The sequence below is a fragment of the Streptomyces sp. NPDC002573 genome (genome assembly GCF_042889625.1).
Classification (GTDB): domain Bacteria; phylum Actinomycetota; class Actinomycetes; order Streptomycetales; family Streptomycetaceae; genus Streptomyces; species Streptomyces gibsoniae.
Window position 1 is genome coordinate 1 of sequence record NZ_JBIARC010000009.1, and the last position, 111,519, is coordinate 111,519.

Below are 111,519 nucleotides of genomic sequence, written 5' to 3' on the forward strand. Positions count from 1 at the left end.
CGGGGTGGGGGGGGGGGGCGGGGCGCCCGGGCCCCCCGCCCCCAGCGGGGGGGTGGGGGGGGGGGGGGCCGGGGGGGGGGGGGGGCCGGGGGGGGCCCCCCCCCGCCCCCCCCCCCCCCCGCCGCACTCAGGAGACCGGCAACCCGTAGGCGTCCGCGATCAGTTCGTACGAGTGCAGGCGCAGCTCACCCGTATGGGCGTGAGAGGTGATCATCAACTCGTCGGCGCCGGTGCGCTTCTGAAGGTCGTCGAGGCCGGCCCGCACCTCGTCCGCGGTGCCGTGGACGACGTTGGCGGACCAGGTCTGGATGAACTCCTCCTCCATCGGGCTGAGCGTGAGCGTCTCGGCCTCCGCCGGGTCGGGGAAGAGACCGGGCCGGCCGGTGCGCAGCCGGACCATGTTCAGGGCACCCGCCCGCACCTGGCGGCGGGCCTCCTTCTCCTCGTCGGTGGCGAGCGCGCTGACGCCGATCAGGGCGTAGGGGGCGTCGAGGACCTCGGAGGGGCGGAAGGACTCGCGGTACAGGTCCAGCGCCGGGATGGTGTTCTGCGCCGAGAAGTGGTGGGCGAAGGCGAAGGGGAGACCGAGCATGCCGGACAGCCGGGCGCTGAAGCCGGAGGAGCCCAGCAGCCAGATCGGCGGCCGGTGCGGGGACTGGACGCCGCCCGGGGTGGTGGCCTGGACCGGGCCCGGGATCGCGTGGATCCGGGCGTAGGGGTGGCCGTCCGGGAAGTCGTCGTCGAGGAAGCGGGTCAGCTCGGCGAGCTGCTGGGGGAAGTCGTCGGCGCCCTCGTTCAGCCGGTCGGTGCGGCGCAGGGCGGCGGCGGTGGCGCCGTCGGTGCCCGGGGCGCGGCCGAGGCCGAGATCGACCCGCCCGGGGGCCATGGCCTCCAGCGTGCCGAACTGCTCCGCGATGACCAGCGGGGCGTGATTGGGCAGCATCACGCCGCCGGAGCCGAGCCGGATGCGCTCGGTGTGGGCGGCGAGGTGGGCGAGGATGACCGCGGGCGAGGAGGAGGCGACGCCCGGCATGGAGTGGTGTTCGGCGACCCAGTAGCGGTGGAAGCCGCGGGACTCCGCGAGGCGGGAGAGGGCGACGCTGGTGCGTAGGGCGTCGGAGGCGGTACTGCCCGCTCCGACCGTGACCAGGTCCAGTACCGAGAGGGGGACGGGAGCGGTGCCCTGCGCCGTGCCTCGGATCTCGTCCACCGGGGTGCCTCCTGTGTTGTACGTGGCGTCTCCTCGGCCAGAACAGGAGGCAGTCCCCGGTTATTCCCGCCGGGCGCGTCCGCCGGCCCGGCCGCCCCGCCCCGTCACACCTGGACGATCGGTTCCTTGGTGAACAGCGACCCCAGGGCCGGCGCGTTCACCCGGCGGTCCACCAGGCGCAGCGCCTCCCACATCGTGACCTGGTTCGCGGTGAGAACCGGCTTGCTCAGCCCCTTCTCCAGCTCCGGGAGATACGCGGCCGTGTGCAGGGCCGTGTCGGGGAGCAGCACCGCCTGGGCGTCGGGGTGATCACCCGTGCGGGCCAGCGCCAGCACCTCGGCCGCGCCCCAGGTGCTCACCTCGTCCGGGGCGGCGCCCACCCCGTGCACCGACACCACCTCCAGGCCCCCGGCCCGCAGGAAACCCGCGAACAGCTCCGCCAGGGTGTCCGGGTAGGCCGCCGCGACCGCCACCCGTCGCGCCCCGATCTCCTGCACCGCGTGGACGAACGCGAAGGAGGTGCAGGAGGCCGGCATCCCGGCGGCGAGCGCCAGGGCGCGCACCTGCTCATGGGCGCTCTCCCAGCCGTGGGCGAAGCTGCCGCCGGCGCACGCCCACACCACGGTCTCGGCGCCCGCGAGCCGCAGCTCCTCGACACCGGCCGCGAGCCGCCGCGGCACGCCGCTCTCCGGCCGCTCGGCCGCCGCGGGGAGGGCGCCCCGGCGCAGGGCCTCCCTCAGCTGGGCCTCCTCGGCGTCGTCGGTGTGCACGAGGTCCGCCCGGATGTCGCTGCCCAGCAACTGCTCCATGCGTGGATAGTCGTCCTCGGCGTAGTGGCCCGGGTAGAGGAATCCGAGTGCGGTCATGCCCAACCTTCCTGTTCTTCCGGCGGTACGGGTCCCGGTCCACCGCCTCCTTCGGCGTGGTCCGAGACGAGCGCACGACCCGGGTACCCAGGTGACGCGGGGCCGTCCCCTCCCTCACCCGGTTGGCCGAGAGGCGCCGGGGCGCGCGCGGTCTCCGGGGGACGGTTGCCGGTGCCCCGGACGGCCGTACCGGACGGTGTGTCCCGACCCTGTTGACGGCGCCGGGATCGGGTGCGACCGTGGTCAATCCGCGCATGTCAGACGCCGGACCGGCCGTCGGGCCGGCCGCCGCCGAAGGGAGAAACGGCTCCCGTATGACCCCTTCCCCGCCCGGCCGCCCCACCGTGCTCGTCCTGGACGCCGAACCCCTCCCCCGACTCGGCCGGCTCACCGGACGGGCGCGGATCGAACACGCGGACGCCGCCACGCTGGCCGACCGGCTGCCGGGCGCGGATGTGCTGCTGGTCTGGGACTTCCCCACGGACGCGGTGCGCGAGGCCTGGCCCGGCGAGGGCCCCCGGCCGCGCTGGGTGCACACGGCGAGCACGGCCGTGGACCATCTGATGTGCCCCGAACTCACCGCGTCCGACACCGTGGTGACCAACGCGCGCGGGATCTTCGAGCAGCCGGTGGCCGAGTACGTGGCCGGGCTCGTCCTCGCGCTGGCCAAGGACCTGCCCCGCACCTGGGATCTGCAACGGGACCGGGAGTGGCGGCCGCGCGCGGTCACCCGGGTCGCGGGCACGCGCGCGTGCGTGATCGGCTCCGGACCGATTGGGCGCGCGACGGCCCGTACGCTCAAGTCGCTCGATGTCACGACGTCGATCGTGGGCCGCGTCCCGCTCACCGGAATCCACGGTCCCGCCGATCTCGACCGGATGCTCGCCCGCGCCGACTGGGTGATCGCGGCGGCGCCGCTCACCGACCGGACGTACCGCATGTTCGACACCCGCCGTTTCGGGGTGATGCAGCCCTCCGCCCGCTTCATCAACGTCGGGCACGGCGCGCTGGTGGACGAGGAGGCGCTCGCCGCCGCGCTGTCGAAGCGCTGGATCGCCGGGGCGGCACTGGATGTCCTCCGGCAGGAACCGCTCCCTGCGGACAGCCCGTTGTGGCGGGTCCCGGGCCTGCTGCTGTCCCCGCGGATGAGCGGCAACACGGTCGGTCTGCACGACGAACTGGGCCGCCAGTTCGTCGAGTTGTACACGCGCTGGGAGGCCCGCAAGCCGCTGCTGAACGTGGTCGACAAGCGACGCGGCTACGTACCCGGCCACTGAGCCGCTCAGCCGCAGGCACGGCACGGCCGGCCCCGCACCGAAAGAAATCGGCCTGAATACCTGGCGTGGTCCGGGGTAGCCGCGCGCCCATGGCCGCACCACGGACGCATCACACAGGGAAACCGGTATCCACCAGACGGTCGCTGCTCGCCGGCCTCGCCGCGTTCGGCGCGCTGGGCGCCGTCGGCTGCAGCCGAGTGGCCGAGGCGTCGAGCAGCAGCGGCGGGGATCTGCTCGGCCGGCTCAGGGCCCAGGGCGTCGTCCGCCTCGGGATCGCCGGCGAGATCCCCTTCGGCTATATCGACAAGGACGGCAAACTCACCGGCGAGGCCCCTGAGCTGGCAAAAGTCGTCTTCCGCCGACTCGGGGTGGACCGGGTCCAGCCCGTACCGACCGAGTTCGGCTCGCTCATACCCGGGCTCAACTCGCAGCAGTTCGACGTCGTCTCCGCCGGGATGTACGTCACTCCGGACCGCTGCCAGCAGGTCGTCTTCGCCGACCCCGACTACCAGATGCTCGACTCCTTCATCGTGCGCAAAGGCAACCCCAAGGGTTTGCACGACTACCGGGACGTCGTCGAGAAGAAGGCGAAACTCGCCACCGGCACGGGATACGCGGAGATTCAGTACGCGGTGGAGGCCGGCTACAAGGAGAGCGACCTCCTCATCGTGCCGGACCAGGTCGCGGGTCTGAACGCGGTGGAGGCGGGCCGCGTCGACGTGTTCGCCGGTACCGCCCTGACCACCCGCGCGGTCGTCGAGAAGTCCCGTACGGCCGAGTCCACGAAGCCCTTCGCGCCGTTGGTGAAGGGCAAACCGCACGTCGACGGCGGCGCGTTCGCCTTCCGGCGCACCGAGACCGCGCTGCGGGACGCCTTCAACGGCGAGCTGAAGAAGATGCGGGCGAGCGGCGAACTCTTCCGTGTTCTGCGGCCGTTCGGCTTCACCCGGGCCGAGATGACGGACCTGACCGCGAAGGAGCTGTGCCGCGGATGACCACGGGCCTGTGGGAACTCGTACTGAAGGGCGTCTGGACCACGATCCAGCTCCTCGTGCTCGGCGCGCTGCTCGCGACGGCCGTCTCCTTCACCGTCGGCATCGCCCGCACCCATCGCCGATGGATCGTGCGCTTCGTCGCCGGCTTCTACACCGAGGTGTTCCGCGGCACCTCCGCCCTGATCATGATCTTCTGGGTGTTCTTCGTGCTGCCGCTCGCCTTCGGCTGGCAGCTGGTGCCGTTGTGGGCGGGCACCCTCGCCCTGGGCCTGACCTACGGGGCCTACGGCGCCGAGATCGTGCGCGGCGCTCTGAACTCCGTCGACCCCGCGCAGCGGGAGGGCGGCATCGCGCTGAGCTTCACCCCCTGGCAGCGCATGCGTAAGATCCTGCTGCCGCAGGCGGTCCCGGAGATGATCCCGCCGTTCAGCAATCTGCTGGTGGAACTGCTCAAGGGCACCGCGCTGGTCTCCGTCATGGGCATGGGTGACCTGGCGTTCAGCGGCAACCTGGTGCGGCTCGCACTCCAGGAGAGCGCGCAGATCTACGCGTACGTCCTGGTCATCTACTTCGTGATCGCCTTCCTGCTCACCCGGCTGATGCGGAGCCTGGAACGCCTGCTCAAGGCCGGGGTGGGCAAGGCGCCACAGCCCGAAGTCTCCATTCCGCAGCCCGTCGGAGGTGGTGTCTCGTGACCTGGGACTGGGGCGCCGTACGCGCCTTCATGCCGCACTTCTGGGACGGCCTGCTGGTCACCCTGGAGGCGCTGGCGCTCGGCTCGCTGATCGCCTTCGCCCTCGGGCTGGTGTGGGCGCTGCTGATGCGCACGCCGAGCCGCTGGGCGACCTGGCCGGTGGGGATCGTGACCGAGTTCATCCGCGACACCCCGCTGCTGGTGCAGCTGTTCTTCCTCTTCTACGTGCTGCCCGAGTGGGGGCTCGCCTTCTCCGCGCTGACCACCGGTGTCGTCGCGATCGGCCTGCACTACTCGACGTACACGATGCAGGTCTACCGGGCCGGCATCGACGCCGTGCCCGCCGGCCAGTGGGAGGCGGCCACCGCGCTGAGCCTGCCGCCGGTGCGCACCTGGACGGCGGTGATCCTGCCGCAGGCGATCCGCCGGGTCGTACCCGCGCTCGGCAACTACGTCATCGCGATGCTCAAGGACACACCGATGCTGATGACGATCACCGTCCTCGACATGCTCGGCGAGGCGCGGCTCTTCTCCCAGCAGCACTTCCAGTTCACCGAGCCGCTCACCGTCATCGGGGTGGCCTTCGTCCTGATCTCCTACCCCGCCTCACTCCTCCTGCGAGCCCTGGAGCGCCGTCTTGTCCGCTGACACCCCCCTCATGAAGGAACCCGACGCCCACGCCGACAAGCCGGCGGCGACCGGCGAGCTGATCCGCTTCGACAAGGTCACCAAGCGTTTCGGCCGTCACACGGTCCTGGACGGACTCGACTTCTCGGTCGAGGCGGGCCGGCACGTCACGCTGATCGGCCCCTCCGGCTCCGGCAAGACCACGATCCTGCGGCTGCTGATGACCCTGGCCCAGCCCGACGAGGGCACGATCACGGTCGGCGGGCAGCGGCTGTTCCCGGCCGGTGAGAAGGAGGTCCGGGAGATCCGCAAGAACATAGGGATGGTCTTCCAGCAGTTCAATCTGTTCCCGAACATGAAGGTGCTGCGCAACGTCACCGAGGCGCCGGTCGCCGTCCTCGGGCTGTCGAAGGACGAGGCGGAGCAGCGGGCGCGGGAGCTGCTGGACCTGGTGGGGCTCGGCGACCACCTCGACAAGTACCCGAGCCAGCTCTCCGGCGGCCAGCAGCAGCGCGTCGCGATCGCCCGGGCGCTGGCGATGCGCCCGCAGGTGCTGCTGCTCGACGAGGTGACGTCGGCGCTCGACCCGGAGCTGGTCGCCGGGGTCCTCGACGTCCTGCGGGACATCGCGCACACCACGGACATCACCATGCTCTGCGTGACCCACGAGATGAACTTCGCGCGGGACATCTCGGACCGCATCCTGATGTTCGATTCCGGCCATGTTGTCGAGGCGGGTGCCCCGGAGAAGATCTTCAGCGCACCCGAGCACACTCGCACGCGGGAGTTCCTCAGCGCAGTGCTCTGACTACAGACGGTGAACGCGTCGATCGGACCGGGCCGGTCGACCAGGACATGACCTTGGCATATGCCAAAGTGGCGCGTTCCTGCTGAGCGGGCCGAAGTCGGCAGAGAGTTCGTCAACACCCGCCCCCTGGAGTGCCCTTGAGCCGTATCGTGGAGTCAGCCAAGCTGTCCCGAGAATGGCCCAAAAAGCGCAGGGGGAGACCGTGGCGCTGACCCATGAGCCGACCGCTCCGTACCACTCGGCCCAGGACGCGCTGCGCGTCCTGGAGACGGTGGCGCGGCACTCGACCGGCGTCACCGACGCCGTACTGGCCCGCCTGACCGGACTGGGCACCCAGCGACTGACCCCCCTGCTGCGGATGCTGCGCCGGGAGGGGTACGTCGAGCAGACCACCGACGGCGCGTACGTCACCGGCGCCGCCCTCAGCCGGCTGGGCTCGGCCCAGAGCCATGAGGAGGCGCTGCGGGAGAAGCTCCAGCAGACGCTGGACGAGCTGCGCGACTCGGTGGGCGCCGCGGTCTACATCAGCCGGTACATCGACGGCGAGGTCCGGGTCACCCAGTGCGCCGCGGGCCCGGCGACGCCCGCGGTGCACGAGTGGGTGGACTTCCGTTCCTCGGCGCACGCGAGCGCGGTCGGCAAGAGCCTGCTCGGGCAGCTCGACGTCAACGGCCGGCGGGACCACCTCGCCCGGCACAAGATGGCCCGGCTCACCTCGCGGACGATCACCAACGAGAGGCAGCTGCTGTCCCGCCTCGACGCCCATCCGCCGACGGTTCCGGTCCTCGACCTCCAGGAGTACGCGGTGGGCACGGTGTGCGCGGCCGTCCCGATCACCGCGGGCTCCTCGGTCGGCTGTCTGGCACTGTCCCTGCCGGTGGAGCACGCGCACCGGCTGCGGCAGGCGGCGGACCGGCTGAACAAGAGGGCGGCCCCACTGCTGCTCTCCCTGGCGATCTGAAGGTGGTCACGACCACCCCCAGGGACCAGGTAGTATTTCTTTTGTCGCCGGACGCGAGAGCGAAAAGCGACAGAGTCTGCGCCGCTAGCTCAGTTGGTTAGAGCAGCTGACTCTTAATCAGCGGGTCCGGGGTTCGAGTCCCTGGCGGCGCACGATAGCGATGGCGAGTCGTGTTCGCGTAAAGCGCGAACCGGCTCGCCATCGTTGTGTTCTGCGCGGCTTCGCCGCGCGTTGTGGGGGCTACGCCACCCACACCCCCGCACCACGCTGCGGGAACCGCGCCCGTTTTCAAGGCGCCCGTGTTCGCGTAAAGCGCGAACGGACTCGCCATCGTTGTTTTCTGCGCGGCTTCGCCGCGCGTTGTGGGGGCTACGCCACCCACACCCCCGCACCACGCTGCGGGAACCGCCCAGCCTCATGGCGCCCGTATCCCCGTATCCCTCACGCCTTCTCGGAACAGGGTTCGTGGATGGCGCCGTCTGCCCGCATGGCCGACCTGCCGGCGTCTTTGCCGAGGGGCCTACGGCATGCCCGCGAACGGGACGTCCGCCGCGACCGCGTGGTACGTGGCCATGAAGCCGACGCAGAACGCGACGATCACCGAGAGGAAGACGAGGGTCCCCACCGTGCCGGCCAGGGTCCTGCCCCGGGCGGGGGCGTGGGCCGTCGGGCGTTCGGGATGGGCCTGAGTGTAGTGGACGGGGACGATGTCGCCCTCGAGCGTCGTTCCCGAGCCGTTCCTCTCCTCGAAGCGGACGGTGCGGCCGTCGCGGGTCGTGAACTCGTAGACGTGATGCAGCGTGGTGGTGACGGCGGTGTCACCGTGGCCGCCGCTGGTCGTCGTGTACGTCCGCAGACAGCGCGCCTCGGCGGTGAGGCCGCTGTTCCAGTTGCTCCTCAGCCGGAGCGCGCCGCGGAGCACGCGCGCCGCCATGGTGAGCGCCCCGGCCATGATCAGGCCCGGCACCGCGTAGAAGATGAAGTCCATGGTTCCCCCGAGTCCGGTACGGCTCCACGCACGCCGTCATGGTCATGGCGACGTGCGTGGAACGTACCCGCCCGGATCGCCGGGGCTCCTCAAGCCAGGCTCAGAAATCTCCCCCGGCACGGACTCGGGACGGGGCGACGCTCAGAACGTGACATCCGCGCACGAGTAGAACGCGTTGCCCGTGTCCGCGATCGTCCACACGCCGAGGATCACGTGGTGTCCGCTCAGCCCGGTCGGCAGGGTGCCGGTGTGGGTGAGCGTGGACGGCGGGCGCTGACCGTTGTACGGGACCGTCAGGAACGGGGTGGTGTTGAGATCCGCCCTGGTCAGGGCGTGGTTCTGGTTCCAGCCCGGTTTGGTGACGTAGTACCTGAAGTCGGTCGTCGCGTGCGAGGCCGTGAACTGCCAGCGGAAGGTGTAGCTCTGTCCGCCGGTCACCCTGGTCGTCGGCCACGCCGCGCCGGAGGGCGTCCTCGGCTGGTCGAGCGCACCGAAGTTGGTGTGGTTCGCCGAGCAGATCTGCCCGTCGCCGGGCCCCGCCGCCGGGAAGCCCTTCGGGCCCTCGACGCTCTGCGGTTCCCACTGGATGTCGCCGCAGCCGGAGACGATGCCGCCGTTCGCGGCGCACATCTTCTGCCGGCTGAGGGGCTGGTCGGTGTAGCCGTGAGCGCTGGCGCCACCGGTGGAGAGCACGAACGAACCCGCGGTGGCGAGGCCGACCACGGCCGCGTACCACTTCGCCCTTCTGGTCGTACGGATGCGCATGCTGCCGCTCCTAAGGATGTGGGGAGTTCCTCGAGCCGTGCGCGCGCTTTCAGGTCTAGACCAAGTCCCAGATTATGGCGGTGAGTTGTACATGTCCATCCCTGTCCCGGTGCCGGTCCTCATCCCCCGTCGGCCGGGCGTCCCGTGTAGAACGCGACCGTCAAGTCCTTCACCAGTGCCTTGCGTTCGTAGTCGTCGAGTTCCACCAGACCCCGCATGGTCAGCCGGGTCACCGTGTCCTCCACCGAGTCCACGACCGTGCTGAGCACCGTGTCCCGGTGCTCGGCGTCGAGCGCGGCGATACGGCGACGCTGCAGCCGCTCGGCGACCTCGGGCGCGTACTCGATCCGGGTCGGCTGCGCCGCGAACACCTCCAGCCCGGCCGGCTCCGCCTCCGCCGCCACCAGCCGGGTCAGCGCGTCACCAATCGCCTCGACATTGCGCAGACTCACCACGTCCTTGGTCGCGGACGCCTCCACCGGCACCTGCGGCACCACCCGCGCGAGTGCCGACTCCACGCACTCCCGCAGATAGGTCTGGTGGTCGTCGATGCCGAGCACGGCGCGGGCGGTGTCCTTCACCCGCCAGGTCACCAGGACGACCACCCGCAGGGCGACCCCGTTGGCGTCGACCGTGGGGATCGGCTCGCTGCGCCAGTGCCGCAGCCGGACATCGGCACGGTGACGCACCACCAGCGGGTTCACCCACATCAGGCCGGTGCGGCGGGCCGTGCCCCGGTAGCGGCCGAACACGCGGAGCACCCAGGCGTATCCCGTGCGCCCGCGCATGAGCCCGCTGAAGCCCAGCAGACCGAGCGCCCCCGCGCCGACGTACGCCGCCAACTGCGCGGGCCCGAGTCCCGCGTCCGCGCTTGCCGGCAGCTCCAGCACCCGCATCGCGGCCGGCGAGAGAACACCCGCCCACCACGACACGACCCCGCAGCCCGTCAGGCCGCCCAGCCCGGCCAGCACGCCCACCGACCCGGGCAGCACCCAGGCCGGCCGCTCGGCCAGCTCGGGATCGCCGACCGGCGCCCGCCGCGCCGGCTCGACGGGCGGGCGCACACACGGCTGCTCACCGGTGCCCAGCCGGCGTCCCACCACGGTGGGCGCGACCGGCGGGGACGCCGGTTCGGGGGGGTCCCGGAACAGCAGGTGGACCGGGATCTCGGTGGTCGACTCGCCATGGATGAGCCGGGCCGACGAGGTGCCGGGGTCGAGCGGCACCCCCTCGGGCTCCGGGACCGGCGATGACGTCGTGTTCATACGTGCCTCCACCCTCCGCGCCAGGAGGTCTCGTACCGGGATGCGTCGCACAGCGGGCCGGGGAACAGGAACGGGCCGGGGACAGGGACAGGGACAGGGCGGGGGTCAGGAGAACAGCCGTCGCCAGGTCTCCGGACCCGGGTAGCCGTCGGCGGCGGCGCCGCGCCAGCCCTGGGCGCGCTGGAACGCCTCGACATTGCGGCGGTCGGCCTCGGTCCAGCGCGGCCCCGGCCCGCCGGTGTAGTGCCTGCCGAACCCCTTCTCCACCAGCTTGCGGCCCAGCAGGGCGACATCGGGGCCGACGGCGCCCGGCCGGAAGGCGCCCCGGCCCGGATAGGCGGGCAGCCCCGCCGCCTTCGCGGAGCCCGCCGGGCGGCCCCCCGGCGGGGTCGCCGGGACCGGCCCCGGTGCGACCCCCACGGGGACCAGCGCCCGAGTCCTGCTCCCGCCCTCCGCACCCGGAGGCGGGACCACCCCCGGGTGCGGAAGGTGGGACCGGCCGCGTACGGCGAGCAGATCGCCGAGTTCGGCGACATAGGAGCCGTCGGAGTCCTGACCGACGGAGGCGACACCGGGGATGCCGACCGTCGGCAGCGGCGCGCCGCCCACCCCGGCCGGAGTGTTCTCGCCCTCCTTGGCGGCCTTGCTGTCCGCGAGGCCTTTGTAGCGGTACGGCACATAGCTGCTGGAGTTGGACCAGTAGGCGTACGGGGTGGTCCTGCGGCGGGCGCGCGGCGGGGTCTCCTCGTAGGCCGTGTAGTTCCGGTGGGTGTAGTCGGTCCAGCCGCCGAAGATGACGACGTGTGAGCCCTTCTCCGGGTTGTCGGCGTTGTGGAAGAGGAGGATGTCGCCGGGCTGGAGCTCGTCCTTGCTGATGCGGACGCCGAACTGGTCCAGGCTGCCCGTCCACTCGTTGCTGCCGAGGTTCCAGGCCATGGAGACGAAGCCGGAGCAGTCCTGGCGGTACCCGTCCGACCAGTAGTCGTCCATGCTGTACGGGACCCTGGCCGCGACCCATTTCTTGGCCCGGTTGATGATCGCGGCCCGGGTCGTCGTGGGCGTCACCACGCCGCTCGGCATCACACCGGTGCCGTGCAGCGGTGTGATGCGGCCCTGCGGGGTGGCCGGCGGCTCATCACCTGCGGGAACGATGGGCCAGGGGTTGTCGTGGACGATCGCGGGGGCGGACATGGCCTGGCCCGGGACGGCGAGCACCGCGCCCGCGGCGGCGGCGAGCGCGAGGACCCCGCGGGCCGCCGGGCGCAGGGCCTGGCCGCAGGGGCGGGTGCGGTGGCCGGCACGGCGTCCGCGTGCGCATCCGGGGCAGTCGCAGTCGCTTGTGGGATCGAATTCCTCGAATGCCGGAGTCTTCATGCGATTCCCCTCACACTCCCTGTCCGCACCCTGGTGAATTTGTCCTATTTATGTAAATGCGTCAGCTTTCCAACTGTCCACTCGAACCGCCGGTTGACGCCCCGAAAGATGCACGGGTGGCCGTCACTTGGGGGTACGGACGACCGGGCGGGGCACCCCGAGCGGGCGCTCGGTCGGGAGCACCCGTCGAGATCGGGTAGAGTTCTCCAGGTCAGCGGGCGCCGCTAGCTCAGTTGGTTAGAGCAGCTGACTCTTAATCAGCGGGTCCGGGGTTCGAGTCCCTGGCGGCGCACGATCGAGAGGGCCCCTCGCCACGGCGAGGGGCCCTCTCGCATGCGCGCACACCGGGGAAACATACGGATTGGCCGGTTACCCTCTGGCCATGGCGCGCGACCCGCAGGAGCGGATCAAGGTCACCACCGGGGCGAGGACAGTCTGCTGGAGCTGCTGGAACTGCGTGAGGCGCTGGAGACGGGACTGGTCTCCCGGCTGGCCGGGCGGCTGCCGGAGCTGGATCTGACCGAACTGGACGCACTCGTCGACCGCATGGAACAGCAGGTCGCGCAGGGGGCCGGCCTCGCCGAGACCGACCGCGCCTTTCACGCCACCCTCTACCGGGGGCTGGGCAATGTCCTGCTGAGCGAGGTCCTGGAGGCCTTCTGGGACGCCTTCCACCGCGTCCGCACCGCCCTGGTGGACGTACCGCAGGACCCTCGGGTCACCTGCCGACAGCACCGGGACATCCTCGGCGCGGTGCGGTCCGGGGACTCCATACGCGCGGAGGCGGCCATAAAGGAGCACTTCCTCAACATCCGCACACGCGTGGCCTCAACCGCACCGGAAGACTACGAGAAGCTTCCCGATGACCTTGTTTGAGCGATGAACACCACTTCCCAAGGAGCTGTCGATGTAAGGCAGTTGGGTGCCAGGGGGTGTCTGGCAATCGTGTCGGATCGGGGGCGCCCTCCTTCATCGGGGGGCGCACGTGGGCCTGGCCAAGGCCGCCAAGGCGTTCGACGTCCCCGTCGTCCTCCCCGTCCCGTCCGCCCTCGGCCAGGGCTACGAGGTCCACGTCGTCGCCGACGCCTCCGGCGGCACCTACGGCCTCGGCGTCGTTACGCCCAGTCCGTCATCGGCGCCCACGCCGCCGGCTGACCCACCGACCTGGTCGCCGCGGCCCGAGACCGGGTCGTCCGGGCCGGCGACCAGCCCGATCCCGCAGCTCCGGGGAAACATCCGCGCCGCCCACGCGTTGAGAAAGCCATGGAGAACGAAGCGACGGGCCCGCAGGACGCGGCACCGCCGTCCCCGGCCGACGGTGACGACGACCGGAACGACGACCTCGGCATCGACCACGAACTGCTCCACGGGTGGAAGCTGGTCGAGGAGGGCTTCCTCGCCACCCATGAGTCCCTCGCGAGCGAGCTGGGCGAGCGCTTCGACCTCGGCAAGGGCTCCGCCGACGTACTGATGCGCCTGCTCATCGCCCCCGAGCGGCGCATGCCGATGACCCGTCTGGCGCACGAGGCCGGCATGTCCAGCGGCGGGTTCACCAAGCTCGCCGACCGGCTGTGCGGCGCCGACCTGGCCCGGCGTGTGTCGTGTGAGGAAGACCGGCGCGTGATCTACCTCGAACTGACCACCGACGGGCAGGACACCGCCCGGGCGATCTCGCTCACGGCGACGCGGCTCCTCCGGGCCCGCGTGCTGACGGCCCTCGGGGACGACGGGTTCCGCGCCCTCACCGAGGCGATGCAGGCACTGCGCGACGCCAACCGGGGATCGGCCGAGTGACGGCGGCGACCGGAGGCTTCGCCCACAGTCAGGCGTCCACCACGGGGCCCCTCATCGCGTCGCGCCCGTCAGATACGCCGACACCACCACGTTCGCCGTATAGGCGCCGCTCGCCCGGTCGAAGGTGCCGCCGCAGGTGATCAGCCGCAGCTCCGCCCGGCCCGGCTGCCGGGTCCCGTAGGCCTCCTGGGCGTCGAACCGGTCGCGGCCGAGCACCCCGACGCCCTCGACGGTGAACTCGGCGGTCCGGCCGTCACCGCGCACCACCCGTATCTTCGCGCCCGGCCGCAGGCTGCTCAGCTTGTAGAAGACGGCCGGCCCGGTGTCGGTGTCGACATGCCCCACGATCAGCGCGGTCCCGGCGGCCCCGGGTGTCACACCGTTGCCGTACCACCCGACCACGCCCGGCCGCGCGAAGGACGGCGGCTCGATGGCGCCCTGCGCGTCCAGGCCGCTCGTCACGACCGGGGCTTGTACCCCCAGGGAAGGGATGTCGACGCGCGACGGCGCGGACCTGCCCAACGGTTTGACCTCGGGCGGGAGCTGGGTGTCCGGAGGGCGGCCGGCGGCGGCCATGTCGCCGGTCGTCGGCGCGGCCAGGCCCAGGGGCGCCTCACTCATCCCACGCCCCCACATCCACAGTCCCAGCAGCAGGACCACCCAGGCGACGCCGATCAGCAGACGGCCGGTACCGGAGGAATGCTCAGGTCTGGACACGGTTCACTCCCGGCCACGGCCCCGGCGGATGCTCCGCGCGATCACCACGACGGCGGCGACGCCCGCGAGGACGAGGCCGATGACCGCCTGGAGGACGCCCGGTCCGCCACTGCGGGCGTCGGAGGACGACAGGGGTGCGGTGGCGCCGCCACCCGCGTGCACGGGGGCGACGGGCGACGAAGGTGCGGCAGGCACGGCGGACGCACCGGAGGAGGAGGACGCGGAGCCGCCCGGGGAGGCGGAGGAGGCGGCCGGGGACGTCGGGGCCTGCGGCGTGGCGGACGGTGCGGAAACCTTCGGTCCGCCGACGGTGAGCACGCCCTGGACCTCCCGGCCGTCGCAGCCGACCCTGACGGAGTACACACCCGGCCGCGCCGTGGCGCTGACCCTGGTGCCGCCGGTCAGCAGGCCGTTCCTGCCCACGAGCCGCGCGTCGCCGGCGAACGCGTCCGACGCCGCGCTGCCGGTCGCACTCGCACAGCCCCGGACGGACAGCCGGACGCCGCTGCCGGGCCAGGCGGACGCGGGGGCCAGGAAGACACCCTGCGCGTCCGCCGCGGATGCCGTGGGCATGAGGGCGGCCGCGACGACCGCTCCCGCACCCAGAGTGATCCGTAGTGAACCCATCGTGAACCTCCCGATACCAGGAGACTCACATCCCGGGCACCCCGACGCATCCGGACGGGACCCGCGGTTACTCCGTACGGGGGGTGGGTCCGGGGCCGTACGGGCCCGGACCCACTCGCCGCGGAGGCCGGCGTCAGACGAGGTCGACGAGGTCCGCGATGGAGTTCACGACGTGCGAGGGACGGAACGGGTACCGGTCGATGTGCTCCGGCGTGGTCAGTCCGGTGAGCACCAGGAACGTCTGCATACCGGCCTCCATGCCGGCCAGGACGTCGGTGTCCATCCGGTCGCCGATCATCGCGCTGGTCTCCGAGTGCGCCCCGATCGTGTTGAGTCCGGTCCGCATCATCAGCGGGTTCGGCTTGCCCGCGAAGTACGGCTTCTTGCCGGTCGCCTTGGTGATCAGCGCGGCGACCGCGCCCGTGGCGGGCAGCGGCCCCTCCGGGGACGGGCCGGTCTCGTCGGGATTGGTGCAGATGAACCGGGCCCCGGCCTTGATCAGCCGGACCGCCTTGGTCATGGCCTCGAAGGAGTAGGTGCGGGTCTCGCCGAGGACGACGTAGTCGGGCTCCTGGTCGGTCAGGATGTAGCCGATGTCGTGCAGGGCCGTGGTCAGCCCGGCCTCGCCGATGACGTACGCGGAGCCGCCGGGCCGCTGGTCGTCCAGGAACTGGGCGGTGGCGAGCGCCGACGTCCAGATGTTCTCCACCGGCACGTCGAGGCCCATCCGGGTCAGCCGGGCGTGCAGATCGCGCGCGGTGTAGATGGAGTTGTTGGTGAGGACGAGGAAAGGCCTGCCGGACTCACGCAGCTTCTTCAGGAAGGCATCGGCACCCGGGATCGGAACGCCCTCGTGGATGAGCACACCGTCCATGTCGGTGAGCCATGACTCGATGGGCCTGCGCTCTGCCATGTGCGATCTCCTGCCATACGTGGTGCTGCGTGAGTCCCCAGCCTAGCGATCAGCTGTTCGTGGCGGATTTCCAGTCTTCGACGTACGTCTGAAGGTTCTTGTCGATGTCGTTCCAGTCCGGCTCGAAGACCTGGACGCCGTCCATGAGCGCGGTCAGCGCGGTGGCGTTGGCGTCCGAGGCCCCGATGTCCTTCCGGGCCGCGAATCCGCCGCCGATCTCGCTGACCTCCTTCTGCGCGGTGCGGCTGAGCAGGTAGTCCAGCAGCTTCTTGCCGTTCTCGGAGTGCGGGGCCTTGGTGACCAGGCCGGCGGCGTACGGCAGCGCGAAGGTGGTCGGCTTGCCGCCCTGCCGGGCCGGGAACCAGATGCCCAGGTTCGGCATGGTCCTGGACTGGGCGAAGTTCATCTGGACGTCACCGTTGGCGACGAGCAGTTCGCCCTTGTCCACCTTGGGGGCGAGCTTGCCGGTGGAGGCGGACGGGCCGACGTTGTTGGCCTGGAGCTTCTTCAGGTACGCGAGCGCCGCGTCCTTGCCGCCGAAGTCGTTCATCGCCTTGACCAGCACGGCGGTTCCGTCGCCGGCGACACCGGGGGTGGAGTACTGGAGCTTGTTCTTGTACTGCGGGTCCAGCAGGTCCTCCCAGGTGGTGGGCGCCTTCTTCAGCTCCTTCTTGTTGTAGACGAACCCGAAGTAGTTGTTGACGACGGAGGTCCAGGTGCCGTCGGTGGCCTTGTCGGCGGTGGCGACCTCGTCGGAGCCCTGGGGCGCGTACTTCGCGAGCAGGCCCTTGCTGTCCGCCTGCTGGATGAACGGGGGGAGGGTGACCAGCACGTCGGCCTGCGGGTTGCTCCGCTCGCGCAGGGCACGCTGGACCATCTCGCCGGAACCGCCCTCGACGTACTGGACCTTGATGCCGGTCTGCTTCTCGAAGTCCTTGAAGACGCGGTCGTACCAGCCGTCGCCGTTCTCGCCCTTGAGGCCGTCGGCGCTGTAGACGGTGACGGTCTTGGCGCCGGAGTCGGCGGAGCCGGAGCCGCCGCCGCAGGCGGTGAGCGAGCCGGCGAGGACGAGGCTGCCGAGGACGGCGGCGAGGGGCTTGACGGGGATGCCGGACGGGACGGGGATTCTGGGCAGGGCGAAGGAAGCAGGCATGACGGGGTGAACTCCTTGCGGGGAAAGGTGGTGGAGGAGAGGCGGGTCGGGTGGTCAGCGGTGCGCGGCCCGGGTGCGGATCCGGGCGACGGCGAACAGGACGAGCAGGGTGGCCGTCATGAGGACGACCGCGAGGGCGGAGCCGGTGAACAGCGAGCCCCGGTCGGTGGCCGCGTAGATCCCCACGGGCAGCGGGGTCCAGTCGGGCGGGTAGAGCATCATCGTGGCGCTCAGCTCCCCCATGGACAGGGCGAAGCAGAGGCCCGCTGCGGCCGTCAGGGACGGCAGCAGCAGCGGCAGCCGGACCCGCCACAGCACATATCCGGGCCGGGCGCCGAGCGAGGCCGCGGCCTGCTCGTACGCGGGGTCGAGCCGGAGCAGCGCCGCGGAGACCGACTGGTAGGCGAAGGCCGTGACGAGGACGGTGTGGGCGAGGATCACGATCCACCGGGTGCCGTTGAGCAGCACGGGCGGCTGCGAGAAGGCGACGAGGACCGCGAGCCCGACCACCACGGAGGGCACGGCGACCGGCAGCACGAACAACGCGTCGAGCACGCGCCGCACCGGCCTCGGCAGGGCGTGGGCGCCGAGCGCGCCCCAGGTGCCGACGGCCAGGGCGAGCAGGCTCGCCGTGACCGCGGTGACCAGGCTGGTGGTGAGCGCCTGGAGGGAGTCCCCGCGGGTGGCGGCGGTGTAGTGCGCGGTCGTGAAGCCGGACGGGAACACCCCGGACCAGTGGCCGGCGAACGACGCGGCGAGGATCACGAGCAGCGGCAGGGCGAACAGGGGCAGGAAGAGGACGAGGAAGAGGACCCACAGGACCCACCTCCCCGTGCGGCTAGGCACCAGCACGGCGGCTCACCACCCGGTAGAGGGCGTACAGGCCCACGGACACGAGGACGTTGACGACGGCGACGACACAGGCGCCCGGGTAGTCGGACTCCAGGATCGCCTTGCTGTAGACGAGGGTCGGCAGGGTGGTGACGCCCTTGGCGCCGGTGAAGAGCACGATGCCGAACTCGTTGAGGGCGAGGACCAGGACGAGTCCGCCGCCGGCCGCGAGCGCGGGCAGCGCCTCGGGCAGGATCACCTGCCGCACGATCCGCCCGGGCCGGGCGCCGAGGGACGCGGCGACCTCCGTCTGCGCGGGGTCGAGCCCCGAGAACGCGGCGAGCAGGGGACGCATCACGAAGGGGGTGAAGTAGGTGACCTCGGCGAGGAGGACGCCCCAGGGCGTGGTGAGGAAGTCGAATGGCCCCGAGGCCGCTCCGGTCACATCGGTCCACATCCCGTTGGCCACCCCGACGCTGCCGTAGAGGAAGAGCAGGGCCAGCGTGATGAGGAAGGAGGGGAAGGACAGGAAGACGTCGACGAACCGGGCCACGGCCTTCGCGCCCGGGAAGGGCACGAAGGCGATGACGAGCGCGAGGAAGAACCCGAGGACCAGACAGCACGCGGTGGCGGCGAGCGCCAGCCACACCGTGGTCCACAGGGCCTCGCGGAACGAGCCGGAGGCGAAGACGTCGGTGTACGGCTTGAGGGAGGTGCCGCCCGAGTCCGGCTGGACGGACTGCCGGACGACGAGGGCGAGGGGGTAGAGGAAGGCGGCGGCGAGCAGAGCCACCGGCGGCAGGGCCCAGGCCAGACGTCTAGTCACCGGACACCCCTGCGGCCAGCAGCACCGCGTCCCCGGGTGCGAAGTGCACCTCCACCTTCTCCCCCGGCGCCGGGGGGCGCCGCAGCTCCCGCACGTCGGCCATGATCCGGTGGCCCGCCACGTCCACGTACAGCCTGTGGGTGGCGCCCCGCCACTGGATCTCGCCGAGGACTCCGGTGAGCCGGTTCGGGCCGGGCCCGAGTCCGACGAGGTGCGGGCGCACGCACAGGGTCGCCGCCGCCCCCGGTGCGGCGTCCTGCGTGTCCACCTCCAGTTCGGCCTCGCCGAAGGCGACGCCCCGCGCCCCCACGGTCACCGGCAGCAGGTTCGCGCTGCCCACGAAGGACGCCGTGAACTCGGTGCGCGGCGAGCGGTACAGCTCCTGCGGTGTGCCGACGTCCTGGAGCCGTGCCCGGTCCATGACCGCGATCCGGTCCGCCAGCGTCAGCGCCTCGACCTGGTCGTGCGTGACGTACAGCATCGTCATGTCGGGCAACTCGCGGTGCAGCTTCGCGAGTTCGGCCAGCATGCCGGAGCGCAGCCGGGCGTCGAGCGCGGACAGCGGCTCGTCGAGGAGGAGTACGCCGGGGCGTACGGCGAGGGCCCGCGCGATCGCGACGCGCTGCTGCTGCCCGCCGGACAGCTCGCGCGGATACCGCCGCGCGTACTCCCCCATGCCGGTCAGCTCCAGGGCCTCGGCGACCCGGGCGGGGATCTCCCGCCGGGGCACCTTGCGCGCCTTGAGGCCGAACGCCACGTTGTCCTCGACCCGCATGTGCGGGAAGAGTGCGTAGCTCTGGACGACCATGCCGATACCGCGCCGGTACGGGGGCTGCGCGGTGACGTCCTGGCCGCCGAGGAACACCCGCCCCGAGGACGGCCGGACGAATCCGGCGACGGCCCGCAGCGCGGTCGTCTTCCCGGAGCCGGAGGGGCCGAGCAGCGCCATGACCTCGCCGGGTTCGACGGTGAGGTCGAGCCCGTCGAGCACGGTGGTCCCGTCGTAGGCGACCGAGATCCCCTCGAAGCGGATGCCGGTCATCGCTGGCGGTCTCCCTCGAGCAGGGCGGGGAGTTCGGTCACCGAGCCGAGGACGTGCGTGGCCCCGGCTTGACGCAGCGCCGGGCCGTCGTGGGCGCCGGTGAGCACTCCGGCCACCAGACCGGACCCGGCGCGCACCCCGCTGAGCATGTCGTACGAGGTGTCACCGACCGCCGCCATCCGGCGTACGTCGTCGGCGGCGCCGGTGCGCAGGAAGGCCGTCAGCGCCATGTCCGGGTAGGGACGGCCCCGCCCCTGCGCGTCGGCCGGGCACAGGGTGAGCGAGACCAGGTCCTGCCAGCCGAGGGCGTCGAGGATCGCGTCCTGGGTGACCCGGGCGAAACCGGTGGTGAGGACCACGGTCCGGCCGCCGGCCTGGAGTTCCTCGATGGCCGCACGGGCCCCGGGGATCTCGCTGACGTGTCCGTCGTCGACCAGTTCGCCGTACGCCTTCTCGAAGGCGGCGTTGCCGCGCTGGGCGAGGTCCTCCGCGCCGAACAGGTGCCGGAAGACGGAGATCTTGGACTCGCCCATCGTGGCGCGGACATAGGCGAGCTTCTCGGCGTGGCCGGCGGAGCCGGGCTCCACGCCCAGCTCGGCGGCGGCCGCGGCGAAGGCGCGCTCGACGAGTCCGCCGTCGGCGACGGTGGTCCCGGCCATGTCGAGAACGACCAGACGTATGTCGGTCCTGAGGTCTGTCCTGCGGTCTGTCGTGAAGTCGGTCATGAGGTGGTTCACCAGCCCAGTTCGTTCGCGGTGGTCTCGGCTATCGCGGGGGAGCAGGTCATGCCGCGCCCGCCGGGCCCGGTGACCAGCCACACCCCCTCGCGCACCTGCTGCCGGTGCACGACCCGCCCGGTGTCGGTGCACTGCGCGTACACCCCGGCCCAGCGGCGGCGGATCCTCGGCAGCGGCCGGCCGAGGAAGCCCTCGACGACCTCCGTCAGATGGTCGTAGGGGTCCTCGACCGTGTCGAAGGCGAACGGGTGCTCGTACTCGTGGGTGTCGCCGATGGTCAGCCCGCCGTCCGCGCGCTGCACCATCAGCAACTGCATCCGGTGGGCGGCGGCGGTGGGCGCCTGGGGCTGGCCGTCGCCGAGACGGTCGAGGGCCTCACCCCCGTAGGCGGGGTAGTAGCGGAAGCTGTCGGCGTCGGCGACCGAAGCGGGGAGCGCCTCGCCGAGCGGGTCGGTCTGCATCATCTGCAGCCGTACCCGGCGCACGGGCAGGTCGGGGGCCAGCTCCTTCACCAGCCCGCCGAGCCAGGCGCCGGTGCAGAGCACCACGGCGTCCGCGTGGTGCACGTCGCCGTGGTCGTCACGGACCGTGCCGGGTCCGGTGACCTCGCGGACCTCGCGGCCCGGCAGGAAGGTGTAGTTCGGGGACTTCGAGAGCGCCTCGCGCAGGGCGACCTGGGCGGTACGGGGCTCGACGGCGGCGTCGCGCTCGCAGTACAGGGCCCCCTCGAAGTTGCCGCGCAGGGCCGGGTTCACGGTGCGCGCCTCGGCGCCGGTGAGCAGCTTGTAGCCGCGTGCCGCCGCGTCCGGACGGGCCAGGGCGGCCTCGGCGACCGCCCGTTCGAGGTCGGTGCGCAGGAGGGTCAGCGAGCCGTTCGCGCGGAAGCCGAGCGCGGGCACATGGCCCCCGATCTCCTCCCACAGCTCCCTGGCCCGCAGGGCCGTGTCCAGTTCCTCGCCGCCCGCGCGGCCGCTCACCCAGATGAGCCCGAAGTTGCGCAACGAGGCTCCTCGGGCCTCGGCCTCGCGCTCGATCTGTACGACCTCATGGCCGCGCTGCACTGCTTGCCAGGCGTGCATGGTGCCCACCACGCCGGCTCCTACGACTGTCACTCTCACAACGGCCACGCTCCTCGGGATCGGCAAACCGGAAGGGTCCGGTCGGCAACCGAATGGTGAACCGCCTATCAAGTTTGGGCTAGACCCGTTATCTTTCCGTTATAAAAAGGGGGGCCGAAGCCCGCCCAGATCACTCGCCTCAGCCGCCCAGATGGGCCGAGAAGGAGAACCGGTCCCCCCGGTACAGCGTCCGCACCCGCTCCAGCGGCCGCCCCTCCGTGTCCCGCGAGACACGGTGGATCAGCAGCATGGGCAGGGCCGGCGGCGTACCGATCAGCAGGGCCTCGCGCGGGGCGGCGAGCACCGTCTCGATGCGCTCGTCGGCGTTGCCGAAGGTGATGCCCTGCTCGCCGAGGAAGCCGTAGAAGGAGGAGTCGGGGTCGAAGTCGGTGTCGAGCCGAGGGACCCGCGCCACCGGCACATAGGTGCTCTCCAGACCCATCCGCTCGTCGTCGGCGAGGAGTACCCGCTCCATGTGCCAGACCGGTTCACCGCGGGTGAAACCGGTCTCGGCGGCGAGGGCGTCGTTGCAGGGGAAGCGGTCGAGGCTGGTGAGGCTTCGGCCCGGGGTGCGGCCCTGCCGGCGGACTCCCTCGGTGTAGCTGGCCAGGGACAGCGGCTGCTCCAGTTTGGGCCCGGCCACCACCGTGCCCCGCCCCTGCCGCCGCAGCCTGCCCTCCAGGAGCAGATCACGCAGTGCCTGCCGTACGGTCTCGCGCGCCACGTCGTAGCGCTCGGAGAGGTCGCGTTCGGTGGGCAGCAGCCCGCCCTCGCCCAACTCCGCCACGAGCGCGGCGATCTGCGCCTTCACCGCGTAGTACTTGGGGATGCGGCCGTGCTCGGGAATGCCGGAGCGGACGGGGGCGCCGGGGTCCTGGTCGTTCGGGTAGTCCACGGGGTGATGGTCGCAGACCGTTCCCACGGCCCCGGGGGCGGGCGGCGGCGAGCGGGGTCAGCGGCGTCTGCGGGCCACCACCAGAGACCCGCCCGCGAGGAGCAGGCCGACCGCGGCCATCGCCAGTCCGCCCACGAACTTGACGAGGTCCCGCTGCGGTGCCGGCGCGGCGGCGGTGGGGGTCATCGCGTCGGCGGAGGGAGCCAGTCCGGGGGCGGAGGACCTGACCTCCGGCCCCCGCGGGCCGAGCGGGGGCGACTGGCCCTTGTCCGACTCCTCGGCCGCGTTGTCCGGCTGATGGGACGCCTTGCCGCTCGGGTGGGCCGCCTCGCCGGTGGCACCTGTCGCCTTGTCCGTGGGGGCGGACTCCGTGTCGGAGGGCCGGGTCTCCTTCCCCGTCGGGGCGCTCGACTCCACCGCCGGGTCGGTCGCCTTCCCGGTCGCGTCGGTCGCCTTCCCGGTCGGGTCAGCCGTCTCGCCCGTGAGTTCGGCGGCGGCCCTGTTCCCCGCCTCGATCTGGAACCAGTAGTCGTCCGACTCGCCGGCCCAGCCTGCGTGGCCGCCCTTCTTCCGCACGACCGCGGCCTTGGCCACGACATCGCCCGGCCGGGCCTTGTCGTCGAGCGCGAACCGCACCTTCACGGGGAGCGTCCGGCGGGGCGCCACCGTGAAACCGCCGAATCCGTCGTAGAAGGCACCGACCAAGGCCTGCCGGCCGGTACGGGTGAAGGTCACCGAGTGCCAGCGGTCGCCCCCGTAGAACATCAGATGGGGCTGGGCGTCCTTCAGCCTGTTCTGGGTGTCGGCCACGACGAGCACCGGATGGATGTTCTTGCAGGACTCCTCGGTCGTGTTCGTCAGGTCGATGAACCAGGTCTGATCGGCACCCCCGGGCTTGTAACTGCCGGGGCCGCCGTGGATGCGGGTGGTGATCGGAAAGGCGTGGCCGGCCGTGCCGGAGCAGCTGAACTGCTCCTCGGCGACGAGCGCGGCGGCGGGCGCCTGCCGCAGGAGGAGGACGGCGGCCAGCGCGCAGGGCAGGAACAGAGACAGTCGAGAAGACGGAGACAGTCGCATGAACATATGAGCTTCCACAGGGGGCGCCCTGAGGGGCGCGCCACGCCTGGAGAGCGGCACTCGGCGAGGGCAAGTCCCCCCGATCAGCGCAGTGGGGCCCACCTTTTCGGCGGGGGTCGGGAGACGCCCTTCCCCGCCGCGGCCGGACCCCTTGCTGTATTCGGGGACCGGCCCTCCCCGGCGCCGGGAGTCAGCGCCCTCGGCCTCCGCCGCCCGTCAATCCTCCGCGCGCCCGAACAGCGGCGCGAGCAGCAGTTGAGCCGCGCCCTCCGCCACCCCGCGCGCCCCACCGGGAGCGACGCGCACCGGCACGCCCCCGGTCGAGCCCTCGCGCCGGGCGCGTGCGTCGAGGACGGCGCCCACACCGTCCACGAAGGGCTCGGGGTGCGCGGCGACGGTACGGCCGCCGAGCAGCACCAGATCGATGTCGAGCAGTCCGGCCAGGTTCGCCGCGCCCGCGCCGAGGACCCGCGCCGCCTCGGCCATGTCGCCACGCGCCACGGCGGCCAGGCACAGCGCCTCGATGCAGCCCCGGTCACCGCAGTGGCAGGGCGGCCCGTCCAACTGGACGACCTGGTGCCCGAACTCGCCGGCCCCGGTCCGCGCGCCCCGGTGCACGGCCCCGCCGATGACCAGACCGGCGCCGAGTCCGGTCCCGAGGTGCAGATAGGCGAACGATGCGGACGCCGCCTCGGCCGCCCCGCCGAGCGCGAGCCCGAGCGCCGCGGCGTTGGTGTCCTTGTCGACGACGACGGGCGTCCCGAGCCGCCGCGCCAGCGCGTCCCGCAGCGGGAACCCGTCCCACTCGGGGAATCCGGTGACCCGGTGCAGCACACCGTGCCGATGGTCGAGGGGGCCGGGGAGCGCGACACCGACGCCCAGCACGAGGAGGGGGACGGCGTCGGCGACCCGCACCGCCCCGGTCAGCAGGCCCTCCACCTCCCGGGCGGCACCCTCCACCACGGCCTCGCGGCCGGCGCCCAGGTCCAGCGGAGACCGCCGTTCCGCGATCACCGCGCCCGTCAAGTCACAGAGCACGGCCCGCAGTTCGTCCCGGTCCAGATGCAGCCCCACCGCATGTCCGGCGTCCGGCACCAGCCGTAGCACCGTCCGCGGTTTGCCGCCGGTGGAGGCGCGGCGGCCCGCCTCCACCGCGAGGCCGTCCGCGCGCAGCCGGGCGGTGATCTTGCTGACGGCCTGCGGGGTCAGCCCGGTCCGCTCCGCCAGCTCCAGCCGGCTGATCCCGGCCTCCCCCGCCGTCCGCAGCAGATCCAGTACGAGCGCCGCGTTGTGGCTCCGCAGCCCCAGCAGGTTCACTCCGCCCGCCACGGTTCCCCCGACTCCATGCCTGCCTACTCCACCCGGTCCCGCATACGTCCTGTCCACAGCACCATTCTCTCCGGCGCTTGCACTTTGGCAACAGCGTTGCGAAAGTAGGAGCCATGACAGACACCCCCCTCCGCGTGGGCCTCGTCGGCTTCGGCCTCGCGGGCTCCGTCTTCCACGCCCCGCTGATCGCCGCGACCGAGGGCCTGGCCCTCGACACCGTGGTCACCTCGAGCCCCGAGCGTCAGAAGGAGGCCCGCACCGCGTACCCGGACGTGCGCATCGCCGACTCCGCCGACGAGCTGTGGCCCCGGGCCGGGGAACTGGACCTGATCGTCATCGCGTCCCCGAACAAGACGCACATCCCGATCGCGACGGCCGCCCTGCAGGCGGGCCTGCCGGTCGTGGTGGACAAGCCGATCGCGGGGACGGCGGCCGAGGCGCGTGCACTGGCCGCCCTCGCCGAGGAGCGCGGCCTGCTGCTCTCCGTCTTCCAGAACCGCCGCTGGGACAACGACTTCCTGACCCTCCGCAAGCTGCTGGCCGACGGCGAACTCGGCGACGTGTGGCGCTTCGAGTCCCGCTTCGAGCGCTGGCGCCCGCAGCCCAAGGGCGGCTGGCGGGAGTCCGGCGACCCCGTAGAGATCGGAGGTCTGCTGTACGACCTGGGGAGCCATGTCGTCGACCAGGCACTCGTCCTCTTCGGCCCCGCCGCCTCCGTCTACGCCGAGACGGACATCCGCCGCCCGGGCGCACAGACGGACGACGACACGTTCATCGCGCTGACGCACACCAGCGGCGTCCGCTCCCACCTGTACGTCTCCGCGACGGCGGCCCAGCTCGGCCCCCGCTTCCGCGTCCTCGGCTCCACGGCGGGCTATGTGAAGCACGGCCTGGACCCGCAGGAGGCGGCCCTGCGCGAGGGCCTGCGCCCCGGTGCGGACTGGGGCCGGGAGCCCGAGACCCTGTGGGGCCGTGTCGGCGCCGGCGAGTCCCCGCTCACCGGCGGCGGCAGCCCCGTACCGACCCTGCCCGGCGACTATCCGGCGTACTACGCGGCCGTCGCCGCGGCGCTGCGCGAGGGCGGCCCAAACCCGGTCACCGCGCACGAGGCGGCCGCGGCCCTGGACGTCCTGGAGGCGGCCCGGCGCTCGGCCCGCGAGGGTGTGGCGGTGGCACTGTGACGACGACCGCTCCCGAGATCCCCGAACTCGAGGCACAGGAGCGTCGCCTGACGCTCCCGCACTTCACCCACGACGACGCGTGGGCGCTCGGCACCCTGCTGGTGGAGCTGGCGCGGGCGCACAACGCGCCCGTCGCGATCGACATCCGCCGGAGCGGCCAGCAGCTCTTCCACGCGGCGCTGCCGGGCTCCACGCCGGACAACGACGCCTGGATCGACCGCAAGCGCCGCGTGGTCGAGCGCTACGGCTGCTCCTCCCTGCTGGTCGGCACCCGTTTCCGCGCCAAGGGCACGACGTTCGAGGACTCCTCCCGCCTCGATCCGGACGTGTACGCGGCGCACGGCGGCGCGTTCCCGATCGCAGTGGAGGGCGCGGGCGTCATCGGCACGGTGGTGGTGTCGGGCCTGCCGCAGCTGGCGGACCACGCGCTGGTGGTCGAGGCCCTGGAGACGTTCAAGAAGTCCCTGTAGGGCGCGGGGCGGTGACGTACAGGCCGTCGCGTGGTCGTGCACGTCCACGCGACGGCCCCCCGCAGCCTCCGGCTCCCGCAGGGCGGCTACGCGTCCTTCAACTCCTGCCGCTGCCGCCCCAGCCCGTCGATCTCCAGCTCCACCACGTCCCCGGCCCGCAGATACGGCTTGGGCTCGGGCCGCCCCAGGGCCACGCCCGCCGGCGTCCCGGTGTTGATGACATCACCCGGGTACAGCGTCATGAACTGGCTGACGTACCGCACCACTTCGGTGACGGGGAAGATCTGCTCCGCAGTGGACCCGTCCTGCTTCAGTTCCCCGTTGACCCAGAGCCTCAGCCCGAGGTTCTGGGGATCGGGGACCTCGTCCGCGGTCACCAGCCACGGTCCCAGCGGGTTGAACGTCTCGCAGTTCTTGCCCTTGTCCCAGGTCCCGCCGCGCTCGATCTGGAACTCGCGCTCGGAGACGTCGTGCGCCACCGCGTACCCGGCGACGTGCGCGAGCGCCTCCTCCTGCGACTCCACATAGCGGGCCGTACGCCCGATGACGACCGCGAGTTCGACCTCCCAGTCGGTCTTGGTGGACCCGCGCGGCACGAGCACGGTGTCATGGGGCCCGACCATCGTGTCCGCCGCCTTGAAGAAGATCACCGGCTCCGGGGGCGGTTCGGCGCCCGTCTCGCGGGCGTGGTCGTGGTAGTTGAGGCCGATGCAGACGACCTTGCCGATCCGGGCGAGCGGCGGCCCGATACGCAGTCCGTCCGCGTCCAGCTCCGGCAGTTCGCCCGCCTCTGCGGCGGTACGGATCCGGCTGAGCGCCGCCGCGTCGGCGAGCAACGGCCCGTCGATGTCGGGGACGACACCCGACAGATCCCGCAGGGTCCCCCCGGCGTCGAGCAGCGCGGGCTGCTCCGCCCCCGCCGTACCGACACGCAACAGCTTCATGGTCAGCCTCTCCCTCGGTCGCGGCAGCCCCGCCGATGAGTGCGGCCGGGGCGCCGCCGGAGCGGGGCGGGGGCGTAGCCATCGGAGGACTGGTCGATCCTCCAAGGTCGGCGTCCAGTCCGCAATACCCCGTTCAAGGACCGGACCGAATCCTCGTTCAAGGACCGGCCCGATACCTCGTTCGAGGATCCCATCGATACCCGTTCAGGATCGAACCGGACCGGCCCGCCCCACCCGGCCGCCGCCCCCGCTCAGCGGTACAGCACCACCCGCTCGACCGCGCTCCACGTCGTACTGGTGACCACGTACAGCGCGGCGGCCAGCGGCACCACCGCCACCGTGACCAGGGTGAAGAAGGACAGGAACGGCATGACCTTGGTGACCGTGCCGAGCCCCGGCACCTGCTCGCCCGCACCCGCCGCTACCACGCTCAGAGCCATCGTCCGCTTGGTGCGCCGGACGTTGAAGGCGGCGACGGCCGCGACGAACGCGAACAGACCGAGGTAGACGAGTCCGGCCGGCCCGAGGAGTCCGCCGTGGCCGAGCGCGTCCGCCCAGCGGTCGCCGAGCGGCGCGGCGAACAGCGTGTGGGTGAGCAGTCCGCCCGCCTCGCCGCCGCTCGTGGTGGAGAACAGGTGGTAGAGCAGGAAGAACGCGGGCAGTTGGAGGAGGCTCGGCAGCAGACCCGAGAACGGGCTCACACGTTCCCGCTCATGCAGTTCCAGCACCGCCCGCTGAAGCCTCTCGGGGTTCTTCGCATGCTTCCTGCGCAGCTCGGCGAGCTCCGGTTGCAGCTTGGCGCGGGCCTGCTGACCGCGCGCCGCGGCCCGGGACAAGGGGTGGACGAGAAGTCGTACGAACGCGGTGAACAGGACGATCGCGGCGGCGGCCGCGGAGGCGTGGAAGAGCGGCTGGAGCAGATCTGCGAGCCGTTCGACCAGGCCGGCGAACACGGACATGAACGTGGACATGGGTGAGCCCTCCGGGGGTCTCGTCGTGCCGGGAGAAAGAAAGGTGTCGGCATGACGACCCGCGCGGGGTCACACGTCTGCGGATGAGCGCACGAAGCGCATGAGAGCAGGAAGCAACGAAGAAGTGTGAGCCCTACGCGGCGGTCGCCGGAAGGGCCCACCCCGGTGCCCGGGGGCGGCTGCGGCCCGGGGCGTCGGGGTCCCGTTGCGGCAGGAAGGCCGTGCGATGCGCTCGGTCGCGCAGGGCCGTACGCACCCGAGTCGGCGGCACGGCGGGCACGCTACGGGCGGCGATCAGCGCGCAGACGGCGAGCGCGGAGCCGGCCGCTGCGGTCGCGGCGAAGGCGAAGGCGACCGTGGCGGGCAGGCTCCCGGTGTCGAGAACCGCGACTTCGAGGAGCAGAACGACCAGCACGGCGGCAGGGCACAGGTTCACCCGGCTACGGATCACCGACGGCCCTCCCCCTCCACACGGGCTCGCTCTACACGGACTCCAGCTCGATCGGCTCCAGCAACCTCTTCGGCTTGAGCATCACCCGGCTGATCGGATCGGCCGGGTTCGGATCGGCTCCTGGTCCCGGCAACATTTCGACGTCCGAGACGGGTACGACGGTTCCACAGTCGGGACATTCGTCGTACCGACCCAGTTCCCGTTCCGTCCCGCACGTCGCGTGCCGGAAGACACGCAGCTGGGCCTCGGAGAAGTGGTCCCGCCCCCACAGACCGAGCGCGCGGAGGGTGGGCCACAGGGCGAGACCGCGCTCGGTGAGGACGTACTCGTCCCTCGGCGGCGACTGCTGATAGCGGCGCTTCTCGAGGACCCCTTCGGTGGTGAGGGTCTGGAGCCGTGCCGCGAGGACGGCACGCGGGATACCGAGGTGAACGAGGAAGTCGTTGTAGCGGCGTACGCCGTAGAACGCGTCGCGCACCACGAGCAGCGTCCAGCGCTCGCCCACGATCTCCAGCGCCCGGGCGATCGAGCACTCCTGTGACGCGTAGTCCTTGCCGAGAGCCATGACCCCACTGTAGCCACCCCCCCCCGCTCGTCAGTTCAATGACCGAACTGACTTTGCCGAGACTTGATTCAATGACCGAACCTGCGCCGCTACGGTCGACTCCAAGAAGTTCAACGAACGAACTGACTGCATTCGACCGGCCCTCATCTGGAAGCGCAGGCCATGCCTCAGCTGGAAAGCACCGCAGCCAACGTCACCGCCCCCACCTCGGCCCCCGTGGCCCAGGAGGCCCCGAGGGCCACCCTCACCCTCGCCCTGACCAGCGCGGCCACCGCCATGGCGCTCATGATCTACACCGCGCCGTCCGTCACCCTCCCGGACACTGTCGCCGCCCTGCACACCCCGGCCTCCGCCCAGGCCTGGCTGCTCAACGGCACCCCGCTGGGCCTGGCCGCACTGCTCCTGGTGGCCGGCAGCCTCGCCGACGACTACGGCCGCCGCCGGATCTTCGTGGCCGGCACCATCGCGCTCGGCGTCACCACCGTGCTCGGCGCCCTCACCACCTCGACCTGGCTGTTCACCCTGGCCCGCATCGCCCAGGGGGCGGCCAGCGCCGCCATCCTCGCCAGCAGCCTCGGCCTGCTCGTACAGGCCTATCCGAGCGCGCGCGGCCGGCTGCACGCGACCGGTGTGTGGGGCGCGTTCGTCAGCGGCGGCATCGCGGTCGGCCCCCTGGTCGCCGGGGCGATGCACACCTGGCGGACCGCCTACGCCGTCCTCGGCGCCGCCGTGCTCGTGGTCGCAGCCCTGTCGGCGCGCGGTCTGTCGGAGTCCCGCGCGCCCCGGGACGGCCGCCCGGACCTCGTGGGGGCCGTCGTCTTCAGCCTTGCCCTCGTCTCCCTGGTCGCCGCGCTGACCCTCGGCCGGGACGGCTGGCTGAGGGCCCCGGTGCTCCTGCTGTTCGCGGCGGCCGTGGTCCTGGTCCTGGCCTTCGCCCTGATCGAGCACCGCACCCGCACCCCGATGATCGACCTCGCCCTGCTGCGTCGCCCCGGCTTCCTCGGCTCCGCGGCGGCCGGACTCTTCACGGGCATCGCGGTGATCGGCCTGTTCAGCTTCCTGCCGGCCCTGATCCAGCGGACGCTGGGCTTCTCCCCGATGCAGACGGCCTGGCTGTTCCTGATCTGGTCCGGACTGTCCTTCCTGGTCGCCCTCCAGGCGAAGCGACTGGCCGGCCGCGTCTCGTCCCGCCACCAACTGGCCATCGGCTTCGCCCTGCACGCCGTCGCCATCGTGACCATGCTCGGCGCGATCGGCGCCCACTCGTGGCTGCGCATGCTGCCCGGCCTGGTGATCGGTGGCGTGGGCAGCGGCCTGCTCAACGCCGCGCTTCCGCTGGTCGCCGTTGAGTCGGTGCCCACCGCGCGGGCGGCCATGGGCTCGGGCGCCCAGCAGACGTTCCGCTACATCGGCTCCTGCGCGGGCGTGGCCCTCACCATCGCCCTGGTCACCTCCGGCGGCACCCCGGCACACGGCGCGAACATCGCCCTGATCGTCTCGGCGGTCCTGGCCCTGGTGGGCGCGGCCGGCGTCCTGGCCCTGCGGGAGCGGACCGCCTGAGAAGCGCCCGGACGGGACCGCAAAGGGGCGCGGGGAGCGCGTTCGACCACCGAACGCGCTCCCCGCGTGTCTCAAAGAAATCCGGGCACGTCATGAATACGCGCGCCACCTTATGGAAAATGCGCGCCGCCCGGTGATTCGAACCCGCTCGACGAAGGGCCGTCCGGAAGTGCGGAAATCCGGTCGGGCAGTACAGTGAACGGGTGACGTCGAAGATCGCGTCGAATGTCCCGGTTCACGGTAGGGACCGCGTGACACGAACCCGTTGACCCCATTCGGTGTTCCGAAGGACTGTCATCGTGATCAAGCCCTACGGCCCCTACGACTTCATGCCGCCGATCAGGACCTTCTCGGTCACCTCGGAGTCCGTGGCCGACGGCGAGCCGCTGGCCAACGACCAGGTGAGCGGCATCTTGGGAGCGGGCGGATCGGACATCTCACCGCAGCTGAGCTGGTCCGGTTTTCCCGAGGAGACGCGGAGCTTCACGGTGGCGATGTTCGACCCCGACGTCCCTACCGCCTCGGGCTTCTGGCATTGGGCCGTGGCCAACCTCCCCGCCTCCGTGACCGAGCTTCCGGCCGGGGCGGGAGACGGCAGGGATCTGCCCGGCGGCGCGGTGACGCTGGCCAACGATGCCGGCCACAGGAGGTACCTCGGTCCGGCGACGCCGCCAGGCAACGGCCCGGACCGCTACTTCCTCGTGGTGCATGCCGTCGACGTGGAGGAACTGGGGGTGTCCGAGACATCGACCCCCGCCTACATGGACTTCCTCCTGTTCAGCCACGCGGTCGCGCGGGCGACCATGTACGGCACCTTTGAGCGGGACTAGGGCGGCACGGCCTTCCCCCACAATGCCGTGCGTGGCGCAGCCCGTTCGGCCCCGGGAGGGGGGAACGGGCTGCCTGTACTGCGGAGCCTCGGGCCGGAGTCAGCGCAGCGAGTGGACCGGGCCGACCTTGAGGGCGTTGATGCTCGTGCCGCTGCACTCCTGCGTCTTCCACGGCACGTCGATCAGGTCCTTCGAGCCGGGCGCGTAGACGCCGACGAAGGAGACGTCCTTGAGCCGGCATTCGTCGGCGGAGTAGCCGCTGTGCCCGTCGGGCGCCATGACGTCCGCGACGGCGTGGCCGTTCGGAAGCATGGTCACGATCGTGACAGAGGTGCTTTTGTCACGGGCGGCGGCGTTGCCGATCTGAGCGCCGTCGCGACCGTGGAAGGACACTCCCGGGAAGCCGGAGAGCGTGCACGGGCTGCTGCCGGTGTTCTGGAAGAGCAGTTGGAAGTGCGTGGTGCCGGCGGCGCTGTCGATGTTCTCCGCCGAGGCCTTCAGGTGCGCGGCGGTGCACGCCTGCGGGCCGCCGTCCGTGCCGCCGCTCCCACCGGATCCCTGGCTGCCGGAGTGGCCGGCCGACATGGAGGAGGACGTGTCGCCGGCGGCGGTGGGTCCGGCCGACGAAGAGGTGTCGGAGCCGGCTGCCGCCGAAGAAGAAGCCGAAGAGCCGCTGGAGGAGGCGCCATCGGTCCCCGGGCCGCACGCTGTCAGTGCCATCCCGGCCAGGGCCAGAGCGAGAACGGGCGTGGCGCGGCGGACAGTCGTGGCCTTCATGGGAATCCGTTCGTGCGTTGTGACGAGGTCTTTCCCCGTCGTGAGCATCACTCTTCTTGATCACGCGGGCGCCTGACCAGCCCGGACAGGTTCCTGTGACCGCTCCGCCGAAAAATAGTTACCGTTCAACAACTTAGTGGCTCCGATATTCCAAACTTTTGCACCGGTATTCAATTTCTACGCACGGGATCTCGCCCATGGGAACTCGGTGCTGACCCCTGAGCGCACCACGGACCGCGCTCTGACAGGCGGCGTCCATCGCCTTCCGCCCGAGGCGGCCAGGCATCGATGAGGCGGGAGACACCCGGACCGGACATGCCGCCCGGTCAAGGCCACTCTTGCGGACCGTCTCACGGACCGTCTCCACGCACCACCCGGCCATACGTTTGAACGCCCGAAAACAAACATCCGAAAAAACAGTGATCCGGCCCGTCTCCCCCGGGTCACCCACATCGGGCCTTACAGTGACGCCCGTGAAGAAGAGCTACCGCACGCTCGACGGAATCCGCGGTGCCGCCGCGCTCTGTATTGTCGTACTGCATTCTCCACGTCTTTTCGGAACCGCACCGACATTCCTCGGAATGGCCGTGGACCTCTTCTTCGTACTGAGCGGCTTCGTGCTCGCCCACGCCTACGACCAGCGCATCGGCCAGGGCATGACCCCCCTGGGCTTCCTGAGGCGACGCTGGGCACGGCTCTATCCGCTCTACGCCCTGGGCCTGGCCCTCGGTGTCGTCCACGCCGTGCTGTGCATCCTCTACCATTCGCCCACCGAGCCATGGAGCTGGCGGAAACTTCTCATCACGCTGCCGGCTTCCCTGTTCATGCTCCCGGCGCCGACGAACGAAGGGCTGTTTCCCTTCAACGGCCCGATGTGGTCCATTTTCTTCGAACTGCTCGCAAACCTTTTGTGGGTGACGTTCTGGCGCCCCCTGCAGTCCGTAAAGATTCTCTTCGGAACCGTACTGGCATGCGGTGTCCTTTATTCTTTCGCCCTCTTCCACTGGGGAACCGCGGCGGTCGGCCTGACCTGGTCGACCTTTCCCGGCGGGCTGGCGCGGGTGTGCTCCTCCTTCGGCGCCGGACTGCTGGTCCACCGGTTGCGGGACAGACTGCGCGCCCGGGGCGTCCCGCCGCTGCTGCTGATGGGCGCGCTGCCCGCCCTGGCCTTGTTCCGCCCCGGCCTGGTCGCCCAGCTCCTGTGCGTCCTGCTGGTGTTCCCGCTCGTCGTCCTGCTCGGCGCGAGGAGCGAGCCCTCGACCGGCGTCGGGCGCTGCTGCGACACGCTGGGCAAGGCGTCCTACTGCGTGTACGTGCTGCACCGGCCGCTGGGGGCCCTGGTGTACGCGGCGGCCCTGCAGTGCACCGGACGGGGTCTGGAAGCCTTCGCCCCCTGGGGCGGTGTGGTCTTCCTGGCCGGACTCGTGGCAGCGGGCCTGGTGCTGACCGACCGGCTGGAGACCCCGGCCCGGAGGTGGCTGACGCACCGTCTGGCCCGTGATCACCGCCAACCGCTGCCGGCTCCCCGCCACGGCGACGCGCCCCTCGCGCCGGCCGACCCGGGCCACGACGCCACCACGGCTCCCCCGCTCAATCCATAGCCCGCGCCCCCATCGACCTACGCCCCCCGGTCACTCGCCCCCGCCGTCGGTCCCGATCGCGACCTCCGGCGTGGGTGCGCTCCGGCTCCGGCCGACCGTCAGGGACCAGCGCACGGCCGAGGACGCCTCGACGGACACCGTGCCCCCATGGTCCGCTCCCGTCAGCGCCATCTCGTTGAGGACGGAGCTGACCCGGCCGGCCCGGCACTCCAAGGGGAACGAGGCGCCGGTGGGTCGCACCGCGACGCGGACACTCCCCCGCCCCTCGCACGCCACGGCGACGACGAGGGCGTCCCCCTTCCTGCCCTCGCCGAACTCGATGCTCGCGCTGCCGCCGCCCGGCGCCCGGCGGCCCACGACGGTGTCCCCGCCGCCCAGTTGCGGCACCGCCAGCACGGACCGTCCGGTGCCGGCCGTGCCCGTCGCCTCATCGCGCACGGGCGGACGCGTGGACACCCCCGTCGGCGCGGCGCTCTTCCCGTTCCCGCTCGGCGCCGGTCCCCCTCCCGCGTCGGAGTGGCCGTGCGTGCAGGCGACGAGCGAGAGCGACATCGCCGCACAGACAAGACCCAGCCGCAGCGGAGCACGACGTGACACACCAGCCCTACGAAGCATGTCCGACCTCCCTGATGACCCAGGCGACGACCCCGGTCGAGCCCTTGACGCCGTCGACGTCGATACGGAGGGGCCCGTGCGACGTGATCCGCCGCCGTACCACCGACCGGTCGCACGGCACGCCCCCCTCCGTACCGGTTCCGGCCGGCGTGAACACCACCCGTGCCCGGCCCCGCCCGATGCAGACCAGGTCGAGCCGATAGACCCTGCCCCGGCCGAGCAGGGGCTCGGTGTGGATGCCGTCGGCGACACGTTCCGTCCCGGCCTCGACCATCCCCCCGCCGCCGAACCCGCCGAGCGCGGCCTGAGCCTGCTCACCGAGCCTCTCCTCCTCGAACCGCCTCTGGCCGAGCCTCTGTTCGGCGGGCCGGGCAGCCACCCGGGACGCACTCGGCGAAGCCGCGCCGGACGCGGCGGCCCCATGGCCCTCGGATGCCGTGCACGAGACGAGCCCAAGCACCGCCGCCGTCACGGTGCCCGCGGCGAGCCGAGCCCGCGGGCGCGCAGTGGCCGTACTCGTAGAGACCATGACCGGTTCCCCCTGTGTCCTGAGTCCCGGGAACGGTACTGCCGGGCGACGAGCCCGCCGGAGGTTCTGAGCAAGACATGAGGTTCCCGACCCGGCGACGAAAACGCCCCGTCCCACCCACACCCCGACGTTCGAGCCCCCGAACGACAACCGGCCTCTGAGCACCACCCGCCCTCTCGACAACCCCACCCGCCACCCCCGACCCTTCCGAAGGGCGACCGGACAACCGCACCCCTGCACTCGGCTGTGCCCCCTCACTCGGCCACGCCCGCCCTGGAGCAGCCATGTCCGCACCCCAGCACCCGGAGCAGCAGCACACGCAGGACCACCGACACCCCCACACCCCCGCGATCCGCCGCCGAACCCTCCTCACCGCCGCCGCCGGCGCCGTCCTCGGCCCGGTCCTCGCGACCGGCACCGCGCACGCGGACGCGACAATCGCGGTGAACCCGTCCACCCCCTACGGAAGTTGGGAGGGCTGGGGCACGTCCCTCGCCTGGTGGGCCAATGTGTTCGGCGACCGGGACGACTTCGCCGACATCTTCTTCACCACCAGGTCGGTCGCGTACGGCGGCACAACACTCCCCGGCCTCGGCCTGAACATCGCCCGCTACAACCTCGGCGCATGCAGCTGGAACAGCGTGAACGGCGAGAGCATGGTCGCCTCCGCCGCCATCCCTGCCTTCAAGCAGATCGAGGGCTACTGGCAGGACCGGACGAACGAGGACCCCACGGCCTCCACCTGGAACTGGACGGCGGACGCGAAACAGCGCGCGATGCTCGTCAAGGCGACCCAGCGAGGCGCGATCAGCGAGCTGTTCGCCAACTCCCCCATGTGGTGGATGTGCTACAACCACAACCCCTCGGGCGCCGCCGGCGGCGGCAACCTCCAGTCCTGGAACTGCCGCCAGCACGCCTCCCACCTCGCGTCCGTGGTCCTCTACGCCAGGGACAACTGGGGCGTGAACTTCACGACGTTGGAGGCGTTCAACGAACCGTCCTCCGCCTGGTGGACCGCGACCGGCACCCAGGAGGGCTGCCACGTGGACGCGTCCGTACAGTCGGCCGTACTGCCCTATCTGCGCAGCGAGTTGACCAAGCGCGGCCTGACGGGCACGAGGATCTTGCCTCGGACGAGACGAGCTACGACCTGGCACGAACGACCTGGAACTCCTTCAGCGCGACGACGAAGCCCTACGTCGACCGGGTCAACGTCCACGGCTACCAGGGTTCGGGCGGCCGCAGAGACCTGCTCTACACGGACGTGGTGACGACCGCGGGCAAGGGCCTGTGGAACTCGGAGACGGGCGACGTGGACGACACCGGCCTCACCCTCGCGAGCAACCTGCTCATGGACTTCCGCTGGCTGCACCCCACGGCCTGGGTCCACTGACAGGTGATGGACCCGACGGCGGGCTGGGCGGTGATCGCGTACGACGAAGGCACCCTGCAGCCGGGCGCGGTGCAGACGAAGTACTACGTGATAGCGCAGTTCAGCCGCCATGTCCGCCCCGGTATGACGATCATCGACACGGGCGTGGACCACGCGGTCGCGGCCCTGGACCGGTCGGCGCGGCGTCTGGTGATCGTCGCGGCGAACAAGTCCTCCTCCGCCCAGACCCTGACCTTCGACCTCTCCCGCTTCACCACGGTGACGGGCGGCTCGGACGGGGTGGTGCCCCCGCTGGAACACGGTGACGTCCGGGGGCGGCGACCTCTACACCGCGCACACGGACACCTACCTGAACGGAAAGTCACTGAGCGTGCCGTTCGCGGCAGGGGCGGTGCAGACGCTGCAGGTGGACGGAGTGGTGGCGTAAACCCGGCTGCCACGGCCGTCCGAGCACCCATCCCGCCGGCCCCTTCACCCGCACACGGGTCACCCTCTGACACGGGGGTCTCCCCCGATACCGCAAGACAAACCCTTAACGACCCCTGGCCTGGGAATCTCTCTCGTTTGTCGGTCGTCGGCAGTACGGTGTCCCCCATGCGCCCCGACACGTCTGCCGAGAACGTCGACCACAACGCCGAAGCAGCACGCCTGGAGCGGACTGCCGGCCTGTACCCCGAGGACGCCGAACACCTGCTGCTGCAGGCCGCGGCCCACCGGGAACTGGCCGGTGACCGCCCCGGCGCCACCGCGCTGTACGACCGCCTGCTGTCGTCCTCCGACCCCCTGGAGAACCCCCACCTCGTCCGCGCCCTGAAGGCGTCGAACCTGTGGGAGTACGACCACGAGGCGGAGGCCCGGGCGATCATCGACGGAATCCGCGCGTCCGCCACCCGCCACCCGGCACCCTGGCTGATCGTCGCGGAGTCACTGGAGTCGCACGACGAGCTGGAGTCGGCGGAGGCGACGTTCACCCAGGGGCTACGGCTTCTGCTCGGGGACACCGCGGAGCCCCCGCAGGCCACGCACCCGCTCCTCTACGGCCGCCACCGGGTCCGCCGCATGCTGGGCGCGCCCCATGACGACTGGGACACGCTGGCCGACACCCTCCACTCCTCCCCGGTGTCCCTGGACGAGCTCCACGACCCGAAGCGCGTCTGGTCCCTGGGCTCGGACAACCCGGCGGAGCTCCAGGCCGAGATCGGCCGCCTGCGGGCGGAGCTGGGCGCATACCGGGAGGCCCTGTCCCGCCCGTTCCCGGTCGCGGTCCTGCACTGGCCGGCCCCCGAACTCCAGGAGCTCGTGTCGGCCTACCCGTCGCTCACCGCCGAGTACGCCTCCCACCCGGAGCACCAGGCGACGATAGAACGCTCCCTGAGGGAACTGTCCGCCTCGGGCACCCCGAACCTGGGCATCGTGACCGGCACGGTCCCGTCCTACGAGGCCTTCGCAGCCTCGGAGGGCACAACCCCGGCGGACACGACCCTGCTCCCCCAGTACGCAACGACACTGGCAGCCCGGGGACGAGCTGTGGCTTGGCCGCCGGAGCAGGGGGACTCGTGCTGGTGCGGGTCGGAGCGGGTTTATGAGGGGTGCCACGGCGTTGAGGCGTAAGCCTCGACGTCACCACGAGCACGGCATCCCATCGACTGTCGGAAAATGATCAACTTCCATCACATGGCATTCGATTGTCAGTGACTGCTGTTAGAACAGATCCGCATGGGCGCGAAGGGTTGCGTTCGTGGGTCCACGAGGGATCGAAGGAGCAGTCGTGATGGAGTCGGGGGACGTGACGCAACCCATCGCGGGCGTCTATGAGCAGCTACTCACGGAAGACCTTCGCCATCGCATAGAGGGGTTCGAAGAAGCGGGCTGGAAGGCCATCGACGCCGAGGTCAGCGCAGAGTCAACCCCTCATGTGCTGGCCAGGCATATCGGCGCGGTTGTGGGCCACCGGCTGAGTCAGATGCCGCACAAGGATCAGGTGGTTGCGGCCAACCAGATCATGCGGGCGCTGGCCGCCAGCGCACCCGACCTGGACGCGGACCCCCTCGGCTCCATCGTCGACGGCCCACGGCAACTTCTCGCTCTCGCCAAGCAGGAAGCACCCGGCGTCTACGCGATCCGCCCTCTGACGCCCCTGTCGGAAACGGCGTTGATCACCAACGCGCCGGACGACCCCAATCTGGGCGCCGAATTGCGCGCCGAGCTCGCCACGGCAGACCGTATCGACCTGCTGTGCGCGTTCGTAAAGTGGCACGGCATACGGGTGCTTGAGGACGCACTGCGCGCGGCGAAGCAGCGAAACGTCCCGATCCGTGTCATCACAACCACCTACATCGGCGCCACTGATCGGTATGCGTTGGACCGCCTGGTCCGGGAATTCAACGCCACGGTAAAGATCAACTACGAGATCCGATCGACGCGCCTCCACGCGAAAGCATGGCTGTTCCGCCGTCAAACCGGCTTCGATACGGCTTACGTAGGCAGCTCCAACCTGTCGAAGGCCGCACTGCTCGACGGTTTGGAGTGGAACGTACGGCTGTCGTCCGTCGCCACCCCCAGGGTCATCGATAAGTTCGAGGCGACATTCGACGCGTATTGGGACGACCCTGCCTTTGAGCCGTACGACCCCGACAACGACGGGGATCGACTCGCTGACGCGTTGGCCCAGGCGGGCGGCAAGGGATCCGGTGACGAGCTAAAGATCAATATCTCGGGGCTCGAAGTGCGGCCCTTCCCGCACCAGCGGGACATGCTGGAGCGTCTACGAGTCGAGCGTGAGATCCGCGGCCATCACGAGAACCTCCTCGTCGCCGCGACCGGAACCGGCAAGACCGTCATGGCGGCCCTGGACTATCGCAATCTGCGTGACCGCCGCGGCGGGGAACTCCCCCGACTGCTGTTCGTCGCACACCGCAAGGAAATCCTGAAGCAGTCCCTGCGCACCTACCAGGAGGTGCTCGGCGACGCCTCCTTCGGTGAACTGCTCTACAACGGGCAAGAACCCCGCGAGTGGACGCATGTCTTCGCCAGCGTCCAATCCCTCAACCTCCAGCGGCTGGAACAGTTCGATCCGGGCCACTTCGACGTCATCGTCATCGACGAGTTCCACCACGCCACGGCCAGCACCTATCGCCGCGTCCTTGAGCACTTCACACCGAGCGAGTTGCTCGGCCTCACCGCGACGCCGGAGCGGATGGACGGGCGCAATGTGCAGGACGAGTTCTTCGGAGGCAGGATCGCCGCCGAGATGCGACTCTGGGAAGCCCTCGAAAACGATCTGCTGTGCCCTTTCCACTACTTCGGCGTCCCAGACGGAACCGACCTCTCCCAGCTCAACTGGCGAGCGGGTTCCTACGACCGAGATGAACTCGCCAACCTCTACACGGCCAGCCATGCCCGGGCTCTCATCGTCATCAAGCAGGTCAAGGACAAGATCTCCAACCCGGCCGCGATGCGCGCCTTGGGCTTCTGCGTGAGCAAGAAGCACGCCCACTTCATGGCGGAACGCTTCCGCGAGGTGGGATTCCAGGCCGCAGCGCTCGATAGCGACTCGACTGCCGCCGAGCGCGAACGCACGCTGAACGACCTCAAGGCCGGACGGATCCAGATGATCTTCACTGTCGACCTGTTCAACGAGGGGCTGGACATCCCGGATGTCGACACCCTGCTCCTCCTGCGCCCTACGAACAGCGCGACCGTCTTCCTCCAGCAACTGGGACGCGGTCTGCGCCGAACGCCGAACAAGCCGGTGCTGACCGTACTGGACTTCATTGGCCAGCATCGGGCGGAGTTCCGCTTCGAGGAGCAGTTCCGGGCCCTGACCAACCTTTCTCGCAACCGCCTAGTCGACAGCATCGAGCGCGACTTCCCCCACCTGCCGTCCGGCTGCCAGATCCTCCTGGAAGGCAAGTCCAAGGACCTCGTCCTGGACAACATCCGTACACAGCTCAACGCCACGATCAACACGCTGGCGAAGGAGGTCAGGGACTACAGCACTCCCCGGCTGGCTGCGTACCTGCACGAGAGCAGGCGGGAGATCAAGGAGCTCTACAAGAACAAGAACTCCTGGACCGCAGTCCTGCGCAGAGCTGGGCGCGTCAAGGAAGCCGAGGTGCCGGGCGAAGAGGAACTCCTCAAGCGCGTCCATGCCTTCCTCCATGTGGACGACCCCGAGCGGGCCCGCGCATATCTACGCCTCCTCGCCGACGACGCCCCTGATTACGATGCGCTCTCGCCCACCGACCAGGTGTACGCCCGCATGCTGTTCTTCAACCTGTGGGACAAGGCAGGCGGCTTCTCCAGCTACCACGAAGGCCTTGAGTCGCTGCGCGGCCAGCGCGTATTGCGCGATGAGCTGCGGCAGGTGCTGTCGTATGTCCTCGACCGGACCGACCACTTCCCCATCTCGCTGGAGGGGGACCTCAGCCACCTCCCGCTCAAGGTCCACAGCGCTTACAACCGCTCAGAGATCCTGGCGGCCCTCGGAGTGGCGCGGCTGGGCGGCCAGTTGCCCGGCGTCTTCAGCCAGGGAGTGACCTGGGTCGAGGAAATCAAGACCGACGCTCTTCTCATCACCCAGGAGAAGAACGAGCGCGACTTCTCACCCAGCGTCCGCTACAAGGACTACGCGCTCACCCCAACCCGGTTCCACTGGGAGTCGCAGGGCACGACGCCGGAGAACTCCCCGACGGGCTTGCGTTATCAGCGGCACGAGCACGAGGGCAGCCACGTTCTGCTCTTCCTGCGCCGTTACAAGAACAACAGCATCGGCAAGTCCGAACCCTGGATGCTCCTAGGGCCGGCCACCTACAAGTCGCACACCGGCAGCAAGCCGATGGCGATCACCTGGGATCTCCAGCACGAGCTTCCCGCCGATGTGTGGACGTACTCAGCCATCGCCGCCAGATGATGACATCACTCGAAAAGTTCCCGAGCGAGCGCGGGGGAGAGGGTGGGGCGTGGCCTGCATCACTTCTGCCGCAGGGGCGCGGCTCGCCCGGGCACCCCGGCGACATGGGTGATCAACATGCGGAGTTAGCCTCGTCGGGCCGGGGTGCGCGGTCGGGGACATGGCCGCCGGCCCGGCTCGGAGTCGTACCAGCGGAAGGCGGCAGCAGCGATGGCGAAGGTTCCTACGGCCCTGGTGGCCGCGAGTGGGCTCGTCGGCGGGTACGGAGTCGCCCGCTGGAGCAAGAAGCGCCAGCTCGGCGGGGCCGTGCTGGCCGTCGCGGGGGCCACGGCCGCGCAGCGGTGGCGGCAGCAGGCCGGGGGCCCGGCGGCCGGTGCGCTGACGGCCGCGTATGTCGCCGCGTTCGCCGGGTCGCACCCCCTGGCCAAGAAGGTCGGCGCCTGGCCGGCCGTTTTCGGCGTGGCGGGTGCCGTGGCCCTGGCGTCGTGGGCCGTGGCGGACCGGCGCGGCTGACCTCCGGTTCTCTCAGGACGCCCGCCCGTGCTCAGTACACCGGCGGGCGTTCACGACACCGGCCGCGCCGCTCAGGCCGCCTCGCCCCCGGTGCTCGCCGTCGGCCGGGCGTCGCCCGGTCCCCGTACGCCCTGGAACGTCTTGCGGTACGCGTACGGGCTGGTGCCCACCACGCGTTTGAAGCGGTCCCGGAAGGCCGTCGGGGAGCCGAAGCCCGCCTGGGTCGCGATGCGTTCGACCGGGTACGACGTGGTCTCCAGGAGGTACTGAGCGCGCCGGATGCGGGCCCGGTGCAGCCATTGCAGGGGCGTCGTGCCGGCCTGTTCGCGGAAGCGGCGGTTCAGGGTGCGGGCGCTCATGCCCGCGTGGGCCGCGATGTCGTCCAGGGTGAGGTCCCGGTCGGCGTTGTCCTCCAGCCAGCGCAGCAGCGGCTCCAGGGTGTTCCCGACCGGGGCCGGTGGCCGGGCGTGGACGATGAACTGGGCCTGGCCGCCCTCCCGTTCGAGCGGCATCACCGACAGCCGGGCCGCATCCGCCGCGACCGCCGAGCCATGGTCCTTGCGGATCATGTGCAGGCACAGGTCGAGCGCCGCGGCCGCGCCCGCCGAGGTGAGGAGCTGGCCCTCGTCGACGTAGAGCACATCCGGGTCGACCGTCACCTCCGGATGGCACTCGGCGAGCAGGGGCGCCGCGACCCAGTGCGTGGTCGCCCGTCGCCCGTCCAGCAGGCCCGTCGCCGCGAGCACGAACGCGCCCGCGCACACGGAGGCGATCCGGGTGCCGTTGGCCGCGGCTGCGCACAGGGCCTCCTTGACGCCCGCCGGGAGCGGCAGGGTCGGGGTCGCCGTGCCCGGCAGGATGATCGTGTCGGCCTCCGCCAGTGCCTCCAGCCCGTACGGGGCCCGGATCCGGAACGTCCCCGCGTCGACCTCCTCCTGCGGTGCGCAGATCCGCACCCGGTACGCGGCGCGCCCGTCGGGCAGCCGGGTGCGCGAGAAGACCTCGATCGGGGCCGAGAGGTCGAAGGGGATCACCTGGTCGAGGGCCAGGACCGCCACGGTGTGCATGGCGAGAGGGTAGGGGTACGACGGGTTCCCGCCAAGGCGGGAGTGAGAGCAGGTGGGGGAATGTGCGCAGGTCGGCGGGCTTTCGTACGATCGTCGGGGCGTGGCCGGAATCTGTTGAGGGGTGGCAGTTTCGCCACTGGTCTGAAGATCGGGCCGGCCCCTAGCCTCGGTCCGTGACCAAGTTCCTTCTCGCCGTCCATGTCCTCGCCGCGATCGTCGCCATCGGGCCCGTCACCGTCGCCGCGAGTCTGTTCCCGCCCACCGCGCGCAAGGCGCTCGCCGAGCCCGGGGAGGCCCGGCACCACCTCGGGCTGCTCCACCGCATATGCCGGATCTACGCCGTCGTCGGCGTCGCCGTCCCGGTGTTCGGGTTCGCCACCGCGCAGAACATGGGCGTGCTGGGCAGCGCCTGGCTGATCACGTCGATCGTGCTCACCGTGCTCGCAGCGGTCGTCCTCGCCGCGCTGGTGCTGCCCAGGCAGGAGGCGATCCTCGAGGGCGTCGACGCGGGGACCGCCGGCGAGCGGGCCACCGTGCGGCTCGCCATGGTGACCGGGATCTTCAACCTGCTGTGGGCCGTCGTCACCGTACTGATGATCGTGCGCCCCGGGTCCACCACGGGAGCATAGGTCTCACAGCGGGTTGTTGAGGGTCAGGTCCTCCCTGGCCCACTCGCCCCTCAGGGCCCGCGCCACCGAGGCCGCCGTCAGTACCCCGGCGGCGATCAGCAGGGTGAAGAATCCCCAGGCCAGCGGCCAGGCCGAGGCGTCGGGCCCCGGGTGGGTGCGGAAGGAGACCTGCATCAGCGCGGCGGGGGGCGCCGCCACCAGCAGCACCGCCCAGCCGAGCCGGTCCCAGAGGCCGAAGTAGGCGGCGAGGAGCAGCAGGGCCAGCCCGAGGAGAGCGACGCCGACCGCTGTCACGGGGGTCGTCTCCTCGGCGGCGCCCGGGGTCGTGGGCCGGTTGCGCAGGTCCCAGGGGAGGCAGAGCAGATACGCCACGGCGGCGAGGGCCGCACCGAGCAGGCGGATCAGCCAGCGCACGGGCAGGCGGCGCGTTCGCATGGGGCGGAGCAGCTTCTCGGTCATGCGTACGAGGATTCCGGCGCCGCGACGGGGCCGACAGAGTACGGGTACTCAGGTACCCGTACTCATCCCGGGTCGGCGTCCCCGGACTCCGGCGGCCGTGCCCTCGTACGGGCGCCTACTGGGTCGCCTTCGCGCTCGCCGCCTGTGTCACCGCCGTCAGCGGCAGGGCGATGTCCTCCAGCGAGCGGCGTTCCGCGCGTACCGCGAGCACGGCCGCGACCAGGCCCGCCGCGCACATCAGGCCCGCTCCGATCTGGAAGGCGAGGACCGTGTCGCCGACCTTGCCGGTGTTGGTGAGGTCCGCGAACAGCAGGGGGCCGCTGATGCCGCCGGCCGCCGTGCCGATGGCGTAGAAGAAGGCGATGGACATGGCCCGGGTCTCCATCGGGAACACCTCGGAGACCGTCAGATACGCGCTGGAGGCGCCGGCCGAGGCGAAGAACAGCACCACGCACCAGCAGCCAGTCAGGGTGCCCGCGGTCAGCGAACCCCGGCCGAACAGCCAGGCCGTGACGAACAGGAGCAGCCCGGACAGCAGATACGTCGAGGAGATCATCACCCGGCGGCCGACCGTGTCGAAGAGCTTGCCGAGCAGCAGCGGGCCGAAGAAGTTGCCGATCGCGATGACGGCGAAGTAGTAGCCGGTGCGATCGGCCGGGACGTGGAAGAACTTGGTGAGGATCGCGCCGAAGCCGAAGGTGATGGCGTTGTAGAGGAACGCCTGGCCGATGAAGAGGGAGAAGCCGAGAGCGGCACGCTTGCGGTACCGGGAGAAGACCGTGCGGGCGATGTCCATGAAGCCGATGCTCTTGCGCTGGTGGATGGTGATCTCGCTCTCGGGCCGGGGCAGCGGCTCGCCCTTCTCCGCCTCGACCTGCCGTTCGATGGCGGACACCACCTGTTCCGCCTCCCGCTCCCTGCCGTGGATCAGCAGCCAGCGCGGGCTCTCGGGCACGTGCCGCCGCACCAGGAGGATGACCAGGCCGAGGACGACGCCCAGCGCGAACGTCAGCCGCCAGCCCACGTCCTTGGCCAGGATGCTCGTGTTCAGCGCGACGATCGACAGCAGCGAGCCGCCGACCGCGCCCACCCAGAAGCTGCCGTTGATGATCAGGTCGACGCGGCCGCGGTGGTACGCCGGGATCAGTTCGTCGATCGCGGAGTTGATGGCCGCGTACTCACCGCCGATGCCGAAACCGGTGAGAAAGCGGAAGAGGAAGAACCACCAGGGCTGGAAGGAGACCGCCGTCAGGGCGGTGGCCGCGAGATAGACCGCGAGGGTGATCATGAACAGCTGCTTGCGGCCGTAGCGGTCGGTAAGGCGGCCCCAGAACAGGGCGCCGACGCACGCGCCCGCCACATACAGCGCCGCCGCCATGCCGGTGACCTGGCCGGAGCTGATCGCCAGTCCGCTGCCGGGCTCCGACAGCCGGCTGGCGATGTTGCCGACGACCGTGACCTCCAGGCCGTCGAGGATCCATACCGTGCCGAGTCCGATCACGATCGTCCAGTGCCAGCGCGACCAGGGCAGGCGATCGAGTCGAGCGGGAATCGCAGTGGTGACCGTGCCGGGCTGTGGCGCGGTGAGGGACATGGTTGCCTCCTTGTGACGCCGGCTGACGCCGCACGGGGCCCGAGTGCCCGCTCACCAGCGCCTTACGCCAGAGGCCGCCGCGGCCCCGGCCGGGCGGCTAGGCCCGGTCGTCGAACTCCCGCCTGCCCCGCTCTCCGGGCTGACGACGGCAAGTTGACGACGGGACCTGGCCCCGGGCGCCGTGCGTCGTCCCCCGGCTCACCCCCCGAGCACCTGCGACACCGTGTAGATCAGCAGTCCCGCGAGCGAGCCCACCACCGTGCCGTTGATCCGGATGAACTGCAGGTCCCGGCCGATGTGCGCCTCGATCTTCCGCGTGGTGTGCCCGGCGTCCCAGCTCGCGACCGTGTCCGTGATCAGGGAGGTGATCTCCTTGCGGTACGTCGTCACGACATGCACCGCCGCGCCCTCCACCCACCGGTCCACCTTGGACTGGGTCCTCGGGTCGTCCGCCATCCGCATGCCCAGCGACAGCAGCGACGCCCGCACCCTCACCCGCAGCTCGCTCCGCTCGTCCTGCGCGGCAGAGACGATCATGGAGCGGACGGCGGTCCAGGCGGAGGCGATCAGGTCCTGGACCTCGCCGCGGCCCAGTACCTCACCCTTGAGCCGCTCCACCCGCGCCCGGGTGTCGGTGTCGGACTGAAGGTCGGAGGCGAAGTCGGCGAGGAACCGGTCCAGGGCGCCGCGCGCCGGGTGCGAGGGCGAGTCGCGCATCTCGGTGACGAACCGCAGCAGCTCCCTGTAGACCCGCTCGCCGACCTTCTTGTCCACGAACCGTGGGGTCCAGCCGGGGGCACCGCCCTGGACCGCGGCCATCACCTGGTCGTCATGCAGCACGAGCCAGTCATGGGCGCGGACGCAGACCAGGTCCACGACCCGTCTGTGGCCGCCGTCCGCGACGACCCGGTCCAGCATCTTGCCGAGGCCGGGCGCTATCTCCTGGGCGTCGGCACGGCGGGTGATGGCCTCGCCGACCACCGCCTGGACGTCGGAGTCCCGCAGCACCGTCAGGGCCCCGCGCAGGGCCGTCGCCAGCTCGGCCGTCACCCGGTCCGCGTTCTCCGGGCGGGCGAGCCAGGCGCCCAGGCGGCTGCTGATGCCGACGGCGCGCAGCCGCTGCCGTACGACCTCCTCGGAGAGGAAGTTCTCGCCGACGAACTCGCCCAGCGAGACACCGAGCTGGTCCTTCTTGTTCGGGATGATCGCCGTGTGCGGGATGGGCAGGCCGAGCGGGTGCCGGAAGAGCGCGGTGACCGCGAACCAGTCGGCGAGCGCGCCGACCATGCCGGCCTCGGCGGCCGCTGCCACATACGCGGCCCAGGGGCCCGCGCCGGAGTGCCGCGCCCAGGTCGCGAGGGTGTACACGAGCGCCACGAGCAGCAGCAGCCCGGTCGCCGTGCTCTTCATCCGGCGCACGCCCCGGCGCTTCTCCTCGTCGGCGGCGCTGAAGGAGGTCATCGCCCGGCTCGGGACGCCGACGAGGCCCTCGGCGTCCGCGGGCCCCGCCGCGGCGGCCGTACCGACGGACGGCCCGGCGCCGGAAGGCCCTCCGGCGCCCGTGGGCCGCCCCGCGTCCGCCGAGTCGTCCGGTTTCGTGCGTTCCATCCGCTCCACCCGATCGTGTCCTCCGTTACACATTGTCCCTTCCTGACCGACTCCTGGAACGGAACGAGAGTTCCCGGCGTCTGTCCGCTCGGAGAAGTCTCGGGGCTTTTCAGGGTCTCGTCAGGGTTCCTCTCGGGGATCGTTCCTCTCGGGGCTCAACAGGGGCCACATCGCTCTCTCCCGCCTCATGACGCATCATGAGGATGATCAGCACCGGAGTCTCGGGCTCCGCTCGTCCGAGGAGACACGCGTCGCATGACCAGGCGTCACGGTTATGCCCTGCTGTCCGCGATCGTCACCGTGATCGTGGCCCTGTCCGCCGCCATATACATCGGCGCCGCGGCCGATGACGGCGACCGCCGCGGCACGCTCACCGCCACCCGGCAGGCCCCGCCGGGCTCCGCCGCCCCCGCCTCCGTCGGCGCCTGGGTGGGCACCTGGTCGGCCTCCCCCTCCGGCGCCGAACCCGGCACCGGCAGGAACGGGATGGCGGGACGGTCCGTACGCAACGTCGTCCACACCGACGTCGGCGGTACGAGTGCCCGTATCACGCTGTCCAATCTCTACGGGCGGCAGCCCCTGACCGTCACGCACGCCTCGATCGCCCTCGCCACGGCGGGCGGCCCGGCCGCGGCGCCCGGCACCATGCGCCGGCTCACCTTCGGCGGCGCCGTCTCGGTCGTCGTGCCCGTCGGCCGGCAGACGGTCAGCGACGCCGTGCGCATCGCCGTCCCGCCCGACGCGGACGTGCTCGTGACCACGTACTCCCCCACCCCGTCGGGCCCGGTCACCTACCACATGCACGCCCGCCAGATCTCCTACGTCGCACAGGGCGACCGCACGGAGGACACGAGCGGCGTCCCGTACCCCGGGCAGAGCCCGTCCTGGCGCTATCTGACCGCGCTCGACGTGCTCAGCGACCAGGCGGTCGGGACCGTGGTCGCGCTCGGCGACTCGATCACCGACGGCATCACCTCCACCACGAACGCCGACCACCGCTGGACGGACGTCCTCGCCGAGCGGCTGCGCGGGGCCGCCGGATCCGGGGACGTGCCCCGCTACAGCGTGGTCAACCAGGGGATCAGCGGCAACCGGGTCCTGGCCGACGGCGGCCTCGGCCGGCCCGCCGACAACCCGAGCGCCCTCAGCCGCTTCGACCGCGATGTGCTGGACCGTACGAACGTCAGGGCCGTCGTCGTCGACCTCGGCGTCAACGACATCCTGCGCGACCCCGGGCACGCCGACCCCGACCGGATCACGGCGGGCCTGCGCACCCTGGTCCGCCGGGCGCACGCGCACGGGCTGAAGGTCGTCGGGGCGACGCTGATGCCGTTCGAGGGCCACCGGGGCTACCGGGCCGACCGCGAGCGGGTGCGGCAGGCCGTCAACGCGCAGATCCGGTCGGGCACGGTGTACGACGCGGTCGTCGACTTCGACCAGGCGCTGCGCGACCCGTACGACCCGCGCCGGCTGCGCTCCGACTACGACTCGGGCGACCACCTCCACCCCAGCGACCGGGGCTTCGCCAGGATGGCGGAGGTCTTCGACCTGACCTCGCTGAGGGGCGCGGTACCGGCGCAGCTGTGACGGCAGCCGGCGGCCCGACGGCCGCCGAGGCCGCGGGCCGGTTCGGCAGTCCCCGCCGGGGGCCGGTTCGGCATTTCCCGTCAGGGACGGGTTCAGCACTTCCCCGTCGGGCCGGCTCGTTCGGGAGTCGTCGTCGAGCCCGTTCGGCGGCCCTCAGTAGTCCCTGTAGCGGCGGCGGTCGCGATGCCCGCGGCGCTCCTCCCGGCGCTCGCGGCGCTCCTCCCGGCGCTCCTCGTAGCGCTCGCGGCGCTCCTCGCGGCGTTCGCGGAGCAGTTCGCGGTGCTCCTCCATCGCCTCGCGGTGCTGCTCCAGGGCCTCACGGGCGTCGAACAGTCCGTCCAGGCCCGCCAAGACCCCGCGTTCCCCGCCCCGGGAGTCCTTCAGCTCCCTGCGTGCGGCCTTGCGGTCCAGCTTCTCCTGGCGCCGCTCCTCCTTCAGCCGCTGCCGCTCCGCCCGGGTCAGCCTGCGCTCGACGCCGACCCCGCCCCAGAAGGCGAACCCGGTGACGATCACACGCGGCGCGCCGGGATCGCCGGGCGTGCCCTCCTCGCGGTGGTCGAAGCCCCCCATGATCCCGATGCCGCGCACGACCACCTCGACGCCGGGCGGCACGATCACATTCATCCCGCCCATGATCGCCACGCAGTTGATCTCGATCTCGCGGTCCGCGAAGTACGCCTCGCGCAGATCGATCTCGCCGCCGCCCCAGAAGGCGAAGCAGTTGAACCGCCGGGGCGCCGTCCAGCGCCCCTTGCGCTGGAACCCGGACATGACGGCGACCGCCCACGAGGACGACCCCTCGCCGCCGACGATCCGGTCCCGCCAACTCCCGCTCACCGCAGGCTCCTTGACCAGGGACACCGGCGGGGCCTCGACGCCCGCGGCGGGCAGGTCCCGGGTGATCGGCGCCAGTTCACGGTACGTCCGCGCCCGGTAGGTCGCCTCCAGCCGCTCCTCGAACTCCTCCACGTCGAGACGGCCCTCCGCGAGGGCGTCCCGCAGGACCTCGGCGACCCGTTCACGGTCGGCGTCGGAGGCACGGAGATCCGGTGCGGGGGACCCGGAATCCCGCGGCGTCAGCCGCTGATCGTCACGTCCCCCGGAAGACACAGCGTCGGTCATGGGCTTCAGCCTACGAGTTCCCCGCGCGCCGGACTACGCCGAAGTCCTCCCGGCGTACATCCGCGCGATGACCTCCTCGATGTCCGGCTCCCGCACCGACAGGTCCACCAGCGGATACTCCGCCGCGATCCGCGCCACCAGCGGGGCCGCCGACCGGGACGCGGGGAAGGCGAGCCACTGCCGCGGCCCCTCCACCCGCACCACGCGCGCGGGCGGCGCCTCGATCGGCGGCAACTCCCGCTCCAGGTCGACCACGAGGGTGCGCTCGCTGTCGCCCACCTCGTGCAGCGCGCCCGGCGCACCGTCGTACACCAGGCGCCCGTGGTCGATGACCATCACCCGGGAGCACAGCTGCTCGATGTCCTGGAGGTCGTGCGTGGTCAGCAGCACCGTCGTGCCGCGGTCGGCGTTCAACTCGCGCAGGAACGCCCGCACCTTGGCCTTGGAGACCACGTCGAGACCGATCGTCGGCTCGTCGAGGTAGAGCACCTCCGGGTCGTGCAGCAGCGCCGCCGCGATGTCCCCGCGCATCCGCTGCCCCAGCGACAGCTGCCGTACCGGGACGTCCAACAGACTGCCCAGCTCCAGGAGTTCGACGAGGCGGTCCAGCCGCTCGCGGTACCGCCCGTCCGGGATGCGGTACATCCGGTGCATCAGCCGGTAGGAGTCGATCAGCGGCAGGTCCCACCACAGGGTCGTCCGCTGACCGAACACCACCCCGATGTGCTGGGCGAGCCGCAGCCGTTCGCGTGCGGGGTCGATCCCGGCGACCCGCAGCCGGCCGCCGCTCGGGGTGAGGATCCCGGTCAGCATCTTGATGGTGGTGGACTTCCCGGCGCCGTTCGGTCCGATGTAGCCGACCATCTCGCCGCGCGCCACGGTGAAGGAGAGCCCGTCGACGGCCCGCACCTCCCGCCGCTCGCTCCTGAGGAAACCGGTCCGCTTGCGCACCTGGAAGACCTTCTCCACGCGGTCCAGTTCGATGAAGCCGCCGTCCCGCACCGCGCCGTCGTCCCGCACCGAGCCGCCGTCCCCCATCAGGCCACCGTCCATGACTTCCTCAGCTCCCCGTGCTCCGGTACGAACGCAGTCCCGCGCGCCAGGCCAGCCCCGCCGCCGCGCAGCAGCCCGCCGCCACCAGCGGCGGGGTGAACGCGACCCAGGCCGGCAGGTCGAGCGGATAGGGCCGCCCCAGCACGTACAGCGCGGGCAGCCAGTTGACGAAGGCGAGCGGCAGTACGAAGGTCACGCCGCGCACCAGTTCCTTCGCGAAGACGGTGGGCGGGTACTGCAGCAGCGTCTGACCGCCGTAGGTGAAGGAGTTCTGCACCTCGGAGGCGTCCTGCGCGACGAACTGGAAGGCCGCGCCCGCCACGAACAGCGCGCAGAAGATCAGGCCGCCGCTGAGCAGCGCGAGCGGGATCATCGCCACCTTGAGCGGGGTCCAGGCCACGTCGAGCACGGAGAGCGCGTACCCGAGGACGCATGCTCCCTGAGTGACGCGGCCGAGCCGGCGCAGCCCGAAGCGGTCCGCGGCGACCTGCGCCAGCACGGGCGCGGGGCGCACCAGCAGGGTGTCCAGCGTGCCGTCGCGCACCCGCCGCCCCAGCCGGTCCATGGAGCCGATCGCGAGGTCCGCGAACCCGAACGCGGTCGACGCCAGCCCGTACAGGAAGGCGACCTCGGGCAGCCGGTAGCCGCCGAGGACGTCGACCCGCGAGAACATCAGCAGGATCGCGACGAAGTCCAGCGCGGTGGCCACGAGGTTGCCGAGCGTGGTCATCACGAACGAGGCCCGGTAGGCCATCGTGGAGCGGATCCACATCGCGGTGATCAGCCGGTAGGCACGCAGGCCCTCGCGCACCCGCCCGTACGTCCTCCCGCCCGGCCGGAGCGGCCACCGGTCCTGGTCCCGAGGGGCCTCGTGGGCGGAGGCGCCCGCGTCGACGTCCGCTCCCGCCTCCGCGTCCGCGTCCACGCCCTCGTACGTCTGCCCGCGCAGATCCCCGTACGACCGCCCGTGCGGCCGCCCGCGCGTCTCCTCGTACGTCTCCTCAGCCACCCTGCACCACCACCCGGCGCGTCGCCGCGGACTGGAGCATCCGCCCGGCCGTCAGCAGCACCGCGGCCCAGGCGAGCTGACGGGCGTAGACCGCCACCGGGTCCGCCGTGCCCAGCAGGACGTCCGTCGGCGCCTGGATCAGCGACGCCCAGGGCAGGGCGCGCACGATCTCGCCGAGCACCCCCGGGAAGACGTTCAGCGGCAGCAGCATCCCCGAGCAGAACATGGCGACGATCCAGGAGATCTGCGCCACACCCGCCCCGTCCATCAGCCAGAACGCGCTGAGCGCGACCAGGTAGCGGATCGCGAAGCTGACCACCGTGCCCAGCAGGACGGCGGTCAGGAAGGCCACCCAGACCAGTGGACTGCCGGGCAGGGCGAGCGGGAAGAGGAGCGCGCCGGCCGCCATGGGGATCGCCCCCCGCGCCAGCAGATGGAACAGGGCCCGGCCCAGATCCCCCGCCAGCCACCACAGCTGGAGGTCGGCGGGCCGGTACAGGTCGATCGCGATGTCGCCGGTGCGGATGCGCTCGATCAGTTCGTCCTCGAAGCCGCCGCCCATCACCGAGACGGTCATCAGCAGCGCCTGCCCGGTCCATACGTACGTCAACGCCTGGGCCTCGTCGTACCCCCCGAGGTGGGGCCGTTCGTGCCACAGGGCCAGGTAGGTGTATGCCAAGATCAATCCGAAGACTGTGTTGGTGAACACCCCCGCCGCGGTCGCGGTCCGATAGGTCGCGTACCGCCGGAAACCACCGGCGGCGACAGCGGCGTACAACCGCCCTGTCCCCACGGGAAACCTCCTTCGACGCGTTCCGGGGCGAAGCGCAGGAGCCTAGCGCGCGGACGAGGTGGCGTACCACACGTTTTTCCGCTGCGGCAGGTCCGTCGTACCGGGAACGGAACGGTTGGTGCGACAGTCTTCATCAGGGGGCGCACATGGCGTATGAGGGCGTACGGGAACGTACGACGCGAAACGGGAGTCCGGCACCACGATGAGCGACGAGCCGCAGCCGCAGCAGAGCAGCAAGGGCGGGGCGCCCACAGAACCGCCACCGCCCGCGGCCTTGGACCCACAGCCCGCGGTCCCGAAACCGCAACCCGCGGCCACGGAGCCGGAGCCTGCGGCCACGGAGCCGGAGCCTGCGGCCACTGATCCGCAGCCCGCGGACCCGAAGCCGCAACCCGCGGTCACGGACCCGCAGCCGACGGTTCCGAAACCGCGGCCCGCGGACACGGACCCGCACACCGTGACCCTGAAGGCGCAGTCCGCGGCCGCCGACCCGCAGACCATGACGCTGAAGGCGCAGCCCGCGGACACCGACCCGCAGACCATGGCCCTGAAGGCGCTGCCCCCGGCCGCCGATCCGCACACCATGACCCTGAAGGCACTGCCCCCGGCCGCGGCCCCCCAGCCCACGGCCCCGAAACCGCAACCCACGGTCCCGAGACCGCGCCCCGCCGCCGTGGCCCCGCAGTCCGCCGCCATGGCCGCGCAGCCCGCCGCCATAGACCCGCAGTCCGCGGTCCCGAGCGCGCAGGCCGGGTCCGGCGGGCAGGGGAAGCGGCCGAGGCGTACGGGATGGCGTCGGCTGTTCCCCACCTGGCGGATGGTGCTCGGCACCTTCGTGGTCGGGGTCCTGCTGCTCATCGGCCTGTTCGCGCTGGGCTACTCCATGGTCAAGATCCCGCCGGCCAACGCGCTCGCGACCAAGCAGAGCAACGTCTACCTGTACGCGGACGGCACCGAGATCGCCCGCGACGGCAAGGTCAACCGCGAGAGCGTCGGCCTCGCCCAGATCTCCAAGGACGCCCAGCACGCCGTGCTCGCCGCCGAGGACCGCGACTTCTACACCGAGTCCGCCGTAGACCCCAAGGCGATGGTCCGCGCCGGCTGGAACACCGCCACCGGCAAGGGCAAGCAGTCCGGCTCCACGATCACCCAGCAGTACGTCAAGAACTACTACCTGGGCCAGGAACAGACCGTCACCCGCAAGGTGAAGGAGTTCTTCATCTCGATCAAGCTGGATCGCGAGAAGAGCAAGAACGACATCCTCGAGGGCTACCTCAACACCAGCTTCTTCGGCCGCAACGCCTACGGCATCCAGGCCGCCGCCCGCGCCTACTACGGCGTCGACGCCATGTCCCTCGACCCGGCCAAGGGCGCCTACCTCGCCGCGCTGCTCAACGCGCCCAGCGAGTACGACGTCGTCGCGCACCCGGAGAACAAGGGCGCGGCCGAGGCCCGCTGGAACTACGTCCTCGACGGCATGGTCAAGAAGGGCTGGCTCAGCAGCTCCCAGCGCGCCGGCATGAAGTTCCCCATGCCCAAGGAGGCCAACGCCTCCACCGGCCTGTCCGGCCAGCGCGGCTACCTCCTCGACGCGATCAAGGACTATCTGCAGGAGAACAAGATCGTCGACGCGGACCAGCTCGCCGCCGGCGGCTACCGCATCACCACCACCCTGCAGAAGAGCAAGCAGGACGCCTTCGTCAACGCGGTGAACGACCAGGTGATGTCCAAGCTGGACAAGAAGAACCGCAAGGTCGACAACTACGTCCGCGCTGGCGGCGCGGCCGTCGATCCGCGCACCGGCAAGATCCTCGCCATGTACGGCGGCATCGACTACGTGAAGCAGTACACGAACAACGCCACGCGCGGCGACTTCCAGGTGGGCTCCACCTTCAAGCCGTTCGTGTTCACGTCCGCCGTGGAGAACAACTCCCGGACCCAGGACGGCCGTCCCATCACCCCGAACACGATCTACGACGGCACCAACAAGCGTCCGGTCCAGGGCTGGTCCGGCGGCGTGTACGCCCCCGAGAACGAGGACAGCCACTCATACGGCGACATCACCGTGCGCGACGCCACCGACAAGTCGGTCAACGCGGTGTACGCGCAGATGGCCGTGGACGTCGGCCCGGCCAGGATCAAGCAGACCGCGGTCGACCTCGGCATCCCGTCCGGCACCAAGGACCTCAACCCCTACCCGTCCATCGCGCTGGGCACGGCCACCGCGAGCGTCCTGGACATGGCGGAGGCCTACGCGACGCTCGCCAACCACGGCGAGCGCAGCACGTACACCCTGGTCGACAAGATCACGAAGGACGGCGACGACGTCGGCGGGCTGCCCGAGCAGAAGACCGAGCAGGCCGTCAGCCGCGAGGCCGCCGACACCACCACCTCGGTCCTGCAGAGCGTCGTCCAGAACGGCACGGCGACCAGCGCCCTGGCCGCGGGCCGCCCGGCCGCCGGCAAGACCGGCACCGCGGAGGAGGACACGGCGGCCTGGTTCGCGGGCTACACCCCCGACCTCGCCACGGTGGTCTCCGTGATGGGCCAGGACCCCGTGACGGCTGCCCACAAGCCGCTGTACGGCGCGATGGGCCTGGACCGTATCAACGGCGGCGGCGCGCCCGCGCAGATCTGGGCGCAGTTCACCAAGGAAGCGCTGCAGGGCAAGCCGACCAAGGACTTCGACCTCCAGCTCCAGGCCGGCGCCGACCAGACCCTGGAGCCCTCCACGAGCCCCTCGGACCAGCCCACCGGCACCACCGGCACCCAGGACAACGGCGGCACGACCGGCGACCAGGGCACCCAGGGGCAGGACCAGGGCCAGGCCCAGGGCCAGAGCGACGGCGGCACCACCAGCAGCGGCGGCCCGACCGACCCCGGCGGCACCACAGGAACCGGCGGAGCCCCGGGGACCGGCGGAACCGGCACGGGCGGCGGCACGGACACCGGTGGCGCCACCGGGGCCGGCGGAACGACGGGCACGGGCGGAACCACGGGCGCGGGCGGCACGACCGGCGACGCGGGCACGACCGGGACCGGCGGGACGACCGGCGACGGCGGACCGACCGGGCCGGGCGGACCGGCGGGCGGCGTGGGGTTCTGACCGGGACGGCCGGGCGGTCGTGACCGCCCGGCCGACGCACCGGGTCAGTGACCCGAGGTCGCCTTCAGCCCCACCACGGCCACCAGCAGCAGCGCCACGAAGAAGATCCGCGCGGCGGTCGTGGGCTCACCGAGCACGGTCATGCCCAGCACCGCCGCGCCGGCCGCACCGATGCCCACCCAGACTCCGTACGCCGTACCGATGGGCAGGGACCGCGCGGCGTACGACAGCAGAAGCATGCTGGCGACGATGCCCGCGCCGGTGCCCAGGCTCGGCCAGAGACGGGTGAATCCGTCGGTGTACTTCATGCCGACCGACCAGCCGACCTCGAGCAGGCCGGCGAGGACGAGCAGGACCCACGCCATGGGGGCACCTCCGTGTTTCGGTGATCAACAGGGGGTGCGTCGTCTTTGCGTCCCGGTACGGCGCGTCTCGTCGGGTCCCTCGCGGGTCCGCCCAACATAGCAAAGGACAGGCAAAAGAGGCTGGTGACAACGGTCACCAGCCCCTTTTCGCGCGGATCGCGCCGATCGCGCGAGCTCGGCGGGCCCGCGGAGACGCGCGGGCCCGGGTGGCCCTACAGGTAGAGCCCCGTGGAGTCCTCCGACCCCTCGAAGCGGTCCGCGGCCACGGCGTGCAGATCGCGTTCGCGCATCAGCACGTACGCGGTCCCGCGCACCTCGACCTCGGCCCGGTCCTCCGGGTCGTACAGGACCCGGTCGCCCGGCTCCACGGTCCGTACGTTCTGTCCGACCGCGACGACCTCGGCCCAGGCGAGGCGCCGGCCGACGGCCGCCGTCGCGGGGATCAGGATGCCGCCGCCGGAGCGGCGCTCGCCCTCGGCGGTGTCCTGCCGCACCAGCACGCGGTCGTGCAGCATCCGGATGGGCAGCTTGTCGTGGTGGTTCTTCTCGCTCACGCCCCGAACCTACCTGTCTCCGACGGCTTCGTGCGCGGCCGGGTCAGCCCTTGCGCCGCCGGGAACCGAGGGCCAGCAGGCCCACGACCCCGACCACGACCAGCGCCACGGGCACGATGCGCTCCAGGCGCGGCGCGCCGTCCTCCGTGACCATCTGGCTCTTCACCTCGCCGACGACCCGGTTGGCGCGGACGTACGCACGGCCGAGCGTGTTGTCGACATGGGAGACGACCTTGGCCTTGGCGTCCCCGACGATCGTCTTCGGGTGCACCCGGACGCCGATCTCGTCGAGCGTCTCGGCCAGCGTTTCGCGGCGGCGCTTGATGTCCGCCTCGATCTCCGCCGGAGTTCTGGTGTCCGGTGTGCTCGACGTGTCCGCCACCGCGTTTCCTCCGTGGTCGTTTGCGACGTGTTCCGTGCAATTCCTGCGTCTGTGGTCGACAGTCTGTCAGTTCCTCGCCGAACGCACCCATCGGCACCCCTCTGGAGCCGCCGGACGCGGATTAGGCTCGTCGGGTAACCGCCCCCTGCCTGTGAGGTAACGACGATGAGCGAGCGACTGCAGCCCGGCGACACCGCCCCCGCCTTCACCCTGCCGGACGCCGACGGCAACGAGGTCTCCCTGGCCGGTCACAAGGGCCGCAAGGTCATCGTGTACTTCTACCCCGCCGCGCTCACCCCAGGCTGCACCAAGCAGGCGTGCGACTTCACGGACAACCTGGAGCTGCTGGCGGGCGCCGGCTACGACGTCATCGGCATCTCGCCCGACAAGCCGGAGAAGCTCGCGAAGTTCCGTGAGAAGGAGGACCTGAAGGTCACCCTGCTCGCCGACCCGGACAAGAAGGTGCTGGAGGCCTACGGCGCGTTCGGCGAGAAGAAGCTGTACGGCAAGACGGTCGTCGGCGTCATCCGCTCAACGGTGATCGTGGACGAGGAGGGCAAGGTCGAGCGCGCCCTGTACAACGTCAAGGCGACGGGCCACGTAGCGAAGATCATCAAGGACCTGGGCGTCTAGGACCCCAGGGGGACCAGGAGTCCAAGGACTCCGGGGACCAGGAGTCCAAGGACCCCACCTCCCCCGAGCGGCCCGCACCGACCCTCCCGGTACGGGCCGTTCCGCATACCGGGCGCGACTGTCCGACAAACGGTTCGTCACTCCGTACGAGACCGCGACCAGGCGGCCGGAAGCGGAGGGAACGTCATGGCCACCGACGCCGCAGCCGCCTCCGCCCGGAGTGTGCGCGGGGCGGCCGAGATCCTCGGAGTCCCCGACGACGGCCGTTCGCGTGCCGCCTTGGGACGGATGTTCCGGGAACGGAGCATCGACACGTCCCACTTCCGCGGCTTCCGCCCGGCGATTCCCGAGAACGCGCTGCGCACAGCCGTGGCCGAGGCCACGAGCTACGCCGGCGTCATGCGCACACTGGAGCTCGAGGTGAACGACACGAACCACCGCCGGGTCCGCCGCGGCGCCGCCCAACTCGGGCTGGACACTGGCCACTTCGCCCGGCGCCCCTGGGCTGCCGCCCGCACGCTCCGCCGCGCGCCCGCGGCGGAGCGGGTGCTGGTCGTGCTCCCCGCCGACTCCGCGCGCCCCAACCGCGCGCGGTTGCACGTGGCCCTCCAGGAGGCGGGCCTTCCCTACCGGTGGGCATCGTGCGGGAACCAAGGGCAGTGGCTGGGGCAGCCCGTCACACTTCAGATCGACCACATCAACGGTGACCGGCAGGACATCCGCATCGAGAACCCGCGGTACCTGTGCCCGAACTGCCATGCACTGACGGCAACATGGTGCCGCCGGAAGGACGGGCGCACAGCGGGGCGGCCGGACTCCCCCGTACACTGAACGACACGAAGCGGCACAGGAAGATTAAATGTCCGCTTTGGGGCGGTCGTGGCGAAATAGGCGATACGCGCGGGTTTTAGGTGCCCGTGGGAGAAATCCCGTGTGGGTTCGAGTCCCACCGACCGCACACAGACATGAGGAAGGCCCGGTCCGGATGATCCGACCGGGCCTTCGCTGCGCCGGGCTCAGCCCAGCAGTTCCCGTACCACCGGTACCAGGGCGCGGAACGCCTTGCCTCGGTGACTGATCGCGTTCTTCTCCGCGGGGGTCAGCTCCGCGCAGGTGCGCGTCTCGCCCTCGGGCTGGAGGATCGGGTCGTAGCCGAAGCCGTTCGTGCCGGACGGGGCGTGGCGGAGCGTGCCGAGCAGCCGGCCCTCGACCACGCGCTCGGTGCCGTCCGGCAGGGCCAGGGCGGCGGCGCAGGCGAAGTGGGCGGTTCGGTGGGGGGCGTCGATGTCGGCGAGCTGGGTGAGGAGCAGTTCCAGGTTGGCCCGGTCGTCGCCGTGCCGGCCGGCCCAGCGGGCGGAGAAGATGCCGGGGGCGCCGCCCAGGACGTCCACGCAGAGGCCGGAGTCGTCGGCCACGGCCGGCAGGCCCGTGGCCTGGGCCAGGGCGTGGGCCTTGAGCAGGGCGTTCTCGGCGAAGGTGACGCCTGTTTCCTTGACGTCGGGGATGTCGGGGTAGGCGTCCGCGCCGACGAGGTCGTGCGGGAGGCCCGCTTCGGCGAGGATCGCCCTGAGTTCGGTGATCTTTCCGGCGTTACGGGTGGCGAGGATCAGGCGGGTCATGCCGTCCAGTATCCGTGCGGTCGCGGCGCCGCTTCGCCACGCCCCCGGCTCGTCAGGACGAGGTGCAGACCTTCGTCAGTTCGCCGGCCGCGTCCGTGACCGGGCCGACGTCGGGGGTCGTGTCGCCGTTCTTGAGGGCGTCGCGGACGTTGCCCACGGCCTCGCGGACGTGGTCGACGGCCTTGTTGAGGTCGACGTCGTCCGTCTTGTCGCCGATCTTGTCGAGGTTGCTCTCGATGGAGTCGAGGGAGGCGTCCGCCTGGCTCGGGTCGTTCGCCGCGCTCTCGACCGCCTGCTGGAGATCGGTGACGCTGTCGGCTATCGCGTCGGCGGTCTGCACGCAGTCGATCGCCTTGCCGACGGCGTCGCAGCCCGCGCTCGCGCCCATGGCGGCGAGTACGGCGACGGCGGCGAACGCGGCGGTGGTGGTGCGGCGACGGTGGTGGCGCGCGGCCATGGAGGGTCCCTCCCCGTTGACGGTGCCGCGCTCCCCATGGAGGCACCAGCCGGTCCGGCGCGTCCTACGCCGGGCCGGGCGTACGGGGCCGAGGGCGGGGCGCGGGTTGTCCCCGGCGCCCCACCGCTTCGGCTGTGCGGCTACCCCTGAAAACGCGGGACGGCGCTACTCGGTTGCCTCGAGGGCCGCACGCTGGATCGCGGTGAGCCGGCCGCAGCCCGCGGCGGCGAGGTCGAGGAGGGCGTTGAGTTCCTCGCGGTCGAACGGCGTCGCCTCGGCCGTGCCCTGGACCTCGACGAAGCGGCCGTCGCCGGTGCAGACGACGTTCATGTCGGTCTCGGCCCTGACGTCCTCCTCGTAGCAGAGGTCGAGGAGGGGGACGCCGCCCACGATGCCGACGGAGACGGCGGATACGGTGCCGGTCAGCGGCTGCCGGCCGGCCTTGACCAGCTTCTTGCGCTGGGCGAAGGCCACGGCGTCGGCCAGTGCCACATACGCTCCGGTGATCGCGGCGGTGCGGGTGCCGCCGTCCGCCTGGAGGACGTCGCAGTCGAGGACGATGGTGTTCTCGCCGAGCGCCTTGTAGTCGACGACGGCGCGCAGGGAGCGGCCGATGAGGCGGCTGATCTCGTGCGTACGGCCGCCGATCTTGCCCTTGACCGACTCGCGGTCGCCGCGGGTGTTGGTGGAGCGGGGCAGCATGGCGTACTCGGCGGTGACCCAGCCCTCGCCGGTGCCCTTGCGCCAGCGCGGCACGCCCTCGGTGAGGGAGGCGGTGCAGAGGACCTTCGTGTCGCCGAAGGAGACGAGGACGGAGCCCTCGGCATGCTTGCTCCAGCCGCGCTCGATGGTGACGGGGCGGAGCTGGTCGGGGGTTCGGTCGTCGATTCGAGACATGGGTCCGAGCCTATCCGCACACGGGGAAGGGGCCCCTCCCGCGGTGGAAAGGGCCCCTTCCGGGTGAGTGCCGGACCGTTTCGGTCCCGGGCGGCTCACATCATGTCTTCGATCTCCGCGGCGATCGGGTCGGCGTCGGTGCCGATGACGACCTGGATGGCGCTGCCCATCTTGACGACGCCGTGGGCGCCGGCGGCCTTGAGGGCGGCCTCGTCGACCAGCGAGGGGTCGTTGACCTCGGTGCGGAGGCGGGTGATGCAGCCCTCGACCTCTTCGATGTTGTCGATGCCGCCGAGCCCGGCAACGATCTTCTCAGCCTTGCTGGCCATGTCTTCTCTCCCTGATCCGAACCGCTTTGTCGCAGTAACCCACAGTTGACCCAACCATGCGAGCGGTCATGCCGTCGGCAACCAAGGGTGCGTTCACGACAGTGCGACCGTCCGAAGAGCTGGTCTACACCACTGGGGCGGCGGCCGCCAAGCGCGGTTTCCGCCCTAAGGGCAACCATCTCCGGATGTGTCGCATTTCTCCCTCTATGGGCATTGCCCCCGTTATGCGCGAGGCCAGAGAATTCATGGGTTCCTTATCCCGCCTTGACCGTGCTACAACAGGTCTACACCAGTGGTGTAGACCACGCGGGTGCTGTTCATCCCCCTTTCCCGTCCCCGGCAGCACCCGACCACATGGAGGAACTATGAGCACCGCCACCGCGACGACGGCGGCCCCCGCAAAGAGGCGGGGATCCGGGCTGTTCCAGGGCCTGCAGAAGATCGGCCGCAGTCTTCAGCTCCCGATCGCCGTACTGCCGGCGGCGGGCATTCTCCTGCGACTCGGCCAGCAGGACATCCACGACAAGCTGCACCTGCCCGACAAGGTCACGGCAGTGTTCGCCACAGCTGGTGGGGCGATCTTCGACAACCTGCCGATGCTGTTCTGCATCGGTGTGGCGATCGGCTTCGCCAAGAAGTCCGACGGCTCCACGGCGCTGGCCGCCCTGGTCGGCTTCCTGGTCTACAGCAATGTGCTGAAGGCCTTCCCGGTCACCGAGGCCAAGATCCAGCCCGGCGCGGACATAGCCGCCACCTACAACAACCCCGGCGTTCTCGGCGGCATCCTGATGGGTCTGCTGGCGGCGGTGCTGTGGCAGCGCTTCCACCGGACCAAGCTGGTCGACTGGCTCGGCTTCTTCAACGGCCGGCGCCTGGTCCCGATCATCATGGCGTTCGTCGGCACGCTGGCCGGCGTCTTCTTCGGCCTCATCTGGGAGCCGATCGGCAAGGGCATCTCCAGCTTCGGTGAGTGGATCACCGGTCTCGGCGCCCTGGGCGCGGGTCTGTTCGGTCTGATCAACCGTGCGCTGATCCCGGTCGGCATGCACCAGTTCGTGAACACCGTCTCCTGGTTCCAGATCGGTGACTTCAAGAACTCGGCCGGCCAGGTCGTCCACGGTGACCTCAACCGGTTCTTCGCCGGTGACCCGACCGCCGGTCAGTTCATGTCGGGCTTCTTCCCGATCATGATGTTCGGTCTGCCGGCCGCCGCGCTCGCCATCGCGCATGCCGCCCGCCCCGAGCGCCGCAAGGCCGTGCTGGGCATGATGATCTCTCTGGCGCTGACCTCCTTCGTGACCGGTGTGACCGAGCCGATCGAGTTCTCGTTCATGTTCATCGCCCCGGTGCTGTACGCGATCCACGCGGTCCTCACCGCCCTGTCCATGGCCGTCACCTGGGCGCTCGGCGTCCACGCGGGCTTCACCTTCTCCGCGGGTGCCATCGACTACCTGCTGAACTGGAACCTGGCGACCAAGCCCTGGCTGATCATCCCGATCGGCCTGGTGTTCGCGGCGATCTACTACTTCGTCTTCCGCTTCGCGATCGTCAAGTTCAACCTCCCCACCCCGGGCCGCGAGCCCGAGGAGGAGGTCGAGGACCTCACCAAGGCGTGAGCGCCCCGAGCGACACGAAGGCCCCGGAACCTCATCAGGGTTCCGGGGCCTTCGGGCGTTCCGGGTCGGTCTCCGCCGCGGCGGATGTGCCCGGCAGTCGCTAGTGCTGCGACCGAAAAGGTTCACCGGCTCGCGACTAGATGTCGTACGACGCCCGTGGCACCGCCAGTTCCACCGGGCCCGAGTAGACCGCGCGGGCGTCGGCCAGGTTGATCTGTGGGTCGGTCCACGGCGGGATGTGGGTGAGGACCAGGCGGCGGGCGCCGGCCCGGGCGGCCGACTCGCCGGCCTGGCGGCCGTTGAGGTGGAGGTCCGGGATGTCCTCCTTGCCGTGGGTGAACGCGGCCTCGCACAGGAAGAGGTCCGTGTCGCGGGCCAGGGCGTCCAGGGCCTCGCTCACGCCGGTGTCGCCGGAGTACGTGAGCGACCTGCCGCCGTGCTCGACGCGGATCGCGTACGCCTCCACGGGGTGGCGCACACGTTCCGTGTGGACGGTGAAGGGGCCGATCTCGAACGTGCCCGGCTTGACCGTGTGGAAGTCGAAGACCTCGCTCATCGAGGAGGCCGAGGGGGTGTCGGCGTAGGCGGTGGTGAGGCGCTGCTCGGTGCCTTCGGGCCCGTAGACGGGGAGCGGGTCCGCGCGGCCGCCGTCGTGACGGTAGTAGCGCGCGACGAAGTAGCCGAGCATGTCGATGCAGTGGTCGGGGTGCAGATGGCTGAGGAAGATCGCGTCGAGGTCGTAGAGACCGCAGTGGCGCTGCAGCTCGCCAAGGGCGCCATTGCCCATGTCGAGGAGCAGCCGGAAGCCGTCGGCCTCGACGAGGTAGCTCGAGCAGGCCGATTCCGCGGACGGGAACGACCCCGAGCAGCCGACGACGGTGAGCTTCATAGAGCTGGAACCTCCGCGTGGCGATAAGTGCAGAAGGCAGGGACGGGTGCGGTGACGGGGGTCGTGCGGTCCGTCGAGCGTAAGGCGCAAAAGGTCGGGTCGCTCCTCCGCCAGGGGCCGTTGTGGGGGAACTCACCTGTGGTGTCACCGGTTCGGCTGGAACGGGGGCGCATGAGGCTTATGAGAGAGCGCACGGGAGTTGAAGAGGGCGGGCATCCCGGCAGACGCGCCGGTACCGTCGTCCATATGGACACGTCGTGGTGGCTCGCGCTGGCGGCAGTGGTGCTGCTCGCGCTGGTCGCGACGCTCCTCGACGGGTGGGGGCGCGGAGGGCGCCGCCGGGCGGCCGCCCGGCGGGCGGGGCGCGCGCGGCTGCATCCGCGCCCGGCGGAGATCTGGTGGGCGAACGTGCCCTCCCAGGGCCGGGCGCCCGGCCGGGAGCGGCCGTGTCTGGTGCTGACCGTGCACGGGGACAGTGCGACGGTCGCGGGAATCACCAGCAGGTTCCATGACGAGCGCGCGGGGGTGATCCCGTTGCCGCCGGGCACGGTGGCCGATGCTCAGGGCCGGCCGAGCTTCCTGGAGACGGACGAGTTGCGGGACGTGCCACTGTGGGACTTCCGGCGGCGGGTCGGGGTGGTGGACCCCGCGTTGTGGGACCAGGTGCGCTACCTGGCGGGTTGAGCCGGCGGTCCGGGGCGGGCGGTGTCATGGCGTCGCCACCGTGACCGTGACCGACCAGCGCTCGATGCCCAGGCACGATGCCTGGCCGGGGGACTTGGTGCACAGCGGACGGGTCGCGATGAGCTGTGCCGTGCCGGGTGCGACCGCCTCGAAGGCGGCGATGGTGGTGCCGGGTGCGCTGCCGATACCGGCGTTGACGGCCTTCAGCGCGCTGCCGTCGGCCTTGACGGGGCTCCAGGGCCGGTCCTTGCTGCCGTCCAGGGTGAGGCGGATCTTCCCGTGTGTGGTCAGGCAGACGGTGTGGCCCCGGTCGGCGGCGGTGAGCTGGACCTCGGGGGCGCAGCCCCGGCCGGTCGCGGTGGGCGACGGCGAGACGGGGGCGGATGCCGAGGGCGGTGCGGAGGGGGACGCGGACGGGGATGCCGAGGGTGCGGCCGTGGGCCGCGAGGGGGATCCCCCGGTGCCGGCCGCTCCTGAGTGCCCGCCGCCGCAGCCCGCGAGGAGCAGCGTCGCGGCGGCGACGAGAGTGATGGTGATGGTCCCGTGGGGGGTCGTACGGCGCATGGGGCGGCCGCCTTTCCTCAAGCCCGTGCCCTGTGTTCTGGCCCTTGCGCTGCTGTGACGTTCCTGCAGCGCATCAGGATCCCTGTTCCACCGCATCGGGTCCCTGTCTCCAGCGCACCAGCATCCCGGCCGGGCCGCCACCGGGCCCCGAACGGCCGCCGGGCCCCGGCCGCACACGCGGCCGGGGTCCGGCGCACCGAGGTGCGTCACACGGTCAGCTGGTCGTCAGCGCGGTGTCGTCGACGACGAAGCTGGTCTGCAGGGAGGAGTCCTCGGTCCCGCTGAACTTCAGCGTGACCGTGGAGCCGGCCAGCGAGGACAGGTCGAAGGACTTCTGGGCGTAGCCCGAGGCGGCGTTGACGTTCGAGTACGTCGCCAGGGACTTGGAGCCCGCGGTCACGGTGAGCTTGTCGTACGCGGTGCTGCCGCTCTCCGCGGTGTCGATGTGCAGGTAGAAGGTGAGCGTGGCCTTGCAGCCGGCCGGGATGGTCACCGACTGGGACAGGGTGTCGGTGTGGGTGGAGCCATAGCCGTCGAGCCAGGCCTTGTAGGAGCCGCTGTGGGCCGCCTCACCGCTGTCGTTGGTGATGACGCCGCTGGTGGCGGTCCAGCTGGTGCTGCCGGACTCGAAGCCGGGGTTGCCGAGCAGCTGGGCGGAGGTGCAGCCGCCGCCCCCGCCGGAGCCGACGGTCCAGGTGAAGGAGGTCGAGCCGGAGGCGCCGGTCGAGTCCTGCGCGGTGACGGTGACCTGGTAGGTGCCCGCGGTGGACGCCGTACCGCTGATCAGGCCGGTGGAGCTGTTGATGGACAGACCGGTGGGCAGGCCGCTCGCGCTGTAGGTGAGGGACGCGCCCGCGCTGTCGGTGGCCTGGATCTGCAGGCTGGCCGAGCCGCCGGTGGTGGTGGACTGGCTGCCGGGGTTGGTGACGGTCACCGTGTTGCCGCTGCTGGAGCCGGCGGTGAAGGCGGCGGTGCCGTTCGGGGTGCCCCAGCCGGTCGGGCCGTCGTAGCCGGTGCCCGCGGTGCAGAAGTAGGACGGGGAGCAGCTGCCGTTGTTGCCGCTGGTGACGTCGTACAGGTTGCCCGTGTGCTGGTAGGGGTACTTCGACGGGTAGTCGCCCGAGCCCGGGGTCCCGGCGAGGGCGTAGACGCCGGCGACGATCGGGGAGGAGGCGCTGGTGCCGCCGTAGACCGCCCAGCCGGAGCCGCCGTAGGTGTCGTAGACCGCCACACCGGTGGCCGGGTCGGCGACCGCGGAGACGTCGGCCTCCATGCGCTTCGAGCAGCCGCTGTCGGTCTGCCAGCTCGGCTTCGGGTCGTAGGCGGAGCAGCCGGAGCCGGTGCCCTCGGTGGAGCTGGTCTTCCAGACGGACTCGCTCCAGCCGCGGGAGTTGGAGGCGGTGGAGAGCGCGGTGCCGCCGACGGCGGTCACGTACTGGGAGGTCGCCGGGTACTCGGCGCCGTAGGCGGAGTCACCCGAGGAGACGGTGATCGCGACGCCCGGGTGCTTGAAGTACTGGGTGTCCTCGCTGGTCTGGGAGGAGGACTCGGAGCCGCCCCAGCTGTTGGAGACGAACTTGGCGCCGAGGGCGACCGCCTCGTTCTCCGCGGTGCCGAGGTCGGAGTCGGTCGCGGAATTGGCCTCGACGAGGATGATGTTGCAGTTCGGGCAGACGGCGCTGACCATGTCGATGTCGAGCGCCTCCTCGCCGGCCCAGCCGCTGTCGTTCGTCGGCAGCGAGGTGGTGGAGCCGGTCTGGCTGACCTGCTTGAAGCAGCCGTTGGCCTTGGTGCACGACGACAGGCCGAACTGCGAGCGGTAGGTGCCCAGGTCGGATTCGGCGTTGGGGTCGTTGTACGCGTCGACCACCGCGACCGTGAGGCCGGAGCCGCCCGTCGTGGGCAGGTTGTAGGCGCTGTGCAGGTTGGCCGGGCTCAGGCCGGAGGGCGCGGCGGCGGCCACGGCCGCGGCGAGCCGCTGCTTGATGTCGGTGCGCCGCTGGGCGAAGCAGGACGCGTGGCCGGGGGCCGCGGTGGCGCAAAGGTGCTCGGTGGGCACCTTCTGGCCGGCCTTGCCGGTGGCGCGGACGGTCTGCGCCTTGGGGTCGGTCAGCGCCTTGGCGTTCTGGGCGGCGCGGCTGGGGGGCGAGGCTTGCGCGGCGGTGGGGGCGCTGTGGGCCCCGGCCGCCGGCGCCGCCATGAGACCGGCGACGGTGAGAGCGAGAGCAGGGACGGCGGCGGTGAGGAGTCTTCGCAGGCTCCGGCGCCGCTTGCTCGGGCGTGACTCACGCATGGGGTGCTGCCTCTCTCGGTTTGAGGCCGGCGCCGCGCAGACCTGGGTGGGGCCGTACGCGGAGCCACAGCCGGAAGTGGGGATTCGCGAGCTGGGTGACACACCGTGACGCGCGTAGCGGCGGCAGGACGCGCGATCATGAGCATGACACGTCGAACCTTGAACACCCCGAAGTTGCCGAGTGAGCGTGACATGTCAGGGTGCGGGCAGAACGTAGCCCGGCGCGGACAAGGCGGGCAGTCCCCGAAGAGAGTTCTTTGCCGCTAAATGAGCAGCGCTTAGCACCTCCATAGGAGGGGTTTGGCGTGTTGATGGCGGGCCGGGCCCCTCACGGGAGGGGAAACACCGTGCCGGGAGGGGCCGGGCCCTGGGACGCGAGGGGTCGGGCCTCAGGCCCAGAGCTGCCCCTGCAGCGTCTCGATCGCCTCTTCCGTGGTGGCCGCCGTGTAGACGCCCGTCGACAGGTACTTCCAGCCGCCGTCGGCCACGACGAAGACGATGTCGGCGCTCTCGCCCGCCCCCACGGCCTTCTTCCCGACGCCGATGGCGGCGTGCAGCGCGGCGCCCGTGGAGACACCCGCGAAGATGCCCTCCTGCTGGAGGAGTTCACGGGTACGGGTCACCGCATCCGCCGAGCCGACCGAGAAGCGGGTGGTCAGCACGGACGCGTCGTACAGCTCCGGCACGAAGCCCTCGTCGAGGTTGCGCAGCCCGTACACCAGGTCGTCATAGCGGGGCTCCGCCGCGACGATCTTCACGTCCGGCTTGTGCTCGCGCAGATAGCGGCCTACGCCCATGAGCGTGCCGGTGGTGCCGAGGCCGGCCACGAAGTGCGTGACGGAAGGCAGGTCGGCGAGGATCTCGGGGCCGGTCGTCGCATAGTGGGCGCCCGCGTTGTCCGGGTTGCCGTACTGGTAGAGCATCACCCAGTCCGGATGCTCGGCCGCCAGTCCCTTGGCGACGCGCACCGCGGTGTTGGAACCGCCCGCGGCCGGGCTGGAGATGATCTCGGCGCCCCACATGCCCAGCAGGTCCCGGCGCTCCTGGGAGGTGTTCTCCGGCATCACGCACACCATGCGGTAGCCCTTGAGCTTGGCCGCCATGGCCAGGGAGATGCCCGTGTTGCCCGAGGTGGGCTCCAGGATCGTGCAGCCGGGGGTGAGCCGGCCGTCCTTCTCCGCCTGCTCGATCATGTGCAGCGCGGGCCGGTCCTTGACCGATCCGGTCGGGTTGCGGTCCTCCAGCTTGGCCCAGATACGGACGTCGGGGGACGGCGACAGTCGCGGCAGGCGCACCAAGGGGGTGTTGCCCACCGCGGCCAGCGGGGAGTCGTAGCGCATAGGTGATCAGCGACCGTCAGCCATGCCCGCCCGTCGCCCGGCCACCACCCCGGCCGGACGCGGCTTCGCCGCGGCAGAACCTCCGGCAACCGCCGGCAGGATCGTCACGTTGTCGCCGTCGGCGACCTTGGTGTTGATGCCGTCGAGAAAGCGGACGTCCTCGTCGTTCAGATAGACGTTCACGAAGCGGCGCAGCTCTCCGCCGGTGGCCTCGTCCACGATGCGGGCCTGGATGCCCGTGTGACGGGTCTCGAGGTCGGCGAACAGCTCGGCGAGGGTCTCCCCGTTGCCCTCGACGGCCTTCTGGCCGTCGGTGTACTGGCGGAGGATGGTGGGGATGCGGACCTCGATGGCCATGGCTTGGGACTCCTGTCGGGAGAAGTGAGGTCGGTGGGCGCGCGGCAGCGCGAAGATCGAGGGCTACGCCGGGTGCGGCTCCCCACGGTCCCGGCCGCGCCGGCCGCAGGGGTGCCCCATCGGCTCACGGCCGTACGGCGGCAGGCCGCGTCAACAGATGGCGCTGTTCAGCCTGCACAGGTCGACGTGCAGCCGCGCCACGAGCAGTGCGCCCGGCGTCTTCTTGCTCACGTCGTGGAAAACCATGGGGTCATCGTATCGATTCCCGTGCCGGTGCCCGGAGTGTGATCTCGCATGGTGGATGAGTTCTGCCCGCATCACGGGATCAGTACCTCTCCACCACGGTGACCTCTTCCTCCGTGACCTCGCCCTCCACGATCCGGAAGGAGCGGAACTGGAAGGGGCCGGCGTCGTCCGTGTCGGCCGTGGAGACCAGGACGTAGTGGGCGCCCGGCTCGTTGGCGTAGCTGATGTCCGTGCGGGACGGGTAGGCCTCGGTCGCGGTGTGGGAGTGGTAGACGACCACGGGCTCCTCGTCGCGGTCGTCCATCTCCCGGTACAGCTTGAGCAGATCGCCGGAGTCGAACTCGTAGAACGTGGGCGAGCGGGCCGCGTTCAGCATCGGGATGAAGCGCTCGGGGCGGCCGGAGCCCACCGGGCCCGCGACCACGCCGCACGCCTCGTCGGGGTGGTCCTCGCGGGCGTGGGCGACGATCCGGTCGTACAGGTCCTGGGTGATGGTCAGCATGACCGCCAGGATAGGAGAAGGGCCGTTCCGTACCGAGCTGTGGTACGGAACGGCCCACATGGTGAGCTACGAGGCTCAGCCGACCCTCTCCGGCTGCGGCTCGCGGCGCTGGGTGACCTCGGGGCTGCGGGTCTTCAGCACGGCCCAGCCGACACCGAGGGCGGCCGCCCAGACCGCCATCACGTACAGACAGGTGCGGGAGTCGTGGTCGTAGGCGATCAGGCCGGTGACGAACACCAGGAACGCGATGGCGATCCAGCTGCACACCGCGCCGCCCGGCGCCGGGAAGGCGGAGGCGGGCAGCCGGCCCGCGGCGACCGCGCGGCGGTACAGCACATGGCTGATCAGGATCATCAGCCAGGTCCAGATGCCGGCCGCGGTCGCCACCGAGGTGACGTAGCCGAAGGCCTTCTCCGGGACGATGTAGTTCAGGATCACGCCGATGCCCATGAAGGCGACGGAGACCGTGATGCCGAGCGCCGGGGTCTTGGACTCGGACAGCTTGCTGAAGGCCTTGGGGGCCTCACCGTTGTCCGCGAGGGTGCGCAGCATACGGCCCGTGGAGTACATGCCGGAGTTGCAGGACGACAGGGCCGCGGTGAGCACCACGAAGTTGACGATGCCGGCGCCGGCCGGGATGCCGATGACCGCGAAGGCCTTCACGAAGGGGCTGACGCCCGCCGCGAACTGGGTCCACTTCACCACGCACAGGATCACGGTGAGGGCACCGACGTAGAAGAGCGCGATGCGCCAGGGCAGGGTGTTGATCGCCTTCGGAAGGGTCTTCTCCGGGTTCTCGGACTCACCCGCCGTCACACCGACCAGCTCGACGGCGAGGTAGGCGAACATCACGCCCTGCAGGGTCATCAGGGAGGAGCCGACACCCTTGGGGAAGAAGCCGTCGAACTGCCAGAGGTTGGAGACCGACGCGGTGTGGCCCGCCGCGCTGAAGCCGAAGGTCAGCACGCCGAGACCGATCACGATCATGCCGATCAGTGCGGTGACCTTGACCATCGAGAACCAGAACTCGATCTCGCCGAACACCTTCACCGAGATCAGGTTGGCGACGAACAGGACCACCAGGAAGACCAGGGCGGTCACCCATCGCGGGATCGACGGGAACCAGTAGTCGACGTAGATCGCGGCGGCCGTCAGCTCGGCCATGCCGGTCACGACCCACATCAGCCAGTACGTCCAGCCGGTGAAGAAGCCGAAGAACGGGCCGAGGAACTCGCGGGAGTACTCCGCGAAGGAGCCCGAGACCGGGCGGTACAGGAGCAGCTCACCGAGCGCCCGCATGATGAAGAAGATGATGACGCCCGCGAGGGCGTACATCAGGATGAGGCTGGGTCCGGCCTTGGCGATGTTCGCCCCGGCCCCCAGGAACAGGCCGACGCCGATGGCGCCGCCGATCGCGATCATCTGGACCTGGCGGCTGCCGAGCCCGCGCTCGTACCCCTCCTCGGGGGCATCGCCGCCCACGGCCTCACTGCCGTCGTACTGCTTCCCGACCTGCGATGAGGTCATGTTGGTGCGCCTTTCTCCACGCCGACCCGAGCCAGTGCCATGGCGTCGGATCGGGTTCCGATCCCCCCGGATGTGATGGAGCTGTGCCTGGCCGGCGATCCGCCGGCTCGGTGGCGCACCCGAGCGGACGTGGGTGGTGTCCGTCGGGCGGTCGTGAAGATTTATCACGGGCGCAACATTGATCGGCGGTGTGACATGTGACGCACCGCACGGGAAGAAGCGGACAAAGAAGAACCAAGGCGGACAAATGTGGCCGCGACGGTGACGCGATCGTTATCCGGATCTGAGCGTCCTCTGAGCGAACACCGGACGCCGGCCCGGCGCGGAACGGGTTCCGCGGTTCAGGGCATAGGGATTACGCGGTTCAGGGCATAAGGGTCGTGACGAGGGTTTCCTGGAGGCCACCGAGCCACAGATAGGCCATCACCATCGGCTTGCGCGGGTCGTCGTCCGGCAGCTCGTAGAGGTGGTCGGTGTCCTCCTCGTCGACGATCTCCAGCCGGGAACCGATCGCCAGGCGCAGGTCGTTGAGGGCGCTGAGCCACTGCTCGGAGTCGCCGCGCGTCAGCTTCAGGACCCCGCCCTCCCCGCTCACCGAGGTCAGGCCGTCCAGGGAGCGGATCACCGCGAGGGCGTTCTCGCGCTTGCGCGCGCGCAGGTCGTTCTCGGTGAAGCGGCGGAACTCGGCGGAGTGGGCGCGCCGCTCCTCGGCCTCCTCGGGCGGGACCGACTCGCTGCCGGGGCCGCCGTAGGCGTCCGGGAACAGACGGCGCAGCACCGGGTCGGAGGGCGGTTCGCTCGGGCCCTCCGCGAACAGCTCGGCGAGCGGGTCGTCGGGCGCGTCCTCGGCCGGGCCCGGCCCGATGAGCTCGAGCAGCTGGACGGCCAGCGATCGGATGATGGAGATCTCGACGTCGTCGAGCGCGACGGCCGCGCCGCCGCCGGGGAGCGGTTCGAAGTGTCCTGGCATCGGTCTTTTCGCTGCTTGACGGGTCTGCGGCTCGCTACTTGCGGTCCTGCTGAAGGGTGGCCCACAGACCGTAGCCGTGCATGGCCTGGACGTCGCGCTCCATCTCCTCGCGCGTCCCGCTGGAGACCACCGCCCGACCCTTGTGATGGACGTCGAGCATGAGCTTGGTGGCCTTGTCCTTGGTGTAGCCGAAGTACGACTGGAAGACGTAGGTCACATAGCTCATGAGGTTGACCGGGTCGTTGTGAACGATCGTCACCCAGGGGACGTCTGGTTCCGGGACGGCGAACTGTTCCTCCGCCGACTCGGTCTTTTCGATCTCAAGAGGTGCGGGAGCCGTCACACGGCCCATGCTGCCATCTCAAGGGGGGGCTCGCACAAACGGACACCCGCACCACCGCCTTAAATCGTCAGACTGACGAGATGGGAGTACGATCGGCCGTCGTGTTGTTCACCCGTGGGGACAACCCCGAACCCCCGGCAGAGACTGGGGGTACCGACACATGTACGAGGAGAGCTTGGTGGGCGTAGCGGATCTCGGGTTGCCGGTGGACGTACCGTCGACGGCGCTCTTCACCGACCACTACGAGCTGACGATGCTGAAGGCCGCCCTCGCGGCGGGTACCGCCGAGCGGCGATCCGTCTTCGAGGTCTTCACCCGACGGCTGCCCGAGGGCCGTCGCTACGGCGTGGTGGCCGGCACCGGGCGCGTCCTGGACGCGGTCGAGAACTTCCGCTTCGACGCCGGCGTCCTCGGCTTCCTGCGGGAGCGCGGGATCGTCGACGATGAGACGCTCCAGTGGCTCGCCGGGTACCGCTTCAGTGGGGACATCTGGGGCTACCCGGAGGGCGAGGTGTACTTCCCGGGCTCGCCGATCATGCGGGTCGAGGGCTCCTTCGCCGAGTGCGTGCTCCTGGAGACCGTGATCCTGTCGATCCTCAACCACGACTCCGCCGTGGCGGCCGCCGCCTCCCGTATGTCCTCCGCCGCCGACGGCCGGCCGCTGATCGAGATGGGCGCCCGCCGCACCCATGAGCTGGCCGCCGTGGCCGCCGCGCGGGCCGCGTACGTCGGCGGCTTCACCACCACCTCCGACCTGGCGGCCGGGTTCCGCTACGGGATCCCGACGGTCGGGACGTCCGCGCACGCCTTCACGCTGCTGCACGACCGGGAGCGGGACGCCTTCCGGGCCCAGGTGGAGTCGATGGGCCGGGGCACCACCCTGCTGGTGGACACCTACGACGTCACCGAGGCCGTGCGGGTGGCCGTGGAGATCGCCGGGCCCGAGCTGGGCGCCGTCCGTATCGACTCCGGTGATCTGCTGCTGGTCGCGCACCGGGTCCGGCAGCAGCTCGACGAGCTGGGCGCGACCAAGACGAAGATCATCGTGACCTCCGACCTGGACGAGTACGCGATCGCCTCGCTGCGGGCGGCCCCCGTGGACGCGTACGGCGTCGGCACCCAGGTGGTGACCGGCTCCGGGCACCCCACCTGCTCGATGGTCTACAAGCTGGTCGCCCGGGCCGAGTCGGCCGACCCGAAGGCGCCGCTGGTGCCGGTCGCGAAGAAGTCGACCGGCGGCAAGACCTCCATAGGCGGGCGCAAGTGGGCCGCACGCCGGCTCGACGAGCACGGGGTGGCGGAGGCCGAGGTCATCGGCACCGGGCCGGTGCCGGACGCGCTCGTGGACCGGCAGCTGCTGGTCGAGCTGGTCAAGGGCGGCCAGGTCGTCGCCCGCGAGCCGCTGGACGTCGTCCGCGAGCGCCACATCACCGCACGCGCCGCCCTGCCGCTGTCGGCGACCCAGCTGTCACGCGGGGAACCCGTGCTTCCGACCGAGTACGTGTAAGACGGCGGTGTGACCGTCCCCCGGACGCATGAGCAGGCGGCCGGGGGGAATGCAACGGCAGCGCACCCACGCACCCGACCGACCATCTCGTGCCCCCTCCCGTCCGCCCCTCGAAGTCTCTAGGCTCGGTAGTTCGTACAGACGGCCGGGCCCCGCACCCCTCCGCTGTCGAACCGCTGCCGACCCTAAGGACACCGACCATGCGCCGCGCCTTGATCGTCGTAGACGTGCAGAACGACTTCTGTGAAGGCGGCAGCCTCGCGGTGGCCGGAGGGGCCGATGTGGCCGCCGCGATCACCGAGCTGATCGGTCAGGCCCCCGCCGGGTACCGCCATGTCGTCGCCACCCGGGACCACCACATCGCTCCGGGCGGGCACTTCGCCGACAACCCCGACTATGTGCGCTCGTGGCCCGCGCACTGCGTGGCCGGCACCGAGGGCGTCGGCTTCCACCCCAATTTCGCCCCGGTGGTCGCCTCCGGCGCGATCGACGCCGTCTTCGACAAGGGCGCGTACTCGGCGGCGTACAGCGGGTTCGAGGGGGTCGACGAGAACGGGCAGTCGCTGGCCGACTGGCTGCGGGCCCGGGAGATCGACGAGGTGGACGTGGTGGGCATCGCCACGGACCACTGTGTGCGTGCCACCGCACTGGACGCCGCACGGCACGGCTTCCGCACCCAGGTGCTGCTGGACCTGACCGCCGGGGTGTCCGAGGCGACCACCGAGCGGGCGCTCGAGGAGCTCCGGGAGGCCGGGGTGGAGCTGTCCGGCAAGCCCGTGGTGTAGCCCCGGCGGGCCGTGGTCCGGCCCCGGCTCACGCCTGTGCCGTCTTCTGCCGCAGCAGGGCCCGGATCGGGTGCCACAGCTCCTGCGACAGCTCCTGGCCCGTGCTCTCCGGGGCCGTGCGCCATATCAGGCCGTCGGGGTGGTGCAGGACCGCCGTGATCTCGTCGGGGGTCGGCGGGGCCGCGTTGCCGCGCAGATACACGGCGCGCAGTCCCAGATTGCGCAGGCGCGTCAGCGCCCGGGCGCGGTTCTGGGCGAGCACGAGCACACGGACGAAGCCGCCCGCCGAGCCCGGGCTGGGCAGGTTCAGCGCCACCACCACGCTGCCGCTCGGCAGCTTGCAGAAACCTCCTGCGGCCATGCCTTGTCACACCCCCGTGAGAACCGACGTCAATAAGAGAGCCACAGGACGCACCTAAACACGATCGGCCGCGACCCGCCAGAGGGTCACGGCCGATCATGCGTTGAGCTGCGGAAACGTCGCTCAGCTTGTGAGCGGTTCCACTCCGGAGAAGATCATCCGGGGGTCGTCACCGGGACGGCTGCACCGCCACCGTCAGTACGCTGCCGTTCTTGGTCTGCCGCAGGAGCCTGATCCTGGTGTGGGTGTCCGGCACCTTCACACTCGCGTACGGGGTCGCGGAGTAGTAGTACGTGCCCTTGTGGTCGTCGAAGACCGGAACGCCCGCCTGGCTCCTGATCTTGGTCCCCACACTGTTGTTGTGCAGCGTGATCGTGTCCGTCGGCTCCAGGGTGAAGGTGGAGTCGAAGCCCTGCATCCGCGTGCGCAGATAGGTGCCGTCCGTCCACTTCAGCGGCTTGGCGTGGGCGTCGACGGGCAGGATGAGCCCCTGGCCCGGGTGCTCGCTGACGTTGTTGTCCGCCTGCGAGGTGTCCCAGTACCAGACCAGCAGGCCGTTCTGGTACGGGTAGTGCTCCACCCAGCTCGGCCTGGTGTTCAGGAAGCCGAAGTTGTACGGGCCGGTCTTCAGCGTCGAGTCGTACGACACGTACTGGCGGTTCTCGGCGATGTAGTACTGCGGGTAGTCGCCGCTGTAGGACGCTCCCTTGACCGAGAAGCCGTTCACCGCCCAGTCGCCGGTGCCGTTCTCGGCCCCGTCGCTGAAGACGGCGGAACCGTCGGCGGTGACGGCGAGGTCGTCGGCCGTGAAGCCCTTCTTCGCCACACCGGTGTCGGTGGTGTAGCGGAAGCGCAGCTTGATCTTCTGACCGGCGTAGGCGTCCAGCGGGTAGACCAGGTCGGCGTAGCCGTCGAGGGTGCCGGTGAGCGCGGGCTGGTCGCTCGCGTCGCGCGGGATCGCGGCGCCGTTCGCCGTGCCGTCCACCGGCTTCCAGGTGGCGCCGCCGTCCGTGGAGACCTCCGTGTACAGGAAGTCGTAGTTCTGCTCGATGTCGTAGTAGCCCTTGAGGGACAGCGCGGCCGACGACTTGCCGGTCAGGTCGACATCACGGGTCAGCGTGTTGTTGAGGCCGTTCCCGCTGCCGCTCCACCACTGGTACGAGCCACTCGCCGGGGGGATCAGCTCCGTGGTGACGGTCTTCTTCGGCAGCGTGACGAGCACGGCCTGCGGGTCCTTGGTGTTGAACTCCGAGTACCCGATCTTCGTCAGCGACGTGGCGCGGGAGGTGACGGTCCGGTAGTTCAGCCAGCCCAGCTGGAGCTTGTCCCAGGCGGTGAAGTCACCGGGGGTGTCGCCGATGCTGTGCTTGCCGGTGCCGAGCCAGGAACCGGAGGACATGAGGTCCCAGAAGCCGGTGGAGTTGTCGGCGTTGCCGGTGGTGTCGTAGTTGTCGGGCAGGCCCAGGTCGTGGCCGTACTCGTGGGCGAAGACACCGAGTCCGCCGTTCTCCGGCTGGACGGTGTAGTCGCCGACCCACACACCGGTGTCACCGATCTGCGTACCGCCGAGCTTGCTGGTGTCGGGGCCGGTCCTGCCGGCGTCGGTGCCGTAGGCGTACCAGCGGTGGGCCCAGATCGCGTCCTCGCCCTGCGCACCGCCGCCCGCGGACTCGTCCTCGCCGGCGTGCACGATCTGGAAGTGGTCGATGTAGCCGTCGGGCTCGTTGAAGTTGCCGTCGCCGTCGTAGTCGTAGCGGTCCCACTGGTCGTACTGGGCGATCTTGGCCTTGATCTGCGCGTCGGTGTCACCGGCGGCCTTGCGCTGGGCGACCCACTTCGTGAGGGCGTCGCTGATCAGGTTCCACACGCAGGTGTCGCACTGGTTGGAGCCGTAACGGGCCTCGTTGTAGTCGACCTTGACCCAGTCCTGGACCTGGCCGTCGACCGAGTAACGGCCGGAGGACGCCTTCTCGTAGAACTGCTTGAGCGAGTTCTTCTTCGGGTCCGCGGAGAAGTAGAGGTCCTGGAAGTGCTGCCGGTTGTAGTCCGACTGCCAGGCGGTGCTGTTGTCCTTGGTGCGGTCCGGCGCGGCTATCCGGTTGTGCTCGGGGCCGGCCGTGCCGCCGTACTGCGACGTCTTGGTGCCGAACTCCGCGAGGATCGTGAAGATCTTGTCGGTGCGCTCGCGGGCGAGTTCGACGTACTTGCCGCTGCTGAGCTTCACCACCTTCGAGGCGCCGCGGTCCGTGACCGCCGCCTTGCCGGATATGACCCGGTTGAGCGCCTCTTCACGCTGCGCCGCCTGGGTCCTGCTCAGCGGTCCGTCGAGGTTGTGCTCCCTGCTCTCGGCCGACTGCGGGTCATGCCGGACGACAGGGGCCGCGGGGGCTTTCGCGCCCCCCTGGGCCACGGCGGTCGCCGAGAGGGCGGCGGTGGCCGCCGCGAGCGCGACGACGATCGCGGACGCTCTGAACGTCCAGGGTCCACTGGTCACTTGATGTCCTCCCCGACGCGCCCGGTCACGCGGAAGGGGATCCTGGATGCAGGGAAGGTCCGCGCGAGGTACGCGTGTGCCAAGTGACGACATTTGACCGGAGATTTAAGAGAAAAGACAGATCTTGACTTGCACAGGTCAATTGCATTAAGAGAACGAGGTATGCAGCATTCGAACACAATACGAACGGCGCACGGCCGACGCACGGACGGCTTGCAGACGGCATAGTCACCCGTCAACCGGCGCGCGGAACTGTCCACTTGGCGGACTGCATGACTCCGTGCGCCCCCCATGCATCGGCACCGTGGGTTAGGTCACGCTTACCGGCCGTTCCCCTCGGGCATGCAGGCGAATAGAGTCGACAGGCGGAACGTCGGAACGGCGACGGATTGCCCTGTCGACACCGTTGTCACCCCGCGATTCTTAGCTCCGCCCCAAGTGCCCCACAGGCGCCAGCAGTTGCCAGCAGTTATCCGCATCCTCCCCCATCGCGAGAGGCACGGGGGGAGGCCTCCACCCCCGAGGAATGGCCATGCCTCGTCCGAACACCGCACAGCTCGCCTACGGTTCCTGCACCGTGATCTTCTCGACCCTCGCCATGCTGTTGCTGTCCCAGACGAGTTCGGCCCTGGGGATCACCGTGGTCGCCCTCGCGGCTCTCGCCCTCGGACTCCTCGTCGCCGTGACGGTCCCCCTGCCGAGGTCCGCAGCGGCCGCCGGGCGGCCCGCCGAACGGCCGTCGGCCGCGGCCGCGCGCCCGACGGCGTCCGTCGGATCCGCCGCGCCCGCCGAGTCCGCGCACGAGCCGGCGAATCCCTGAACCGGGCGCCGCGCCCTCTGCACCGCGCAGACCCCACGCATGGACGCGCCCTCTCGTCGAGCGGACATGAACCGGCGGCCCCCGCTGCACGGGCCCGCCGATTCATACGTACGCCGCCGCCGTCGCGCTCATCCCCCGGGCCCGCTCAGACCGTGCTGACCTCCACGGTCCTGGCCGCCTTGTCGTGCAGCCCCTGCTTGTAGGGCCGGTCGAAGAAGCTCCAGCCGCCGCAGATCGCGGTCCAGATGCAGACACAGCAGAAGGCGAACGGCAGCCACAGCACGGCCGCGCGGATCAGCGAGGCCTGCACGGAGGGGTTGGAGCCGTCCGCCAGGTTGGCCACCCGCATGTTCAGCAGCCGCTTGCCGATCGTCTGGCCCGACCTGGAGATCAGCACGGTGTCGTACGCGATGTAGAGCACGGCGGCGATCACGGACTGGCCGACGGATCTGCCGTACTCGGCCCTGCCCGTCTCCACGCTGTACTCGGAGATGTGGAACACCCAGGACAGCAGCCAGACGACCACCCCCACGATGATCATGTCGATGATCCGGGCGAGCACGCGTTTGCCGCTGTCGGCCAGCGGGGGCATCCCGGCGAGGGGGTCCGTGCCACCGGGGCCGTACGGTCCTCCGGCGCCGTAGGGGCCTTCGCCGCCGTAGGGACCCCCGGCGCCGTACGGGCCTCCCCCGCCGTAGGGACCGCCTCCGGGGGGCGGGGGTGCGCCGTAGGGGCCGCCTCCGGGCGGGGGCGCCCCGTACGGGGGCTCGCCGCCGGGCGGAGGTGGGCCGCCGGGCGGGGGTTCACCACCGTACGAGGGACCACCGCCGTGCTCCGGGCTCCCGTGCGAGCCGGGGCCGCCGCCCTCGGAGGACGGGGGCTGCTGCTTTCTGAACGGGTCGTCCCCCGGAGAGTCCCCGGAGCCCGGGGGCGGCGGTTCGGTGCTCATGGCCCGAGTCGACCGCGAACCCCGCCGCTCCGCATCCGTAGAGGTCCGTCCGGGTCAGCCCGCCACGAACGTGTGTGCGGCCTTGTCGTGCCAGCACTGGCGCCAGGGACGGTCGAACATGCACCACAGGACACCGACGACACCGATGCCCAGTACGCCGGGAATGCTGTAGACCAGCCAGCGGCACAGGGCCGGGCCGAAGGCCGGCGGCTCATGGCCCTCGATGTCCCGCACCTCGAGTCCGCACAGCTTCTTGCCGAGCGTGCGGCCCCACCGGGCGGTGGGCAGCACCTCGTAGAGCACACCGAAGCCGAGCAGCACGGCGAGCACGATGCCGAGATAGACCGAGGTCGTGCCGTCCAGCAGCCAGACCGTGACGGTCCGCCCGGACAGCCGGGCCGCGTCGATCTTGCCGTTGATGTGGTCGATCGCCTTGCCGGCCAGCGGAACCGCGGCCGCACCCGTGACCGCCGCCAGGACCAGGGTGTCCAGCAGCCGGGCGGCCAGCCGCTTGCCGAGGCCCGCGGGCCGGGCCGCCGCCTGCGCCCGCGCGGCCGCCAGGAACGGGTCGTCCACCGGCGGCTTCCACGGAGCGGGCGGCCGGTCGCCGCCGTCCGCGAGCTGGTGCACCTGCTGGGCCCAGGAGGGCTGGCCGCCGCCGGGTCCCGCGGTCATGGGCGCGCCGGGTCCCATCGCGGGGCCGGGCTGCTGCGGCAGGCTCGCCGCCGGTTGCTGGGAGAGCGAGCCGGCCTGCTGCGGGACGGGCGCCCCCGCCGCGGGCGCCTGGGGCGCCGGGGCCGGCTGGGCCTGGGGTGCCGGGGCCGCCCGCGGCGGGGTGACCTTCGGCGCCTCGGGGTCCAGGCCGAGCGCCTGGCGGGCGGCGGCCTGGGCGTCAGGCGTGCGCGTGGCGGAGCGACCCGTGGCGGAACCGGCCGCCCCCGCGCTTCCGCTCTGCTCCCCCGTGCGCGGGGAGAGCGCACGGATCGTCATGGTGCTCTCGGAGGGGGCGGGTTCCTCGGCGCCCGGGGCGGATCCGGTCGCGGCGGGCGGGATGGTGGCGGTGCCGTCCGTCCGGGTCGCCCTGCCGTCGGGCGCACCCGCGCCCGGCAGCCGCGGGTCGGCGGCCTCGGCCGCGCCCCAGGACACCCGGCGGTCCGGCTCGCCGCCGAACCCGGACTGCCGGGAGCGGTCGGCGCCCCAGGCCGAGGCGGGCTCCTGGCGGTTGTCGTGCGGGGCCTGCGCCGCGCCGCCGGACGCGCTCGCCGGACCGGACTGGCCGACCGGGTCCTCGTCGAAGAAGTGCGGGCCCGTCGCCTCCGCGGGGGACTCCGCGGGGCCCGCGCCGGGCGGGGCCGGGGCTGTGCCGTCGGCGGGTGCCGGCCGACTGGTGCCGGGCACCCAGGCGACCCCGTTCCAGTACCGGACGTATCCGGGAATGGACGGATCCGGGTAGTACCCTTCGCGGGGCCTGTCGTCACCGGGTGCCGGGGTGGGGGCGCTCATGTCCGTCGTCCCGTATCTGCTCGGGGGTTGTCTGGGCATCCACAGCTTTGTGTGGGCATCCACATCTATCAGAAGCGGGCAGGCGGTACGGCCTCTCCGGCCGTACCCACCCCTTTCCGGGCGATAGCGCGCACACCCTTCACATACCCGGAACGCACGCCGAAAGAAAGTTCTCGTAAACGCGCGTTCGTACCAACGGCCCCTTCCATGGGCGCTCCTGCGAACTATCCCCCGGGCTCGGCTCAGAAGACCTTGCCCGGGTTCAGGATGCCCAAGGGGTCGAAAACCTGTTTGATCGCCCGGTGCGTCTCCACGCCCACCGGGCCGATCTCCCGGGCCAGCCACTCCTTCTTCAGCAGGCCCACCCCGTGCTCGCCGGTGATGGTTCCGCCGAGTTCCAGGCCGAGTTGCATGATCTCGTCGAAGGACTCACGGGCGCGCCGCGACTCGTCGGGGTCCTGTGCGTCGAAGCAGACGGTCGGGTGGGTGTTGCCGTCGCCCGCGTGCGCGCAGACCCCGATGGTGAGCCCGTACTTCCCGGCGATCCGCTCGACCCCTTCGAGCATGTCGCCGAGCCGGGAGCGGGGCACGCACACGTCGTCGATCATCGTCGTGCCCTTGACCGCCTCCAGCGCGGTGAGCGACAGACGGCGTGCCTTCAGCAGGAGTTCGGACTCGGCCGCGTCGTCGGCCGGGACGACCTGGGTGGCGCCCGCGGCCTCGCACAGCGCGCCGACCGCGGCGAGGTCGGCGGTCGGGTCCGGGGTGTCGAAGGCGACGAGCAGCAGCGCGTCGGTGGACTCCGGCAGGCCCATGTGCGCGAGGTCGTTGACGGCCTTGAGGGTCGTACGGTCCATCAGTTCGAGCAGGGACGGCACATGCCTGGCCGCCATGATCCGGCAGACGGCGTCGCAGGCGTCGGCCGCCGACGCGAACTCCGCGGCCAGCACCAGCTGTTGCGGCGGCTTCGGCTTCAGGGCGAGGATCGCGCGGACCACGATGCCGAGCGAGCCCTCGGAGCCGACGAAGAGGCGGGTGAGGTCGTATCCGGCGACGCCCTTGGCGGTGCGGCGGCCGGTGGACAGCAGACGCCCGTCGGCGAGCACGACGTCGAGACCGAGGACGTACTCGGCCGTGACCCCGTACTTGACGCAGCACAGACCGCCCGAGGCGGTGCCGATGTTGCCGCCGATCGTGCACATCTCCCAGCTGGAGGGGTCCGGCGGGTAGAAGAGGCCGTGTTCCTCCACCGCGCGGGAGAGCGTGGCGTTGATGACGCCGGGCTCGACCACGGCGATGCGGTCGACCGGACTGATCTCCAGGATCCGGTCCATCTTGGTGAGCGAGAGCACGATGCAGCCGTCGGAGGCGTTCGCGCCGCCCGACAGCCCAGTGCGGGCGCCCTGCGGGACGACCGGGATCCGCAGGTCGGTGGCGGTCCGCAGGACGTGCTGGACCTGTTCGACGGTGCGCGGCAGCACGACCACGGCCGGGGTGCCGGCCGCGCAGAAGCTCGCCATGTCGTGTCCGTACGAGGCCGTGACGTCGGGATCGGCCAGGACGGCCTCGGCGGGCAGACCCGCCCCGAGGCGGTCGAGGAGGTTGCCGGTGACTTCGTCGCGCGGGGCTTCGATACGGCTCATGATCACAGCGTCGCACCCGGGGGCGGCGGTGGGAACCCCCACGGAAACCCCCGCGAGGGCGCGCGCCGTTGCCCCCTCCGGGACCCGGTCGTCAGGGTCCCGGAGGCCCGGGGGTCAGGACCCCGGAGGCACGGGTGGGCGGGTCACAGGTTTCCGCGCTTCTCCTGCTCGCGCTCGATCGCCTCGAACAGGGCCTTGAAGTTGCCCTTGCCGAAGCCCATGGAGCCGTGACGCTCGATGATCTCGAAGAACACCGTCGGACGGTCCTGGACCGGCTTGGTGAAGATCTGCAGGAGATAGCCGTCCTCGTCGCGGTCGGCGAGGATCTTCAGCTCGCGCAGGGTCTCGACGGGGACGCGGGTGTCGCCGACCCACTCGCCGAGGGTGTCGTAGTACGAGTCCGGGGTGTCCAGGAACTGCACGCCCGCCTCGCGCATCGTGCGGACCGTGCGCACGATGTCGTTCGTGTTGAGCGCGATGTGCTGGACGCCGGGGCCGCCGTAGAACTCCAGGTACTCGTCGATCTGGGACTTCTTCTTGGCGATCGCGGGCTCGTTGATCGGGAACTTGACCTTGAGCGTCCCGTCGGCCACGACCTTCGACATCAGCGCGCTGTACTCGGTCGCGATGTCGTCGCCCACGAACTCCTTCATGTTCGTGAAGCCCATGACCTTGTTGTAGAACTCGACCCACTCGTTCATGTGGCCGAGTTCGACGTTGCCGACGCAGTGGTCGATCGCCTGGAAGGTGCGGTGGGCCGGCGGCTCGACGATCGGGTCGGCGGCGGCGTAGCCGGGGAGGTAGGGGCCGTCGTAGCCGGTGCGCTCGACCAGGGTGTGGCGGGTCTCGCCGTAGGTGGCGATCGCGGCCAGGACGACGGTGCCGTGCTCGTCCTTCATCTCGTACGGCTCGGCGACCGAGGCGGCGCCGTGCTCGATCGCGTAGGCGTACGCCGCGCGCGCGTCCGGGACCTCGATGGCGAGGTCGATCACGCCGTCGCCGTGCTCGGCCACGTGCCGGGCGAGGAAGTCGCCCCACTCGGTGGCGGGCTTGACGACCGAGGTGAAGACGAAACGGGCGGAGCCGTTCTCCAGGACGTACGAGGCGGTCTCGCGGCTGCCGGTCTCCGGTCCGGAGTAGGCGACGAGCCGCATTCCGAAGGCGGTGGAGTAGTAGTGCGCGGCCTGCTTGGCGTTGCCCACGGCAAAGACGACCGCGTCCATTCCCTTCACCGGGAAGGGGTCTGCCTCACGCGCGGTGTCCGGGGTGTGGTGTGTGGTCTGCGTCATGTCGGCAGCCTCACCCGTCTCCGCAAGGTGCGCAATAGTTTGCGTATCGGCTGGGCATTCTGCCCAGTGGAGGGCCCGGATCGCCGGGCGTTCTGTACAGGATGACCATCAGGGAGTGCGGTGTGGCGATCGATCATCTGGACGCCCGGCTCATCGTGTTGCTGGCGCGCGAGCCGCGCATCGGGGTGCTGGAGATGTCCCGGCGGCTCGGGGTCGCCCGCGGCACGGTCCAGGCGCGTCTGGACCGGCTCCAGTCCCAGGGGGTGGTCCGCGGCTTCGGGCCGGAGGTGGATCCGGCCGCGCTCGGTTACCCCGTCACGGCGTTCGCGACGCTCCAGATCCGCCAGGGCCAGGGCCCGGACGTGCGGGCCCATCTGGCGACCGTGCCCGAGGTCCTGGAACTGCACACCACCACCGGCAGCGGCGACATGCTGTGCCGGCTGGTGGCCCGCTCGAACGCCGACCTCCAGCGGGTGATCGACCGGGTGGTCGGCTTCGAGGGGATCGTCCGCGCCTCGACGGCGATCGTCATGGAGAACCCGGTTCCGTTGCGGATCATCCCTCTGGTGGAACAGGCGGCGCAGGACCGGGAGCGGGGCTGACGGCTCCCGGCGGGCGGCGGGGTCAGGCCTCGCGGGGGACCGGGTTCGCCGTGGCGCGGAGCACCGGGTCATGGCGCAGTCGTACGAAGGTGATCAGCAGGGTGATGGCCTGCACCACGGCGCACGCGCCCATGACGTCGGTCAGATACGGCGGCGGGGTGAGGGCCAGCACGACGCCCGCCACCGGGAAGGGCAGCAGCAGGATCAGGATCGTCAGGGAGAGGGTCGTGCCGAAGGCCGCGGGCGGGATGATCAGCGAGCGCAGGGTGCGCAGGACGACGGTGAGCCCTCCGTCGGCGGCCATGAACAGGGCTACGAGGGCCGTGTAGCCGGCATAGGAGGGGGCCCAGGGCACCGCGAGGCAGGCGGCGGCCGCGACCGTCCCGCTGATGACGCCGACCCCCCACAGGCCCGCCCGGTTCAGCGCGAACCGGCAGCAGGTGATCACGACCAGGGTGGCGGCGGCAGCCACCGACCAGAGCGTGCCGACGGCGGCCGGGGAACGGCCGAAGCGGCCCTCCACGAGGACGGGACTCGCCGACTGCAGCAGACCGAGCGCGAGGTTGGAGAAGGCCAGCCCGGTCACGAGCCGCCGCAGGGACGGGAGTGACCGCAGGGTGCTCCAGCCTTCCCGCATGCCTCCGCCCGTCCCCTGTCCGCCACCTCGTCCGGCGCGCAGGGGGGTGGGCGGGGTCTGCAGGGCGAGCCCGGCCGACAGGAAGGACAGCACGCTCAGACAGGCGAGCATGCGGGTCGGCCCGGTCAGCAGCAGGACACCGCCCAGGGCCGGGCCGACGAGGGTGGCCGTCTGGTCGATGCCGATCAGCACCGACTGCACCCTGTGGGACTGCCCTTCGGAGCGGCGGCTGACGATGGCGCCGACCGCCTCGTTGGCGATGAAGCTGAACTGGGTGAGGGCACCCGTCACGGCGGCCAGCGCCATGACGGTCACGGTCTCGGTCGTCCCCCGGGGCAGCATGAACAGGACGACACCGGCGCCCGCCACCAGCAGGGCCCGCAGGAGCGAGGCGAGGAAGCACACGATGGCCGCGCCGCTGCGGTCCACCAGGTCACCGGCGAAGCTGAACGCGGCCACCCGGGGTATCCACTCCAGCGCGAACGCCAGACCCGTCAGGGACGCGGAGCCGGTGGTCGCCAGCACCACGAGCGGCATGGCGTAGGTCGCCATGGAGTAGGCGAGCGCGTCGCAGGCGCGCGGTGCGTAGACCCGCCGGAACAGACTGCCTGTGGGCACTGCCGCATGCCGACCGGCCGGTCGGACCTCGTAGAGAGAGACGGTCACGGGGTGGAGGGCTTTCGGTAGCGGGGGCGCGAAAGGGGCGCGACGCGGCGTCCCGGGCCATTTCGGGCATGCACATGCCACGAGTGGGGCCGCAATGCCTGGTTGAGGCGTGAACTACGGAGCGGTAACAACATAGCGGAACAGGAGGCTCCTGAAGAGCCCCGGAGCATCGCCTGACACAGACGGGCGCGCCGCCCGGCACACAAAGAAACCCTTGCAAAGAAAGTGTTGCAAGGGTTTCTTTGCAACGCTATCTTTGCACTCATGACCGAGCAGCCCGACGACCGTCGTGTCCATCAGCTCGACGCCCGCTCACTGCGCGGGCTCGCCCACCCGCTGCGCATGCGCCTGCTGGACGCCCTGCGCTTCGGCGGCCCCGCCACCGCCTCCCAACTCGCCGCGAGACTGGGCGAGTCGAGCGGCGCCACCAGCTACCACCTGCGCCAGCTCGCGACGCACGGCTTCGTCGAGGACGCCCCGGAGCAGGGCAAGGGGCGCGAGCGGTGGTGGCATGCGGCCGTTCAGGGCCTGCGCTTCGACGACGACCTGCTCGAGGACACCGACCCGGCCGTCCGGGGTGCGGCCGACTTCTATCTCCACGAAATCGCCACAAACCAGGCGCGGGAGCTGTCGACCTGGCTCGGCACCCGGCACGAGTGGTCCGAGGAATGGGGCCGCAGCACGGACATGAGCAGCGCGACCCTACGACTTACCCCGGAACTCACCCGGGAACTCGTCCAGAAGGTGCACGCACTCGTGGAGAGCTACCGCGACCTGCCCGCCGCCAAGGACGCCCCCGACGCGGAGACGGTCCGCATCCACTCCCACGTCTTCCCCCTCGCCACGGACTGAGAGGCACGGCCGATGCACTCCGAGATCCACCTCGCACTGCACCGCGTCCGCGCCGCCGAACTCCAGGCCCAGGCACACACCCATGGCCGCGCCCTTGACGCCAGGCCGCCCCGGGACCTGCGGGTACGCCTCGGCTGGACCCTCGTCGAGGTCGGACTGCGACTCGTCGCCCCGCCCCGGAGCGTCGCCGTCCCCCAGGTCTGACGGCCCGGTACCGGCGGGTCCAGTGCGGTGGCCGGGGAGGTTTGCCGAGCCGGTGAACCTTTCCGGGCGCAACACGCCCTACTAGTTAGGAACAGCCCGAACCGGAAGACCTGACGGAGTCCTCCTAGCAGCTCGGTACGGACTTGCCCTTCTCCACGGCCACCAGCGACTCGACCGCCTCGTTCAGGGTGGTCACCGGGACCAGGCGCAGACCCTTGGGGAGTTCTGCCCGCGCGTCGGTGCACTCCTCCTTCGGGACCAGGAAGACCGTCGCGCCGTCACGGCGGGCGGCCTGCACCTTGAGGGCGACCCCGCCGACCGCGCCCACGTCGCCGGCGGCGTCGATCGTGCCCGTACCGGCGACGGTGCGGCCGCCCGTGAGCTCGCCGCCGGCGCCGTCGCCGTCCAGCTTGTCGATGATCCCGAGGGTGAACAGCAGGCCCGCGCTGGGGCCGCCGACGTCCGCGAGCTTCAGTGTGACCTTGACGTCCTTTTCGCTGACATGCAGGTACTTCAGTGCCGCCCGGCTGGCCGCGTCCTGGGACTGCTGCATCTGCTGTGCGTTGTGCTGCTCGATCTCCTTGACGCTGTTGCCGCTCGGATACACCGCGTCGCGCGGCAGCACCGCGCGGTCCGTGCGGAACCAGCCGTCGATCACGTCGCCGAGGGACACGGGGGTGTCGGGCCCGGTCGCCTCGATCGTCGTCATCCGCAGCTGGCCCGTCGTCGTACGCATGGGCGCGCCGCTGATCGTGATCACAGGGGCGCCCTTGTTCTCGCCGAGGACGTTCGCCGTCATACCGGGCTGCGCCACGGCGAACGGCAGCGGCGCGAACACCGCCGTGGCGAGCAGGGCCACGACGGGCAGGGCGCAGATGGCGACGGCCTTGGGGCGGGAGAGGCGAGAGAGCACGGGATCAATCTAACGCGAGGACGGGTTCCGGCCACGTGCCGGTCGGACCGGGCGGCGGTCATGCCGGAGGGCGGGTGGCCCGGGTGGCGGTCAGGGCGACCGCGGGCGGGTCCCGGCGCCGGTCAGCCGCGGATCAGCCGCGGTGGAGATCCCTTCGGTCCGTGGTGAAGCGCCGTAGCGCGTCCGGGAGGGGTGCGACACCGATCCCGGGTGCGAAGGGCACCGGCAGATGGCCGTCCTGGAGCACGAACGGCTCGGTGATGTCCTCGGCGAAGTAGCGGGCGGACGCCGAGGTGTCGCCGGGGAGAGTGAAGCCCGGCAGGGCGGCCAGGGCCAGATTGGGTGCGCGCCCGATGCCCGTCTCCAGCATGCCGCCGCACCACACGGGCACCCCGTGCGCCCGCGCCACGTCGTGCACACGGCGGGCTTCCGGATAGCCGCCGACTCGCGCGGGCTTCACGTTCACGACCCGGCAGGCGTCCAGGGCGATCGCGGAGGCGGTGTCGCGGGCGGAGTGCAGGGACTCGTCCAGGCAGACCGGTGTGGTGATCCGCCGCTGGAGCAGGGCATGGGCGTGCAGGTTGTTCTCCTCCAGCGGCTCCTCGATCAGCAGCAGCCCGAACTCGTCCAGCCTGCGCAGATGTTCGGCGTCGGCGAGCGTGTAGGCCGTGTTCGCATCGACCTGGAGGGGCAGCGCCTCCCCGAAACGCTCACGGACGGCCCGTACGGGCTCCACGTCCCAGCCCGGTTCGATCTTCAGCTTGATCCGCACATATCCCTCGGCGAGATAGCGCTCGACGTCGTCCAGCAGCTCGGGCACCGAGTCCTTGATGCCGACCGACACCCCGGCCGGCACCCGGTCCCGTACCGCGCCCAGATAGGTCGCCAGCGACATGCCGTACGCGCGCAGTTCCGCGTCCAGGACCGCCGTCTCCAGAGCCGCCTTCGCCAGCTCGTGTCCCTTGATCCCCGCCACGGCCGGGGCGAGCGCGGCCGTGGTGAGGTGCGGCAGCGCCGCGGCGCGCGGCAGCAGGAAGTCACGCAGGACGATCTCCGCGCCGGCCACAAACTCGGAGCAGTACCGCGGTTCGGGATCGGCCGCGAACTCCGACCAGCCCTCGGCGGCGTCGGTGACGACATGGAGCAGGAAGGTGTCCTTCGTGGTCATGGTCCCGAAGGAGGTGCGGAACGGGGTGACGAGCGGGATCGCCACATGGACGATCTCGACGCGGTCCAGTCTCATGCCGGGGCCCCCTCCTCGCGGGTGAGCGTGTACCAGCCGTCCCGGGACATGCCCGTGGCCGTGAACCCCTCGGCGAAGGCCTTGGTGAACACCTCGCGCACGGCGTGCCGCCAGCGCAGCGCGAGCGCCGGGTCGGTGGCGCGCAGGGCGACCACGTCGTGGGGGACGCGGCACCACAGGGTCCGGTCGTCGAGGGAGCGGCGGGCGAGCGGTCCGCCGTCGGGGGCCGTGGCGGTCTCCGCCGTTCGAGTCGGGTCGGGAGCCGTGGCGGTCTCCCCCGTACGCGTCGGGTCGGGGGCCGGGGTGACGGAGGCAGGTGCGGACGCGTGGCGAGGCGCCACCAGGTCCCAGGTCACCGTGAGCCGGTCGCTCTCGTCGCCGTCGTTCACACCGTCGGCCATCGGACCGTAGAAGTCGACCAGGTACTCCGTGCCGGTCGCGCCCAGCTTCACCAGGTTGAAGCGGGCGTTACGGGCGACCAGCGGGTCGAAGGTCCAGCGCAGGGTGCGGGCGCCGCGCCCCAGCAGCCAGGCGCGCTGCGCCTGCTTCACCACGGGCCCGAGGCCCGGGTCGGCCGCCGCCAGCAGGGAGTACGCGTCCGCCTCGGCCGGCGGCCCGAAGACCGCGGCGCAGGCCCCGGCGAGCCGGCCCCCGTCGGCGGTGTACGCGGCGTGCACGGCCCCGCCCGCGTGCACCACGCTGTGCAGCACCTCGGCCGGCAGCGGCGGGGAGCTGCGGGGCGTGCGCCAGACGTCGCTGAAGTAGTCGGCCACGGCGGCGAGAGGGGCCACGCCCTCGACGGTACGGAGGTGGACGCCCGCGGCACGGGCGGACTCCTCCGCGAGCCGGGCCGCCCGCTCCTGGGCCACGGACAGCTCCGTCCGGTCCGTCGGGTCCGTCTCTGCGGTCATGGATCGAGTCTCGGGGCCCGCGACGCGCCCTCGCGTTGTGCGGGCGGCCAAAGAGTGCGTACGTTCATGAGGAGATCGGCCAACATACGAAGGACGTGACCCCGTGGACGTCGGCACTCTCGGCGACCTGCTGGACGTGGTCGGCGAGCCCTCCCTGCGGCTGCGCACCGCGCCCGCCGGACTGTCGGCACCGGTCACCGAGGCACTGCTGTACGACGCCCACGCCCCGCTCCCCCGGGCGCCCGGCGCCCTGCTGCTCGCGGTGGGCGTGCCGGGCGCGGACGCCGGGCCGCTGACCCGGGCCGCCGCGGCGGCGGGGATGACCGGTGTCGTCGTACGCGGCACGGACGGGCCGGTCGCCGAGGCCGAGGCGGCCGGGGTCGCCCTGCTCTCGGTCGACGAGGACGCGGCCTGGCACCAGGTGCACCTGCTGCTCGCGTCGGCGATCGGAGCCCGCCCCGCGACCGGCGGCGGGGACGCCCGCGGGGAACTGTTCGCGCTGGCCGACGCGGTGGCCGCGGCGGTCGGCGGGGCCACGACGATCGAGGATCCGGGGCAGCGGATCCTCGCCTACTCCACGGTGCCGGGACAGGCCACGGACGAGGACCGCCGCCAGGGCATCCTCGGTCTCCGGGTGCCCGGGAGCCCGGAGAACACCGAGCAGTACCGGACGGTCTTCGCCGCGCCCGGCCCGGTGCGGCTCCCGGCGCTCGCGGGTGCGCTGCCCCGGCTCGCCGTCGCCGTCCGCGCCGGGGGCGAGACCCTCGGCTCGCTCTGGGTCGTGGACGACGGCCGGCTCGCGCCCGACGCCGAGGAAGCCCTGACGCGGGGCGCGTCCACGGCGGCGCTGCTTCTGCTGCGGGCGCGCGCCGCGCGGGATCTGGCCCGGCACCAGGACGGCGATCTGCTGCGCCGGCTCCTCGACGGCACCGCCGACCCGGCCGCGGCCGGGCACCGGCTCGGCCTCGACGCGGTACGGGTCGCCGCGTTCGTACCGGACTCCCCGGCGTCCGCGCCGGACGGCGAACAGACCGCGCTGCGGCTGCTGGACCTCGTACGCCTGCAGTGCGAGGCCCGCTACGGGCGGCACGCGTGCGTACTCGTCGACGGGGTCGTGTACGCGCTGCTGCCCGGGTCCGGCGAACGCGCGCAGCGGCACCGGCATCTGGCCGAGGACATCGTGCGGCGGGCCGGGCAGGCGCTGCGGGTGCCGGTACGGGCCGGGCTCGGCGAAGTGGTGCCCTCACTCGCGGGCGCGTCGGCGTCCCGGGCCGACGCAGACCTGGTCCTGCGTGTGCTCGGAGCGGAGCTGCCGGTGGCGTGCGTGACCGAGGTACGGCCCCGGATCACCCTGCTGCGGCTGGCCGAAGTGATGTGGGACAGCCGGGAGTTGAGTGCCGGGGCGTGGCGGGCGGTGCTGGACCACGACGCCGCGCACGGCACCTCCCATGCGCACACCCTGCTGGCGTGGTTCGAGGCCGAGTGCGACATGGCGGGCGCGGCCGAGCGGCTGGGGGTACACCCCAACACCTGCCGCTACCGCCTCAAGCAGATCCATCGGCAGCTCGGCGTCGATGTGCACGATCCGGACGAACGGCTGGTGCTGTGGCTCCAGTTGAGGGTGCTGGACCGCTGATCCGGCGGCCCGTCAGCGCAGCGCCTCCGCCACCTCCCGGGCCGCGTCCACCACCCGCGGCCCCACCCGCTCCGGCACCGTGTCCGACAGCATGACGACCCCCACACTGCCCTCGACCCCGTTCACCCCGAGCAGCGGCGCCGCCGCCCCGCTCGCGCCCGTCTCCAACTCCCCGTGGGTCAGCGTGTAGCCGGTCTCGGGGCTCTGCTGGCGACGGGCGGCGAGTATCGCCCGGCCCGCGGCTCCCCGGTCGAGCGGATGCCGGAACCCGGCCCGGTACGCCACGTGGTAGTCGGTCCACGAGGGCTCGACCACGGCGACGGCCAGTGCCTCCGCGCCGTCGACCAGGGTGAGGTGCGCGGTCGCGCCGATGTCCTCGGCGAGCGCCCGCAGTGCGGGCATCGCGGCCTCCCTTACGAGGGGGTGCACCTGGCGGCCGAGGCGCAGCACACCGAGCCCGACCCGGGCTCGGCCCCCCAAGTCGCGGCGGACCAGGGAGTGCTGCTCCAGCGTGGCCAGCAATCGGTACACCACGGTCCGGTTGACCCCCAGTCGGGTGGACAGCTCGGTGACCGTCAGCCCGTGGTCCGTGTCGGCGAGCAGTTTGAGGACTCTGAGGCCCCGGTCCAGCGTCTGGGAGGTCTCCGCGGTCACGACGCCCACTCCTTAGTGGTGAGGACGGCGGCCCCCTCGCGGCGGATGCGTCACCGGGTCCCGTCCGGCGACGCGCGCGTCAGAGGCCACCGATCGGCCGGCGGCCCGGGCGGCCCCCGGGCTCGGTCGCTTCACGGCTGCGCTCCGCGGCGGCGCTGCCACGGGGCGTGTGTGTAGCGGGACAGTAGCGACACGGTTCGCTGAGCGGAAGGCTCTGTCCAGAATCCGATCGACGGCCGGTACGCATCGGTTCCTTTTACGGTGATATATGAGCGGCCCGCGACGGGATGCACACGGTCCCCCCGCGAGACGTCCACGGCGTACGGCGGGACGTACGCGAAGGGTGCCGCTGCCGGGCACCCCGGCGACCGGCACCCGGCACGGCGTCAGCTCAGTGCATCCGCGTGGCCCACTCCTGGACCTTGGCGATCCGCTGGCGCAGTTGGCCCGCGGTGCACTCGGCGCTCGGCGGGCCGCCGCACACCCGGCGCAGCTCGGTGTGGATCACGCCGTGCGGCTTGCCGCTCTGGTGGACGTACGCGCCGACCATCGTGTTGAGCTGCTTGCGCAGTTCCAGCAGCTCCTTGTGGGTGACCACCGGGCGCCGTTCGGCGGGCAGTTCGAGCAGATCCGCGTCCGTGTCCGGCTTCTTGCGGCTGTGCGCGATCTGCCGGGCCTGCCGCTTCTGCAGCAGCAACTCGACCTGCTCCGGCTCCAGGAGGCCCGGGATCCCGAGGTAGTCCTGCTCCTCCTCGCTGCCCGGGTGGGCCTGCATGCCGAACTCGGCGCCGTTGTACATGACCCGGTCGAAGACGGCGTCGGACTCCAGCGCCTCGAACGGCAGCATGTCCTGCTCGCCGGTGTCCTCGTCCTGCTCCCGGTTGGCCTCCTCCATCTCCTTCTCGGACTCGGCGTACGGGTCCTCCTCGCCGTCCTTCTTCGGCTTGTCGAGGACGTGGTCGCGTTCCCGCTCCATCTCGTTGGCGAAGGTGAGCAGGTCGGGGACTGTGGGGAGGAACACGGAGGCGGTCTCGCCGCGGCGCCGGGACCGTACGAAACGGCCCACGGCCTGGGCGAAGAAGAGCGGGGTGGAGATGGTGGTCGCATACACACCGACGGCGAGCCGCGGCACGTCGACACCCTCCGACACCATGCGGACCGCGACCATCCAGCGGTCGTCGTTGCCGCTGAACTCGTCGATGCGGTCGGAGGCGCCCGTGTCGTCGGACAGCACGAGGGTCGCCTTGTGCCCGGTGATGTCCCGGATGAGCTTCGCGTACGAGCGGGCCGAGTCCTGGTCGGAGGCGATGACCAGGGCCCCCGCGTCCGGGATGGCCTTGCGGACCTCGGTGAGCCGCTGGTCGGCGGCGCGCAGCACGCTCGGCATCCAGTCGCCGCGCGGATCCAGGGCGGTGCGCCAGGCCTGGCTGACGGCGTCCTTGGTCATGGGCTCGCCGAGCCGGGCCGCGATCTCGTCGCCCGCCTTGGTGCGCCAGCGCATGTTGCCGCTGTAGGAGAGGAAGATGACCGGCCGCACGACCCCGTCGGCGAGCGCGGACCCGTATCCGTAGGTGTAGTCGGCGGCGGACCGCCGGATCCCGTCGTTCCCCTCCTCGTACGCCACGAAGGGGATGGGGTTGGTGTCGGACCGGAACGGCGTACCGGTCAGGGCGAGGCGGCGGGTCGCGGGCTCGAACGCCTCCAGGCACGCCTCACCCCAGGACTTGGAGTCGCCGGCGTGGTGGATCTCGTCGAGGATGACGAGCGTCTTGCGCTGCTCCACGCGGTTGCGGTGCAGCATGGGCCGAACGCCGACGCCCGCGTAGGTGACGGCGACCCCGTGGTACTCCCGGCCGAGCGGTCCCGCGCTGTACTCGGGGTCGAGCTTGATCCCGATCCGCGCGGCCGCCTCCGCCCACTGCTTCTTCAGATGCTCGGTCGGCGCGACCACGGTGACCTGCTGCACGACATGGTGGTGCAGCAGCCAGGACGCGAGCGTCAGCGCGAAGGTCGTCTTGCCGGCGCCGGGGGTGGCGACGGCGAGGAAGTCACGCGGCTGCTCCTGGACGTACTTCTCCATCGCCCCCTGCTGCCAGGCACGCAGCTTGCTGGCGGTGCCCCAGGGGGCGCGGCCGGGGAAGGCGGGCGAGAGATGGTGCGAGGAGCCGGTGGCGGAAGCGGTGGCGGGCCTGGACGGCTCGCCGTCCAGGGTGGCGGCTGTCGGGCGGGAGGTAGTCACGGTCTCCGGTTCGATGGGGGTCTGGGGCGGCTCGGCTACGTATGACAACCGGGCCACCCTACCGGTGTGCTCACCCGCCCCCGGGGCCGACGGCGCCGCATCCGGTCATGGTGCGACAGGGGTCACAGATCACGGAGTACGGCCCCGGTGGATCACCGTTCGTGCAGCCGGGTCGCCACCCAGGCCCCCACCAGGGCGACCACCGCCATCGGCAGGAACACCGCGGCGAAGGCGGCCGGATGGGAGCCGCCGGCGGCCGTCCCGGCGGCCGTGGGGGCGACCGTGCCGCCGCCGAGCGAGGCGAACGCGGCGCCGCCCGCGGCGAGCAGGACGACGTTGGACAGACCGTCGGAGATCTGCAGGGCGGCCGAGTTGGCGCCCGCCTCCTCGGGGCGCGACAGCTTCAGCAGCAGCACGCTGGTCGAGGAGATCACCAGGCCCATGCCGAAGCAGCCGAACCCCCAGGCGACGGCGACGATCCACACCGGCACGGCGTGCACCAGCACACTGGGCGCCGTCACGATCGCGAGCGCGACCACGATCATGCCCAGGCTCATCAGCCGGTCCCGGTACGCCTCCAGGCGCGGCCTCGACTGGAGATACGACCCGAGGGCCCAGCTTCCGCCGCTCGCCGCGAGGGAGAAGCCGGCCAGCGTCGGCGACAGCCCGCGCTCGGTGACGAGCATGAGCGGGATGAAGCTCTCCGCCGAGACGAAGGCACCCGCCGCCACTCCCCGCAGCAGCACCACGGACGGCAGTCCGCGTGCCGCCCGGTAGGTGCCGCGGGGAAGCAGCCGGAGGGCCGACGGGACGAGCAGCGCGGCGCCCGCGACGCCGGGGACGAGCGAGACCCAGCGCAGATCCTGGGCGGCGTACTGCAGCAGCCCGGCGCCGAACGAGATACCGAAGGCGAGACGGATGCGGCGGGCGTCGAAAGGGGCGGCGACGGCCTCCTTCGCGGGGCCGCCCGCCCGGCGCCGTATCTGCGGCAGCGCGAGGGCCAGCGGGAACACCACCAGCACCGGAATGCCGATGAACACCCAGCGCCAGCCGAGCTGTTCGGTCACCGCGCCCGCCGCCAGGGGGCCGACCACCGTCGGCACCACCCAGCCCGCCGCGAACGCAGCCATGATCGCCGGTCGCAGGCGCTCCGGGTAGGCGCGGCCGACCACGACGTACAGGGCGACGATGACCAGGCCGCCGCCGAGCCCCTGAACCGCCCGCCCCAGGATGAACAGCCACATCGCCCCGGCCGTGCCGGACAGCAGCAACCCGGTGGCGAACGCGGCGATACCGCAGGTCAGCGAGGCGAGGGGGCCATTACGGTCCGACCACTGGCCCGCGAGCACCATGCCCAGGAGGCTGGTGGTGAAGTACCCGGAGAACGCGAAGGCGTACAGCGACAGCCCGTCCAGCTCCCGCGCCGCGACCGGCATCGCGGTGCCGACGGCCGTCGCCTCGAAGGCGATGAGCACGACGACCGAGACGATGCCGACACTGAGCGCCCGGTACGACCGGCTCAGCACACCGACGGATTCGACCGGCGGGACGGAAGGGACGACGTCGGCGTCGCGGGGTTCCAGGGCTGCCATGCGGCCAGAGTAAGGGGCTCGGAGCGCATTGGCTCCTGTCCCGAGTCGCTGATCACCTCGGACCTTGGTCCTAGGGCCGCCGAGCCCGGTTGATGAACGGGGTATGGCAGTCCCGTTGCGGCGTATGGCGGTCCCGTTGCGGCACCCGCGCTTCTCTTGAGCCCGCCGATCGCCGCGCCCTACGGTCCCTGTGTCGGTCCGGAACACGCACCAGCAACTCCGCACCGGCTCCCGACCGTGTGCCCGAGTGGTTGAGGGACTCGCCTGCAAAGCGAGTTACGCGGGTTCGATTCCCGCCACGGTCTCTATATGCCTGACCAGGCAAGACGAAGGGGCGGCATCCCATGCGGGGTGCCGCCCCTTCGGTCCGTCCGTCTCAGTTTCCGTCTCAATCGCATCACCGGCCGACCCGAATCTTCGATCCGCCTTCAGACTAGTTGTCTGATGAGCGGGATCTGAGTCGGCACCTATGGGTAGGCGACCCGACACACACGGGGAGGCGCGGGTGCGGGCGGCGGTCGATTTGATCATGACGGTTGCAGTGGCGGCGGGGGCAGGCGTGATCACGGCTGCCAGCGATGCAGCACGCAGCGTCGTATGCAGCGTCTTCCCGCGGCCGAGAGAAACCTCCGTATTGGTGGAGGTCGACGGCAAGCGGGTGGAGCTGACCGGATCCGCGGCCAGCACGGAAGCCGTCCAAGCCTTGATCGAGCAATTACGTGCGAGACCTTTCCAATTCGCGTATGACGGCCGTCGCTTCGGCACGAGTCTTGCGCTCGACGTGGCGACGGTCCGGCGCGCCGTCGTCACCTGTGTGCCGTCGTTGGTCGTCAACTCGGAACGGACCTGCTTGCCAATCAGAGCCTAGATTTCGGGGCTTTGCTTTCGGCGTGTCTGGCGCCGGACGGCCTGTGGGAGTTGTTCACGGCCGCGTCGCGGCGGTCCGAAAGGAACCGGATCCGCTGTGGCTGATGACAGGCCAGGGTCGGCGGACGACCCCGGCGCCTCGTCGAGCCTGACGACGGACGCGTTCCGCGCGGTGCTCGGCGGACCGGACCACGATCGGCTCCCCGTCCTGTTGCTGACGCTGACCATGCTCAGCGGTGTGATCGACGCGACCAGCGTGATCGACCTCGGTCACGTATTCGTGGCGAACATGACCGGCAACCTGGTCTTCATCGGCATCGGACTGCTCGCCACGCCCGACTCTCGCTCACCGCGGCGCTGGTCCCGCTCGGCGGCTTCGTCCTCGGGGTCGAGGGCTGCCGCCTGCTCGCGGCTCGGCGGCCAGGGCGGCTGATGCTGCTGCGCGACGGGCTGATCGGGCAGGCCGCCCTGCTCGTGGTGACGACCGGCCTGTGCGCGGTCGCCGCCGGGAAGCCCGTCGGCGCGATCCGGTACGCGGTGCTGGCCGTCGCTGCAGTGGCGATGGGCGGGCAGAACGGGCTGGCCCGGCGGATGGGGGTGAACGAGCTGACGACCACGGTCATGACCGGCACGGTGATCGCGCTGGTCTCGGGGCGACGCGAGCGCGAAGGACGGGTCGCCTCGCTGCGCCTGACCTTCAGCGTCGTGTCCCTGATCGCCGGAGCGCTGCTCGGCACGGCGGTCGTCCGGGTCGGTCACAGTACTCCGGCGCTAGGATTGTGCGCCGCCATCGCCGTGGCTGTCGCGGTGGGGGCCTCTCGGCAGTGCGCTTCCCGGCCAGACGACGCCTGACAGAACAACGACCGCGGTGGCGTCAAAGCCGGCACCCGGCTGACAGCGACGCGCAGGCCCTCCCTCGTAGTGATATGGGACAACCTCAACGTCCATCGCGACCGCCGCTTACGTGCGTTCATCGACGCCCAGGACTGGATCACCGACCACTACCTGCCGCCCTACGCGCCGCAGCTCAACCCAGTCGAAGGCATCTGGTCCCTGCTCCGCCGCCGCTGCCAGGCCAACACCGCCTTCACCGACCCCGCCCACCTGATGCGCACCCTTCGGCAAGGGCTCCGGCAGATCCAGTACCGGCCCGCTCTCGTCGACGGATGCCTCGCCGGCACCGGACTCAGGAAGGAGAGTCCCTAGGCTGGTCGGCCTCCGGCACGTTCCCACTGGGCCTCGTCCCATTCCACGTATTCGATCTGGACGCCACCTGGCAGCTTGGCAGTCAGGTTCCTGCCGGTGGGAACGGCCTGCGGACCGCGCACAATCTGCGCTCCGGTCCGGTTGAGCAGCGCCCGGCACTCGTCGAGGTCATCGATGATGAGCGTAGCCACTGTCGCCCTGTAGGGCTCCAGTACTCGCTCATCGCCCGCCACCACCAAAAGGCGGCCGACCGTGGCCAACTCCAAGCCGTTCGGCATTGTGAAGCGGGTGCTGATCGGCTCACCCGCAACCGTGGTGAGCGGTGCCAGCACCGCATCCAGGTCGTCGGCGTAGGCGCGGGCGTAGGTACGGAAGATGCGCATGATCACCAACAAGGTGTCAAGAGATACAGATTTTCCCCTCGCCATCGAGACGAGGACGTGAGTCCCCGGCGACATCACGCATCAACCCTCAGTAGAGGATTCGCTCCCTCAGGAAGCCAGGCAGCTCGGCGGATTGGGCTGTGCCGGGGTCGGTCCGGAGCCGAGTCGGCTCCGGACCGAGGGTGCGCTCTGCCACACCATTGGTTCGGCGGCCTATTCCTCCGCGATGACCTCGTCCGCCTGCATGCCCTTCTGGCCCTGCACCGCAACGAAGGTCACCTTCTGGCCTTCCCTGAGGCTCTTGAATCCTGACCCCCGGATCGCCCTGAAGTGCACGAAGAGGTCGGGGCCGCTTTCTGGGGTGATGAAGCCGAACCCCTTCTCTTCGCTGAACCACTTGACGGTGCCGCTCTGTCGCTCAGACATGTCCACTCCTTCGATTCACGCGCATCGGTCGGGCGTAGAGGGAGCCCAACGAGTTGATCATCCCTGCTGAGGAAAGGCTGAGGGCGCAGCCTGTGACGGCCGGCTTTCTCTCAGCTGTTCTGGGTCACGCCGTCGCGCTTCGTGTCGAGTGTCTTCTCGCGGTGCACCAGCCAGACCGTGAACGCCAGGGTGGAGACGTCCGCCTTCAGCGGGCTCAGGGCCGTGTCGGGCTCGCTCCAGCACAGCAGCTCTCCGGTGGCGCCGTCGACGACCAGGCTCGTGTCCTCCAGCAGACGACCGAGGCGTATCAGGCGGTCCGCACCCTCCGGGAGCCGGTCCGCGGGGATGCCGCTCTCCTCCGCGCAGTACTCGGCCAGGGTCTGCAGGGGCACGTCCATGTCCAGCTCGTACCAGTACCCGTGCTCCGGCAGGCCCGTTTCGCTCAGGAAGCGGCGGGTCGGCTCGTGCGTGAGGGTGCGGGGGAAGTCGATGTCCTCGAAGCGCATGATCGCGGCGGAGCCGAACTCCTCGTCCAGCAGACGCGGCGGAAGGTCCAGCCGGAGCCCCGTGCCGGGCCGCGCGATCCGGGCGAGCGGGCGGAGCAGCGCGGTCGTCCTCCAGTGGCACGCGGGGGCCTCTCCGGCGAGCGGGGAGAGATCCATCAGGCCGGGGTGGCCCGGGAAGGCCCGCGCCGTGGAGACCCGGCCCGTGGCATCGTCGAGCAGCAGGCGCTCCAGGTCGCGGTCGAGGGTGCGCAGCGCCCCTATGACCAGCTGGTCGCGCAGCTCCGCGACCAGCTTCTCCGCGTCGTCGACCAGTTCGGCGACCCGGCGCAGCACGGGCTGCTCGCGCAGGGCTCCGGTCGGCAGGTGCGGCGTTCCCGTGTACGTCACATGCAGGTACGCCTCGGTCAGCGTGATCACGCCACCGGCTTCGGTCGTGCCCATTGCTTCCCCCCGCGTGCGTCGTGCCCAGGGCGTCCGCGGACAGGACACATGCTCCCGCCGGACGGCTCTCCCCCAACGCGAAGAACCCTACGCCGCCCCACTGACAACGCCCGGGGCGAAGGAGAACGCCAGGTCGGGAGGTGTCAGCCGGAGCGGCCGGGCGGCCTTCACTGGGTCGTGACCACCGCCGCCTGCGGCCGGATCGGCAGACGGTTGACCGGACGGCCCGTCGCCGCGCGCACCGCGGCGGCGATCGCCGCCGGGGACGTCACCACCGGCACCGCGCTGACCGACTTGGCGCCGAACGGCGCGACCACGTCGCGTTCCTCGACCAGCTTGACGATCCGGATGTCGGGGGCGTCCAGGGCCGTGGGCAGGGAGTAGCCAGTCAGGTCGGGGTGCCGGATCAGGCCGCGGGCCGTGCGCAGGTTCTCGGTGAGCGCGATACCCACGCCCTGGGTGACACCGGCCTCCACGCGCGCGGCGAGCTGCACCGGGTTCAGCACCCGGCCCACGTCCTGCGCGAGGGCCAGTTCCACCACCCGTACCGAGCCGATCTCGATGTCCACGTCCACCACCGCGCGGATCGCGCAGAACGCGAGCCCCACGAAGGCGTCGCCCTGGCCCGTCTCGTCCAGCGGCTCCGTCGGGTGCGGGCGGCACTGCGCCGTGGCCCACAGCTCCTTGCCGTCCATCGCCTCGGTGACCGTGGTCGACAGCACGCCGTCGTACGAGGTGATCTTGCCGTCGGTGATCTGGAGCAGTTCGGTGGACATGCCGAACTTGTGCGCCAGGGGTTGCAGCAGCTGGGTGCGGACCATCTTGGCGGCACGTTCCACCGCGCCGCCGGACACCCAGGTGTGGCGGCCGCGACAGCCGGCTCCGGCGGGCGGCTGGTCCGTGTCGACCGGGGCCACGTGGACCTCGTCGATGCCCAGGGTCTCCTGGACGATCTGCCGGGCGAGCATGGTGAAGCCCTGACCGGTCTCGACCGCCGAGCACAGCACCGTCGCGACGCCGTCGTGGACCTTCACGGTCGCCGTGGACACCTCGTCGGCGCCCTCCGCGCCGAGCATGTGCACCATGCCGAGGCCGTAGCCGACACCGCGGCGCACCGCGCCGGGTTCGCCCGCGCCCTCGGGGCCGCCCGGCAGCAGCCAGTCCTCCTCGGGGGTGTCCTTGGGGAGCGCCGGCAGCGGGTGGTCCCGTACCGCCTCCAGCAGTTCGGCCACCGGCGCCGGGCAGGTGACCGTCTGGCCCGTCGGCAGGACGTCACCCGTCGCCAGGACGTTGAGCATCCGCAGCTCCGCCGGGTCGGCGCCGAGCTTCTTGGCGAGCTTGTCCATCTGCGCCTCGTAGGCCGCGCACACCTGCATCGCACCCTCGCCGCGCACATGGCCCGACGGCGGGTTGTTGGTGCGTACGGCCCAGCCCTCGATGAAGGCGTTCGGGACGACGTAGGGGCCGCAGGCGAAGGACACCGCGGCGGCCAGCGACTCCGAGGAGGTGTCCGCGTAGGCGCCCGCGTCGAGCAGGATCTGCGCCTCGACCTTCACGAGCCTGCCCTCGGCGTCCGCGTGGTGACGGTAGCGCAGGAGCGTGGGATGGCGGTGGGAGTGGCCGAGGAACGACTCCTCGCGGGTCGCGGCCAGCTTCACCGGGCAGCCGGTTCTCAGGGCGAGCAGGCCGAGCGGGAGCTGGAAGCTCTGGTCCTCGCGGTCGGCGGTGGCGCCGGGCACCCCGGTGACGACGACCTTCACCCGCTCCGGCTCCAGGCCGTAGACCGCGGCGGCGCGGTCGCGGTCGGCGTGCGGGTCGGTGGAGGCGATGTACAGCTCGACCCCGCCGTCGGGCCGGGGCACCGCGAGACCGGCCTCCGCGCCGATCGGGGCGGGGTCCTGGCGGCCGATGCGGTACAGGCCCTCCACGACGACCTCGCCCATGGCGTCCGGGTCGCCGTGGCGCAGCGGGATGTGGCGGATGAGGTTTCCGTCGGGGTGCAGCGGCTCCGCCTCGAAGGCCTGCTCCGGGTCGGTGACCGGGTCGAGCACCTCGTACTCGACGATGACCGCGGCGGCGGCCATGCGCGCGGTGTCGGGGTGGTCGGCGGCGACGGCCGCGATGGGCTCCCCGTGGTGGCGTACGACCTCGGAGGCGAACACCGGGCGGTCGGCCGTGCCCCGGCCGTGGAACGCGCTGCCGGGCACGTCCTCGTGGGTGACGACGGCCCGCACGCCGGGCATCTCGCGCGCGTGGCTGACATCGACGGACAGGATGCGCGCGTGCGGGTGCGGCGAGCGCAGTACGGCCGCCCACAGCAGGCCCTCGGCCCACAGGTCGGCCGCGTAGGGGAACGTGCCCTCGGTCTTGGCACGGGCGTCGGTCGACGGCAGCGAGGCGCCCAGGCCGTGCGCCAGCGCCTCGGGGGCGGGTGCGGCCGCCGCGGTGGTCGCGGTGGCGGCTTCGTTGCTCACGCCTGGCCTCCGTCCTGGCCGTACGGGTGGTCGTGCGGGCCCGCGCCGTCGAACGCGGAGGGGTGGACGCCGCCCGCGCCGGGGCCGGCCTGGTGCGGGATCCGGGGCTCGTCCGCGTCCGGTGCCGACTCGGCCTCGGCGTGCGCCCGGCGTTCGGCGACGACCTCCTTGACGGCCTCCAGGACGCCCCGGTAGCCGGAGCAGCGGCACAGATTGCCGCACAGGGCCTGGCGGGCCTCCAGTTCGGTCGGCGCCGGGTTGCCCTCCAGCAGGTCGTGCACGGTCATCGCCATGCCCGGGATGCAGAAGCCGCACTGCACGGCCCCGCACCGGGCGAGCGCCCGCTGCACGTCCGAGGGCTGTCCGTCGGCGGCGAGGCCCTCGACCGTGCGGACCTCGCTGCCCGCCGCGGTGACGGCGGGCACCAGGCAGGAGGCGACGAGCCGTCCGTCGACCTGGACGTTGCAGGCACCGCACTCGCCCTGCGAGCAGCCGTCCTTGGCGCCGGCGAGACCGAGCCGCTCGCGCAGCACGTACAGCAGCGACTCCCCGACCCATGCGTCGGTGACGGGCCGGTCGGAGTCGTTCACCCGCAGGACGTACGAGACGAGGGGGTGCTCGTCGTGCGGGGCGAGCGGCGGTTCGGGGTCCTGCTCCCCGGCCTCGGCCGGTGCGGCGTCCGAGGTGGGGGCCTCCCCCTCGGGCCCGTCGGACCCGTCAGGCCCTTCGGCGGGCGCCTGCGGCTCCTGGGCGGCCTCGAAGGCCCCGGGAGCACCACCGGCCCGCGTGTCCTCGTACGGCCCGCCGGAGGGCTCTCCAGGGGCCTCGTCGGGCGTCTGCGCGGCCGGTCCGGCCGGCTCGTCGGCGCCGGTGTGCGTCCCGCCGGACCAAGGCTGCCCGGCCGTGCCCGTCGCCCAGGGCGCGGAAGCGCCGCCCGGGAGCGTCGCGGGCGGGGTGCCGCCCCACTGCTCGACCAGGGCCGACGTGCTGAACTCGCCCGACTCGTCCGGCAGGTCGCCGCCCGCCACCGGGATCGACCACTCACCGGTGACGTCGTGCCCGGGCGCGGGGTGCTCCTGGGCGGCCGCGGTCTCCTGGAAGGTCCACTGCCCGGTGGCTCCGGGGTGGTGCGGGAATTGGTCTCCCGTGCCGTGCGGGGCGGTCTGGTTCGGGTCGGGCCAGTGGGCGCCCTCCGCGGGCGCGGCCCAGGTCCCCGGGGCCGTCTGGCCGGTGCCCTCGGCGGCGGCCGGGTCGAACGTCGGCGGCACATAGCCGTGACCGGGCGCGGCCAGCGGGCTGTGGGCGGCGAGGAGGGCGTCGATCCCCCCCTCTGGGAGCTGGACGAAGGCGGTGGCCCCGTCGTCGTAGTCGCCCTGTGGCAGTCGCTCCCAGGAACCGTGGGTGCCCCCCTGCGGGGTCTCCTCCGGGTGCCGGTCGTCGGTCACGACAGTGCCCTCCCCAGTGCTCGTCGGGCCAGCGCGGCGACGGTGCGCCGCAGGTGCAGTACGGCGGGTGGAAGCTGCTGCACGGTGCCGTCCTCCGCCGGGGCCGGGTCGGGGATGCAGGCCGCGGCGACGTACTCCCCGAAGGCGGCGAGCGCCTCCGGGACGATCGCGCGGTTGTTGTCCCAGTCGATGAGCTGGGCGACCCAGTGCTCGGCCTCCAGGGGGCGCAGCGGCACGGGCGCTATGGCGCCCACCGCGCAGCGCACACCGCGCCGGGCCGGGTCGAGGACGAGCGCCACCGAGGCGACGGCCCGCCCGGGCCCGGTGCGTCCCTTCGCCTTCAGGAAGACCTGGGGGGCGTGCAGCAGCGGTACGCGCACGTAGCCGATGAGTTCGCCGGGGCGCAGCGGCTCCACTCCGGCGAGCAGATGCGAGACCGGGATCTCGCGGCGGGCTCCCTCGGGTCCCGCGATGATCAGCGTGGCCTCCAGGGCGGCCAGCACCGGGAGCGCGTCCCCCGTGGGGGCGGCCGAGGCGATGTTGCCGCCCAGGGTGCCCGCGTTGCGGATGTGCGGCGGCCCGGCGGCGCGCGAGGCCGCCGCGAGGGCGGGGATGAGGGCCGCGAAGTCGGGGCGGCCCATGCGCGCGTGGGTGAGGCCGGCGCCGAGCAGCGCGTGGCCGTCCTGGTACTGCCAGCCGCGGATCTCGGTGATGCGGCCGAGACCGACCAGCGCGGCGGGCCGCAGCTGGCCGGAGTTCACCGCGGTCATCAGATCGGTGCCACCCGCCACGGGGACGGCGGCCGGCATGGCGGCAAGGACCGCCACGGCCTCGTCCAGCGAGGCGGGCAGCGTCACGGCCTGCGCCGCCTGCGGTGCGTGCGTGGTCAAACCGGCTGCCCCTTCCCGCTGCCCCACCTGGTCCCACCTGTGTTGCCGTACGGTACGTGCTGACAGGCCGGACGTGGCAACTCTGGCACATCTTTCCCGGCCCCCGACGCGGGGGTCCGCTAGGAGGCATTCGCCCCCTCACCAGGGAGATGACCCGTTTTGCCATAACATCCCCGATGAGTACTGATCGCCGCTCTCCGGCGACCCTGGTGCGACTTCTCCCACGCGGGTTCACGTTTCCAGGGCCCCCGGCGCCCGGGCCGCCCCTCCACGACGGCCTCACACGTTCGGGGGCGCGCCCTCGATCGGGCGTCCGAGCACCCCGGGCCGCCGCTGCCACGGCAGAGGCCCCGCAGGCGGCCGATACGCGACCCCCAGAGCGTCAAGCCGTCCGTAGTGGACGGCCATCCGCCGCTCGAAGTCCCCGAAGTCGCGCTCCGCGGACGCCGGCAGATCGCTCCAGGCGACCTCGGCGAACGCGGTGAGCCTCGGGAACGTCTGGTAGTCCACCCGCGCCTGATCCTCCATCACCTCGGTCCAGACATTGGCCTGGATGCCGAGCACATGGCGCGCCTGCTCCCCGGTGAGCTGCGGCGGAACGGGCTCGAACCGGTAGACGTCCTCCAGGGTGCGCACATACCCGATGGGCACCGGCTCGTCCGGGCCGCCGTCCTGACGGTGGTCCAGGTACACCTGCTGCTGCGGGCACATCACCACATCGTGGCCGGCCCGTGCGGCTGTCACGCCGCCCGCGTAGCCGCGCCAGGAGGACACCGCGGCACCCTCCGCGAGGCCGCCCTGAAGGATCTCGTCCCAGCCGATGAGCCGGCGGCCGCGGGCGGTCAGCCAGGTGTCGAAGTGCCGGATGAACCACGCCTGCAGTCCGTCCTCGCCGTCGAGCCCGAGTTCCTTGATGCGCGCCTGGGCTGCCGGGGAGCGCCGCCACTGGTCCTTGGGGCACTCGTCGCCGCCGATGTGAACGAACGTCGAGGGAAACAGTTCCAGAACTTCCTCGAACACTCCTTCGTAGAACCGCAGAGTGGTGTCGGTGGGGGCGAGTACGTTGGCCGAGATACCCCAGTCGTCCCAGACCGAGAGGGAGGCCGTGTCGACGACGTCCGTGTTGCCGAGTTCGGGATACGCGGCGATGGCCGCCTGACTGTGCCCGGGTATGTCGATCTCGGGGACGACGGTGATGTGCCGCGCGGACGCGTACGCGACGATCTCGCGGATGTCGTCCTGCGTGTAGAAGCCGCCGTGGGGCTTCTCCTCCCACAGTGGCGAGGCCCGGTGACCGAAGCGTGTGCGGGACCGCCAGGAGCCCACCTCGGTGAGCTTCGGGTGGCGCTTGATCTCCAGCCGCCAGCCCTGGTCGTCGGTGAGATGCAGATGCAGGACGTTCAGCTTGTGGGCGGCCATCAGATCCAGACAACGCAGTACGCCGCCCTTGGGTGTGAAATGCCGGGCCACGTCGAGCAGGAGGCCGCGCCAGGCGAAGCGGGGCGCGTCCTCGACGACCACCCCGGGCACGTCCCACTCACGGCGTGACGGGTCGAGCTGCGCCCGCCGGAAGGCCTCCGGCCCCAGCAGCTGGCGGAAGGTCTGCGCTCCCCAGAAGACTCCGGCCGCGCTGCCGCCGTCGAGACGGACGGCGTAGCCGTCGACGACGATGCGGTACGCCTCGGGCTCCATCCCCGGGTCGATGCGCAGCACGATGCCGTGGTCCCCGCTCCCCTCCCGGAAGGGCAGCCCGGTGGCCGCGCCCAGGACGTCGCGCATCCAGTGCGCGACGCGCTCGGTGCCGGGCTCCGCGCGCAGCACCGTCTCCTCGTCGAGCACGAACAGCCCCCGCGGGGGCACCCACCAGCCCTTGCGCGGTGCCGGGATCAGATCCTCGAAGCCCATCGCGTCCAGCCCCTTCCGTCGGCCTTCACGGAACCCCGGGCGACCACACCGTCCCGGTGGGGGAAGCCTGATCGACAAGGCGGCGTGAACGGAAGCGGGCTGCACGAACGGAAGCGGAACGCCGGACGGCGGGCGGACGGACGGACGGACGAGCAAGGCAGACGCACGACCGGCAGCCGGACGACGGAGCAGGGGGACAGCGGAAGTCCCCCGAACCCCGACGCGTCCGGACGCGGACATGAAGATCCCCGGGACGCGTCGTCACGCGTCCCGGGGGCCCTGCGGTCGTCGTCGGACGAGCAGCCGGCCGGCTACTTCTTGTCGCCGCCCTTGCCCTCGTCGCCGCCGCTGCCCATGGACTCGTAGATCTCCTTGCACATGGGGCAGACCGGGTACTTCTTGGGGTCGCGGCCCGGTACCCACACCTTGCCGCACAGCGCCACGACGGGCGTGCCGTCGAGGGCGCTCGCCATGATCTTGTCCTTCTGGACGTAGTGGGCGAAGCGCTCGTGGTCACCGTCGCCGTGCGACACCTGCGGCGTCGGCTCTACGAGGGTCCCCGTACCGGTACCGCGCTCGGGCTCAAGAGTGCTCATACGGCAAGGGTACTGAAGCCCGCACGCATCAGTTGAGCGTAGGGTCGTCCGGATAGGTGGCCACCATCGCCAGCTCGCTGCGCTGCCGGCGCAGCACCTCCCGCCACAGTCGCTCCGGCGCCGGGGACGACACATCGCCCGGCTCCGACTCGACGACGTACCAGGCACCTTCGACCAGCTCGTCCTCCAGCTGGCCCGGCCCCCAGCCCGCGTACCCGGCGAAGATCCGCAGCGAGCCGAGCGCCTTGGCGAGCAGCTCGGGCGGGGCCTCAAGGTCGACCAGGCCGATCGCGCCGTGCACCCGCCGCCAGCCCAGCGGGGCCCGCTCGCCGGAGGCGCCGCCCGGGATGACCGCGACGCCGAGCGCCGAGTCCAGCGACACGGGTCCGCCCTGGAAGACGACCCCGGGCTCCCCCGCCAGATCCGCCCAGCCCTCCAGGATGTCGCCCACGTCCACGGGTGTGGGGCGGTTGAGGACCACCCCGAGCGAGCCCTCCTCGTCGTGGTCGAGGAGAAGCACCACCGCGCGGTCGAAGTTCGGGTCCGCCAGGGCGGGCGTGGCCACGAGCAGCCGCCCTGTGAGCGAGGACACCTCGGTCATGCCAGACATGATCCCGCATCTTGCCCCGGGATGGGGAGGCAATCCGGGTACGCGGGTGAATGCGGCACCGGGCTCACGGCTGCGGCCCCGGCGCACGCCCGGCGGTCACCGCGTGCGTCCGCTCACGCACCGCTCGTGTTGTGGCAAACCTATGACGCGTCTGGGAGGTACTCGGGCTTACTGAAGGGGGGTGTACGGCCATTACTCTTACGTCTTCGGCCCCTGCCCCACCCCACGGAACGCGAGATCCATGACCGTCAACGACGATGTCCTCCTTGTCCACGGCGGCACCCCGCTGGAGGGCGAAATCCGTGTCCGCGGTGCGAAGAACCTCGTACCGAAGGCCATGGTCGCCGCTCTCCTGGGCAGTGCGCCGAGCAGGCTGCGCAATGTCCCCGACATTCGCGATGTGCGTGTGGTGCGCGGGCTGCTGCAACTGCACGGCGTGACGGTGCGCCCGGGCGAGGAACCGGGTGAGCTGCTGCTCGACCCGACGCACGTCGAGAGCGCGAACGTCGCTGACATCGATGCCCACGCGGGCTCGTCGCGCATCCCGATCCTCTTCTGCGGCCCGCTGCTGCACCGCCTGGGCCACGCCTTCATCCCGGGCCTCGGCGGCTGCGACATCGGCGGCCGTCCCATCGACTTCCACTTCGACGTGCTGCGGCAGTTCGGCGCGGTCATCGAGAAGCGCGCGGACGGTCAGTACCTGGAGGCGCCCAAGGGGCTGCGCGGCACCAAGATCCGGCTGCCGTACCCGTCCGTCGGCGCCACCGAGCAGGTGCTGCTGACGGCGGTGCTCGCCGAGGGCGTCACCGAGCTGTCCAACGCGGCCGTCGAGCCGGAGATCGAGGACCTCATCTGCGTGCTGCAGAAGATGGGCGCGATCATCGCGATGGACACCGACCGCACGATCCGCATCACCGGTGTGGACAAGCTGGGCGGCTACACCCACCGCGCCCTCCCGGACCGGCTGGAGGCCGCGTCCTGGGCGTCGGCGGCGCTGGCGACCGAGGGCAACATCTACGTCCGCGGCGCGCAGCAGCGGTCGATGATGACGTTCCTGAACACCTACCGGAAGGTGGGTGGCGCCTTCGAGATCGACGACGAGGGCATCCGCTTCTGGCACCCCGGCGGCCAGCTCAAGTCCATCGCGCTGGAGACGGACGTGCACCCCGGCTTCCAGACGGACTGGCAGCAGCCGCTGGTCGTCGCGCTGACGCAGGCCACGGGCCTGTCGATCATCCACGAGACGGTCTACGAGTCCCGCCTCGGCTTCACCTCCGCGCTCAACCAGATGGGCGCGCACATCCAGCTCTACCGCGAGTGCCTCGGCGGCTCCGACTGCCGCTTCGGCCAGCGCAACTTCCTGCACTCCGCGGTGGTTTCGGGCCCGACCCGGCTCCAGGGCGCCGACCTGGTCATCCCCGACCTGCGCGGCGGCTTCTCGTACCTGATCGCGGCCCTGGCGGCCCAGGGCACGTCCCGGGTCCACGGCATCGACCTGATCAACCGCGGCTACGAGAACTTCATGGAGAAGCTCACCGAGCTGGGCGCGAAGGTCGAGCTGCCGGGCAAGGCCCTGGCCTGACGGTCCTGCCCGCGGGCCTCCGGGGCCCGCGGGCACACACGCGTCGTACCTACGCATCCGCGCACGCGCGAGGGGCGGTCACCCGCATCGGGTGACCGCCCCTTAGGCCTTGCTGGGCCCGTACGCCGTCCCAGGAGGCGTCACCGGGCCGAGAACGCCGTCCCGTCCCGGAACGGCCTCGTACGCCGTCCCGTGGCGTACGACGGCAAGATCACTTGCCCTTCGCGGCTTCCTTGAGCTTGGAGCCCGCCGAGACCTTCACGCTGTAGCCGGCCGGGATCTGGATGGGGTCGCCGGTCTGCGGGTTGCGCGCGGTGCGAGCGGCACGGTGGGTGCGCTCGAAGGTCAGGAAGCCAGGGATGGTGACCTTCTCGTCGCCCTTGGCAACGACCTCGCCGACGGTCTCGGCGAACGCGGCCAGCACGGCGTCGGCGTCCTTGCGGGTCACCTCGGCGCGGTCGGCCAGCGCGGCCACCAGCTCACTGCGGTTCATGTTGTTACTCCCGTGTTCTTCTTGCCGTTGAGGCGTGCCACGCGGCGGAGCCGCATGATGGGCACAGCGAAGTCGATGCTGCCAGGGTCCTCGGTGAGTCCCCGGACCCGGGTCCTTCCTTCGTCAGACCCTCGCGCCCGAAGACGCATCCTGCCCCCACCTGCGGCGGGAAAGCCAATCCGGCACCCGTAGGAGTCGTGAGAACACCCTTGGGAGTCACACGAAAGCGCCACCGTCCCGGTGTGGTGACGTTCTGTCCACTCCGGGCGACGCTTCGCAGGGCCTTGGGGGGCCTGAGCCTGGCCGCCACCCTAGAGGGCAGCGGGGACCTGCTCCTTCAACGACGCGCCGGATGCGGGCACCGTGGTGATGGTCACAGCCGCCGAACCGCCCGCGCACGGTCCGGCGGGAGCCCGCCGGAGGGGCGGGCCCGCCGTCGGCGCGCGCCTACGCGCCCGTCGCCGACTCTCCCGCCGCCTTGACGGCGTCCCGCACCGCTCCGGCGACGGCGCCCGCCACCTTGTCGTTGAACACGCTCGGAATGATGTAGTTCGGGTTCAGCTCGTCCTCGGTGACCACGTCCGCGAGGGCGGTCGCGGCGGCCAGCATCATGTCCGTGGTGACCGTGCGGGACTGCGCGTCCAGCAGGCCGCGGAAGACGCCGGGGAACACCAGGACGTTGTTGATCTGGTTGGGGAAGTCGGAGCGGCCCGTGGCCACAACTGCCGCCGTCTGACGGGCGATTGCGGGCTCGACCTCGGGGTCGGGGTTCGCGAGCGCGAACACGATGGCACCGTCGGCCATGGCCGCCACGTCCTCGCCGTCGAGGACGTTCGGCGCGGAGACGCCGATGAAGACGTCGGCGCCGTGGACGGCTTCCTTGAGGGTGCCGGTGAGGCCCTCGTGGTTGGTGTTGTCGGCGATCCAGCGCAGCGGCGAGTCCGGGGCGGCGCCCACCAGGTCCTCGCGGCCCGCGTGCACCACACCGTGGATGTCGGCGACGACGGCGCTCTTCACGCCCGCCGCCAGCAGCAGCTTGAGGATGGCCGTACCGGCCGCGCCGGCGCCCGACATCACGACGCGCACCTGCTCAATCGCCTTGCCCACCACGCGAAGTGCGTTGGTCAGCGCGGCGAGCACGACGATCGCGGTGCCGTGCTGGTCGTCGTGGAAGACGGGGATGTCGAGGGCCTCGCGCAGCCGGGCCTCGATCTCGAAGCAGCGGGGCGCGGAGATGTCCTCCAGGTTGATGCCCGCGAAGCCGGGGGCGATCGCCTTGACGATCTCCACGATCGCGTCGGTGTCCTGGGTGTCGAGGCAGATCGGCCAGGCGTCGATGCCCGCGAACCGCTTGAAGAGCGCCGCCTTGCCCTCCATGACGGGCAGCGCGGCCTTGGGAC

General features: G+C 71.3%; 107 protein-coding genes, 4 tRNA genes, 3 pseudogenes and 1 riboswitch (1 of these 115 only partly in view). Of the genes and pseudogenes, 40 read left to right on the forward strand and 74 right to left on the reverse strand.

Annotation, left to right across the window (positions count from 1 at the left end):
- Positions 1-127: 127 nt before the first annotated feature.
- Together ACFYX0_RS11360 and ACFYX0_RS11365 are read right to left on the reverse strand one after the other, a co-directional pair.
- Positions 128-1,210, reverse strand: coding sequence for an LLM class flavin-dependent oxidoreductase (locus tag ACFYX0_RS11360; RefSeq protein WP_388969240.1), 1,083 nt, complete (start codon positions 1,208-1,210; stop codon positions 128-130).
- A gap of 104 nt (positions 1,211-1,314) precedes the next feature.
- Positions 1,315-2,076, reverse strand: a complete 762-nt coding sequence (locus ACFYX0_RS11365; protein WP_388969243.1) for a decarboxylase — start codon at positions 2,074-2,076, stop codon at positions 1,315-1,317.
- 314 nt (positions 2,077-2,390) lie between these two features.
- Here ACFYX0_RS11365 and ACFYX0_RS11370 point away from each other — a divergent pair, with 314 nt between their 5' ends.
- The 7 genes from ACFYX0_RS11370 (at position 2,391) to ACFYX0_RS11400 (ending at position 7,590) form a co-directional block, all read left to right on the forward strand.
- On the forward strand, positions 2,391-3,353 hold the full coding sequence (locus ACFYX0_RS11370) for a D-2-hydroxyacid dehydrogenase (protein WP_388969246.1): 963 nt from the start codon (positions 2,391-2,393) through the stop codon (positions 3,351-3,353).
- Between the two features lie 89 nt (positions 3,354-3,442).
- Entirely contained in the window at positions 3,443-4,348 is a 906-nt protein-coding gene (gene ehuB, locus ACFYX0_RS11375) for an ectoine/hydroxyectoine ABC transporter substrate-binding protein EhuB (RefSeq protein WP_388969249.1), read from the forward strand.
- Positions 4,345-5,043: an ectoine/hydroxyectoine ABC transporter permease subunit EhuC gene (ehuC, locus tag ACFYX0_RS11380; protein WP_388969252.1), complete on the forward strand. Its 699-nt coding sequence runs from the start codon at positions 4,345-4,347 to the stop codon at positions 5,041-5,043. The genes ehuB and ehuC overlap by 4 nt, the downstream gene beginning before the upstream one ends.
- Positions 5,040-5,690, forward strand: coding sequence for an ectoine/hydroxyectoine ABC transporter permease subunit EhuD (gene ehuD, locus ACFYX0_RS11385; RefSeq protein WP_311692499.1), 651 nt, complete (start codon positions 5,040-5,042; stop codon positions 5,688-5,690). The genes ehuC and ehuD overlap by 4 nt, the downstream gene beginning before the upstream one ends.
- A 10-nt stretch (positions 5,691-5,700) precedes the next feature.
- Positions 5,701-6,477, forward strand: coding sequence for an ectoine/hydroxyectoine ABC transporter ATP-binding protein EhuA (gene ehuA, locus ACFYX0_RS11390; protein ID WP_388969525.1), 777 nt, complete (start codon positions 5,701-5,703; stop codon positions 6,475-6,477).
- A 202-nt stretch (positions 6,478-6,679) separates the two neighbouring features.
- Complete coding sequence (locus ACFYX0_RS11395) at positions 6,680-7,438, forward strand: IclR family transcriptional regulator C-terminal domain-containing protein (RefSeq protein ID WP_355904202.1); 759 nt, start codon at positions 6,680-6,682, stop codon at positions 7,436-7,438.
- A gap of 78 nt (positions 7,439-7,516) precedes the next feature.
- A tRNA-Lys gene (locus ACFYX0_RS11400) sits at positions 7,517-7,590 on the forward strand.
- Positions 7,591-7,958: 368 nt separating this feature from the next.
- On the opposite strand, the gene ACFYX0_RS11405 is transcribed toward ACFYX0_RS11400, so the two are convergent.
- The 4 genes from ACFYX0_RS11405 to ACFYX0_RS11420 all read right to left on the reverse strand — a co-directional run bounded on the left by ACFYX0_RS11405 (position 7,959) and on the right by ACFYX0_RS11420 (position 11,830).
- Positions 7,959-8,426 carry a DUF3592 domain-containing protein gene (locus tag ACFYX0_RS11405; protein ID WP_388969255.1) on the reverse strand — a complete coding sequence of 156 codons (468 nt, stop codon included), beginning with the start codon at positions 8,424-8,426 and terminating at the stop codon, positions 7,959-7,961.
- A gap of 141 nt (positions 8,427-8,567) precedes the next feature.
- Positions 8,568-9,191: a lytic polysaccharide monooxygenase gene (locus ACFYX0_RS11410; protein WP_355904208.1), complete on the reverse strand. Its 624-nt coding sequence runs from the start codon at positions 9,189-9,191 to the stop codon at positions 8,568-8,570.
- A 119-nt stretch (positions 9,192-9,310) separates the two neighbouring features.
- Positions 9,311-10,456 (reverse strand): SPFH domain-containing protein, encoded by a 1,146-nt coding sequence (locus ACFYX0_RS11415; protein ID WP_388969258.1) that lies wholly within the window; start codon positions 10,454-10,456, stop codon positions 9,311-9,313.
- Between the two features lie 105 nt (positions 10,457-10,561).
- Positions 10,562-11,830, reverse strand: coding sequence for a peptidoglycan-binding protein (locus tag ACFYX0_RS11420; protein ID WP_355904214.1), 1,269 nt, complete (start codon positions 11,828-11,830; stop codon positions 10,562-10,564).
- Between the two features lie 218 nt (positions 11,831-12,048).
- On the opposite strand from ACFYX0_RS11420, the gene ACFYX0_RS11425 reads away from it, so the two are divergent.
- The 3 genes and pseudogenes from ACFYX0_RS11425 to ACFYX0_RS11435 all read left to right on the forward strand — a co-directional run bounded on the left by ACFYX0_RS11425 (position 12,049) and on the right by ACFYX0_RS11435 (position 13,624).
- A tRNA-Lys gene (locus tag ACFYX0_RS11425) sits at positions 12,049-12,122 on the forward strand.
- Positions 12,123-12,241: 119 nt separating this feature from the next.
- Positions 12,242-12,706: pseudogene (locus ACFYX0_RS11430) on the forward strand (GntR family transcriptional regulator); the annotation flags it as partial.
- 387 nt (positions 12,707-13,093) lie between these two features.
- Complete coding sequence (locus ACFYX0_RS11435; protein ID WP_388969261.1) at positions 13,094-13,624, forward strand: MarR family winged helix-turn-helix transcriptional regulator; 531 nt, start codon at positions 13,094-13,096, stop codon at positions 13,622-13,624.
- 51 nt (positions 13,625-13,675) lie between these two features.
- Here the strand turns inward: ACFYX0_RS11435 and ACFYX0_RS11440 are convergent, their stop codons facing one another.
- The 12 genes from ACFYX0_RS11440 to ACFYX0_RS11495 all read right to left on the reverse strand — a co-directional run bounded on the left by ACFYX0_RS11440 (position 13,676) and on the right by ACFYX0_RS11495 (position 24,946).
- Positions 13,676-14,341, reverse strand: coding sequence for a class F sortase (locus tag ACFYX0_RS11440; protein WP_388969264.1), 666 nt, complete (start codon positions 14,339-14,341; stop codon positions 13,676-13,678).
- Positions 14,342-14,344: 3 nt separating this feature from the next.
- Entirely contained in the window at positions 14,345-14,968 is a 624-nt protein-coding gene (locus ACFYX0_RS11445; protein ID WP_388969267.1) for a hypothetical protein, read from the reverse strand.
- Between the two features lie 133 nt (positions 14,969-15,101).
- A complete protein-coding gene (locus ACFYX0_RS11450; protein ID WP_311692481.1) occupies positions 15,102-15,881 on the reverse strand; it encodes an HAD-IIA family hydrolase in 780 nt (259 codons plus the stop codon).
- Positions 15,882-15,930: 49 nt separating this feature from the next.
- Positions 15,931-17,034 (reverse strand): 2-aminoethylphosphonate ABC transporter substrate-binding protein, encoded by a 1,104-nt coding sequence (locus tag ACFYX0_RS11455; RefSeq protein ID WP_388969270.1) that lies wholly within the window; start codon positions 17,032-17,034, stop codon positions 15,931-15,933.
- A 54-nt stretch (positions 17,035-17,088) separates the two neighbouring features.
- The gene (locus tag ACFYX0_RS11460; protein WP_388969273.1) at positions 17,089-17,886 is read right to left on the reverse strand and encodes an ABC transporter permease; all 798 of its coding nucleotides are present in this window, start codon (positions 17,884-17,886) and stop codon (positions 17,089-17,091) included.
- Entirely contained in the window at positions 17,873-18,691 is an 819-nt protein-coding gene (locus ACFYX0_RS11465; RefSeq protein WP_355904235.1) for a 2-aminoethylphosphonate ABC transporter permease subunit, read from the reverse strand. Before ACFYX0_RS11465 ends, ACFYX0_RS11460 begins: the two co-directional genes overlap by 14 nt.
- On the reverse strand, positions 18,684-19,733 hold the full coding sequence (locus ACFYX0_RS11470) for an ABC transporter ATP-binding protein (RefSeq protein WP_355904238.1): 1,050 nt from the start codon (positions 19,731-19,733) through the stop codon (positions 18,684-18,686). The genes ACFYX0_RS11465 and ACFYX0_RS11470 overlap by 8 nt, the downstream gene beginning before the upstream one ends.
- Positions 19,730-20,458 carry a phosphonatase-like hydrolase gene (locus ACFYX0_RS11475; RefSeq protein ID WP_388969276.1) on the reverse strand — a complete coding sequence of 243 codons (729 nt, stop codon included), beginning with the start codon at positions 20,456-20,458 and terminating at the stop codon, positions 19,730-19,732. The genes ACFYX0_RS11470 and ACFYX0_RS11475 overlap by 4 nt, the downstream gene beginning before the upstream one ends.
- An 8-nt stretch (positions 20,459-20,466) precedes the next feature.
- Positions 20,467-21,588, reverse strand: coding sequence for a TIGR03364 family FAD-dependent oxidoreductase (locus ACFYX0_RS11480; protein WP_388969279.1), 1,122 nt, complete (start codon positions 21,586-21,588; stop codon positions 20,467-20,469).
- Between the two features lie 139 nt (positions 21,589-21,727).
- Positions 21,728-22,483, reverse strand: coding sequence for a GntR family transcriptional regulator (locus ACFYX0_RS11485; RefSeq protein ID WP_388969282.1), 756 nt, complete (start codon positions 22,481-22,483; stop codon positions 21,728-21,730).
- Between the two features lie 57 nt (positions 22,484-22,540).
- A complete protein-coding gene (locus ACFYX0_RS11490) occupies positions 22,541-23,560 on the reverse strand; it encodes a hypothetical protein (protein WP_388969284.1) in 1,020 nt (339 codons plus the stop codon).
- A gap of 216 nt (positions 23,561-23,776) precedes the next feature.
- Positions 23,777-24,946, reverse strand: coding sequence for an ROK family protein (locus tag ACFYX0_RS11495; protein ID WP_388969287.1), 1,170 nt, complete (start codon positions 24,944-24,946; stop codon positions 23,777-23,779).
- 56 nt (positions 24,947-25,002) lie between these two features.
- Here ACFYX0_RS11495 and ACFYX0_RS11500 point away from each other — a divergent pair, with 56 nt between their 5' ends.
- Together ACFYX0_RS11500 and ACFYX0_RS11505 are read left to right on the forward strand one after the other, a co-directional pair.
- Entirely contained in the window at positions 25,003-26,070 is a 1,068-nt protein-coding gene (locus ACFYX0_RS11500) for a Gfo/Idh/MocA family oxidoreductase (protein WP_388969290.1), read from the forward strand.
- A complete protein-coding gene (locus tag ACFYX0_RS11505; RefSeq protein WP_388969293.1) occupies positions 26,067-26,540 on the forward strand; it encodes a heme-degrading domain-containing protein in 474 nt (157 codons plus the stop codon). The genes ACFYX0_RS11500 and ACFYX0_RS11505 overlap by 4 nt, the downstream gene beginning before the upstream one ends.
- Positions 26,541-26,626: 86 nt before the next feature.
- Here the strand turns inward: ACFYX0_RS11505 and ACFYX0_RS11510 are convergent, their stop codons facing one another.
- The 4 genes from ACFYX0_RS11510 to ACFYX0_RS11525 all read right to left on the reverse strand — a co-directional run bounded on the left by ACFYX0_RS11510 (position 26,627) and on the right by ACFYX0_RS11525 (position 29,471).
- Positions 26,627-27,484, reverse strand: a complete 858-nt coding sequence (locus ACFYX0_RS11510) for a fumarylacetoacetate hydrolase family protein (protein WP_388969295.1) — start codon at positions 27,482-27,484, stop codon at positions 26,627-26,629.
- 251 nt (positions 27,485-27,735) lie between these two features.
- Positions 27,736-28,443, reverse strand: coding sequence for a YidC/Oxa1 family membrane protein insertase (locus tag ACFYX0_RS11515; protein WP_388969527.1), 708 nt, complete (start codon positions 28,441-28,443; stop codon positions 27,736-27,738).
- A gap of 145 nt (positions 28,444-28,588) precedes the next feature.
- Entirely contained in the window at positions 28,589-28,906 is a 318-nt protein-coding gene (locus ACFYX0_RS11520; protein ID WP_388969298.1) for a DUF6412 domain-containing protein, read from the reverse strand.
- A gap of 31 nt (positions 28,907-28,937) precedes the next feature.
- Entirely contained in the window at positions 28,938-29,471 is a 534-nt protein-coding gene (locus ACFYX0_RS11525; protein WP_388969301.1) for a winged helix-turn-helix transcriptional regulator, read from the reverse strand.
- 162 nt (positions 29,472-29,633) lie between these two features.
- On the opposite strand from ACFYX0_RS11525, the gene ACFYX0_RS11530 reads away from it, so the two are divergent.
- A complete protein-coding gene (locus tag ACFYX0_RS11530) occupies positions 29,634-31,031 on the forward strand; it encodes an MFS transporter (RefSeq protein ID WP_388969305.1) in 1,398 nt (465 codons plus the stop codon).
- Between the two features lie 299 nt (positions 31,032-31,330).
- Positions 31,331-31,861, forward strand: coding sequence for a YbhB/YbcL family Raf kinase inhibitor-like protein (locus tag ACFYX0_RS11535; protein ID WP_388969308.1), 531 nt, complete (start codon positions 31,331-31,333; stop codon positions 31,859-31,861).
- A gap of 99 nt (positions 31,862-31,960) precedes the next feature.
- Here ACFYX0_RS11535 and ACFYX0_RS11540 read toward each other — a convergent pair whose 3' ends face one another.
- Positions 31,961-32,638: a DUF4232 domain-containing protein gene (locus tag ACFYX0_RS11540; RefSeq protein ID WP_388969311.1), complete on the reverse strand. Its 678-nt coding sequence runs from the start codon at positions 32,636-32,638 to the stop codon at positions 31,961-31,963.
- 473 nt (positions 32,639-33,111) lie between these two features.
- Here ACFYX0_RS11540 and ACFYX0_RS11545 point away from each other — a divergent pair, with 473 nt between their 5' ends.
- Complete coding sequence (locus ACFYX0_RS11545) at positions 33,112-34,239, forward strand: acyltransferase family protein (RefSeq protein WP_388969314.1); 1,128 nt, start codon at positions 33,112-33,114, stop codon at positions 34,237-34,239.
- A 30-nt stretch (positions 34,240-34,269) separates the two neighbouring features.
- On the opposite strand, the gene ACFYX0_RS11550 is transcribed toward ACFYX0_RS11545, so the two are convergent.
- Together ACFYX0_RS11550 and ACFYX0_RS11555 are read right to left on the reverse strand one after the other, a co-directional pair.
- Positions 34,270-34,677 (reverse strand): hypothetical protein, encoded by a 408-nt coding sequence (locus ACFYX0_RS11550; protein ID WP_388969317.1) that lies wholly within the window; start codon positions 34,675-34,677, stop codon positions 34,270-34,272.
- A gap of 166 nt (positions 34,678-34,843) precedes the next feature.
- Positions 34,844-35,383, reverse strand: a complete 540-nt coding sequence (locus ACFYX0_RS11555) for a hypothetical protein (RefSeq protein ID WP_388969320.1) — start codon at positions 35,381-35,383, stop codon at positions 34,844-34,846.
- A gap of 350 nt (positions 35,384-35,733) precedes the next feature.
- Here ACFYX0_RS11555 and ACFYX0_RS11560 point away from each other — a divergent pair.
- The 4 genes and pseudogenes from ACFYX0_RS11560 (at position 35,734) to ACFYX0_RS11575 (ending at position 42,201) form a co-directional block, all read left to right on the forward strand.
- Positions 35,734-37,203 (forward strand): annotated as a pseudogene (locus ACFYX0_RS11560) (beta-1,6-galactanase).
- Positions 37,204-37,370: 167 nt separating this feature from the next.
- Positions 37,371-38,387, forward strand: a complete 1,017-nt coding sequence (locus ACFYX0_RS11565; RefSeq protein WP_388969322.1) for a hypothetical protein — start codon at positions 37,371-37,373, stop codon at positions 38,385-38,387.
- Positions 38,388-38,547: 160 nt separating this feature from the next.
- Complete coding sequence (locus tag ACFYX0_RS11570; RefSeq protein ID WP_388969325.1) at positions 38,548-41,688, forward strand: DUF3427 domain-containing protein; 3,141 nt, start codon at positions 38,548-38,550, stop codon at positions 41,686-41,688.
- 210 nt (positions 41,689-41,898) lie between these two features.
- Entirely contained in the window at positions 41,899-42,201 is a 303-nt protein-coding gene (locus ACFYX0_RS11575; RefSeq protein ID WP_311692419.1) for a hypothetical protein, read from the forward strand.
- 71 nt (positions 42,202-42,272) lie between these two features.
- Here ACFYX0_RS11575 and ACFYX0_RS11580 read toward each other — a convergent pair whose 3' ends face one another.
- A complete protein-coding gene (locus tag ACFYX0_RS11580) occupies positions 42,273-43,268 on the reverse strand; it encodes a GlxA family transcriptional regulator (RefSeq protein ID WP_388969328.1) in 996 nt (331 codons plus the stop codon).
- Between the two features lie 173 nt (positions 43,269-43,441).
- Here ACFYX0_RS11580 and ACFYX0_RS11585 point away from each other — a divergent pair, with 173 nt between their 5' ends.
- Positions 43,442-43,897, forward strand: coding sequence for a DUF2269 family protein (locus tag ACFYX0_RS11585; protein ID WP_355904309.1), 456 nt, complete (start codon positions 43,442-43,444; stop codon positions 43,895-43,897).
- A gap of 3 nt (positions 43,898-43,900) precedes the next feature.
- Here ACFYX0_RS11585 and ACFYX0_RS11590 read toward each other — a convergent pair whose 3' ends face one another.
- The 3 genes from ACFYX0_RS11590 to ACFYX0_RS11600 all read right to left on the reverse strand — a co-directional run bounded on the left by ACFYX0_RS11590 (position 43,901) and on the right by ACFYX0_RS11600 (position 47,558).
- The gene (locus tag ACFYX0_RS11590) at positions 43,901-44,356 is read right to left on the reverse strand and encodes a hypothetical protein (RefSeq protein ID WP_388969331.1); all 456 of its coding nucleotides are present in this window, start codon (positions 44,354-44,356) and stop codon (positions 43,901-43,903) included.
- A 115-nt stretch (positions 44,357-44,471) separates the two neighbouring features.
- Entirely contained in the window at positions 44,472-45,950 is a 1,479-nt protein-coding gene (locus tag ACFYX0_RS11595) for an MFS transporter (RefSeq protein ID WP_388969334.1), read from the reverse strand.
- 198 nt (positions 45,951-46,148) lie between these two features.
- Entirely contained in the window at positions 46,149-47,558 is a 1,410-nt protein-coding gene (locus ACFYX0_RS11600) for a DUF445 domain-containing protein (protein WP_388969337.1), read from the reverse strand.
- A gap of 255 nt (positions 47,559-47,813) precedes the next feature.
- Between ACFYX0_RS11600 and ACFYX0_RS11605 the strand changes: the two genes are divergently transcribed.
- Positions 47,814-49,145, forward strand: a complete 1,332-nt coding sequence (locus tag ACFYX0_RS11605) for an SGNH/GDSL hydrolase family protein (protein ID WP_388969340.1) — start codon at positions 47,814-47,816, stop codon at positions 49,143-49,145.
- A gap of 153 nt (positions 49,146-49,298) precedes the next feature.
- On the opposite strand, the gene ACFYX0_RS11610 is transcribed toward ACFYX0_RS11605, so the two are convergent.
- From ACFYX0_RS11610 to ACFYX0_RS11625, 4 genes are read right to left on the reverse strand one after another with little or no spacing between them, the layout of a single operon-like run.
- Positions 49,299-50,267, reverse strand: a complete 969-nt coding sequence (locus tag ACFYX0_RS11610; RefSeq protein ID WP_388969343.1) for a DUF1707 domain-containing protein — start codon at positions 50,265-50,267, stop codon at positions 49,299-49,301.
- Between the two features lie 33 nt (positions 50,268-50,300).
- Positions 50,301-51,320, reverse strand: a complete 1,020-nt coding sequence (locus ACFYX0_RS11615) for an ATP-binding cassette domain-containing protein (RefSeq protein WP_388969346.1) — start codon at positions 51,318-51,320, stop codon at positions 50,301-50,303.
- A 7-nt stretch (positions 51,321-51,327) separates the two neighbouring features.
- A complete protein-coding gene (locus ACFYX0_RS11620; RefSeq protein WP_388969349.1) occupies positions 51,328-52,329 on the reverse strand; it encodes an ABC transporter permease in 1,002 nt (333 codons plus the stop codon).
- Complete coding sequence (locus ACFYX0_RS11625) at positions 52,322-53,122, reverse strand: ABC-2 family transporter protein (protein WP_355904332.1); 801 nt, start codon at positions 53,120-53,122, stop codon at positions 52,322-52,324. Before ACFYX0_RS11625 ends, ACFYX0_RS11620 begins: the two co-directional genes overlap by 8 nt.
- A gap of 694 nt (positions 53,123-53,816) precedes the next feature.
- On the opposite strand from ACFYX0_RS11625, the gene ACFYX0_RS11630 reads away from it, so the two are divergent.
- Positions 53,817-56,228, forward strand: a complete 2,412-nt coding sequence (locus ACFYX0_RS11630; RefSeq protein ID WP_388969529.1) for a transglycosylase domain-containing protein — start codon at positions 53,817-53,819, stop codon at positions 56,226-56,228.
- Positions 56,229-56,272: 44 nt separating this feature from the next.
- On the opposite strand, the gene ACFYX0_RS11635 is transcribed toward ACFYX0_RS11630, so the two are convergent.
- The 3 genes from ACFYX0_RS11635 to ACFYX0_RS11645 form a co-directional block, all read right to left on the reverse strand.
- Positions 56,273-56,593: a DMT family transporter gene (locus ACFYX0_RS11635; protein ID WP_388969352.1), complete on the reverse strand. Its 321-nt coding sequence runs from the start codon at positions 56,591-56,593 to the stop codon at positions 56,273-56,275.
- Positions 56,594-56,626: 33 nt separating this feature from the next.
- A riboswitch (guanidine-III (ykkC-III) riboswitch) is annotated at positions 56,627-56,684 on the reverse strand.
- 121 nt (positions 56,685-56,805) lie between these two features.
- Positions 56,806-57,108 (reverse strand): co-chaperone GroES, encoded by a 303-nt coding sequence (locus ACFYX0_RS11640; protein ID WP_051707732.1) that lies wholly within the window; start codon positions 57,106-57,108, stop codon positions 56,806-56,808.
- Between the two features lie 82 nt (positions 57,109-57,190).
- Positions 57,191-57,529 carry a DUF3618 domain-containing protein gene (locus tag ACFYX0_RS11645; RefSeq protein WP_388969355.1) on the reverse strand — a complete coding sequence of 113 codons (339 nt, stop codon included), beginning with the start codon at positions 57,527-57,529 and terminating at the stop codon, positions 57,191-57,193.
- Between the two features lie 165 nt (positions 57,530-57,694).
- Between ACFYX0_RS11645 and bcp the strand changes: the two genes are divergently transcribed.
- The 3 genes from bcp (at position 57,695) to ACFYX0_RS11660 (ending at position 59,120) form a co-directional block, all read left to right on the forward strand.
- Positions 57,695-58,162 carry a thioredoxin-dependent thiol peroxidase gene (gene bcp, locus ACFYX0_RS11650; RefSeq protein ID WP_355904338.1) on the forward strand — a complete coding sequence of 156 codons (468 nt, stop codon included), beginning with the start codon at positions 57,695-57,697 and terminating at the stop codon, positions 58,160-58,162.
- 186 nt (positions 58,163-58,348) lie between these two features.
- A complete protein-coding gene (locus ACFYX0_RS11655) occupies positions 58,349-58,993 on the forward strand; it encodes an HNH endonuclease (protein WP_388969358.1) in 645 nt (214 codons plus the stop codon).
- A 42-nt stretch (positions 58,994-59,035) separates the two neighbouring features.
- Positions 59,036-59,120 (forward strand) — tRNA-Leu (locus ACFYX0_RS11660).
- Between the two features lie 58 nt (positions 59,121-59,178).
- Here ACFYX0_RS11660 and rdgB read toward each other — a convergent pair.
- The 4 genes from rdgB to ACFYX0_RS11680 all read right to left on the reverse strand — a co-directional run bounded on the left by rdgB (position 59,179) and on the right by ACFYX0_RS11680 (position 61,464).
- On the reverse strand, positions 59,179-59,781 hold the full coding sequence (gene rdgB, locus ACFYX0_RS11665; RefSeq protein WP_388969361.1) for an RdgB/HAM1 family non-canonical purine NTP pyrophosphatase: 603 nt from the start codon (positions 59,779-59,781) through the stop codon (positions 59,179-59,181).
- 52 nt (positions 59,782-59,833) lie between these two features.
- The gene (locus ACFYX0_RS11670) at positions 59,834-60,238 is read right to left on the reverse strand and encodes a hypothetical protein (RefSeq protein ID WP_388969364.1); all 405 of its coding nucleotides are present in this window, start codon (positions 60,236-60,238) and stop codon (positions 59,834-59,836) included.
- Positions 60,239-60,403: 165 nt separating this feature from the next.
- A complete protein-coding gene (rph, locus tag ACFYX0_RS11675; RefSeq protein ID WP_388969367.1) occupies positions 60,404-61,135 on the reverse strand; it encodes a ribonuclease PH in 732 nt (243 codons plus the stop codon).
- Between the two features lie 95 nt (positions 61,136-61,230).
- Positions 61,231-61,464: a glucose PTS transporter subunit EIIB gene (locus ACFYX0_RS11680; protein ID WP_234518547.1), complete on the reverse strand. Its 234-nt coding sequence runs from the start codon at positions 61,462-61,464 to the stop codon at positions 61,231-61,233.
- Positions 61,465-61,829: 365 nt separating this feature from the next.
- On the opposite strand from ACFYX0_RS11680, the gene ACFYX0_RS11685 reads away from it, so the two are divergent.
- A complete protein-coding gene (locus tag ACFYX0_RS11685; RefSeq protein ID WP_388969370.1) occupies positions 61,830-63,080 on the forward strand; it encodes a PTS transporter subunit EIIC in 1,251 nt (416 codons plus the stop codon).
- A 136-nt stretch (positions 63,081-63,216) separates the two neighbouring features.
- On the opposite strand, the gene ACFYX0_RS11690 is transcribed toward ACFYX0_RS11685, so the two are convergent.
- On the reverse strand, positions 63,217-63,969 hold the full coding sequence (locus tag ACFYX0_RS11690; protein ID WP_388969373.1) for an MBL fold metallo-hydrolase: 753 nt from the start codon (positions 63,967-63,969) through the stop codon (positions 63,217-63,219).
- 246 nt (positions 63,970-64,215) lie between these two features.
- On the opposite strand from ACFYX0_RS11690, the gene ACFYX0_RS11695 reads away from it, so the two are divergent.
- Positions 64,216-64,653, forward strand: a complete 438-nt coding sequence (locus ACFYX0_RS11695) for a type II toxin-antitoxin system PemK/MazF family toxin (RefSeq protein ID WP_388969376.1) — start codon at positions 64,216-64,218, stop codon at positions 64,651-64,653.
- Positions 64,654-64,677: 24 nt separating this feature from the next.
- Here ACFYX0_RS11695 and ACFYX0_RS11700 read toward each other — a convergent pair whose 3' ends face one another.
- From ACFYX0_RS11700 to clpS, 9 genes and pseudogenes are all read right to left on the reverse strand, one after another.
- Positions 64,678-65,217, reverse strand: a complete 540-nt coding sequence (locus ACFYX0_RS11700) for a hypothetical protein (RefSeq protein WP_355904360.1) — start codon at positions 65,215-65,217, stop codon at positions 64,678-64,680.
- A gap of 214 nt (positions 65,218-65,431) precedes the next feature.
- Positions 65,432-67,510, reverse strand: coding sequence for a putative Ig domain-containing protein (locus ACFYX0_RS11705; protein ID WP_388969379.1), 2,079 nt, complete (start codon positions 67,508-67,510; stop codon positions 65,432-65,434).
- Positions 67,511-67,899: 389 nt separating this feature from the next.
- Positions 67,900-68,850 carry a PLP-dependent cysteine synthase family protein gene (locus tag ACFYX0_RS11710; RefSeq protein ID WP_388969382.1) on the reverse strand — a complete coding sequence of 317 codons (951 nt, stop codon included), beginning with the start codon at positions 68,848-68,850 and terminating at the stop codon, positions 67,900-67,902.
- A gap of 72 nt (positions 68,851-68,922) precedes the next feature.
- Positions 68,923-69,207, reverse strand: a pseudogene (locus tag ACFYX0_RS11715) (MoaD/ThiS family protein); the annotation flags it as partial.
- Positions 69,208-69,357: 150 nt separating this feature from the next.
- On the reverse strand, positions 69,358-69,453 hold the full coding sequence (locus ACFYX0_RS11720) for a putative leader peptide (RefSeq protein ID WP_311692371.1): 96 nt from the start codon (positions 69,451-69,453) through the stop codon (positions 69,358-69,360).
- A 79-nt stretch (positions 69,454-69,532) separates the two neighbouring features.
- Complete coding sequence (locus ACFYX0_RS11725) at positions 69,533-69,955, reverse strand: Mov34/MPN/PAD-1 family protein (RefSeq protein ID WP_388969385.1); 423 nt, start codon at positions 69,953-69,955, stop codon at positions 69,533-69,535.
- A gap of 75 nt (positions 69,956-70,030) precedes the next feature.
- Positions 70,031-71,482, reverse strand: a complete 1,452-nt coding sequence (locus ACFYX0_RS11730; RefSeq protein WP_388969387.1) for an amino acid permease — start codon at positions 71,480-71,482, stop codon at positions 70,031-70,033.
- A 364-nt stretch (positions 71,483-71,846) separates the two neighbouring features.
- The gene (locus ACFYX0_RS11735) at positions 71,847-72,452 is read right to left on the reverse strand and encodes a DUF2017 domain-containing protein (protein ID WP_388969390.1); all 606 of its coding nucleotides are present in this window, start codon (positions 72,450-72,452) and stop codon (positions 71,847-71,849) included.
- Between the two features lie 34 nt (positions 72,453-72,486).
- Positions 72,487-72,804 carry an ATP-dependent Clp protease adapter ClpS gene (gene clpS / locus ACFYX0_RS11740; RefSeq protein WP_311692363.1) on the reverse strand — a complete coding sequence of 106 codons (318 nt, stop codon included), beginning with the start codon at positions 72,802-72,804 and terminating at the stop codon, positions 72,487-72,489.
- 169 nt (positions 72,805-72,973) lie between these two features.
- Between clpS and ACFYX0_RS11745 the strand changes: the two genes are divergently transcribed.
- The gene (locus ACFYX0_RS11745) at positions 72,974-74,302 is read left to right on the forward strand and encodes a nicotinate phosphoribosyltransferase (protein WP_388969392.1); all 1,329 of its coding nucleotides are present in this window, start codon (positions 72,974-72,976) and stop codon (positions 74,300-74,302) included.
- Between the two features lie 200 nt (positions 74,303-74,502).
- Complete coding sequence (locus ACFYX0_RS11750; protein WP_388969394.1) at positions 74,503-75,087, forward strand: isochorismatase family protein; 585 nt, start codon at positions 74,503-74,505, stop codon at positions 75,085-75,087.
- 28 nt (positions 75,088-75,115) lie between these two features.
- Here ACFYX0_RS11750 and ACFYX0_RS11755 read toward each other — a convergent pair whose 3' ends face one another.
- Positions 75,116-75,448 (reverse strand): hypothetical protein, encoded by a 333-nt coding sequence (locus ACFYX0_RS11755; protein ID WP_311692357.1) that lies wholly within the window; start codon positions 75,446-75,448, stop codon positions 75,116-75,118.
- Positions 75,449-75,617: 169 nt separating this feature from the next.
- Complete coding sequence (locus ACFYX0_RS11760) at positions 75,618-77,942, reverse strand: immune inhibitor A domain-containing protein (protein ID WP_388969396.1); 2,325 nt, start codon at positions 77,940-77,942, stop codon at positions 75,618-75,620.
- Positions 77,943-78,474: 532 nt separating this feature from the next.
- On the opposite strand from ACFYX0_RS11760, the gene ACFYX0_RS11765 reads away from it, so the two are divergent.
- Entirely contained in the window at positions 78,475-78,762 is a 288-nt protein-coding gene (locus ACFYX0_RS11765) for a hypothetical protein (RefSeq protein WP_355904387.1), read from the forward strand.
- A 145-nt stretch (positions 78,763-78,907) separates the two neighbouring features.
- Here ACFYX0_RS11765 and ACFYX0_RS11770 read toward each other — a convergent pair whose 3' ends face one another.
- The 4 genes from ACFYX0_RS11770 to hppD all read right to left on the reverse strand — a co-directional run bounded on the left by ACFYX0_RS11770 (position 78,908) and on the right by hppD (position 84,146).
- Positions 78,908-79,711 (reverse strand): RDD family protein, encoded by an 804-nt coding sequence (locus ACFYX0_RS11770; RefSeq protein WP_388969399.1) that lies wholly within the window; start codon positions 79,709-79,711, stop codon positions 78,908-78,910.
- Positions 79,712-79,765: 54 nt separating this feature from the next.
- Positions 79,766-81,214, reverse strand: coding sequence for an RDD family protein (locus ACFYX0_RS11775; RefSeq protein ID WP_388969401.1), 1,449 nt, complete (start codon positions 81,212-81,214; stop codon positions 79,766-79,768).
- Positions 81,215-81,456: 242 nt separating this feature from the next.
- On the reverse strand, positions 81,457-82,863 hold the full coding sequence (locus ACFYX0_RS11780) for an FAD-binding oxidoreductase (protein WP_388969531.1): 1,407 nt from the start codon (positions 82,861-82,863) through the stop codon (positions 81,457-81,459).
- Positions 82,864-83,000: 137 nt separating this feature from the next.
- Positions 83,001-84,146, reverse strand: a complete 1,146-nt coding sequence (hppD, locus tag ACFYX0_RS11785; protein ID WP_388969403.1) for a 4-hydroxyphenylpyruvate dioxygenase — start codon at positions 84,144-84,146, stop codon at positions 83,001-83,003.
- 122 nt (positions 84,147-84,268) lie between these two features.
- Between hppD and ACFYX0_RS11790 the strand changes: the two genes are divergently transcribed.
- Complete coding sequence (locus tag ACFYX0_RS11790) at positions 84,269-84,748, forward strand: Lrp/AsnC family transcriptional regulator (protein WP_311692346.1); 480 nt, start codon at positions 84,269-84,271, stop codon at positions 84,746-84,748.
- A 22-nt stretch (positions 84,749-84,770) separates the two neighbouring features.
- Here ACFYX0_RS11790 and ACFYX0_RS11795 read toward each other — a convergent pair whose 3' ends face one another.
- Positions 84,771-86,051 carry an MFS transporter gene (locus ACFYX0_RS11795; protein ID WP_388969405.1) on the reverse strand — a complete coding sequence of 427 codons (1,281 nt, stop codon included), beginning with the start codon at positions 86,049-86,051 and terminating at the stop codon, positions 84,771-84,773.
- A 264-nt stretch (positions 86,052-86,315) separates the two neighbouring features.
- Here ACFYX0_RS11795 and ACFYX0_RS11800 point away from each other — a divergent pair, with 264 nt between their 5' ends.
- Together ACFYX0_RS11800 and ACFYX0_RS11805 are read left to right on the forward strand one after the other, a co-directional pair.
- On the forward strand, positions 86,316-86,903 hold the full coding sequence (locus ACFYX0_RS11800; RefSeq protein WP_388969407.1) for an ArsR/SmtB family transcription factor: 588 nt from the start codon (positions 86,316-86,318) through the stop codon (positions 86,901-86,903).
- Between the two features lie 12 nt (positions 86,904-86,915).
- Positions 86,916-87,107 carry a hypothetical protein gene (locus ACFYX0_RS11805; RefSeq protein WP_388969409.1) on the forward strand — a complete coding sequence of 64 codons (192 nt, stop codon included), beginning with the start codon at positions 86,916-86,918 and terminating at the stop codon, positions 87,105-87,107.
- Between the two features lie 124 nt (positions 87,108-87,231).
- On the opposite strand, the gene ACFYX0_RS11810 is transcribed toward ACFYX0_RS11805, so the two are convergent.
- The 3 genes from ACFYX0_RS11810 to ACFYX0_RS11820 form a co-directional block, all read right to left on the reverse strand.
- A complete protein-coding gene (locus ACFYX0_RS11810) occupies positions 87,232-88,020 on the reverse strand; it encodes a S16 family serine protease (protein WP_388969411.1) in 789 nt (262 codons plus the stop codon).
- A gap of 133 nt (positions 88,021-88,153) precedes the next feature.
- Positions 88,154-89,263, reverse strand: a complete 1,110-nt coding sequence (menC, locus tag ACFYX0_RS11815) for an o-succinylbenzoate synthase (RefSeq protein WP_388969413.1) — start codon at positions 89,261-89,263, stop codon at positions 88,154-88,156.
- On the reverse strand, positions 89,260-90,174 hold the full coding sequence (locus ACFYX0_RS11820; protein ID WP_388969415.1) for a chorismate synthase: 915 nt from the start codon (positions 90,172-90,174) through the stop codon (positions 89,260-89,262). The genes menC and ACFYX0_RS11820 overlap by 4 nt, the downstream gene beginning before the upstream one ends.
- Before the next feature lie 103 nt (positions 90,175-90,277).
- Between ACFYX0_RS11820 and ACFYX0_RS11825 the strand changes: the two genes are divergently transcribed.
- Positions 90,278-91,810 (forward strand): PucR family transcriptional regulator, encoded by a 1,533-nt coding sequence (locus tag ACFYX0_RS11825; protein WP_388969417.1) that lies wholly within the window; start codon positions 90,278-90,280, stop codon positions 91,808-91,810.
- Between the two features lie 12 nt (positions 91,811-91,822).
- Here ACFYX0_RS11825 and ACFYX0_RS11830 read toward each other — a convergent pair whose 3' ends face one another.
- The 3 genes from ACFYX0_RS11830 to ACFYX0_RS11840 form a co-directional block, all read right to left on the reverse strand.
- Positions 91,823-92,464 carry a helix-turn-helix domain-containing protein gene (locus ACFYX0_RS11830; protein WP_311692330.1) on the reverse strand — a complete coding sequence of 214 codons (642 nt, stop codon included), beginning with the start codon at positions 92,462-92,464 and terminating at the stop codon, positions 91,823-91,825.
- Positions 92,465-92,855: 391 nt separating this feature from the next.
- Entirely contained in the window at positions 92,856-94,673 is a 1,818-nt protein-coding gene (locus ACFYX0_RS11835; RefSeq protein ID WP_355904612.1) for a DEAD/DEAH box helicase, read from the reverse strand.
- Positions 94,674-94,855: 182 nt separating this feature from the next.
- Complete coding sequence (locus ACFYX0_RS11840) at positions 94,856-96,295, reverse strand: MFS transporter (RefSeq protein ID WP_388969420.1); 1,440 nt, start codon at positions 96,293-96,295, stop codon at positions 94,856-94,858.
- Positions 96,296-96,528: 233 nt separating this feature from the next.
- Here ACFYX0_RS11840 and ACFYX0_RS11845 point away from each other — a divergent pair.
- The 5 genes from ACFYX0_RS11845 (at position 96,529) to ACFYX0_RS11865 (ending at position 98,368) form a co-directional block, all read left to right on the forward strand.
- Positions 96,529-96,600: transfer RNA gene (locus tag ACFYX0_RS11845), tRNA-Cys, on the forward strand.
- Between the two features lie 200 nt (positions 96,601-96,800).
- Positions 96,801-97,163 (forward strand): hypothetical protein, encoded by a 363-nt coding sequence (locus ACFYX0_RS11850; RefSeq protein WP_388969422.1) that lies wholly within the window; start codon positions 96,801-96,803, stop codon positions 97,161-97,163.
- Between the two features lie 96 nt (positions 97,164-97,259).
- Positions 97,260-97,595, forward strand: a complete 336-nt coding sequence (locus ACFYX0_RS11855; RefSeq protein WP_388969424.1) for a DUF1275 family protein — start codon at positions 97,260-97,262, stop codon at positions 97,593-97,595.
- Positions 97,520-98,014, forward strand: a complete 495-nt coding sequence (locus ACFYX0_RS11860; protein ID WP_388969533.1) for a YoaK family protein — start codon at positions 97,520-97,522, stop codon at positions 98,012-98,014. The genes ACFYX0_RS11855 and ACFYX0_RS11860 overlap by 76 nt, the downstream gene beginning before the upstream one ends.
- Before the next feature lie 39 nt (positions 98,015-98,053).
- Entirely contained in the window at positions 98,054-98,368 is a 315-nt protein-coding gene (locus ACFYX0_RS11865) for a transposase (RefSeq protein ID WP_388969535.1), read from the forward strand.
- Here the strand turns inward: ACFYX0_RS11865 and ACFYX0_RS11870 are convergent.
- From ACFYX0_RS11870 to ACFYX0_RS11910, 9 genes are all read right to left on the reverse strand, one after another.
- Entirely contained in the window at positions 98,365-98,751 is a 387-nt protein-coding gene (locus ACFYX0_RS11870; protein WP_388969537.1) for a hypothetical protein, read from the reverse strand. The two genes, ACFYX0_RS11865 and ACFYX0_RS11870, sit on opposite strands and share 4 nt — an antisense overlap.
- 213 nt (positions 98,752-98,964) lie before the next feature.
- Positions 98,965-99,177 carry a cold-shock protein gene (locus tag ACFYX0_RS11875; protein ID WP_355904430.1) on the reverse strand — a complete coding sequence of 71 codons (213 nt, stop codon included), beginning with the start codon at positions 99,175-99,177 and terminating at the stop codon, positions 98,965-98,967.
- A gap of 110 nt (positions 99,178-99,287) precedes the next feature.
- Entirely contained in the window at positions 99,288-100,124 is an 837-nt protein-coding gene (locus ACFYX0_RS11880) for an SUKH-4 family immunity protein (protein WP_388969426.1), read from the reverse strand.
- A gap of 167 nt (positions 100,125-100,291) precedes the next feature.
- On the reverse strand, positions 100,292-102,598 hold the full coding sequence (locus ACFYX0_RS11885; RefSeq protein ID WP_388969428.1) for a xanthine dehydrogenase family protein molybdopterin-binding subunit: 2,307 nt from the start codon (positions 102,596-102,598) through the stop codon (positions 100,292-100,294).
- Entirely contained in the window at positions 102,595-104,043 is a 1,449-nt protein-coding gene (locus tag ACFYX0_RS11890; RefSeq protein ID WP_388969430.1) for a 2Fe-2S iron-sulfur cluster-binding protein, read from the reverse strand. The genes ACFYX0_RS11885 and ACFYX0_RS11890 overlap by 4 nt, the downstream gene beginning before the upstream one ends.
- Positions 104,040-104,933 (reverse strand): FAD binding domain-containing protein, encoded by an 894-nt coding sequence (locus ACFYX0_RS11895; protein ID WP_388969432.1) that lies wholly within the window; start codon positions 104,931-104,933, stop codon positions 104,040-104,042. The genes ACFYX0_RS11890 and ACFYX0_RS11895 overlap by 4 nt, the downstream gene beginning before the upstream one ends.
- Before the next feature lie 279 nt (positions 104,934-105,212).
- Complete coding sequence (locus ACFYX0_RS11900; RefSeq protein ID WP_388969434.1) at positions 105,213-106,838, reverse strand: beta-N-acetylhexosaminidase; 1,626 nt, start codon at positions 106,836-106,838, stop codon at positions 105,213-105,215.
- Positions 106,839-107,149: 311 nt separating this feature from the next.
- Positions 107,150-107,434: a DUF3039 domain-containing protein gene (locus ACFYX0_RS11905; protein WP_208032514.1), complete on the reverse strand. Its 285-nt coding sequence runs from the start codon at positions 107,432-107,434 to the stop codon at positions 107,150-107,152.
- 28 nt (positions 107,435-107,462) lie between these two features.
- Complete coding sequence (locus ACFYX0_RS11910; RefSeq protein ID WP_311692304.1) at positions 107,463-108,035, reverse strand: YqgE/AlgH family protein; 573 nt, start codon at positions 108,033-108,035, stop codon at positions 107,463-107,465.
- 250 nt (positions 108,036-108,285) lie between these two features.
- Here ACFYX0_RS11910 and murA point away from each other — a divergent pair, with 250 nt between their 5' ends.
- Positions 108,286-109,626 carry a UDP-N-acetylglucosamine 1-carboxyvinyltransferase gene (gene murA / locus ACFYX0_RS11915; RefSeq protein WP_311692302.1) on the forward strand — a complete coding sequence of 447 codons (1,341 nt, stop codon included), beginning with the start codon at positions 108,286-108,288 and terminating at the stop codon, positions 109,624-109,626.
- 211 nt (positions 109,627-109,837) lie between these two features.
- Here murA and ACFYX0_RS11920 read toward each other — a convergent pair whose 3' ends face one another.
- Entirely contained in the window at positions 109,838-110,119 is a 282-nt protein-coding gene (locus ACFYX0_RS11920) for an HU family DNA-binding protein (protein ID WP_007498188.1), read from the reverse strand.
- Between the two features lie 447 nt (positions 110,120-110,566).
- Positions 110,567-111,519, reverse strand: the 3' portion of a protein-coding gene (locus ACFYX0_RS11925) for an NAD-dependent malic enzyme (protein ID WP_311692298.1). 472 nt of this gene lie beyond the right edge of the window; the window shows 953 of its 1,425 coding nt (coding positions 473-1,425); its start codon lies off the right edge, out of view; its stop codon occupies positions 110,567-110,569.

What these genes read in the sequence shown, in the direction of transcription:
- ACFYX0_RS11690 (WP_388969373.1), bottom strand. Translation starts at nt 63,969, where the DNA reads ATGAAGCTCACCGTCGTCGGCTGCTCGGGGTCGTTCCCGTCCGCGGAA.
- ehuB (WP_388969249.1), top strand. Translation starts at nt 3,443, where the DNA reads ATGGCCGCACCACGGACGCATCACACAGGGAAACCGGTATCCACCAGA.
- hppD (WP_388969403.1), bottom strand. Translation starts at nt 84,146, where the DNA reads ATGACGCAGACCACACACCACACCCCGGACACCGCGCGTGAGGCAGAC.
- menC (WP_388969413.1), bottom strand. Translation starts at nt 89,263, where the DNA reads ATGAGACTGGACCGCGTCGAGATCGTCCATGTGGCGATCCCGCTCGTC.
- ACFYX0_RS11880 (WP_388969426.1), bottom strand. Translation starts at nt 100,124, where the DNA reads ATGGGCACGACCGAAGCCGGTGGCGTGATCACGCTGACCGAGGCGTAC.
- ACFYX0_RS11500 (WP_388969290.1), top strand. Translation starts at nt 25,003, where the DNA reads ATGACAGACACCCCCCTCCGCGTGGGCCTCGTCGGCTTCGGCCTCGCG.
- rdgB (WP_388969361.1), bottom strand. Translation starts at nt 59,781, where the DNA reads ATGACCCGCCTGATCCTCGCCACCCGTAACGCCGGAAAGATCACCGAA.
- ACFYX0_RS11570 (WP_388969325.1), top strand. Translation starts at nt 38,548, where the DNA reads ATGGAGTCGGGGGACGTGACGCAACCCATCGCGGGCGTCTATGAGCAG.
- ACFYX0_RS11900 (WP_388969434.1), bottom strand. Translation starts at nt 106,838, where the DNA reads ATGGGCTTCGAGGATCTGATCCCGGCACCGCGCAAGGGCTGGTGGGTG.
- ACFYX0_RS11695 (WP_388969376.1), top strand. Translation starts at nt 64,216, where the DNA reads ATGGACACGTCGTGGTGGCTCGCGCTGGCGGCAGTGGTGCTGCTCGCG.
- ACFYX0_RS11420 (WP_355904214.1), bottom strand. Translation starts at nt 11,830, where the DNA reads ATGAAGACTCCGGCATTCGAGGAATTCGATCCCACAAGCGACTGCGAC.
- ACFYX0_RS11720 (WP_311692371.1), bottom strand. Translation starts at nt 69,453, where the DNA reads ATGGTTTTCCACGACGTGAGCAAGAAGACGCCGGGCGCACTGCTCGTG.
- ACFYX0_RS11635 (WP_388969352.1), bottom strand. Translation starts at nt 56,593, where the DNA reads ATGGCGTGGGTCCTGCTCGTCCTCGCCGGCCTGCTCGAGGTCGGCTGG.
- ACFYX0_RS11920 (WP_007498188.1), bottom strand. Translation starts at nt 110,119, where the DNA reads ATGAACCGCAGTGAGCTGGTGGCCGCGCTGGCCGACCGCGCCGAGGTG.
- ACFYX0_RS11705 (WP_388969379.1), bottom strand. Translation starts at nt 67,510, where the DNA reads ATGCGTGAGTCACGCCCGAGCAAGCGGCGCCGGAGCCTGCGAAGACTC.
- ACFYX0_RS11805 (WP_388969409.1), top strand. Translation starts at nt 86,916, where the DNA reads ATGCACTCCGAGATCCACCTCGCACTGCACCGCGTCCGCGCCGCCGAA.
- rph (WP_388969367.1), bottom strand. Translation starts at nt 61,135, where the DNA reads ATGTCTCGAATCGACGACCGAACCCCCGACCAGCTCCGCCCCGTCACC.
- ACFYX0_RS11755 (WP_311692357.1), bottom strand. Translation starts at nt 75,448, where the DNA reads ATGGCCGCAGGAGGTTTCTGCAAGCTGCCGAGCGGCAGCGTGGTGGTG.
- ACFYX0_RS11490 (WP_388969284.1), bottom strand. Translation starts at nt 23,560, where the DNA reads ATGCGACTGTCTCCGTCTTCTCGACTGTCTCTGTTCCTGCCCTGCGCG.
- ACFYX0_RS11530 (WP_388969305.1), top strand. Translation starts at nt 29,634, where the DNA reads ATGCCTCAGCTGGAAAGCACCGCAGCCAACGTCACCGCCCCCACCTCG.
- ACFYX0_RS11710 (WP_388969382.1), bottom strand. Translation starts at nt 68,850, where the DNA reads ATGCGCTACGACTCCCCGCTGGCCGCGGTGGGCAACACCCCCTTGGTG.
- ACFYX0_RS11445 (WP_388969267.1), bottom strand. Translation starts at nt 14,968, where the DNA reads ATGGGTTCACTACGGATCACTCTGGGTGCGGGAGCGGTCGTCGCGGCC.
- ACFYX0_RS11875 (WP_355904430.1), bottom strand. Translation starts at nt 99,177, where the DNA reads ATGTCTGAGCGACAGAGCGGCACCGTCAAGTGGTTCAGCGAAGAGAAG.
- ACFYX0_RS11595 (WP_388969334.1), bottom strand. Translation starts at nt 45,950, where the DNA reads ATGTCCCTCACCGCGCCACAGCCCGGCACGGTCACCACTGCGATTCCC.
- ACFYX0_RS11555 (WP_388969320.1), bottom strand. Translation starts at nt 35,383, where the DNA reads ATGGTCTCTACGAGTACGGCCACTGCGCGCCCGCGGGCTCGGCTCGCC.
- ACFYX0_RS11450 (WP_311692481.1), bottom strand. Translation starts at nt 15,881, where the DNA reads ATGGCAGAGCGCAGGCCCATCGAGTCATGGCTCACCGACATGGACGGT.
- ehuA (WP_388969525.1), top strand. Translation starts at nt 5,701, where the DNA reads ATGAAGGAACCCGACGCCCACGCCGACAAGCCGGCGGCGACCGGCGAG.
- ACFYX0_RS11775 (WP_388969401.1), bottom strand. Translation starts at nt 81,214, where the DNA reads ATGAGCGCCCCCACCCCGGCACCCGGTGACGACAGGCCCCGCGAAGGG.
- ACFYX0_RS11800 (WP_388969407.1), top strand. Translation starts at nt 86,316, where the DNA reads ATGACCGAGCAGCCCGACGACCGTCGTGTCCATCAGCTCGACGCCCGC.
- ACFYX0_RS11640 (WP_051707732.1), bottom strand. Translation starts at nt 57,108, where the DNA reads ATGCTGCACGACCGCGTGCTGGTGCGGCAGGACACCGCCGAGGGCGAG.
- ACFYX0_RS11515 (WP_388969527.1), bottom strand. Translation starts at nt 28,443, where the DNA reads ATGTCCGTGTTCGCCGGCCTGGTCGAACGGCTCGCAGATCTGCTCCAG.
- murA (WP_311692302.1), top strand. Translation starts at nt 108,286, where the DNA reads ATGACCGTCAACGACGATGTCCTCCTTGTCCACGGCGGCACCCCGCTG.
- ACFYX0_RS11765 (WP_355904387.1), top strand. Translation starts at nt 78,475, where the DNA reads ATGCCTCGTCCGAACACCGCACAGCTCGCCTACGGTTCCTGCACCGTG.
- ehuC (WP_388969252.1), top strand. Translation starts at nt 4,345, where the DNA reads ATGACCACGGGCCTGTGGGAACTCGTACTGAAGGGCGTCTGGACCACG.
- ACFYX0_RS11770 (WP_388969399.1), bottom strand. Translation starts at nt 79,711, where the DNA reads ATGAGCACCGAACCGCCGCCCCCGGGCTCCGGGGACTCTCCGGGGGAC.
- ACFYX0_RS11410 (WP_355904208.1), bottom strand. Translation starts at nt 9,191, where the DNA reads ATGCGCATCCGTACGACCAGAAGGGCGAAGTGGTACGCGGCCGTGGTC.
- ACFYX0_RS11540 (WP_388969311.1), bottom strand. Translation starts at nt 32,638, where the DNA reads ATGAAGGCCACGACTGTCCGCCGCGCCACGCCCGTTCTCGCTCTGGCC.
- ACFYX0_RS11910 (WP_311692304.1), bottom strand. Translation starts at nt 108,035, where the DNA reads ATGACCGAGGTGTCCTCGCTCACAGGGCGGCTGCTCGTGGCCACGCCC.
- ACFYX0_RS11590 (WP_388969331.1), bottom strand. Translation starts at nt 44,356, where the DNA reads ATGACCGAGAAGCTGCTCCGCCCCATGCGAACGCGCCGCCTGCCCGTG.
- ACFYX0_RS11730 (WP_388969387.1), bottom strand. Translation starts at nt 71,482, where the DNA reads ATGACCTCATCGCAGGTCGGGAAGCAGTACGACGGCAGTGAGGCCGTG.
- ACFYX0_RS11405 (WP_388969255.1), bottom strand. Translation starts at nt 8,426, where the DNA reads ATGGACTTCATCTTCTACGCGGTGCCGGGCCTGATCATGGCCGGGGCG.
- ACFYX0_RS11580 (WP_388969328.1), bottom strand. Translation starts at nt 43,268, where the DNA reads ATGCACACCGTGGCGGTCCTGGCCCTCGACCAGGTGATCCCCTTCGAC.
- ACFYX0_RS11605 (WP_388969340.1), top strand. Translation starts at nt 47,814, where the DNA reads ATGACCAGGCGTCACGGTTATGCCCTGCTGTCCGCGATCGTCACCGTG.
- ACFYX0_RS11700 (WP_355904360.1), bottom strand. Translation starts at nt 65,217, where the DNA reads ATGCGCCGTACGACCCCCCACGGGACCATCACCATCACTCTCGTCGCC.
- ACFYX0_RS11365 (WP_388969243.1), bottom strand. Translation starts at nt 2,076, where the DNA reads ATGACCGCACTCGGATTCCTCTACCCGGGCCACTACGCCGAGGACGAC.
- ACFYX0_RS11415 (WP_388969258.1), bottom strand. Translation starts at nt 10,456, where the DNA reads ATGAACACGACGTCATCGCCGGTCCCGGAGCCCGAGGGGGTGCCGCTC.
- ACFYX0_RS11670 (WP_388969364.1), bottom strand. Translation starts at nt 60,238, where the DNA reads ATGGCCGCGCGCCACCACCGTCGCCGCACCACCACCGCCGCGTTCGCC.
- ACFYX0_RS11630 (WP_388969529.1), top strand. Translation starts at nt 53,817, where the DNA reads ATGGCCGCGCAGCCCGCCGCCATAGACCCGCAGTCCGCGGTCCCGAGC.
- ACFYX0_RS11750 (WP_388969394.1), top strand. Translation starts at nt 74,503, where the DNA reads ATGCGCCGCGCCTTGATCGTCGTAGACGTGCAGAACGACTTCTGTGAA.
- ACFYX0_RS11905 (WP_208032514.1), bottom strand. Translation starts at nt 107,434, where the DNA reads ATGAGCACTCTTGAGCCCGAGCGCGGTACCGGTACGGGGACCCTCGTA.
- ACFYX0_RS11725 (WP_388969385.1), bottom strand. Translation starts at nt 69,955, where the DNA reads ATGCTGACCATCACCCAGGACCTGTACGACCGGATCGTCGCCCACGCC.
- bcp (WP_355904338.1), top strand. Translation starts at nt 57,695, where the DNA reads ATGAGCGAGCGACTGCAGCCCGGCGACACCGCCCCCGCCTTCACCCTG.
- ACFYX0_RS11435 (WP_388969261.1), top strand. Translation starts at nt 13,094, where the DNA reads ATGGAGAACGAAGCGACGGGCCCGCAGGACGCGGCACCGCCGTCCCCG.
- ACFYX0_RS11370 (WP_388969246.1), top strand. Translation starts at nt 2,391, where the DNA reads ATGACCCCTTCCCCGCCCGGCCGCCCCACCGTGCTCGTCCTGGACGCC.
- ACFYX0_RS11870 (WP_388969537.1), bottom strand. Translation starts at nt 98,751, where the DNA reads ATGCGCATCTTCCGTACCTACGCCCGCGCCTACGCCGACGACCTGGAT.
- ACFYX0_RS11685 (WP_388969370.1), top strand. Translation starts at nt 61,830, where the DNA reads ATGAGCACCGCCACCGCGACGACGGCGGCCCCCGCAAAGAGGCGGGGA.
- ACFYX0_RS11455 (WP_388969270.1), bottom strand. Translation starts at nt 17,034, where the DNA reads ATGCCTGCTTCCTTCGCCCTGCCCAGAATCCCCGTCCCGTCCGGCATC.
- ACFYX0_RS11735 (WP_388969390.1), bottom strand. Translation starts at nt 72,452, where the DNA reads ATGCCAGGACACTTCGAACCGCTCCCCGGCGGCGGCGCGGCCGTCGCG.
- ACFYX0_RS11525 (WP_388969301.1), bottom strand. Translation starts at nt 29,471, where the DNA reads ATGGCTCTCGGCAAGGACTACGCGTCACAGGAGTGCTCGATCGCCCGG.
- ACFYX0_RS11610 (WP_388969343.1), bottom strand. Translation starts at nt 50,267, where the DNA reads ATGACCGACGCTGTGTCTTCCGGGGGACGTGACGATCAGCGGCTGACG.
- ACFYX0_RS11470 (WP_355904238.1), bottom strand. Translation starts at nt 19,733, where the DNA reads ATGACCGGCATCCGCTTCGAGGGGATCTCGGTCGCCTACGACGGGACC.
- ACFYX0_RS11600 (WP_388969337.1), bottom strand. Translation starts at nt 47,558, where the DNA reads ATGGAACGCACGAAACCGGACGACTCGGCGGACGCGGGGCGGCCCACG.
- ACFYX0_RS11475 (WP_388969276.1), bottom strand. Translation starts at nt 20,458, where the DNA reads ATGACCGACTTCACGACAGACCGCAGGACAGACCTCAGGACCGACATA.
- clpS (WP_311692363.1), bottom strand. Translation starts at nt 72,804, where the DNA reads ATGGGCCGTGTGACGGCTCCCGCACCTCTTGAGATCGAAAAGACCGAG.
- ACFYX0_RS11575 (WP_311692419.1), top strand. Translation starts at nt 41,899, where the DNA reads ATGGCGAAGGTTCCTACGGCCCTGGTGGCCGCGAGTGGGCTCGTCGGC.
- ACFYX0_RS11820 (WP_388969415.1), bottom strand. Translation starts at nt 90,174, where the DNA reads ATGACCGCAGAGACGGACCCGACGGACCGGACGGAGCTGTCCGTGGCC.
- ACFYX0_RS11680 (WP_234518547.1), bottom strand. Translation starts at nt 61,464, where the DNA reads ATGGCCAGCAAGGCTGAGAAGATCGTTGCCGGGCTCGGCGGCATCGAC.
- ACFYX0_RS11615 (WP_388969346.1), bottom strand. Translation starts at nt 51,320, where the DNA reads ATGGACGGTGGCCTGATGGGGGACGGCGGCTCGGTGCGGGACGACGGC.
- ACFYX0_RS11510 (WP_388969295.1), bottom strand. Translation starts at nt 27,484, where the DNA reads ATGAAGCTGTTGCGTGTCGGTACGGCGGGGGCGGAGCAGCCCGCGCTG.
- ACFYX0_RS11840 (WP_388969420.1), bottom strand. Translation starts at nt 96,295, where the DNA reads ATGGCAGCCCTGGAACCCCGCGACGCCGACGTCGTCCCTTCCGTCCCG.
- ACFYX0_RS11655 (WP_388969358.1), top strand. Translation starts at nt 58,349, where the DNA reads ATGGCCACCGACGCCGCAGCCGCCTCCGCCCGGAGTGTGCGCGGGGCG.
- ACFYX0_RS11565 (WP_388969322.1), top strand. Translation starts at nt 37,371, where the DNA reads ATGCGCCCCGACACGTCTGCCGAGAACGTCGACCACAACGCCGAAGCA.